Genomic DNA, 115,343 nt, shown 5'->3' with positions numbered 1-115,343 from the left:
ACGTGTTCTTGCCACACCTGATTCGGTGTCACGTCATGTGGCTTGTCGCAGGGTCGAGTCACCGTGGGCATGAAGTCACCGTATCGCCATAGGTGTACTTCTTGTGAAGATGTTCAGCAAGCAAAGGCGCTTGCGAGTGACTGTTCTCAGCTGAGGATGGGGGCGATCACGAAGCCGACGCGATCTCGCCGCCCCGCCTCTAGCCAGGCGGGTGCAGCTGTCAGAGTCGGGCTCTACGGTGCTCGACCGTTGCCCTGATCTCCTCAGCGGCAAGCTCCAGATCTTCGTGCTCCCAGAACCGGAGCACCGTCCAGCCCTGCTCCTTGAGCGCGATCGTGGTGGCCGTGTCGCGGTCCCGGTTTTCCTTGACCTTCTTGCTCCACGCCTCGCTGTTCTGCTTCGACGGCCGGTAGTGGTCCGGACAGCCGTGCCAAAAGCAGCCATCGACGAAGACCGCCACCTTCACCTTCGGGAAGACAACGTCCGCCGTGCGCCTCAACTCCGGAAGCGGGCGAATGCCGACCCGATAGCGAAGGCCCTTGCGGTGTAGGGCCGCGCGCAGCAGCATCTCAGGCTTGGTGTCCTTGCCCTTGTTGGCAGTCATGACCGCGCGGACTGCCACCGACGAGGCCCTCGAATTCGGCGGAAGTGGCTCATCGACCACCCTTCCCTCTTCCCTCGCCTTGGTCCATGCCAGGGCGAGGTTCGCCGCTCGGGTCGCCTCGTCGACATCGCAGACGTGCTTCTCCTTCGTCACCCCGTTATCTGACCAGCGGAGGTATGCCTGGATGCGGCGGGTATTCCGATAGAGGCGAAGCTGAATCGACGCACGCGCGTACGAACCGCTATCGAGAAGCACAGCACGGCGGTGCCGACCACCGGCGGCTCTGTCCTGCTCGGCGCTTCGCTTGTCACGGGACAAACCCGGGCGCGGCTTGTACGCCTTCGAGGGCGGCAGTCGGTCGTTCCAGCCTCGCTGCCGTCCGGCCTCTGCTCGTGTCACCGCTTCCCGCCGGGCTTCTTCAAGGCTTCAACGGAGTGCAGAGCGGCGGCGACCGCATCGGCGAACACCTTGCCCAACTTGACGGGCACGGCATTGCCGAGCTGCCGCATCTTTTCGCCGCGGGGGCCGGCGAGCGTCCACTCGTCAGGGAAGGTCATAACTCGCGCTGTCTCGCGGACGGTCATGTATCGGTAGCCGCTGCCGTCGAACGCGGGGTCGTCCGTCATCATCACGGACTCGCCCCCAGGGACACCGTGCACGCCAGCCTTGACCGTCTTGGCGGGGCGGTCGAGGAGGTTTGGAGTGTGCCCCTTGTACATCCGCGCGCCCGGCCAACCGAAGTGGTCGGAGATCCCTCCCACCTGCTCCTTCTCGTTGACCGCCTTTTCATTCACGAACGGCAAGGAGCGGCCCTCGAACTCGTCGATGCCATGGATCGCGTCTCGAAGCGTCCGCCAAGGCTGAAGGGCCAGTTTCTCCTTGGTCTTGGGGTTGTCTAGGTCGAGTTTCGGCAGGTTCGCGATGGCCCGGGCACGGGCCTCCGGATCAACTTCCTTGTGCCGGTCCCAATACTTCCCACCTTCGCGCATGGAGTGGATCAGGGACTCGTCCGAGTGGGTCCCCCTCGGCTCGAACTCGTCCCAGCCCACTTCGAGGTCTGCACGGAAGGCCACGATGACGACCCGCTGCCGAATCTGGGGAACGCCATAGTCCGCCGCGTTCACGCGGTGGTACTTCACGTCATAACGTTCGAAGGAGGGCACCGAGTCGTTGGCGAGCAGCTTCTCCAGTACCTCGTTGTGCTCCTCCCACGTAGCACCTGCCTCGCGCTCGATGAAGGGGAGGCGCATCTCGTTGAGGATGTACTGGAAGTACGGGTTGAATGACTTCCGGAGCAGGCCCTGGACGTTCTCGCAGATGACAGCTTTCGGGCGCATCTCCTGGATGGCACGGAACATTTGCGGGAACATGTTCCGCTCGTCCTCCGTGCCCTTGTGGGCACCTCCCAAGCTGAACGGCTGGCACGGGGGTCCGCCAGCCAGGACGTCGACCTGGCCGTCCAGCTTCTTGAAGTCCTCCACCAGCGTGCGGACATCGCCGGCCTTTAGGGGCCACTTCCCGCCGCCTGGCATCTCGTTCGTTTGAAGTGTCTCGATCGCCCGGGTGGCGTACTCGTTCACCAGTAGCGGCCGGAAGCCCGCGTTGTGGATGCCCATGGCGAGGCCACCACCACCGGCGAACAGCTCGACGCAGGTTCCCACCTCGGGATGCTTCTTTCGCAGCTCAGACATGAAGAAACCATACCGCGGAGTTGTCGATCATGTGAGTCCTCTGCGGAAATCCGCTCCCGTGTTCCCCGGATTCACCGGATAGAGTGATGACAATCACTACTCGCATGTCATCAGGAGGCCCCGGTCGTGTCGCTGGAGAACCATGCCGAGTTCAAACTGAGCATCACAAAGGCACTCGGCGACCAGCTCGCGGCCGCACTGGAAGAGCTGATGCCGGCCCCTCTCACCTTGGAGGACATTCGGTCGCTACGACCGCTGCCTGGTGTGTACCAGCTTTACAAGGGTGGAGGCCTTGTCTACGTCGGCAAGGCAGACAAGTCGCTGCCACAACGGATCGAGAGACACTTTCGGAAGATCTCCGGCCGCAGGAACATCTCCCCCGCCGAGATGTCCTTCATCTGCTTGTACGTCGACGAGGACTTCGGTGCCGTCGCACCCGAGCGCCTCTTGATCAACAAGCATCGAGGGCAGGGCGAGGTGCCATGGAACTATAACGGGTTCGGCAACAACGACCCGGGCAAGCGGCGGGACACCACGGAGGTCGATGCCGGCCACTTCGACCGGCAGTATCCCATCGACCTGGAGTACGCCTTCCCGAACCCGATCGCTGCGGACCCGTTGGAAGGTGCCGAGGTAAGCCTGGCAGAGCTACTTGCGGCCACCAAGGTCGCTCTCCCCTATGTATTCCGGTACGAGGCCACGAAGGCATTCGAGGAGATCCGCATCCAGCTCCCTGCCTCGCACCTGACTGCCGATGAGGCGCTTCGCATGATCTCCGAGCATTCTCCCGCGCCGTGGCAGGTAACGGCACTCCCCGGCTACGTGATCATGTACGGCAAGACAGAGGAGTACCCCAGCGGCATGCGTTACTACCGTTCCGGCGAAGTAGTCGACGCCTGACAGGCCGTCTGGCCGTTGAGAGTCGCAGCACTCGAACTTGTCCGTCTATGCGGTATCCCTGTGGAGCGCCGCCCAGCATCCAGGAAGTCATGACTGCCGAGTACGCCCCCGCCTCTTTCGACCCGTTGTCGACTGAGCAGATCGCCCACACTATCTGTGAGATGTTCGAGCGTCAGCCCCTTGTCTCCATGACTCGCGAGATTCCACGGTTCGAGGGGTCCGGTCTCTATGCCCTGTACTACCGCGGTTCGAGCGTAGAGCTGTACCGCCCTCTGAACCGACTTCAAGTCCCTGTCTACGCAGGGCAGGGGAAGTCCAGCAACTCCGCCAGCGGCGGGAACGTCCGGGAGCGCTACCCCGTCTACAACCGGCTCAGGAAACACCGCCTGTCCATCATCGAAGGCGGCCTGCCGATTGAGGAGTTCCGGTTCCGGGCTCTGCTGCTGCCTGATGTACACGCCGACTTGGGAGAGAACGGTCTGCGCGTCGGCTACGTGCCGCTGTGGAACAACAAGCTCAAGGGCTTCGGTAGTAACGAGCAAGGATCTTCGACGCGTCAGAGTAAGAAGAGCATGTGGGACACCGTGCATGACGGGCGTCGACGCAGCCATGGCGGCGTGGTCCATCAAGCCGAGAAGCTTTTGGCCGAGGCCGAGAAACACATCGCGCGGCAGGTGGATGACTACGACAAATTGCCTTGGCCCCACCCCAACACGGAGGTTTACGAGGACCTGGGCCTCCAGTAGGTCAGGGCAGCTCCCGAATGTCACAGAACACGGCATGGACGCTACGGGAAATAGTCCGTGAGTTCTCTAGCATGGCCGAGACCAGAGAAAGAACAAGGTAGAATTGGTGCGCAGGTTCCCGGGCCTGGGTCCAAGCTGGCGTAACTGCAGACCAGAGATCCAGTGCGAGCGCCCTGCCCCTTCCGGCACCCACCACTCCGCCCCGCTCCCATCCCGTCCACCGTCGACCCACACACCGTGGAGCGGGCGTGGTTCGGGGCGTCAAGGTGGAGCGCGCCACTGTACGAACGACCTTGACGCCCTGGGCCGCGACTGCTCGGCTCTGCCTGGGTCGATGGTGGACGGGATGGGAGGTCCCCCACGCTCGCCACGATGTGCCTGCGGCCGTGAACGGCGCCCCCTTCATCCCGGTGCCGGCTGATCCCCCGCCGGAGGCATGTCCTTGACCGTGGGTCGCAGACGTCGCGCGGGCCGAAGGCATGAGCGCAGCCCCGAGCGCAGCCGGGTGCCTTGAAACCGTAGAGAAAGTTGTTACTCAGGCTTCGGGGCGGATGCGCCAGAGCGGGGGCTGGTACTGCTCCGGGCGGTTGTTGAGCAGGAGGTTCCTGAGGTCCTGGCGCTGGTTGCCGTTCAGGTCGAGGGCTTCTGTGAGGTGGCGGAACGTGGTGTGGGTGATTCCGCGGCTGCGTGCCTTGGCTTCGAACTGGTCGAGTTGGTGGAGCGTCGTCTCTGGTTCGAGCTTCTGCGCCTGCCGGGTGCCGAGCCAACTGGCCTTGCTGCGCTCGTAGTCGATCTCGGAGTAGCCGCAGATTTCCCGGCTGTGCCGCTCGGCCTCTTCAAGGGTCTGCGTGGTGAGGATGGCTCGGGCGAGCTGGTTGCGGTTGAGGGTGGCGTCCAGGTCGGCTTCGTGGACGGTGGGGCCCTCGTCGGTCAGAGGAATTGGCAGGCCAGCATCTCTGACTTCGCACAGGCCGCGGAGCCCCCGTGCTGTGGCTGCGAGCATCCCCGTTGCTTCGGAGGGATGCCACTCCAGTACGGAGCTGATGGGCTCGACGTGTTCGGCGGTGAGGGTGAGGACGGTTGGGCCCATGCGGTCGTGCAGGAGGTCGGTGGGCAGTTCGCCGTCCAGGCCGGGGCCAGCGACCAGGAGTCGTACGGGTGCGTTGACTTGGCAGCAGGCCGCGAGGGTGAGTGCGTCGGCCAAGGGACTGCGGAGTGTGGGCTCGTCGCCGTGGGCGAGGATGTCTCCGCCGACGTCTAGGAGGTCGATCGACTCGGGGGCAAGGTGCTCGATGAGTTCCTCGAGCTGGCGCGTGATGCCCTCGGCGCCGTGGCGCGGGTCGATCAGGGCGAGTGTCTGGGGCAGTTCGGCCGCCAGCCGGGGGAGTGTCGATCCTGCGGGGGCTACTGGCCGGGCGCCCGCGCGCACAACCTGGACGCTTTTGGTGAGCGGGCGCAGTCCGGTGAAATCGGCCGGCCCTCGTGGTCCCGGCAGCGGATCGATCAGGAGGCGGTCCCACGCGTACGTGAGGATCACCGCCGGGTCCGCATCGCCGTAGAGAGCGGCGTCGAGCATCGAGGCGGCGACTGCGTCGCCCCCTCCTCCTGCTGCCACGATCAAGCGGGTCACGCGCGCCAGCGTACGGGGAACTGGGCTAGCCACTCACTCCTATAGTGGCTACTGGTAATAGCCACCTGGAGAGCGGGGAGGGGGTCGCATGCCGAAGATCGAGGAAGCTCAGCCCAAGTACTTGCAGATCGCGCACCACATCCGTGATCAGATCCTGCGGGGTGACTTGCGGCCTGGTGATGAGGTTCCGTCGGAGCGCCAACTCGCGGCCTCCTGGAAGGTGTCCCGGCCGACGGCCGCGCGTTCGCTGGAAGCTCTGAGTCATCAGGGCCTGGTCGAGAAGCGGCAGGGCTCGGGCACGTACGTCCGGAGCCTGGAAGTGAATCGCCGCGCCCGTGAGTTGTACGGCCGGGCCAAGCAGACGGGGAAGATCTACACGCCCGGTGAGTATGCGGTAATCACCTCGGCCGGCTGGCTGGAAGCGCCCGAATACGTCGCTGAGGCCCTGGGCTTGGCGGTGGGTACACAAGCCGTTCACCGTCGGCGTGTGACCAACAACGACTCCGGACCCATCACTCTTTCAACCTCCTGGTTCGGGCCAGAGGTTGGCGACCGAGCGCCGAAGCTTCGTGATCCTGACCGGATTCGGGAGGGCACGCTCATGTACGTGGAGAGCGTGACCGGTCGGCAGGGCAGCTACGCCGAGGATCGGATGTGCGCCCGATCATCGACGGAAGACGAAGCCGCCGATCTTGAACTCGCGCCCGGTGCAGCCGTGCTGATTGTCCATCACGTCGTCTACGACCTACAGGATCGGCCGCTGGAATTCGCCGAAGCCACGTACCCGCCGGAGCGGTGGGCGTTCGAACAGGGTTACCCGATCGTGTAGTTGGGCGGTGTCTCTTTGCGAAACGCTTGCGACTCCAAGTGGCTAATGCCACTATCCAGTAAGTGGCTAAGGCCACTTGCTGAAGGGGTGCGGCTCGTGAGTCAGGGACATGCGGAGCCACGGCACGTAACGGAAGAGGCAGCGTGCTGTGCGTGCAGAGGTCGGGGCTGGAAGCGCGTCGGCTCGCGTGCCTCGTTGGCGCTTTCTGCCGCTGACGCTCGCGCCCGTGCCACATCCAAACGGCGCTGCCTGGATTGCGGTGGCACCGGCAGAGAGGAGGGGTGCGAGTGAACGAGGCGGTAGGTGGCCCTGAGGGGAGTGCCGAGGAGTGGGCGCTGGTCGGGAGTATGACGCTGTACCCGGTGCCTGAGTCGGTGGCACGCGCGCGCCGTTGGTTCCGGAAGTTCATCAGCCCCTACGCGCCGGCCTGCTCGGTCGATGACTGCGTGCTGATGATCTCTGAACTCGTCACGAACGCGGTTTTGTACGGGGAGGCTGAGGACTCCTGGCGAGTGCGCGTCGAGTGGTGGCGGGTGGGGGAGTCCCTGCTCGTGGACGTGCACAACCCAGGATTTCCGGCCCAGGTGAGGATAAGACGACCCGATGCCAATGATGCCCACGGGCGGGGGCTCCTCCTGGTCGACGCACTGTCGGACTCGTGGAGCGCCGGCCCGAGTCGATTCGGTGGGACGCGGGTCTCGTTCCGGATCGAGGGTGCTTGGAAACGCTGAGGACTGGGTGGCGACCTTCGCGCTCTGAGGTACTCACGTGAGTACCTCATGCGGAGGTAGCGGACACCCTCGCACGGTGGACCACCACGCTCCTGAGCGAGAAGCACGTCATCCCGTCGCTGGGCGCTCGCAAGCTCCGTGATCTCAGAGCGGAGTGGGACCGGGTCGCCGCCGATGCCCAGTGTGAGGAGAACGGACTCGTCTTCTCTTCAGCCGTCGGCAAGCCGCTCGACGCGGCGAACGTCCGCCGCACCTTCCGGCAGGCACTCACAGATGTCGACCGGGTCGACGCCGCTCAGTGGACCACCGGGAACTGCGGCACAGCTTCGTGTCGCTGCTCTCCGACCGGGGCGTTCCTCTGGAGGAGGTCTCCCGGCTCGTTGATCACTCCGGAACGGCCGTGACCGAGAAGGTGTACCGGAAGCACGGCCCGTGATCCAGACCGGCGCCGTGGTCATGGACGGCATCTTCGGGGCGGATCGGCAGAAGCCGTGGGCACTCACGAATCGATAGTCACGCGGCATGCCAGAGGGCCCAGTGACACTTGCACACTGGGCCCTCTGACCTGCTGCTTTGGCTGTCGGGGTGGCGGGATTTGAACCCACGACCTCTTCGTCCCGAACGAAGCGCGCTGCCAAGCTGCGCTACACCCCGATGTCGCTCGTCTCGCTGCGACATCGATTACTTTAGCCCACCGGCGCCCGCAGGCGAAATCCGGTTTTGGGGGGTGCAGCGGGCCTCAGAGGCGGGGGGTCAGCGTCAGTAGCGTCGCCTCCGGGGGGCACGCGAAGCGGACCGGGGTGTAGCGGTTCGTGCCGCAGCCCGCCGAGACGTGGAGGTAGGACGTGTGGCCCCCCGCGTCGTACGTCGACAGGCCCCTCGCGCGGCCCGTGTCCAGGTCGCAGTTGGTGACCACCGCTCCGTAGAAGGGGATGCGGAGCTGGCCGCCGTGGGTGTGGCCGCCCAGGATCAGGGGGTAGCCGTCCGACGTGAAGGCGTCCAGCGTGCGGAGGTACGGGGCGTGGACCACGCCGATTGAGAGGGCCGCGTCCGGCTCCGGGCCGCCCGCGACCTCCGCGTAGCGGTCGCGCTTGATGTGGGGGTCGTCGACGCCCGTGAAGGCGATCTCGTGGCCGTCGATCTTGAGCCGGCCGCGGGTGTTGGTGAGCCCCACCCAGCCCGCCTCGTCGAAGGCGTCGCGCATCGGCTCCCAGGGGTTGTGGACGACGTTGACGGCCGGCGCGTTGCCGTTCAGACCGTGCTTGCCCTGGGCCTTCTCGAAGATGTAGCGCGCCGGGTTGCGCAGGGCGGGGCCGTAGTAGTCGTTGGAGCCGAAGACGTAGACGCCCGGGAGTTCCATCAGCGGACCCAGCGCGTCGAGGACCTCCGGTACGCCCTCCGGGTCGGAGAGGTTGTCGCCGGTGTTCACCACGAAGTCGGGGCGCAGGCCGGCCAGGGAGCGGAGCCAGCGCTGCTTCTTGCGCTGGCCGCGGACCATGTGGATGTCCGAGACCTGGAGGACCCGCACCGGTCGCATGCCCTCCGGAAGTACGGGTACGGAGACCCGTCGCAGCCGGAAGGAGCGGGCCTCGAAACCGGCGGCGTAGGCGATGCCGGCAACGCCGACGGCCGCGATTCCCGCGGTGACTTTCAGGGGGACTCCGTAGCGTGCGCGCATGGTGTCATCGTCGCAGACTCGAACGTCCACCCGGGCACACCCCCGCGGCATCCCGCGGCCCCGGAAACCGAACGGCGCGTCGTGGGGGGTACCTGACACACTGTCCGCATGACCACGCTCAAGTCCAAGCTGCACGACGACCTCATCGACGCGATCAGGGCACGCGACGAGCTGCGCTCCGCCACCCTCCGGCTGACCCTCGCCGCCATCTCCAAGGAAGAGGTCTCCGGCAAGGAGGCGCGCGAGCTCTCCGACGACGAGGTGCAGAAGGTGATCGCCAAGGAGGCCAAGAAGCGCCGTGAGGCGGCCGAGGCCTTCGCGCAGGGCGGGCGGGCCGAGCAGGCCGAGCGGGAGAAGGCGGAGGGCGTGCTGCTCGACGCGTATCTGCCGCAGCAGCTGACCGACGACGAGCTCGGCGCGATCGTCGCGCAGGCCGTGGGCGAGGCGAAGGCCGCCGGCGCCGAGGGGCCGCGCGCGATGGGCGCCGTCATGAAGATCGTCGGGCCGAAGGTCGCGGGGCGTGCCGAGGGCGGCCGGGTCGCCGCCGCGGTGAAGCGGAGCCTCGCGGGGAGCTGAAGCACCGCAGAACGAGAAGGGGGCTCCCGCCGATCACGCGTCGGCGGGAGCCCCCTTCTTCGTTCACGTCCAGGCCGGACCGGCCGGACTAGCCGAACGTGCCCTCCGGGATGCCCGGGAACGGATTGCCCCCGTCGTTGTCGCCGCCGCCCGGGTTGCCCGGCAGTCCGCCAGGACCGTTGCCCTGGTCCTGGTCGCCGTTGTCGCCGTCGCCGCCGTCTCCCTGGTCGCCGCCTCCGCCGCGGTTGTCGCCACCACCGTTGTCGTTGCCGCCGTTGTCGCCCGGACGGTCACGGTCGCGGTCCCTGTCCTCGTCGGCCTTGTCCTTCTCCGGGTTCGGGATGTGGATGGTGTTGAACGGGGGCGCTTCCTTGCCGTCGAGCGCACCGCTCATCGCGTCGCGCCAGATCGGTCCGGGTACGGCGCCACCGAAGACCTTGTCGTGGTACTGGCCGCCGATGGTGATGTCCACCATCTTCTTCTTGTGCTGCGGGTCACCGACCCACACCGCGCCCGCCATGTTCGGCGTGTAGCCGACGAACCACGCGGCGAGCCGGAAGTCGGTCGTACCCGTCTTGCCCGCGCTCGGCCTGCTGCCGAGGCCGGCCTCCTGGCCGGTACCGTCCTCGACCACGCCCTCCAGCAGCGTGTTTATGGTGTCCGCCGTCTTCTCCGACATCGCCCGCGAGCAGGTCGACTTCGGGACGTCCATCTCCTTGCCGTTCGGGCCGGTGATCGACTCGATGGCGATCGGGGTGCAGTACGTGCCGCGGTTGGCGAACGTCGCGTAACCGGACGCCATGGTCAGCGGCGACATCTCCTGCGTGCCCAGCGTGATCGAGGGGACCTGGTCGATCGGCTTGCCGTTGGCGCGCTCGACGCCCATCTTCCTGGCCAGTTCGGTGACCGGGCAGACGCCGATCTGGCTGATCAGCTGTACGTAGTAGGTGTTGACCGACTTCGCGGTCGCCTCCTGCATCCCGTACGGGCCGACCTCGGTCTCGTTCTCGTTCTCGACCGGGACGCCCCGGTCCGTCCACGGGCCCTTGCAGGTCTGCACCGGGCTCGGGTAGTCCATCTGGTACGGCGAGGGGTACGACTGCGTCGGCTGGATGCCCTGCTCCAGGGCCGCCGCCGCGACGATGGGCTTGAAGGTCGAGCCCGGCTGGTAGCCGGCGCCGCCGCCCATGTCCTCGTCGACCGACAGGTTCATGTACGTCTCGTTCTTGCCGCCGCCGTACGGCCGCGACTGGCCCATCGCGAGGACCTTGCCGGTGCCCGGCTCGACGATCGACAGCGCGGTGGCGACCTGGTCGGTCTTGTAGACGTGGTTCTTGATCGACTCCTGCGCCGACTCCTGCGCCTGCGGGTCGAGCGTCGTACGGATGGTCAGACCGCCCTGGTTCCAGACCTTGGCCCGGTCCTCCTGCGTCTTGCCGAACGCGGGGTCGGTGAGGAACACCTTCCGTACGTAGTCGCAGAAGAAGCCCGCGCCCTTGACCGCGGTGATGCAGCCGTTCTTGGGACGGCTCACCTTCAGCGCGATCTCGGTGTTCTTCGCGCGGTCGGCCTCGGCCTGCGAGATGTCCTTCACATCGGCCATGCGCTGGATCACGGTGTTACGACGCTTGGTCGCCTCGTCCGTGTCGTTCACCGGGTCGTACCGGCTCGGCGACTGGACGATGCCCGCCAGCAGCGCCGCCTCCTCCAGCTTCAAGTCCTTCGCGGACTTGGAGAAGTAGCGGTGCGAGGCGGCCTCGATGCCGTACGCCTGCTGTCCGAAGAAGGTGATGTTCAGGTAGTTCTCAAGGATCTTCTTCTTGCCCAGCTCCTCCTCGACCTGGATCGCGAACTTGAGCTCGCGGATCTTGCGGCCGATGGTCTGCTGGGTGGCCTGGGCGACCTTGTCGGGGTCGTCGCCGGCCTCCTCGACGAAAACGTTCTTCACGTACTGCTGGGTGAGGGTCGACGCGCCCTGGGAGACGCCGCCCGACTGCGCGTTGCGATTCGCCGCGCGCAGAACGCCCTTGAGGTCGACCGCCCCGTGTTCGTAGAAGCGCGAGTCCTCGATCGCGACGATCGCCTTCTGCATGTAGGGCGAGATGTCGGTGAGAGGGACCACGGTCCGGTCGCGCGAGTAGACGGTGGCGATGGGACCGCCGTCCTTGTCGAGGATCGTGGTGCGCTGGCTGAGCGGCGGCGTCTTGAGATTGGCCGGGATCTCGTCGAATCCCTCGACCGTCCCCTTGGCCGCCAGGCCCAGAACTCCGAAGGCGGGCAAGGCGATTCCCGCCAGTACGGCTCCCGCGAGCACACTGACACCGAGGAACTTGGCGGCCTGCTGGGTCCCGGTCAGACCGCCGCCCGAGCGCTTCTTTGGCATGACAGCAGCCTAATCCGTAGTTAAGGGCGTTCTGCAGGAGCAGGGGCTTCTCGGAGCGTTCGAGTACCAGACCGTGACATCCAGGTGCAGCCAGGCCGTCGAGGCCTCAACGTAGATCGGTGCGCGGTCTGCGTGCGAGTGGTGGTGGCGGTCACATGGGCGTCGGGCGGATGCCTTCTTAACACCAGACCTCGACGTCTCCATGTAGAGCGGCGGCGTCCGGCGTTCCTCGTGGCCGCCGCCACCTTCGTCGGCGCCGGACGGACTCCTCAAGCCAGCCTGGCCCATGAGGCCTCGGCTGAGACCTGGTGCCGTCCGGCGGCGGCAGCCTGACCAGCCAAGGCGCCTTGCCCACAGAATCGAAGGCAGCCGATCATTCGCCCATGAGACCCGAAGTGCAGACGTTCGTCACCGACGGCCCGCTCCCCGATCGGGACGCGAGCGAAGACGAGCTCGACAGGCGTGTCGCGCAACTCGAAGCGATTTCGAAGCCAGTCACGGGAGAGGAAGCCCGAGCGCTCGTCTCCTGCTTCGGCCCGGACGACTGCTACGGCGTCGCCTGGACCCTTCTCCACCTCATCGAAACTGGCCCCAACCCCGTCCTGGCCACCGACTCCGGACCGGACGCCAACGAGTGGCATCAGCGGCTCTACCTCCGCGCCGTGAACGGAGGACTCGTCCCATGAACTTGACGGCATAGCAACGTGAGGTGTCTACGTTCTCATTCGCCGGACACACACAAAGGCTCTGGCCTAAGCTGCACTCAACTGTCACAGCAGTGCGGTTTCGTATCAAGTCACCGACGTGAACATCCGGCTAACCGTAAAGCGTCGGAAGACCCGTCCGATTCCGCCCGGTACGTCCTCTGACGTCCGTTGCGACTCAGGAGAGTTGACCCGACTTGTCGGGTTCGTCGCACATGTCCCCGGGTCACTCCCCTGGGTGATCTGCCGCGTACGCATAGTCCGTTCGGGCCATTCAAGATTGGGCCCGAAGGGGGTGTTGTGCTGTGCCCACCTTCCGTAACGTCCTCAACTGGCAGCGGTGAATATGCCGCTTCCGCCGTGGGGGAGCCTCGATTCGGGAGAGGACGGCGCCGGGATGGGCTGGGTAACCGACTGGAGTGCGCAAGCAGCATGCCGCACTACCGATCCGGATGAATTGTTCGTACAGGGCGCAGCGCAGAACAGGGCCAAGGCGGTGTGCACCGGATGCCCGGTGCGGACGGAGTGCCTGGCTGACGCGCTGGACAACCGCGTCGAATTCGGCGTGTGGGGCGGAATGACCGAGCGGGAGCGACGCGCATTGCTGCGCAGACGCCCCACTGTCACCTCTTGGCGACGGCTGCTCGAAACCGCACGCACCGAGTACGAGCGCAGCGCGGGCATTCTGCCCGCCGGCCTTGAGGACGACGACGAGACGTACGGCTCGCGCCATTACGTCGACGTCATCGACGAGACATGGGCGGCGGTGGGGTAGGCCGCCGCCGTACGGCAGGCAAGCGGGTGGGCGCGGGTTACGAGTACGCGCCGGTACCAAGCAGGCCAGGTGCCAGGCACGCGGATATCAAGCATGTCGGTGCCGAGCGCGTCGGTACGGCGCGCGCTGGTGCGCGAGTGCGCCGGTTCGCGGGTACCCAGCGCGCGGGCAGGCGCGGAGCACGCCCTGGCGGGCGCCCCACACCCGTCGGCTACGCGGCCCCGGTCGCCGTGCTTCCGCCCGCGAGGCGGTCACCGATGGTCCGGAGCCCGGCGAGGTCGTGTACGTCACTGGGCAGCGCGGCCACCTCGGCCACCGGCACCTCCGGGTGGAGCGCGGTGAAGCGGTCGCGGGTGCGCTGCTCACGCTTGAGCACCTGCATCCGCTCGGCGTGCAGGCGCAGTAGACCGGCCGTCAGCTGATTCACCGACGGCTGTGCGGACGACTGTGATTCCTGTTCTGGGTGCGGGAGTTGGTCGGACGTGTGGGGTGCCTGGGGGGCGTCGGGAGAGGAGTCCGCGGGGGCGGCGGCCTCGCCAACACCTTTCTTCCCGTGGGCCTGATCCACAATGCGGCCCTCTTCAAGATTTTCCGCGGCGGCCCGCGCCCGCTCGGCCGACAGCCGGGCGGCGCCGCTGCCGTGCACGCGGTTGAGGACCAGACCGGCGAGCGGCATCCCCTCGGCCGCCAGCCGCTCCACGAAGTACGCCGCCTCGCGCAGCGCGTCCCGCTCCGGGGCCGCGACCACCAGGAACGCGGTGCCGGGCGCCTGGAGCAGCCGGTACGTCGCGTCCGCGCGCGTACGGAATCCGCCGAACATCGTGTCCATGGCGGCCACGAACGTCTGCACGTCACGCAGGAATTGGCCGCCGAGCAGCTTCCCGAGGGTGCCGGTCATCATCGACATCCCGACGTTCAGGAACTTCATCCCGGCCCGGCCGCCCATCTTCGCGGGAGCCATCAGCAGCCGGATGAACTTCCCGTCCAGGAACGAGCCCAGCCGCTTCGGCGCGTCCAGGAAGTCCAGCGCGGAGCGCGACGGCGGGGTGTCGACGACGATCAGGTCCCACTCCTCGCGGGCCCGCAGCTGCCCCAGCTTCTCCATCGCCATGTACTCCTGCGTGCCCGCGAAGCCGGCCGACAGGGACTGGTAGAAGGGGTTCTCCAGGATGGCGCGTGCCCGGTCCTGGTCCGCGTGCGCCTCGACGATCTCGTCGAAGGTGCGCTTCATGTCGAGCATCATCGCGTGCAGTTCACCGGGGCCTTCGATGCCCTTGACCTGTCGCGGGGTGTTGTCGAGGGAGTCGATGCCCATGGACTGGGCGAGCCGGCGGGCCGGGTCGATCGTCAGCACGACCACCTTGCGGCCACGTTCCGCCGCCCGTACGCCGAGAGCCGCCGCCGTCGTCGTCTTGCCGACACCGCCGGAACCGCAGCACACGATGATGCGCGTCTCCGGGGCGTCGAGCAGCGGATCGACTTCGAGCGGGGCCGCCGCCGGGTCCAGAGTCATCAGGCCTCCCCAAGATTCCGTAGCTCCCCCGCCAGGCGGTACAGACCGGCGAGGTCCATGCCCTCGCCGATCAGGGGGAGTTCGTACGTCGGCAGCCCGAGCTTCGCCAGGAGCGCGCGCTGCTCGCGCTCCAGCTCCACGCGCTGCGCGTGCTCGGCGGCCTGCTCCAGGAGCGGTCCGACGAGCTTCGTGGGCGCGCTCACCCCGGCCGCCGCGAGCGCCTTGGTGACCTCCTTGCGACGGTCGCCCGCCACGCCGTTGACCGCCTCCTCATCGAGGACGTGGGGGCGCACCATGTTCACGATCACCTTGCCGACGGGCAGTTCGGCGCCGCGCAGCTCACCGATGCCGTCGGCGGTCTCCTGGACCGGCATCTCCTCAAGGAGCGTCACCAGATGCACGGCGGTCCCGGGCGACTTGAGCACCCGCATGACGGCCTGCGCCTGGTTGTATATCGGCCCTATCTTCGCGAGGCCGGCCACCTCGTCGTTCACGTTCAGGAAGCGCGTGATGCGCCCGGTGGGCGGCGCGTCCATCACCACGTAGTCGTAACTGAACTCGCCCCGCTTGTCCCGGCGGCGTACGGCCTCGCACGCCTTGCCCGTCAGCAGGACGTCCCGGACGCCCGGCGCGATGGTGGTGGCGAAGTCGATGGCGCCGATCTTCTTGAGGGCGCGGCCCGCGCTGCCGAGCTTGTAGAACATCTGGAGGTAGTCGAGAAGCGCGCGCTCGGCGTCTATGGCCAGCGCGTACACCTCGCCGCCGCCCGGGGCGACGGCGATCTTCCGTTCCTCGTAAGGAAGCGCCTCCGTTTCGAAGAGCTGTGCGATGCCCTGTCTGCCCTCGACCTCCACAAGGAGGGTGCGCTTGCCCTCCGTCGCGAGGGCGAGCGCGAGGGCCGCGGCGACCGTGGTCTTACCGGTCCCGCCCTTGCCGCTGACGACCTGGAGCCTGCTCACACATTCGAGCCTAACCAGTCGGGCCCCGGGCTACGCACGTGGTCGCCGGGAGGCTCCGTACGAGATCCCCCTCGGGCTCCGTACGAGGCCGTGGCGTGGTGCCGATACAGTCGGCCCATGACGAAGTGGGAATACGCGACGGTGCCTCTTCTCGTGCACGCGACGAAGCAGATTCTGGACACCTGGGGCGAGGACGGCTGGGAGCTGGTCCAGGTCATTCCGGGGCCGAACAACCCCGAGCAGCTGGTGGCCTATCTGAAGCGAGAGAAGTCCGCGTGAGCGGCGTGGTCGAGGCGGCCCTCGCTGAACTGGGGCTGACGGTTCCGCAGGTCGTACCGCCTCTGGCGGCGTATCAGCCGGCCGTACGGTCCGGGGTGTACGTCTACACGGCGGGGCAGCTCCCGATGGTGGAGGGCAAGCTTCCGGTGACCGGCAAGGTCGGCGCCGAGGTGACGCCGGAGGAGGCCAAGGACCTCGCCCGGGTCTGCGCGCTGAACGCGCTGGCCGCCGTGAAGTCCGTCATCGGCGACCTGGACCGCGTGGAGCGCGTCGTGAAGGTCGTGGGGTTCGTCGCTTCCGCGTCGGACTTCACGGGCCAGCCCGCCGTCCTCAACGGGGCGAGCGAGCTGTTCGGTCAGGTCTTCGGGGACAAGGGTGTGCACGCGCGCAGCGCGGTGGGAGTCGCCGTCCTGCCGCTGGACGCACCCGTCGAGATCGAGATCCAGGTGGAAGTGGCCGCGGACTGAGCGGACCGAGTGGACCGAAGGGTCCGCGAGTCCGGCCGGGCCGCCTGGGGTGGGCCGGCCGGCCGCGTGCCCTCCCGGGGTCCCCGCACCCCGGGAAGGTGGCTCTCGAACATCGCCGGGGAAGCCCGTAGCATCCCGGCATGCCCAATGGTCAGTGGTTCCCGCCCGAGTGGTCCGGCCGCATCCGCGCGCTCGCCCAGGGCGAGCTCACCGTCGCCCCCGCACGGCGGGCCGCGACCGTGATGCTGCTGCGCGACGCCGTCGACGGACCCTCCGTACATATGCTGCGCCGCAGCACCTCCATGGCCTTCGCCGGGGGTGCCTACGCCTATCCCGGCGGCGGCGTCGACCCGCGCGACGACGACCGGCTCGTCCGCTGGGCGGGCCCGGGGCGCGACGTGTGGGCCCGGCGGCTCGGCGTGGACGCCGCGTCGGCACAGGCCATCGTCTGCGCGGCGGTGCGCGAGACGTACGAGGAGGCCGGCGTCCTGCTGGCGGGGGAGACGGCCGAGACCGTCGTCGGCGACACCACGGGGGACGACTGGGAGGCCGACCGGGCCGCTCTCGTCGACCGTGAGCTGTCCTTCGCGGAATTCCTCGACCGGCGCGGTCTGACACTGCGCAGCGATCTGCTGGCGGCCTGGACCCGGTGGATCACCCCGGAGTTCGAGCCCAAGAGGTACGACACCTGGTTCTTCGTGGCCGCGCTGCCGACCGGGCAGCGTACGCGCAACGCTTCTACGGAGGCCGACCACACGGTGTGGATCCGGCCCGCCGACGCGGCACTCGGATACGACGCGGGCGAACTGCTGATGATGCCCCCCACCGTGGCGACCCTGCGCGAGCTCCAGACGTACGGCTCCGCCGCCGAGGCCCTCGAAGCCGCCGTGGGGCGGGACCTGGCGCCCGTGCTGGCCAGACCGAGGGTGGAGGGTGACGAGGTGGTGCTGAGCTGGCCGGGCCAGGACGAGTTCACCAAGCGCGTGCCGCTGGCGGGTGGGGACCGATGACGGACGCGGCGGCCCTGCCGGGACAGCCGCGCGGAGGCGTCCTGTCGGGCGCCGCGACGGCCCGCGCGGTCAACGTGCTCGCGCCCAACGCGTCGGCGATGACCCTCGACGGCACGAACACCTGGATCCTCTCCGAGCCGGACTCGGGGCTCGCGGTCGTGATCGATCCCGGCCCGCTCGACGAAACGCATCTGCGGGCGGTCGTGGCCACCGCCGAGGAGGCGGGCAAGCGCGTCGCGCTGACCCTCCTCACCCACGGCCACCCGGACCACGCGGAGGGCGCGGCGCGCTTCGCCGAGCTGACCCGTACGCCCGTACGGGCCCTGGACCCGGCGCTGCGCCTCGGCGACGAGGGGCTGGCGGCCGGGGACGTCGTCACCGCGGGCGGGCTGGAGCTGCGCGTCGTGGCGACCCCCGGGCACACCTCCGACTCGCTCTGCTTCCATCTGCCCGCCGACCGCGCGGTGCTGACGGGCGACACGATCCTCGGGCGCGGTACGACGATGGTGGCCCACCCGGACGGCAGGCTCGGCGACTACGTCGACTCGCTGCGGCGGCTGCGCTCGCTCACGGTCGACGACGGCGTCCATACGGTGCTGCCGGGCCACGGCCCCGTACTGGAGGACGCGCAGGGCGCGGTCGAGTACTACCTCGCGCACCGCGCGAGCCGTCTCGCGCAGGTCGAGACGGCGGTGGAGGACGGCTACCGCTCGGCGGCGGAGATCGTGGCGCATGTGTACGGAGGCAGCGGCGTGGACCGGTCCCTGTGGCCGGCGGCGGAGCTGTCGGTGCGGGCGCAGCTGGAGTACCTGCGGGAGCACGGACTGATCCCGGGTCCGTAACGCACGTAACGCACCGGCCCGGGACACCGGCCCGGGACGCCTCAGGGAGGGCCGCCGGGGCATGCGGAAGGCCGCCCGGCTCTCGGTGAGCCGGGCGGCCCTTCCGGTGTGGTCCGGACCTCGGTGGCGTCCGGGTCAGCGCGAGCGCTTCGCGAGGCGTTCGACGTCCAGGAGGATCACCGCGCGGGCCTCCAGACGCAGCCAGCCGCGCTGGGCGAAGTCGGCGAGCGCCTTGTTGACCGTCTCGCGGGACGCGCCGACCAACTGGGCCAGCTCCTCCTGCGTCAGGTCGTGGACGACGTGAATGCCTTCCTCCGACTGCACGCCGAAGCGGCGCGACAGGTCGAGGAGCGCACGGGCGACACGGCCCGGTACGTCGGAGAAGACCAGGTCGGACATCTGGTCGTTCGTCTTGCGCAGGCGCCGGGCGACGGCGCGCAGCAGCGCGGTGGCCACCTCGGGGCGGGCGTTCAGCCAGGGCTGGAGGTCGCCGTGGCCCAGGCCGAGGAGCTTGACCTCGGTGAGGGCGCTCGCGGTGGCGGTGCGCGGGCCCGGGTCGAAGAGCGACAGTTCGCCGATCAGTTCGCCGGGGCCGAGGACGGCCAGCATGTTCTCCCGGCCGTCGGGGGATGTGCGGTGCAGTTTGACCTTGCCCTCGGTGACCACATACAGGCGGTCGCCGGGGTCGCCTTCGTGGAACAGCGCGTCGCCACGGGCGAGCGTCGTCTCACTCATCGAGGCGCGGAGCTCCGCGGCCTGCTCGTCGTCGAGCGCCGCGAAGAGCGGGGCGCGTCGTAGAACGTCGTCCACGAAATCTCTCCTTGTCGACCTGCTCAGGGGACCGTCGATCCCATGATGCCGGACGTGCTGCATGTTCACGGGTGACCGGGGCCGGAGGCAACTCTGTCTCCGTACCGGTCACCCGTTGTCGAAAACGTGCGATCAGTCACAAGTTTGACGTACAGCGGCCGCGAACCGTGCCCCGGGGCCCGATTCGGGTGGTGATCGGCCGGGGCCCGGGGCGGATGTCAGTGCAGGGCTCTAGGCTGGCCGGGTGTCCAACTCGCCGGTGAGAGGGCAGGCCAAGGGAGCTGGAAGAGTGTCACCGAAGCAGAATTCCGCTGTGGGCGAACAGGCCGCCGCGAAGTCGAAAAAAACCACAAAAGCTGCAAAACGTACGAGCGAAAAGCCCGCGGACGTAAAGTCCCCGAGCTCCGAGCGCACGAGCGGCCGGTCCGGGAGCTCGAAGCCCGCGGCCAAGGCCCCGGGCGCCAAGCGGCCGAAGAGCGCCAAGCCGGAGTCGCACCTGGCGATGGTCCGCCGCGCCCGCCGGATAAACCGCGAGCTGGCGGACGTCTATCCGTACGCCCACCCGGAGCTGGACTTCCGCAACCCCTTCGAGCTGCTCGTCGCCACGGTCCTGTCGGCCCAGACGACGGACCTGCGCGTCAACCAGACGACGCCCGCGCTCTTCGCGAAGTACCCGACTCCGGAGGACATGGCCGCCGCCGTGCCCGAGGAGCTGGAGGAGGTCATCCGCCCCACCGGGTTCTTCCGTGCCAAGACGAGGTCGCTCATAGGGCTCTCGACGGCGCTGCGTGACCGTTACGACGGTGAGGTGCCCGGCACGCTGAAGGACCTCGTGACGCTGCCCGGCGTCGGCCGGAAGACGGCCAACGTGGTGCTCGGCAACGCTTTCGGTGTCCCCGGCCTGACCGTCGACACCCACTTCGGCCGACTGGTGCGCCGCTGGAAGTGGACCGACCAGGAAGACCCGGAGAAGGTCGAGGCGGAGATCGCCGCGATCTTCCCCAAGAGCGAGTGGACGATGCTCTCGCATCGGATCATCTTCCACGGACGCCGGGTCTGCCACTCCCGTAAACCCGCCTGCGGCGCCTGCCCGATCGCCCCCCTCTGCCCCTCCTACGGAGAGGGCGAGACCGACCCGGAGAAGGCGAAGAAGCTGCTCAAGTACGAGCTGGGCGGCTATCCGGGACAGCGGCTCTCCCCGCCGCCGGACTACCCGGGCAAGCCCGCACCGCCGCTCGGCACCCCCGCCGGGGCCGAATGACCGCCCGCGCGGTGAGCGCACGGCGGGCCGGAGCCGTATCACCGGACAGACCGGCGCGGCGGGGGCGCCGGCGGGCGGGAGAGGAAGGGCTGCGGCGTATGCGGGCTGGAACGATCCGGGCGACAGCGGGCGTTGTACGTCGGGGGTGCCGATGACACGGGCTGACACGCATGACGCCAGGACCGCACAGACCACGCAGACCGCACGTACAACCGCACGTTCAGCCGAGACGGCACGCGCCGCACGCACCGCGCGTGACGCACCGAGACATGAAAAGGCCGCACGAATCCGCGACGAAGCAGTGACCGACGTCCCCGTCACCACCGAAGGCCTGCCCGCGTGGCTGGCCCCGGTGGTGCACGCCATGCGCACCGTGGCGCCGGAACAGCTGAGCCGTTTCCTGCCGCCCGAGAACGGTCTCGGACGGCAGTCCGCCGTGCTCATCCTCTTCGGTGAGGGCGAGCGCGGCCCGGAGCTGCTGCTGATGGAGCGCGCCAGCACCCTGCGCTCGCACGCCGGACAGGCATCCTTCCCCGGCGGCGCCCTCGACCCCGAGGACGGCGATCCGGCGACGACCGGACCGCTGCGCGCCGCACTGCGGGAGGCCGAGGAGGAGACCGGGCTCGACCCGGCCGGAGTCCAGCTCTTCGGCGTGCTGCCCAAGCTCTACATCCCGGTGAGCGAGTTCGTGGTGACCCCGGTCCTCGGCTGGTGGCACACCCCCAGCCCGGTCGGCGCCGTCGATCTCGCGGAGACGGCCCGGGTCTTCGCCGTCCCCGTGGCGGATCTCACGGACCCGGCCAACCGCGTCATCGCCACACACCCGAGCGGCGTCCACAGCCCCGCCTTCACGGTCGCCTCCGCGCTCGTGTGGGGATTCACCGCCGGCGTGATCGACCGCATTCTGCACTTCTCGGGCTGGGAGCGCCCGTGGGACCGCTCCAAGGAGGTCCCGCTCGACGGGCGCTCATGACACGCTTGCCCAATCGCTGCGCCGACCCGGTTCCACGGGTTCGGCGCGGCGATTCCGCCGCAGGTCCGTCCCCCCGCCCGACGGGGCGACGGGAGACGAATCCGCGAGGCTAGCGAGGCTATTGACAGTGAACGTGCTGGACATCCTGCTGCTGCTCGCGGCCGTATGGTTCGCGATCGTCGGCTACCGCCAGGGATTCGTCGTCGGCATCCTGTCGGTGATCGGTTTCCTCGGCGGCGGTCTCGTCGCGGTCTATCTGCTCCCGGTGCTCTGGGACCAGATCACCGAGGAGGCCGAGGTCACGACGACAGCGACGGTCGTCGCCGTCGTCGTCGTGATCGTGTGCGCCTCCGTGGGACAGGCCTTCACCACCCACCTCGGCAACAAGCTCCGCCGCTACATCACCTGGTCACCGGCGCGCGCCGTGGACGCCACGGGCGGCGCGCTGGTCAATGTGGTCGCGATGCTGCTGGTCGCCTGGCTGATCGGCTCCGCCCTGGCCGGGACCTCGCTGCCGACGCTCGGCAAGGAGGTCCGTAACTCGAAGGTGCTGCTCGGCGTCTCGCGGGTGATGCCGGACCAGACGGCGACCTGGTTCACGGGCTTCTCCTCCGTCCTCGCGGAGAAGGGCTTCCCGCAGGTCTTCAGCCCGTTCGCCAACGAGCCGATCACCGCGGTCGACCCGCCGGACCCCGCGCTCGTCGGCAGCCCCGTCGCGGCCCGCGCGCAGCGCTCCATCGTCAAGGTGGTCGGTACGGCACAGAGTTGCGGCAAGGTCCTCGAAGGCACCGGCTTCGTCTTCGCCGACCGCCGCGTCATGACCAACGCGCATGTCGTCGGCGGCGTGGACGAACCGACCGTGCAGATAGGCGGCGAAGGCCGGCTGTACGACGCGAAGGTCGTCCTCTACGACTGGGAGCGCGACATCGCCGTCCTGGACGTGCCCGACCTGCGCGCCCCTGTGCTCCGGTTCACCGACGAGGACGCCCGCAGCGGCGACAGCGCGATCGTCGCCGGCTTCCCGGAGAACGGCGCGTACGACGTGCGCTCGGCCCGTGTCCGGGGCCGTATCGACGCCAACGGGCCGGACATCTACCGGCGCGGAGAGGTACGGCGCGACGTCTACTCGCTCTTCGCGACGGTCCGCCAGGGCAACTCCGGCGGCCCGCTGCTCACCACCGACGGCCGGGTGTACGGCGTGATCTTCGCCCGCTCGCTCGACGACCCGGACACCGGCTACGCGCTGACGGCCGACGAGATCCGCGAGGACATCGAGCGCGGCCGTACGGCCAACCAGCAGGTCGACAGCCAGGGCTGCGCGCTCTAGGGCGAGAGCTTCGCGCTTCAAGAGGTACGAGCCGCAACGAGGACGGGCCGGGCCAGGGATTCCCTGGCCCGGCCCGGCACTGTCCTCCGTTGTTCCCGCGATCAGTACGTCCGGCTCATTCCGCCTCTTCGCTCCGGTCTTCGTTCCGGTGTTCCCTTGACGCTCCTACTCGCCCCCACCGCTTCCGCCGCGCTTAGCCGCGCTGATGCCGCAGCCGTGCCGAGACCCAACGGGCCCTTCGGCGGAGAATCAGTGGAATACCGAGTCGGAGATCATGCCCCTGATCTTCCGGGCCGCCCCTCTCATGGGTGATCGGCACAGAGGCCGAGCGGCGGTTGCGTGCTGCGTCACCGAAGTCGTGCGTCCAGCCCATACACGGACGTTTGCCCGGGGCCCATGGTCGGTAATCGCCCCGGCGTCGGCCAATTGGCCTATGCGCGAGGCAATTGGCTGTTCGTCGTACAAACGTTCTCGGGGTCACCCGTCGACCGGCCGGACAAGGCGCTGATCAGCGGTCGGGCTCCGGATCCTTGAGCCAGTTGATGAGCTCCGTGGAGAAGGCCACGGGGTCCTCCTCCTGCGGAAAATGGCCAAGACCGTCGAACAGCCGCCAGCGGTACGGCGCTTCGACGTACTCGGCGGACCCGGCCGTACTGCGCGTGCGCATCGCCGAGTCGAGCGACCCGTGCAGCTGGAGGGTCGGCACCCGCACCGGGCGCTTCATCCGACGGTTGAACTGGATCCCGTCCGGCCGCGCCATCGACCGCACCATCCAGCGGTACGGCTCGATCGAGCAGTGCGCCGTCGACGGGATGGTCATCGCCCGCCGGTAGATGTCGACCGTCTTGTCGTCGGGGGGCTGCGGCCCCGACCAGCCGCGGATCAGGTCGCCCACCAACGCCCCGTCGCGCGCGACGAGCTGACGCTCGGGTACCCATGGCCGCTGGAATCCCCAGATGTACGAGCCGGCCCGGCTCTGCGAGAAGTCCGACAGCATCGCCGAGCGCCAGCGGCGCGGGTGCGGCATCGACGACACCACGAGCCGGCGCACCAGCTTCGGCCGCATCACGGCGGCGGTCCAGGCGAGATAACCGCCCAGGTCGTGCCCGACGAGCGCGGCGTCCGGCTCACCGAGCGAGCGGATCACACCGGTGATGTCGAGCGCCAGATTCGCGGGGTCGTAACCCCGGGGCGTACGGTCGCTGCCGCCCACGCCCCGCAGGTCCATCGCGACGGCCCGGTACCCGGCCTCGGCGAGCGCGGGCAGCTGGTGCCGCCAGGTCCACCAGAACTGCGGGAAGCCGTGAAGCAGCAGCACCATCGGCCCGTCGCCCATCTCGGCGATATGAAAGCGGGCTCCGTTGGCGGCCACGTCCCGGTGCGTCCAGGGACCGTCGAGGCGCACATCGGCCGCGACCGTCGCGGGAAGGCTGCCGGGGGTGGAATCGGGGCCGTTTTCGGGGGCGGTCATGCAGACGAGCGTGCCACAGTCTTGCCCGTCTCATGGACCGGGCGGGGGTGCGGCTTCACCGTCTGGAGAACGGCGGCCGTCTCCTTGGCGGACGCGATGCTCTTCTCCGGCGGCTTGACCCGCTTGAACTTCCGCATGGCGATCAGCGCCAGCACCCCCGCGATGAGCAGAAACGCTCCCCCCACGATCAGGAACGACCACGCGAGCCCGAGGCCCCAGTTGTGGATACCGTACGCGGCGGCGAAGCTCAGCACCGGCAGTGAGAAGAGTGCGAACACTCCCGCGATGCCGATCGCGGCGCCGCCCATCGCGCCCCGCTTGGCGTCCTGTCGCAGCTCGGCCTTGGCCAGCGCGATCTCGTCATGCACCAGCGCGGACATCTCGGCCGTGGCCGAGGAGACCAACTGCCCAAGGCTGCGGTCCCCGTTGACCCGGACGGCTGGAACGCCGTCGACAGCGGCGGTGGTGACAGCGGCGTGGCTGCCGGGGTCGCTCATCGTTGACTCCCTCGTTTCGGCTGCGCTCTCGCAGATCTGGGGTATTTCAGGCTCCGCGCCTTCAGATCATGCCGGATGTCAGATCATGCCGGACCGGGGCCGTCATCGCGCGCCGCTGCGGCGTGTTCGGCCAACCGGCGGTGTTCCGCCGCCTTCTTCTCGTGGATGGCGGCCATTCTCAGGTGGTACTCCGGGCTGTCCTGCTCGTAGATATCAGGAATACCGTCCATGTCCTCGTCGCGCTCCTCGGAGTCGTACAGCGCCCGGTACCTACGGACCCTCAGCCGCAGCAGTACGGCGGCGAGTACGGCGGCGATCACCGAGCCCGTCAGGACGGCCGCCTTCACCTCCTCCGTCAGCCCCGGGTCGTCGGTGAAGGCGAGTTCGCCGATGAGCAGCGAGACGGTGAAGCCGATCCCCGCGAGCGTCGACACGGCCAGGATGTCCGGCCAGGTCAGATCCTCGTTCAGGGTCGCGCGGGTGAAGCGCGCGGCCAGCCAGGTGCCGGCGAAGATGCCGAGCGTCTTGCCGACGACGAGCCCGAGCACCACCCCCAGGGTCTCCGGCCGGGTGAAGACGTCGGCGAGCGCGCCACCGCTGATCGAGACACCCGCCGAGAAGAGCGCGAAGAGCGGCACGGCGAGACCGGCCGACAGCGGGCGGACGAGATGTTCGATGCGCTCGCCCGGGGACTGCTTCTCGCCCTCCCGCCTCACGCAGCGGAGCATCAGACCCATCGCGACGCCGGCGACGGTGGCGTGGACGCCGCTGTTGAGCATCAGGGCCCAGATGACGAGGGCCAGCGGGACGTACACGTACCAGCCGCGCACACCCTTCCTCAGGAGGAACCAGAAGACGACGAGCCCGGCGAAGGCGCCGGCCAGCGCCAGGACGTCGATGTCGCTGGTGAAGAAGATCGCGATGATCAGGATCGCGAAGAGGTCGTCCACGACGGCGAGGGTGAGCAGGAAGGCGCGCAGCGCGGACGGCAGTGAGGTGCCGAGGACGGCGAGCACGGCGAGCGCGAAGGCGATGTCGGTGGCTGTGGGGACGGCCCAGCCGTCGGTGGATCCGCCGCCCGCCACGTTGACCAGCAGATAGACGAGAGCGGGCATCACCATGCCGCAGAGCGCCGCGATCACGGGGAGGGCGGCGGCCTTCGGGTCGCGCAGCTCCCCGGCGACCAGTTCGCGCTTCAGCTCGATCCCGGCGACGAAGAAGAAGACCGTGAGCAGCCCGTCGGCGGCCCAGTGCCGGACCGAGAGGTCCAGGCCGAGCGAGGCCGGGCCCAGATGGAAGTCGCCGACGGTCGCGTAACTGCCGCTGACGGGGGTGTTGGCCCAGATCAGCGCGGCGATGGCGGCGAGGAGGAGCAGGACACCGCCGACGGTCTCGGTCCGCAGCGCGCTCGCGAGATACGTCCGCTCGGGAAGCGGGAGGCGTCCGAGGAAATTGCGCGGGGTGGCCACGAAGGGGTCCTCCGGTCGGTTCGGCGGCATGACAGATCACCTGCCGACCAGACTTCCCGGCGCACCTGTGGTTCTTTGTTACATCGTTGACGTGCCGCCCACTTTACAAAAGGCCGCCCCCGGCGCAATGCGCCGGGGGCCGCCACATCGGCCGGACCTACGAGATCAGTCCTCGCTGGTCGCGCTCGGGAGCTGGGTCTGGATCAGCTCCATCACCGAGGAGTCGGTGAGCGTCGTGACATCACCGAGCTGACGGTCCTCGGCGACATCGCGCAGCAGGCGTCGCATGATCTTGCCGGACCGGGTCTTCGGCAGCTCGGCCACCGGCAGGATCCGCTTCGGCTTGGCGATCGGCCCCAGCACCGTACTGACATGGTTGCGCAACTCCGCCACCAGGCCATCGTCCACCGACGCCGTACCCCGCAGGATGACGAAGGCGACGATCGCCTGTCCGGTCGTCTCGTCCGTGGCGCCGACGACGGCCGCCTCGGCGATCTTCGGGTGCGAGACGAGCGCCGACTCGACCTCCGTGGTGGAGATGTTGTGGCCGGACACCAGCATCACGTCGTCGACCCGGCCCAGCAGCCAGAGGTCGCCGTCGTTGTCCTTCTTGGCGCCGTCGCCCGCGAAGTACTTGCCCTCGAAACGCGACCAGTAGGTGTCGATGAACCGCTGGTCGTCGCCCCAGATGGTGCGGAGCATGGACGGCCACGGCTCGGTGAGGACGAGATAACCACCGCCGCCGTCCGGCACCTCGTTGCCGTCGTCGTCCACGACGGTCGCCGAGATACCGGGGAGCGCGCGCTGCGCGGAGCCCGGCTTCGCGGCGGTGACGCCGGGCAGCGGGGAGATCATTATGCCGCCGGTCTCGGTCTGCCACCAGGTGTCCACGACCGGGGTCTTGCCGGCGCCGATGTTCTGCCGGTACCAGATCCAGGCCTCGGGGTTGATCGGCTCACCGACCGAGCCCAGGACGCGCAGCGACGACAGATCGAACTTGGCGGGGATGTCGTCCCCCCACTTCATGAACGTGCGGATCGCTGTCGGCGCCGTGTAGAGGATCGTCACGCCGTACTTCTGGACGATCTCCCAGAACCGCCCCTGGTGCGGGGTGTCGGGCGTCCCCTCGTACATGACCTGCGTCGCGCCGTTGGCCAGCGGCCCGTAGACGATGTACGAGTGGCCGGTCACCCAGCCGACGTCGGCCGTGCACCAGTAGACGTCCGTCTCCGGCTTGAGGTCGAAGACCGCGTGATGGGTGTACGCCACCTGGGTGAGATAGCCACCCGAGGTGTGCAGGATGCCCTTGGGCTTACCCGTCGTGCCGGACGTGTACAGGATGAAGAGCGGGTGCTCGGCGTCGAACGGCTCCGGCGTGTGCTCGGTGGACTGGCGGTCGACGATGTCGTGCCACCACACGTCGCGGCCCTCGCTGAAGGCGGTGTCCTGGCCGGTGCGGCGTACCACCAGGACATGCTCGACCTGCGGGCAGCGGGCGACGGCGTCGTCGATCGCGGGCTTGAGCGCGCTCGGCTTCCCGCGCCGGTAGCCGCCGTCGGAGGTGATGACGAGCTTGGCGTCGGCGTCCTGGATACGGGAGGCGACGGCGTCGGCCGAGAAGCCGCCGAAAACCACGGAGTGCGCGGCGCCGACGCGGGCGCAGGCCAGCATCGCGACGGCCGTCTCGGGGATCATCGGCATATAGATGGCGACGCGGTCGCCCTTGGTCACGCCGAGCTCGGTGAGCGCGTTCGCGGCGCGCGAGACCTCGTCCTTGAGGTCGGCGTAGGTGAGGGAGCGGCTGTCGCCCGGCTCGCCCTCGAAGTGGATGGCGACCCGGTCGCCGTTGCCCGCCTCGACGTGGCGGTCCACGCAGTTGTACGCGACGTTGAGCTCGCCGTCCGCGAACCATTTCGCGAAGGGCGGGTTCGACCAGTCGAGGGTCTCGGTCGGTTCGGTGGCCCAGGTGAGCCGCCGGGCCTGCTCGGCCCAGAAGCCAAGCCTGTCCGCCGCGGCCTGCTCGTACGCCTCCGCTGTCACGTTGGCGTTGGCGGCCAGTTCGGCCGGTGGCGCGAACCTCCGCTCTTCCTTGAGCAGGTTGGCCAGGCTTTCGTTGCTCACGACATCTCCCTTTCCCAGGGCGTCCTATGTGTCCCCGGGCCTAGCTCATCAGGCAGATGCCCGGGTGACAAGGGTCTTCAGGAAATTGGTTTAGACCTATGCGGCTGGGCTGACGAGGGGGCGACAGGAGTAAATGGCCCCGTTCCCCGGCTGTGGTGGGGAACGGGGCCACACATTCTCACGGATGCGGGAGCGCGCAGGTTCAGGCGCGCGACTCCTCGAATGCCGTCGGGGCCACCCGGTTGAACACCTCGTCGGTCCTGTCGCCGTGGCCGTCCTGCTGTCCGTCGGACGCGAGCAGATACGCCTGCGCCTCACCGACATGGAAGTACATGCCGTGCAGTTGGAGCCTTCCCTCGGCGAGGCCCCGGGCCACCGACTCGTGGGCCCGCAGATGCTCCAACTGCTGGACGACATTGGTGAGACAGAGCTGCTCGACCGCGTCGGCGGGCAGCCGCCCGGCGATCCTTGCCCACGCGTGGTCGCGGCTCCTCATCCGCTCCAGGCTCGGCCGGCCGTGCCGGAGCCAGCGGGTGAGGGGGGAGGAGGGCGGGGCGGTGGTGCGGGTGCCCGCGTGCGTGGCGGTGCGGGTGCCGGTCTGCGCGGAGCGCGCCGGGGCCGCGTGCTGGCCGGCCTTGGCGGCGACGCGCCGGGGCTCGTTGTCGGGGGACTTGAGGAGGGCCTGCATCGCGCCGCATCCCGAGTGCCCGCAGACCGTGATCGATTGGACCCGGAGGACATCGACCGCGTACTCGATCGCCGCCGCCACCGAGTCGTCCTGCCCCTGAGCACCCTCCTCCCCAGGAAGGGGGACCAGATTGCCGACATTGCGGACGGTGAACAGATCGCCCGGACCACTCGCCGTGATCATGCTCGTCACCAGACGCGAGTCCGCGCAGGTGAGAAAGAGCTGGGAGGGCTGCTGGCCCTCGCGCGCCAGCCGCGCCAGCTCGCCGCGTACGAGCGGGGCCGTGTTGCGCTGGAACGAGCTGAGCCCACTGGCGAGTTGCCCGCCCTGGACCTTGCTCGCCACCTGTACGTGGTTGGTCTTCCGCCCCTGAGCCGTCGAAGGTTGCTCGACCGGATCTCCGCAGTGGTGGTTACGCCACGCTGTCCACGGCCGGCAGCAACTGCTCGACTCCGACACGGGCTCGGCGGGCTCGGCGATCCGGGCACCCGACCTGCCGGTGAATTCGACCGTCCCGCCCTGCGACAGATGCGCGACCTGCCAGTCGTGCAGCGCCTCGTACGCCGCGTGATCCATGAACGACCCGTCCAACTCGACCACGCAGGGGCTACCCTGCGGCACCTGGTGCAGCAGACGGCTCAGCCGAGGGACGGCCAGGAACGTCAACTGGCCGCGCGCGTGCAGCCGGTGGACCCCGTCCCGCTCGTCCATCGTGATCCGTGTCCGGGTGAGCCGGTACAGCGCGACGGCGACCGCGAGGGCGATACCGATCGCCACCCCTTCCAGGACACCGGTGAACACCACACCGGCCAGCGTCCCCACATAGACGAGCAGTTCGCGATTGCGCCGCACGTTGCGCATGTGCGTGATGTTGACCATCTGCACACCGATCACCATGACCAGTGCCGCGAGCGCGGCCAGCGGGATCAGACCGAGCACGGAGCCCAGGAAGATCGCGGCGATGGCGACCCACAGCCCGTGCAGCATCGTCGAGTGCCGACTCACCGCGCCGGCGGCCACGTTCGCCGCGCTGCGGACGGCGACGCCGGTGATCGGCAGTCCGCCCATGGCGCCGGAGACGATGTTCGCCGCGCCCTGTCCGGACAGCTCCCGGTCCAGCCGGGCGCGCGGGATCTGGACGTCCGGCTCCTTGCGGGCGGCCACCAGCTTGTCGACGGCGACCGCCGACAGAAGTGACTCGACGCTGGCGACCAGGGTGACGGTGAGGACGGCGGCGACCAGTCCGAGCGCAGGCCCCTGCGGCAGCTCGGGGAGCGCGTGGCTGCTCCAGGAGGGCAGATCGACCCGGTCGAGGGTCAGGCCCGCGAGCAGGGCCGCGGCGGTCGCCGCCGCCACCGCCGCGAGGGCGGCGGGCACCTTCCGCGCGATCTGACCCGTACGCCCGGGGATACGCGGCCAGGCGAGCAGGACGGCCACGGTCAGCGCGCTCACGGAGAGCGCGCCCGGGTGCAGATCGGCCAACTGGGCGGGAAGCCCCTGGACGTTGGCGACGGCGGAGCTCTGCGGCGTGCCGCCGAGGACGATGTGCAACTGCGCGAGCGCGATCGTGACGCCGATGCCCGCCAGCATGCCGTGCACGATCGCCGGGCTCACCGCGAGCGCCGAGCGGGCGACGCGCAGGGCGGAGAGGCAGAGTTGGACGAAGCCCGCGAGGACCGTGATGGCGCAGGTGGTGCGCCAGCCGTACTGATGGATCAGGTCGGCGGTGACGACGGTCAGACCGGCCGCCGGACCGCTGACCTGGAGGGGCGCGCCGCCGAAGCGGCCGACCACGAGGCCGCCGACGGCCGCGGCGACGAGACCGGCCTGGAGGGGTGCGCCGGTGGCGAGCGCGATGCCGAGGGAGAGCGGCAGCGCGATCAGGAAGACCGAGATGGAAGCGGAGAAGTCCCCCCCGGCGATCCGGAATCCCCGTCGCCGTCCGCCGGGCCGTGGGGAGCCCGCGCTCTGCTGGTGCTGTGGCTGCTGCTGGTGCTGTGGCTGCTGTTCGTGCTGTTCGTGCTCCGGGCTCTGCCGGCGGTTCGCGCGCATGAAGCGTGGCAGCAACGACGCGCGTCGCTCATGGACCGGGGGAGAGGAGTGGTTCGTGTGGGGGCGGTGGGGCTGGTCTTCACGGGTGGGGACGCAGGCAGACATGGTTCCCGTCTCCTCCGGGGAAGCGCGGTCGCGGGATATGGGGGGACGCGGCCGTGGGTCACGGCGTGCAGTAGCGGGATCATCAACAATCAGTAAATGGATCGTAATGGAGAGTAAAGATTGAGGCATGACTTTCAGGGCAAATGGGGCAAACATTCACCCTTAGCGGTGATTAGTCATTTTGTACGGCTTGTCATACCGGATCCCCTCGGGTCCCAGTGCGACGTTGGCGGCGCTCGGCGCCGTGCTCGGCGTGTCGGCGCTTCAACGCACAGAACCCGAGGGAAGAGGTGGGCGGATGCTGGCCGCCAGAAAGAGGATCGCCTGCGGCGCGGTTGTGACGGCGGTGGCCGTCGGGCTCGCCGGATGTTCCGGGTCGGGATCACCGGAGACGAAGCCCGGGAACACGGCGGGGACCGAGACCGAGGGAGGCGCGCATGGAGCGAAGAAGGGGCCGCCCAAGAGTGCGGTGCGGCTCATCGGCGACGGTTCGACCGCGTACACCGGCGTCCAGCCCGGTGTCCTCAAGCCTGAGCGTCTGAAGCCCGGTCAGAAGCCGCCGCAGTTCGTGGTGTTCTCCTGGGACGGCGCCGGCGAGGACAGCCAGAAGCTCTTCTCCCACTTCCGCGAGGTGGGCAAGAAGTACGACGCGAAGATGACGTACTTCCTCAGCGGCGTCTATCTGCTGCCGAAGGACAAGTCCAAGCAGTACAGCCCGCCGCAGCACGCGGTCGGCCGCTCGGACATCGGCTTCAACGACGCCGAGGGCATCAAGAACACTCTGCGCGAGCTGCGCGGCGCCTGGCAGGACGGCAACGAGATTGGCACCCACTTCAACGGGCACTTCTGCGGCGCGGACGGCGGCGTCGGCACCTGGTCCGTCGAGGAGTGGAAGAGCGAGATCAGCCAGGCCAAGGCCTTCGTCAAGAACTGGAAGACCAACAGCGGCCTGGCGACCGAACCCCCGCTGCCCTTCGACTACGAGAAGGAACTCGTCGGCGCCCGCACGCCCTGCCTGGAAGGGCAGAAGAACATGATGGCGGCGGCGCGGACGATGGGCTTCCGCTACGACTCCAGCGGTGTCGGCAACCAGGTCTGGCCGAAGAAGACCGAGGGTATGTGGGACATCCCGCTCCAGCTCGTCCCGGTGCCCGGCCGGAAGTTCGAGACGCTCTCGATGGACTACAACTTCATGTTCAACCAGTCGAAGACGGTCAACGGCGACCCGTCCCAGCACGTGTACTGGGGAAACCAGATGCGTGACGGTCTGATCCAGGCCTTCGACCGTGCCTACGACGGCAACCGCGCGCCGCTGATCATCGGCAACCACTTCGAGTCGTGGAACGGCGGCACGTACATGCGCGCCGTCGAGGAGACGATCAAGACCGTCTGTGTGAAGGACGGCGTGCGGTGCGTGACGTTCAAGGAACTCGTGGACTGGCTGGACGCGCAGGACCCGGAGACGCTCGAAAGACTGCGGGGGCTGGGCGTCGGCCAGAAGCCGCCGACCGGCTGGCAGGCGTATCTGACGGCGCCCGAGGCGCCCGCCTCACCGCTGGCACCCGCGGCGCCGGGCTCGGCCTCCGCGCCGGCCCCCGCGTCGGCGGACGGCCCGGCGGACGATCCGGCGGACGGTCCGGACGCCGGCCTGAACCCGGGGCCGGACGCGGGCTCGGCTCCTGAAGGAGAACCGGCCGCCGGACGGTGAGTTGAGCGCCTTTGGCGGGGGGCGGGCAGTGCGGGCGGTGGGGGCGGGCGGTACGTCGCTGTGCCGCCCGCACCCACCACCGCTGTCAGCTCGGCTGCGGGAGTGCCGTCTGCTCGCAGAGGACGAACGCCGGGTCGACCTGTGCGGCCAGGTCCGCGCCCGTCTTGGCATTGCCCCAGCTCTCCGCGTTCCTGAGGTGGAAGTGCACCATCTGCCGCGTGTAGCGCTCCCAGTCGCGGTACGCGTACGAGTCCTCCGCCGCGTCCTCCAGCATCTGGAGCGCGACGCGGTTCTCCGCCTCCAGCAGCTCGAACGGGGCGGGGTGGCCCTTCTCCATGGAACGCACCCAGTCCGAGTGCCCGACGGTGACGAGCAGGTCGTCGCCCACCTCGTCCTGGAGGAAGTCCACGTCGTCCTGGGCCTGGACCTTGTTGCCGACGACGTTCAGCGCGATGCCGAAGTCCCGTGCGTACTCCTTGTACTGGCGGTAGACGGACACGCCCTTGCGCGTCGGCTCGACGATCAGGAACGTCATGTCGAACCGGGTGAACAGCCCGGACGCGAAGGAGTCCGAGCCCGCCGTCATGTCGACGACGACGTACTCGTCCGGGCCGTCGACGAGGTGGTTCAGGCAGAGTTCGACCGCGCCGACCTTGGAGTGGTAGCAGGCCACCCCCAGGTCGGACTCGGTGAAGGGCCCGGTGACCATCAGCTGGACGTCGCCGTCGTCCAGCCGGACGGTGCGGGCGCAGGCGTCGTACACCGGATTGGACTCGCGTACCCGCAGGAGCCGGGAGCCCTCGCCCGGAGGCGTCGTCTTGATCATCGAATCGGCGGAGGTGATCCGCTGGTTGGTGCCCCGCAGATACTCCTTGATGAGCGGCAGATGCGCGCCCATCGCCGGCAGCGCGGCGGTCTCGGCCTCGTCGAGGCCGAGCGCGGCCCCGAGATGCTGGTTGATGTCGGCGTCCACCGCGATGACGGGGGCCTCGTTGGCGGTCAGATGGCGGATGAAGAGCGAGGCCAGCGTCGTCTTGCCACTGCCGCCCTTCCCTACGAAAGCGATCTTCATGTTCACCTAGCGTAGTGGCCATGTCGCTGTGCGCTGTCACATCGGGTGAAGAAGACCACTCCAACGTGGGGCGTGCGCTATGGGCGCGTAGCCTTGCTACCTATGAGTACGACAGCCCCGAACGCTTCGCCCGCTCCGCGAGGACACGACCCTCTCGCGACTCTGGGCTCACTGCCGGGCGTCCCCGACGCCGTGGATTCGGTGCGGAAGGCGGTCGACCGCGTCTACGGGCACCGCGTGATGAGACGGCGCAGCAACGAGGTCACCTCCGAAGCCGCGCTGCGCGCCGCGCGCGGGTCGGCGGCGCTCTCCGGCGCGGACTGGGCCCTCGAAGAGGTGCGCAGGCGCAGCGACTTCGGCGCCGCGGCCGACGCGCTGACGGTGGGAGCCGCGCTCAGGCTGACGGCGGAGGCGGGCCAACTCCTCTCGATCTGGCGGCAGTCACCGGTCCGGGTCCTGGCGCGACTGCATCTGGTGGCGGCCGGCGGCGCGGGTGCGGATACGGGTACGGCTCCGGTCGCGGGGGTCGCGGGGGTCGCGGGGGTCGCCGGGGTCGCCGGGGAGACGGTCGGGCGGCCGAGGCTGGCCGGTGAACCGGTCGTCGAGACGCCGGGGTCCGGGAGCCCCAAGCCGCTGATCGAGGCGCCGCTGCCGCCCGCTGACGAGGTGGCCGGACGGCTCGACGGGCTCGCCGAGCTGGTGATCGCGGGGAGTTCCGCTCCCGCGCTCGTCACGGCCGCGGTCGTGCACGGCGAACTGCTGGCGCTGCGACCCTTCGGCTCGTACAACGGCGTGGTGGCGCGGGCCGCCGAGCGGATCGTGCTGGTCGGCAGCGGGCTCGACCCCAAGTCGATCTGCCCGTCCGAGGTCGGGCACGCCGAGCTGGGACGCGCCGCCTATGTGGCGGCCTTCGACGGCTATCTGTCGGGGACGCCGGACGGAATGGCGGCCTGGATTGCCCACTGCGGGCGCGCGGTCGAGCTGGGTGTCAGGGAGTCCACGGCCGTATGCGAGGCCCTTCAGCGGGGCGCGGCCTGAGGCGTCCCCGCCTCAACGCCTGGACGAGGCGGTACCTCTTCGGTACCGACAGAAATGCGGCGGTACCGAAGAGGTACCGCCGCTGGCACGTCCACCGAGTTACCAAGCGTCCTCGTTGTTTGCCCATCAGGTCGGGAACGTGGCCCGTCACCTGGTGCGGCTGGCCCGTATTCGACGGGTCGACGTCGCGTGGGTACTCGGTTTTCATGCTCGGTCCGTGGGGCCTGGGTGCGTGTGAAGGTCATCCTCTCGGATGTCCTTGGTCTCGCGGGCCGTTGATTCCTTTGTACTCCTGTCCGTGGGGAAGCGAAAGACCTCTCTCTACGACTTTACTTTTAGGTTCAAATATGGATGAACTACCCGGCCGTGGCAGGTCAGGTCACGCGGAGGCGGCCTGACGGCGACGGCTCGTGTACCAGACGAGTCCCGCCGTGGCGGCCGCCGCGCCCACCGCTGCCGCCACGACGAGCGCCGGCCGCGGAGGCATCGAGAACGCGGGCAGCCGCTGCTTCAGCCGGACCGGCCGGTTGAAGACGAGAATCGGCCAATCGCGGGCCGTCGCCTCACGCCGCAGCGTCCGGTCCGGATTGACCGCGTACGGGTGGCCGACCGACTGGAGCATCGGCAGATCGGTGGCGGAGTCGCTGTACGCGTAACAGCGGTCCAGGTCGTAACCCTCGGACGCGGCGAGCGCCTTGACCGCCGCGGCCTTGGTCGGCCCGTAGGCGTAGTACTCGATCTCGCCGGTGAAGCAGCCGTCCTCGCCGACGACCATGCGGGTCGCCACGACCCTGTCCGCGCCGAGGAGTTCGCCGATCGGCTCGACGACCTCGGCGCCGGAGGTGGAGACGATCACCACATCGCGTCCGGCCGTGTGGTGATCTTCGATGAGGGAGGCGGCCTCGTCGTAGATGATGGGGTCGATGAGATCGTGCAGCGTCTCGGCGACGATCTCCTTGACCTGCTGGACGTTCCAGCCCTTGCAGAGCGCGGAGAGGTACTCGCGCATGCGCTCCATCTGATCGTGATCGGCGCCGCCGGCGAGAAAGACGAACTGCGTGTATGCCGTGCGCAGTACGGCTCGGCGGTTGATCAGTCCGCCTTGATAGAAGGACTTGCTGAAGGTCAACGTCGACGACTTCGCAATGACCGTCTTGTCCAGGTCAAAGAAGGCCGCTGTGCGAGGCAAGGAGTGGTTTTCCACGAAGTCGAGCATAGGCGCCCACCATTCGGCGTAAGGTACGGCGCGTGGGTTTGCCTGAGAAGGCTCTCGGGTACACCATGGAAGTCACGGATCGTTCGCGACCGTGCTCACCTGGTCCGGCTCCTCCCCCCCGAGTCGGTCTGGGGGACGACCCCCGCTCTCCCCCCCGGCGGGGGTCGTCGCATGTCCGGACGCGTTTCTGAGGCTCGGGCCTCCGCTCTCCACACGCTCCCTCCCCCCTTGACGCCTCGCGTGCGTGGGTCTGATTCGCACTCTACCCGTCACTGTGTGTAGTTGCCAGGGTGCTCTGAGAAGTCACCGGTATGAGCTACGGAGATATTCACAACCGGCGAGTTATCCACAGCTTTTGAGCAAGATCCACACGTTTTTTCCGCGCGATGCAGGGTGATTTCCCACCGCGAAAGTTCGCGGTAGCCGGAATCGCAGATGCCGGATCACTCCGAGATCGCTGAGAGCCCACTGAGCGGATGCCCTTCAGGTGTCCCCGGGTGATGTGGGTGAGCGCCTTCGGCGGTGACCGCGGACGTTGATCCGGGATCACGGTAATAGGGGGTGGAGAGAATGGCTGGATTCATGACGTCCGAGCGCTCGCCGGTCGCCGAGGGGCGCCGGACCGGGCCGCTGATCGTTACCGAGGACGCCGACCTGCTCGATGATCTGCTGCGGCTGTGCGCCGCCGCGGGCGCCGAACCGGAAGTGCACCATTCCGTGCCCGAGCGGCGGGGCGGCTGGGAGTCCGCGCCGCTGGTGCTGGTGGGCGACGACGCGGCCGTCCGCTGCCGGTCCGCCACCCGGCGCCAAGGGGTGCTGCTGGTCGGCCGGGACCAGGACGACCCGGACGTATGGCGGCGGGCCGTCGAGATCGGCGCCGACTGTGTGCTCCGCCTGCCCGATGCAGAGAGCTGGCTCGTCGACCGGATCGCCGATGTCGTCGAAGGGGTGGGACGGCAGGCGCTGACCGTCGGGGTGATCGGCGGCCGGGGCGGAGCCGGGGCCTCGACGCTGGCCTGCGCCCTGGCCGTCACGGCGGCCCGCCAGGGGCTCCGGACCATGCTCATCGACGGTGACCCGCTCGGTGGTGGGCTCGACGTGCTGCTCGGCGGCGAGCGGGCCGAGGGCCGCCGGTGGCCGGATTTCGCCGCCTCCAAGGGGCGGGTGGCGGGGGCGCGCTGGAGGAGTCACTGCCCCGTCTGCACGATCTGCGCCTGCTGAGCTGGGATCGCGGCGACTCCGTCCTCGTGCGGCCGGAGGCCATGCGCTCCGTCCTCGCGGCGGCCCGCAGGAGGGGCGGCGTCGTGGTCGTGGATCTCCCGCGCCGGATCGACGAGGCCGGGGCGGAGGCGCTCGCGCAGTTGGACGTCGGCCTGCTGGTGGTGCCGGGGGAGCTGCGGGCCGTCGCGGCCGCGAGCCGGGTCGCGTCCTTGGTGGGCATGGTCCTGCCGGACCTGCGGGCGGTCGTGCGTGGGCCGTACGCCACCGGGCTGGACGACAGGTGGGTGGCGGACGCGCTGCGGCTCCCGCTCGTGGGTGAACTGCCCGCGGAGCCGGGTCTGTTGGCCGCCCAGGAAGACGGGTCGCCGCCAGGGGCGAGCGCGCGGGGTCCGCTGGCGCGCTTCTGCGCCGCGTTCTGGGAGCGGGCGCTCGCGGGCGCCGGGGACGGGAGTGTGACCGCGTGAGCGCCGTGGCGCGGGCGAGGGGCGCGCAGGTCGGTGGAGCGCTTCTGGACGCCGTACGGCAGCGTCTGGCGGAGAGCGGGGCCGAGCCGACCCCGGCGCGCGTGGCGGCGGCTCTGAGGGCCCAGGGGAGGCTCCTGGGGGACACGGAAGTGCTCGGTGCGGCGGAGGAGTTGAGGCGCGAGCTGGTCGGGACGGGCCCGCTGGAGCCCCTGCTGGCCGATCCCTCCGTGACCGACGTGCTGGTCTCGGCGCCCGACCGGGTCTGGGTGGACCGGGGCGGTGGGCTGGAGCTGACGGACGTGTCGTTCGCGGACGTCTCTGCCGTACGGAGACTGGCGCAGCGGCTCGCCGCCGTGGCGGGCAGGCGGCTGGACGACGCGCGCCCCTGGGTGGACGCGCGGCTGCCCGACGGGACACGTATGCACGCGGTGCTGCCCCCGGTGGCCGTCGGATCGACGTATCTGTCGCTGCGGGTCGTACGTCCCCGGGCCTTCTCCCCGGCCGAACTGACCGCCGCGGGGACGCTGCCGCCCGGCGGCGAGGGACTGCTGCGGGCGCTGATCGAGGCGCGGGTGTCGTTCCTGATCAGTGGCGGCACGGGCTCGGGGAAGACGACGCTCCTCTCGGCCCTGCTCGGTCTGGTGGGGGAGCGCGAGCGGATCGTACTGGCCGAGGACTCCTCGGAGTTGAGGCCCGACCACCCGCATGTGGTGCGGCTGGAGGCACGGCCGGCGAACCAGGAAGGCGCGGGCGAGGTGACCCTGCGGGACCTGGTGCGCCAGGCACTGCGGATGAGGCCCGACCGGCTGGTGGTCGGGGAGGTGCGAGGAGCGGAGGTGACTGAACTCCTCGCAGCTTTGAACACCGGCCACGAGGGAGGCTGCGGGACGGTTCACGCGAACACCGCCGCTGATGTCGCCGCGCGGCTGGAGGCGCTGGGCACGGCCGCCGGTCTCGACCGGGCAGCTCTGCACAGCCAGTTGGCGGCGGCCCTGTCGGTGGTGCTCCATCTCGTACGTGACCGGGCCGGGCGTCGTCGTATCGCCGAGGTGCATGTGCTGGAGCGTGACGGGGCGGGGCTGGTGGTGACGGTGCCCGCGTTGCGCTGGGCCCCGGAGGGGTTCGGGTACGAACGGGGCTGGCCGAGGCTGCGGTCGCTGATCGGCGGTGTGCTGTGATGGCGACGCCGTTCCCGGCCGCCATGCCACTGGGCGTCTTCTGCGCGGTGTTGTGCGCCGCGCTGGCGGTCTGGGAGCGGCTGGAGCGGGGCCGGGCCTCGCGGCGGGCGGAGTTGCTGTTCGGTGTCGGTGGCGGCGGTGGCCGCACGTTCGGGACCGGGCGGGCGGTGAGGCGGAAGGCGGCGCCGCCCTGGCGGCGCGCGGCGAAGGCGATTCGCGGTGGGCTGACCGGGCTGGGCAGGGAGTGGCTCTGTCTGCCCGTCGCGGCGGCGCTCGCTCTGTGGGGTGAGTCGGTGCTGCCGCTGGTCGCGGGCGCGGCGGCCGTGCCGCTCGTGGGGCGACGGCTGCGGGCCGCGGAGACGAGACGGGCTGCCGAGCGCCGGGCCGGGGCCGTGCGGGTCCTGTGCGACGTGCTCGTGGGGGAGTTGAGAGCCGGAGCGCAGCCGGCGGAAGGGCTTACGGCGGCCGTCCGGGCGGTCGGCCATGACCTGAGCGGCGCGGAACTCGCCCTGGTGGTCGCGGCTGCCCGCTTCGGCGGCGATGTCCCCGAGGCTCTGCGCAAGGCAGCCCGGCAACGGGGTGCGGAAGGTCTTGTCGGGGTCGCGGCCTGCTGGCGCGTCGCCGTTGATGGTGGGGCGGGACTGGCCGCCGGGCTCGACAGGCTGCGTGCGGCATTACGGGCGCAGCAGGACCAACGGGATTCCATGCGGGCTCAGTTGACCGGCGCGTGGTCCACGGTCGTGGTGCTGGCGCTTCTGCCCGTGGTGGGTCTGGCGATGGGCTGGGCCATGGGCGCCGACCCGATGAGCGTCCTGCTGCACACCCCTGCCGGTCTGGGCTGTCTGGTGGTGGGCGGGCTGCTGGAGGCGATGGGTTTCTGGTGGGCCGGGCGGATCGTGCGGGGCGGGAGCGTCGGCGCGAACGCGGGCGGGGGGGCGTCATGAACGGGCCGATCACAGAAGGGGACCTTGTCCACAGCCTGTGGGTGACGGCCTCGTTGCTGGCGGCGGTGGTGTCCGTGGTCCTCGCGTGGTGGGGGTGGCGGCGCGAACGGACGGCGCGCGGGCGGCTGGTGGCGCTGTTCGGCATGGAGGTGTCACCCACTGAGCGTGGCGCGCGGACGGAGTACGGAGCGTGGCTCCGGCGATGGGGTCCGCCGCTGGGGGCCGTGTGCCTCGGCTGGGCTCTGATCGGTGGGCCGGTCGGGCTGGTGGTGGGGCTCGCGGGGGCGTACGGCGTCCGGCGATGGCCGCGTACCCATGAGCAGGAGACCGGCGCGGCGACGGATCAGGACGTGAGGGAGGCCGAGCGCCAATTGCCACTCGCCGCCGATCTGTTGGCCGCCTGTGTCTCGGCCGGCGCCGGGCCGCGCGAGGCGGCGGAGGCGGTGGGTGAGTCGCTGGGCGGGCCGGTGGGAGACCGGTTGGTGGGTACGGCGGCGGCCCTGCGGCTCGGGGGCGAACCGGTCCTGACGTGGGGGCGGTTCGGGGAGATACCGGGCGCCGCCGAGCTGGCCCGCTGTCTGGAGCGGGCCGGGTCCACGGGAGCGCCGGCGGCGGAGGCGGTCTCCCGGGTGGCCGACGACCTCAGGGCGGCACGTGCCCGGCAGGCCGCGGCGCGCGCGGGCCGGGCCCAGGTGCTGATCACCGCTCCGGTGGGGCTGTGCTTCCTGCCCGCCTTTCTGGCGGTGGGGGTGGCCCCGGTGGTGATCGGGCTCGCGACCGGGCTGTTGCGCGGCAACTGAGCCGCGCTTCGAACTACTTCGACTGTGCTGATCCAGCTGATCCAACGGGAGATCGACATGAAGATGCGGGTGGGGCTGTCGGGACGACAGGCGTGGCGCGTGGTGGAGGCGGCGAGCCGGGTGAGCCGACTGCGCCGGAGCAGGCTCCGGGTCGGCACGCGGCCGCGGTTGTGTACCGGCGTGCGGATGGACTCGGGAATGGCGAGTGCCGAATACGCGATGGGGACTCTCGCCGCGTGCGGCTTCGCCGCGGTGCTCTACAAAGTGGTCACGAGTGGGCCGGTCGCCGGCGCTTTGGAATCGGTCATCGGGAATGCCCTCGATGCGAAGTTCTGAGAGCCGGAGGGGCGGTGCCTCCCGGATTTCCAGAAGGCGCCACCCATGCGGGGAGGACGGCGACCGGGGGTCGGTGACGGCGGAGGCGGCCGTGGCGGTACCGGCGCTGGTGGTGTTCGTCGCGGCGCTGCTGTGGGCCCTGACAGCGGCCTCCGCGCAGATCCAGTGCGTGGACGCCGCCAGGGCGGGGGCTCGGGCGGCTGCCCGGTCCGAGCCCCGGGCGGCGGCGGTGGAAGCCGCGCGCTCGGCCGCCCCGGAGGGTGCCCGGGTCACGCTGGGACGGTCGGACGACCTGTGGCGGGTCCGGGTGGAGGCCCCGACCCCGGGACCGCACGGCATCGCGCTGACCCTCGCCGCCGAAGCGGTGGCACCGGCGGAGGACGCCATGCCGGGCGGGGAGGTGCCATGAGCCGCGATCGAGGGTCGGCGACGGTGTGGGCCGCCATGGCCGCGACCGCGCTGTGTGCGGTGTTCGCGATGATCCTCGCCATGGGGCAGGCGGTCGTGGCCAGGCACCGCGCGGGTTCCGCGGCGGATCTGGCGGCGCTGGCGGCGGCCGGGCACGCGCTGCGGGGCGCGGAGGCGGCCTGCGCGCGGGCGGCCGAGGTGGCGGGGGCGCAGGGCGCGGAGGTGGTGCGGTGCGCGGTGGCGGGTGAGATCGCCGACGTGACCGCACGGGCAGGCTTCGGCCCGTACAGCCCGACGGTCAGGTCCCGCGCGGGCCCACCGGTCGCGCTGACGGCTCCTGCGCCCGGCCCGTGACCTCGGCTCCGGCCTCGGCCGACCGTGGCACCGGCAGGTCCGTCGGCACCGCCGGGTCGGGCGTACCCGCCGACGGCGGCGGTGGCGCCGATCCGAGCAGTTCGCCCAGGAGCCGTACCGCCGCGCGTTTGTGCAGGGGCTCGTTGCCGTTGCCGCACTTCGGGGACTGGATGCACGACGGGCAGCCCGCCTCGCACTCGCACGAGGCGATCGCCTCGCGGGTGGCGGTGAGCCACTCACGCGCCGTGTGGAAGGCGCGTTCCGCGAAGCCCGCGCCACCCGGGTGGCCGTCGTACACGAAGACCGTCGGCAGCAGCGTGTCCGGGTGGAGCGGTACGGACACGCCGCCGATGTCCCGGCGGTCGCAGGTCGCGAACAGCGGGAGCATCCCGATGGACGCGTGCTCGGCGGCGTGCAGGGCGCCGCCCAACTGCTCGGGGTTCACCCGGGCGGCGTCGAGCTGGTCCTCGGTGACCGTCCACCAGACGGCCCGGGTGCGCAGGGTGCGGGGAGGCAGATCGAGCTTGCTCTCGCCCAGGACCTCGCCGGTGATGAGCCGGCGGCGGAGGAAGGAGACGACCTGGTTGGTGACCTCGACGGAGCCGAAACAGAGGCGCCCGCCGCCCCACGGGATCTCGGTGTCGGTTTCGAGGACGGAGATCGCCGTGGTGTCGCGCGCGGTCGTGGAGTACGGCGGGCTGGCCTCCTCGACGAGCGCGACCGAGTCCGCCAGGTCCAGCCGCTTCACCAGATAGCTGCGCCCCTGGTGGAGATGGACGGCGCCGTCGTGCACGGCGGTGTGGGAGGCCGGTTCGTCGACGGTGCCGAGCAGCCTGCCGGTGCCCGCCTCGACGATCTGGACGGGCCGGCCGCCCTCACCCCGGATGTCGGCGAGATCGGCGGCCCGCTCGCGGCGCGTCCAGTACCAGCCGGTGGTGCGCCGCCGCAGCAGACCCGCTTCGACGAGCTGCGGCAGCAGCTCGGGCACGGCGGGACCGAAGAGTTCCAGATCGGCCTCGGTGAGCGGCAGTTCGGCCGCGGCCGCGCACAGATGGGGGGCGAGGACGTACGGGTTGTCCGGGTCGAGCACGGTCGACTCGACGGGCTGCTGGAACAGCGCCTCGGGGTGGTGGACGAGGAACGTGTCCAGCGGGTCGTCCCTGGCGACCAGGATCGCCAGCGCGCCGCGCCCGGCGCGCCCGGCACGCCCCGCCTGCTGCCACAGCGAGGCGCGGGTGCCCGGATACCCGGCGATGACGACGGCGTCGAGCCCGGAGACGTCGATGCCCAGCTCCAGGGCGGTGGTGGCGGCGAGGCCGAGAAGCTCGCCGGAGTGCAGGGCGCGTTCAAGGGCGCGGCGTTCCTCGGCGAGGTAGCCGCCCCGGTAGGCGGCGACGCGTTTCACGAGGGAGTGGTCGACCTCGGCGAGGCGTTCCTGGGCGATGACGGAGACCAGTTCGGCGCCACGCCGGGAGCGTACGAAAGCGACCGAACGGACGCCCTGAAGCGTCAGGTCGGTCAGGATGTCGGCCGTCTCCGCCGTGGCGGTGCGACGGACCGGCGCGCCCTTCTCGCCGTGGAATTCGGTGAGGGGCGGCTCCCAGAGCGCGAAGACGGTCTCGCCGCGGGGCGAGGCGTCGTCGGACACCTCGCGGACGGGCAGACCGGTGAGCCGCCCGGCGGCCCGCGCGGGCTCGGCGGCGGTGGCCGAGGCGAGCAGGAAGACGGGTTCGGAGCCGTACCGGGCGCAGACGCGCCGCAGGCGGCGCAGGACCTGGGCGACGTGGGAGCCGAAGACGCCGCGGTAGGTGTGGCACTCGTCGATGACGACATAGCGCAGCGCGCGCAGGAAGGAGGACCAGCGGGGGTGGGCGGGGAGTATCCCGCGGTGCAGCATGTCGGGGTTGGTGAGCACGTAGTTGGCGTACTGACGTACCCATTCGCGCTCCTCGACGGGCGTGTCGCCGTCGTACACGGCGGGGCGCACACCATTGCCGAGCGGTGCGGCGAGCGCCTTCACGGCGCGGCGCTGGTCGGCCGCGAGCGCCTTCGTCGGGGAGAGGTACAGGGCGGTCGTGCCCCGGCCGTTCGGTGCCTCGGAGCCGTCCAGGAGCGAGGTGAGCACCGGCGCGAGGTAGGCGAGGGACTTGCCGGAAGCCGTGCCGGTGGCGATCACGACGGATTCGCCGTCCAGGGCGTGCTCGGCGGCGGTGGCCTGGTGGGCCCACGGGTGGTCCACCCCGGCCAGCTGAATGGCGTTGATCACTTCTGGCCGGATGCGGTCGGGCCAGACGGCATGGCGACCCGCACGCGGGGGCAAGTGCTCCGTATGGGTGATGCGCGTAGCCCGGCCCGGCCCCGCGGTGAGCCGGTCCAGGACCGTACTGGGGGAAGGGCGGGAGTCCCCGCTCTCGGGCGGCCTGCCAGGACCGTGATTCGTGGCCATCGGCACCGAGTGTGTCACTGGCGTGGCGGACAATGGTCCTAAGGCGTCGTGCATGGATGCCGGTAAGTGATTGAATGCCATCGCGGCTGGCGATACGCCCCCTGGCTCCGTCGGGAGAGACCCGAGGGGCGACCGCTCGATTGCAAGGTGCTGGAGGATCCGTGGACCTGTCCCTGTCGACTCGCAATGTGTCCGGCCCTGGTGGCGACCGTACGGTCGTCGAGGTCGGTGGCGAGATTGATGTGTATACCGCGCCCAAGCTGCGCGAGCAGTTGGTCGAGTTGGTGAACGACGGCAGCTACCACCTGGTCGTCGACATGGAGGGTGTGGACTTCCTCGACTCGACCGGTCTGGGCGTGCTCGTGGGTGGACTCAAGCGTGTGCGTGCCCACGAGGGCTCGCTGCGCCTGGTCTGCAACCAGGAGCGCATTCTCAAGATCTTCCGGATCACTGGCCTGACCAAGGTGTTCCCCATTCACACCACGGTCGAAGAGGCCGTCGCCGCCACCGACTGAGGCCGGCCGGAGGCATTCGGAAGGAAGGGCAGGGGGCACCGGGCGTCATGCCCGGGGCGCCCGAGCCCCAGTTTTCGCACGCTCGTACGTCTGAGGGGGATCGCATGGCCACCGTTGAACTCCGCTTCAGCGCCCAGCCCGAGCACGTCAGGACGGCCCGTCTGGTGGCGGCTGCCGTGGCGCGCCGGGCCGGTGTCGACGAAGCAGTGTTGGACGAGGTCAGGCTCGCCGTCGGTGAGGCGTGCAGCCGCGCGGTCAATCTGCACCGCACTCACGGCCTCACCGCGCCCGTGCGGGTGGTGCTGAACGAGGAGGAGAAGATCTTCTCCATCGAGGTCGGTGACGGGGTGCCCGCCCCGGGCACCGCTGCCGCGGCCGAGAACGTGCCGGTCTCCCGCAGGTCCGTCCTCGCGGGCGACCTCCACGAGACGGACAGCGGCGACGGCGAGGACGAGATGGGCCTCGCGGTCATCAGCGGCCTCGTCGACGACGTGGAAGTGACCTCGGACGACCACGGCGGCGTCATCCGGATGAGCTGGCCGACCGCCTCGGCGGTCGCGCTCCCCTGAATACGCGTGTGCGTACGCTCCGGGACGGGCGACCGGCCCGTCCGGGGCGGCTCGCCGCCCGAGCGGCCGCGAGAGCGTGATCCAATTTCTTTGAGGCCCTGCTGAGCAGGGCCTTTTTCTATTTCTCCGGGAAATTGATCACCAATCAATGTGCTCGTCCCATTACGCATTTCACGGTGCGTTTCAAGGCCCGATCATTTGCGACACCGTAAGTCAAGGTCAATTACACGGACCGCACTCTGTTTTGATCAGCTTCCGCTCCCTACAATCCGTCCATCTTGAGCGCTGAGCGTCAAGGAGGACGAATGGCGGGGCACATCGATCCACAACTGTCCGAGCACCCCACTTCTCTCGCGGCCGCGATACTCACGGACGGCAACAGACTGATCGTGATCGTCATCGCGGTCATCGCGCTGGCGGCGCTGCTCGTCGCCCAGCGGCTGGTCCGTCAGGTGCTGGCGGCCGACGAGGGCACCGATTCCATGAAGGAGATCGCGGCAGCTGTACAGGAAGGCGCGAACGCCTATCTGGCACGGCAGTTGCGCACCCTCGGCGTTTTCGCCGTCGTGGTGTTCTTCCTGCTGTTGTTGCTGCCGGCCGACGGTTGGTCGGAACGCGCGGGACGTTCACTGTTCTTCCTGGTGGGTGCGCTTTTCTCGGCGGCCACCGGATACTTCGGCATGCGCCTCGCCGTACGCAGCAATGTGCGCGTCGCGGCTGCCGCGCGAGAGGCGACCCCGGCGGAGGGAGAACCGGAAAAGGATCTGACCGCCGTCGCGCACAAGGCAATGAAGATCGCTTTCCGTACCGGTGGCGTGGTCGGAATGTTCACCGTGGGCCTCGGCCTGCTGGGCGCCTCCTGCGTGGTCCTCGTCTACGCCGAGGACGCGCCCAAGGTGCTGGAGGGCTTCGGCCTCGGCGCCGCGCTGATCGCGATGTTCATGCGTGTCGGTGGCGGCATCTTCACCAAGGCCGCCGACGTCGGCGCCGACCTCGTCGGCAAGGTCGAGCAGGGCATCCCCGAGGACGACCCGCGCAACGCGGCGACCATCGCCGACAACGTCGGCGACAACGTGGGCGACTGCGCCGGTATGGCGGCCGACCTCTTCGAGTCGTACGCCGTGACGCTGGTCGCCGCGCTCATCCTCGGCACGGCCGCCTTCGGCAACTTCGGGCTCGGCTTCCCGCTGATCGTCCCCGCGATCGGCGTCATCACGGCGATGATCGGCATCTTCGCGGTCGCACCGCGGGCCTCCGACCGCAGCGGGATGACCGCGATCAACCGCGGCTTCTTCATCTCCGCGGTGATCTCGCTGGTTCTGGTGGCCGTGGCGGCGTACACGTATCTGCCGTCCACCTACGCGGAGTTGGACGGTGTGACGGCCGAGGAGATCACCTCGCACTCCGGTGACCCGAGGACGTTCGCACTGGTCGCCGTCGCCATCGGTATCGTCCTCGCGGCGCTGATCCAGCAGCTCACCGGCTACTTCACCGAGACCAACCGGCGCCCGGTGCGCGACATCGGCAAATCGGCGCTCACCGGGCCGGCCACCGTCGTCCTGGCCGGTGTGGCCATAGGTCTGGAGTCCGCCGTCTACACCGCGCTGCTGATCGGTCTCGGTGTGTACGGGGCATTCCTGCTCGGTGGTACGTCGATCATGCTCGCGCTCTTCGCGGTGGCGCTGGCCGGCACCGGACTGCTCACCACCGTCGGTGTCATCGTCGCCATGGACACCTTCGGTCCCGTCTCCGACAACGCCCAGGGCATCGCCGAGATGTCCGGGGACGTCGAGGGAGCGGGCGCGCAGGTGCTCACCGACCTCGACGCCGTGGGCAACACCACGAAGGCCATCACCAAGGGCATCGCCATCGCGACCGCCGTACTGGCGGCGGCGGCGCTCTTCGGCTCGTACCGCGACGCCATCGCCACAGCGGTGTCGGACGTCGGGGCGAGGGCCGACGAGATGGGCCTGAGCCTCGACATCTCCCAGCCCAACAACCTGGTCGGACTGATTCTCGGCGCGGCTGTCGTGTTCCTCTTCTCGGGGCTCGCGATCAACGCCGTGTCGCGATCGGCGGGTTCGGTGGTCTACGAGGTGCGGCGGCAGTTCCGCGAGCACCCCGGGATCATGGACTACACGGAGAAGCCGGAGTACGGGCGCGTCGTCGACATCTGTACGAAGGACGCGTTGCGGGAGCTGGCGACGCCGGGTCTGCTCGCCGTACTCACCCCGATCGCGGTCGGTTTCTCGCTCGGCGTGGGCGCGCTCGGCTCGTTCCTGGCGGGCGCGATCGGTACCGGCACGCTGATGGCCGTCTTCCTCGCCAACTCCGGCGGGGCGTGGGACAACGCCAAGAAACTCGTCGAGGACGGCCACCACGGCGGCAAGGGCAGCGACGCCCACGCCGCGACGGTCATCGGCGACACGGTCGGCGACCCGTTCAAGGACACGGCGGGACCGGCGATAAACCCGCTGCTGAAGGTCATGAACCTGGTGGCGCTGCTGATCGCTCCGGCGGTGGTGCAGTTCAGCTACGGAGACGACGCCAACGCCGGAGTGCGCGCGGTGGTGGCGGTCCTCGCGATCGCCGTCATCGTCGGAGCGGTGTACGTCTCCAAGCGGCGCTCGGTCACCGTCGACGACGGGGGCGACGGCGGAGGCGGGGCCCCGGAGGGGACGACCAAGTCGCCGGATCCGATAGTGGCTTCGTAGCGACACCGGGTGACCGCCCCCTCACGCCTGCGCCTGGGTGGCGGCTCAACTGGCGGGCGGGCGACGCGTCTTGGCGCGTCGCCCGCCTGTTTCACGCGCTCCGGCGTGCGGCGGCGTGAGCGTTCTCTCCCTTGGTGCAAATAGCCGCAATAGTCCATTTATCGGACACAGGGCGTGCGGTAGTCGTGCGCTTGGCGTGTATGTTCCGGGGCCGAGAGCCTTGGAAGGGACCCAATCCGGTGAACAAGAAGCTCGCAGCCGCGCTGTCCGGCGGTTCGGTACTGCTCATGGCGCTGTCGGGGTGCGGCGACGACGGCGACAGCAAGGTCAACGACTGGGCCAAGAAGGTCTGTGACCAGGTCCAGCCGCAGTTGACGAAGATCGCCAACGCCAACGCCTCGATCCAGCAGGCGACCTCGGACAGCAGCACGCCCGCCGACGTCCAGAAGACCGACGCCGCCGCCTTCCAGTCCATCTCGGACGCCTACAAGGCGCTGGGCGCGGCCGTGAACTCGGCGGGCGCCCCGCCCGTCGACGACGGCGAGACGACCCAGAAGGAGGCGGTCAGCGAGCTCAACGCCACCTCCAAGGCGTACGCGGGGCTCAAGACCAAGGTCGACGACCTCGACACCAAGGACCAGGCGAAGTTCGCGGACGGTCTCAAGGGCGTCGCCGACGAACTCGACAAGCTCAGCAAGAGCGGTGACGAGGCGCTCAGGAAGCTTCAGTCCGGTGATGTCGGGGCGGCGATGGCCAAGCAGCCCGGTTGCCAGCGGCCGAAGACATCGGCGCCCGCCGGTCAGTCCTCCTGAGGCGCCCGGCCTCCTGCCGACGCGTCAGAAGAACGCCCGGTGATCAGAAGAACTCCTGGTGATCAGGAGAACGCCCGGTAGTCGGAAGAACGCCCCGTAGTACGTAGGCCTCGCAGTACGGCTCTCGGACGCGAATCCCGCGGCCCGGCGCCCCGTCCCGGGGGCCGGGCCGCAGGCGTTTGTCGGTGGCAGCCGCCACAATGGAGGGGTGAGTACGCCCAGCCTTCCCGCGCCCGACAACTCGCCCCGACTGCGCGAGGCCCTGCTCGCCGCCGACTTCACCGTCGACGGCCTGCTGGACCTGCTCGGCGCGCCCGCGTACGCCGCGCTGGCCCGCAGCGAGACCGTGCCCGCCCTGCGGGCCACCCGTGGCGACAGCCCGCTCGAAACGCTCGTCAGACTCTTCCTCCTCCAGCGGGCGGTCCCGGCAGCCCGTGCCCGCGCGGCGCTCCCGCTGGCGGAGTGCCTGGCCGACGGCTGGGTCGTGGAGACCAGCGGCGCGGACGGCGGCGCCGCGGCCGGTCCGACAGCCGACGCGGCGGCCGGTCCGACAGCCGCCACGGAAGGCGGTACGGGCGGCGACGAAGACGGCGCGTTCGTCAGGGCGACCGTGGACGTGCGGCCGTACGGCGGCCCGGAAGGAGAGGACTGGTTCATCGTCTCCGACCTCGGCTGCTCGGTCGGCGGCGCCTCCGGGGCGACCGGCCACGGCGAGGGTGTGGTCCTCGGCGTCGGCGGGGCTTCCACGACGCTCGCCGGACTCACCGTCCGTACGCCGGTCGCCAGGGCCCTGGACGTCGGCACCGGATCCGGCATCCAGGCACTCCACGCGGCGCGGCACGCCACCACGGTCACCGCCACCGACCTCAACCCGCGTGCGCTGGAGTTCGCCCGGCTGACCCTCGCCCTGTCCGGGGCGCCCGGGGCCGACCTGCGTGAGGGGTCGCTGTTCGAGCCGGTCGACGGCGAGACGTACGACCTGATCGTGTCGAACCCGCCCTTCGTGATCTCCCCCGGCGCCCGGCTCACCTATCGCGACGGCGGCATGGGCGGCGACGACCTGTGCCGCACGCTCGTCCAGGAGACGGGCGACCGCCTCGCCGACGGGGGGTACGCGCACTTCCTCGCCAACTGGCAGCACGTGGAGGGCGAGGAGTGGCAGGACCGGCTGCGGTCCTGGGTGCCACGCGGCTGCGACGCCTGGATCGTCCAGCGCGAGGTGCAGGACGTGACGCAGTACGCGGAGCTGTGGCTGCGCGACAGCGGCGACCACCGGGCGGACCCGGAGGCGTACGAGGCGCGGTACGAGGCGTGGCTGGACGAGTTCGAGGCACGGAAGACCAAGGCCGTCGGCTTCGGCTGGATCACCCTCAGGAAGTCGGGGCACGAGCTGCCGTCGGTGGTCGTGGAGGAGTGGCCGCACCCCGTCGAGCAGCCGCTCGGCGAGACCGTGGTGGCCCACTTCGAGCGGCAGGACTATCTGCGTACGCACGACGACGCCGCGTTGCTCACCGCTCATTTCGCGCTCGCTCCCGAGGTCGTCCAGGAGCAGGTGGGGCTGCCCGGCGCCGAGGACCCCGAGCATGTGGTGCTGCGCCAGAACCGCGGGATGAGGCGGGCGACGAAGGTGGACACGGTCGCCGCGGGCTTCACCGGCGTCTGCGACGGCTCCCTGAGCGCCGGGCGGATCCTGGACGCGATCGCCCAGCTCATGGGGGAGGACCCGGTGCTGCTGCGCGACCGGACGCCGCAGGCGATCCGGTCGCTGGTGGAGGAGGGCTTCCTGCTGCCGGTGGCGGCGCCCGCGGCCTGACGGGCGGCGGAGCGGCCCGGCCGGTCGGCGCCCGGCCGTTCCCGGGCCGGATCAGGGGCGGCCCGGTGCACGGCCGACCCGACACCCGCCGCCCGGCCCGACACCCGCCGCCCGACCCGACACCCGCCGCCCGGCCCGGGCCCGCGGCCCCTGGCACCCCGCCGCCCATGCCCCTGGCGTATTTCCGGTGCCCCCGGAGACGGAGACCGTACGGGCGCAGATGGCGGGTGCCGGGGCCCGACCCGTACGGCGCGCGCGGGGCGGCGCCCGCGTACCGGCACCCGGCGGACGCCGCCCGAGTGAACCCCCGCGCCGTTCACGCGGAATTCGCGCCAATGACGCACCGAGGTGTCAGCCTCGGCTCCCGGAGCCGCGCGGTTCCGGGAATCGAACGGGGTACAGGCATGGAGAGCGGGCCGGCGATCTTCGCGGGAGCGGCGTTCGCGCTGTTCGGAGCGGCGCTGCTGCTGTGGACAGGAGCGCGCGTGATGCACCGCGCTCCCGTGGCGCACGGTGTCAGCCCTGCGACTTCCATCACGCTGGCGACGCTCACGGGCGTGTCGTTCCTGGTCCTCGGCGTCTGGTGCTTCGGCCGGATCTGATCCCTGGCTCCGAAGGGCGGCCGGGCGCCCCCGGGGTCCGGCGCGCCCGACCGGTCGTACGGCGTCCGATCACGCCGGGATCCCGCCCGGGGTATGCCCGCCGCCCACCCCCGGGACCTGCGGCGAAGTGCCTCTCCCGGCCCGCCGCCGACCCCCTCCGTACGGAGCTCGCGGGCCGTCCGGCGCGGCGGGCACCCCGGTCCGGGCGGCAGAAACGTGTGGACTCGGGTTACCGTTCGAGTGGCCGTTGCGGTCTTTTGCCGTTTGACACGGGGGCGGGTTGTACCGTCACACTCCGCAGCGAAGCAGCGTCATAGCGGGGCATGTACTGCCCCGCGCTGCCGCACTGCCGTACCGCCGTCAGGCTGTACGGGCCATCGAGTGCCGACCGGAGAGAAGAGCGAAGTTGTCCCCGACCAGCGAGACCGGACACGCCGGCCGCCGACTCGTCATTGTCGAGTCGCCTGCCAAGGCGAAGACAATCAAGGGCTACCTCGGCCCGGGATATGTCGTCGAGGCGAGCGTGGGGCACATCCGCGACCTCCCGAACGGCGCCGCCGAGGTGCCCGAGAAGTACACCGGCGAGGTGCGCCGCCTCGGTGTGGACGTCGAACACGACTTCCAGCCGATCTACGTCGTCAATGCCGACAAGAAGTCCCAGGTCAGAAAGCTCAAGGAGCTGCTGGCCGATTCCGACGAACTCTTCCTCGCCACCGATGAGGACCGCGAGGGCGAAGCCATCGCGTGGCATCTCCAGGAAGTCCTCAAGCCCAAGGTCCCGGTCCACCGGATGGTCTTCCACGAGATCACCAAGGAAGCGATCAGGGCCGCCGTCGCCAACCCCCGCCAGCTCAACAAGCTGATGGTGGACGCGCAGGAGACGCGCCGGATCCTGGACCGGCTCTACGGCTACGAGGTCTCGCCGGTCCTGTGGAAGAAGGTCATGCGCGGCCTGTCCGCCGGCCGTGTCCAGTCCGTCGCCACCCGGCTCGTCGTCGAGCGCGAACGCGAGCGCATCGCTTTCCGCTCCGCCGAGTACTGGGACCTGACGGGCACCTTCGGCACCGGCCGCACCGGCGACGCCTCCGACCCCTCCGTACTGAACGCCCGCCTGTCGGCCGTCGACGGCCGCCGTATCGCCCAGGGCCGCGACTTCGGCTCGGACGGGCGGCTCAAGTCCGACCAGGTGCTGCATCTCGACGAGGCCAACGCGCACGCGCTGGCCACCGCCCTCCAGGACGCCTCGTTCGCCGTCCGCTCGGTCGAGTCGAAGCCGTACCGCCGCTCCCCGTACGCGCCCTTCCGTACGACGACGCTTCAGCAGGAGGCCTCGCGCAAGCTGGGCTTCGGGGCGAAGTCGACGATGCAGGTCGCGCAGAAGCTGTACGAGAACGGCTTCATCACCTATATGCGTACGGACTCCACGACCCTGTCCGCCACCGCCGTCTCGGCGGCGCGGGCGCAGGTCACGCAGCTGTACGGGGCGAGCTATCTGCCCGACAAGCCGCGCACGTACGCCGGCAAGGTCAAGAACGCGCAGGAGGCGCACGAGGCGATCCGCCCCTCCGGGGACCGCTTCCGTACGCCCGCCGAGACCGGTCTGACCGGCGATCAGTTCCGGCTCTACGAGCTGATCTGGAAGCGGACCGTCGCCTCCCAGATGAAGGACGCGGTCGGCAACAGCGTCACCGTCAAGATCGCGGGTACGTCGAGCGACGGCCGGGACGCGGAGTTCTCCGCGTCCGGCAAGACGATCACCTTCCACGGCTTCATGAAGGCCTATGTAGAAGGCGCCGACGACCCGAACGCCGAGCTCGACGACCGTGAGCGCAGGCTGCCGCAGGTCGCCGAGGGCGACGCCCTCTCCGTGGAAGAGATCACCGTCGACGGCCACGCCACCAAGCCGCCGGCCCGCTACACCGAAGCGTCGCTGGTCAAGGAGTTGGAAGAGCGCGAGATCGGCCGCCCGTCGACGTACGCGTCGATCATCGGCACGATCCTCGACCGCGGCTACGTCTTCAAGAAGGGCACGGCGCTGGTCCCGTCGTTCCTCTCCTTCGCCGTGGTCAACCTGCTGGAGACGCACTTCGGCCGGCTCGTCGACTACGACTTCACCGCGCGGATGGAGGACGACCTCGACCGCATCGCGCGGGGCGAGGCGCAGTCCGTGCCGTGGCTCAAGCGGTTCTACTTCGGCACCCCTGACGGCTCGGACGGCGCGGCCGCCGCCGCGAGCGCGGCCTCGGCGGGCAACGGAGACGGGGACCACCTGGGCGGGCTCAAGGAGCTCGTCACGGACCTCGGCGCCATCGACGCGCGCGAGATCTCGTCCTTCCCGATCGGCGACGGCATCATGCTGCGCGTCGGCCGCTACGGGCCGTACGTCGAGCGCGGCGAGAAGGACGCGGAGGGCCACCAGCGGGCGGACGTGCCCGAGGACCTGGCGCCCGACGAGCTGACGGTCGAGTACGCGGAGGAGCTGCTGGCCAAGCCGAGCGGCGACTTCGAGCTCGGTGTGGACCCGCAGAGCGGGCACCAGATCGTGGCCAGGGACGGGCGTTACGGCCCGTACGTGACCGAGGTCCTGCCCGACGGCACCCCCAAGACCGGGAAGAACGCCGTCAAGCCGCGCACCGCCTCGCTGTTCAAGTCGATGTCGCTGGACACGGTGACGCTGGCGGACGCGCTCAAGCTGATGTCGCTGCCGCGCGTGGTCGGTACGGACGCCGAGGGCGTCGAGATCACCGCGCAGAACGGCCGTTACGGCCCGTATCTCAAGAAGGGCACCGACTCGCGCTCGCTGACCAGCGAGGAGCAGCTCTTCGACATCACGCTGGACGAGGCGCTGGCGATCTACGCCCAGCCCAAGCAGCGCGGCCGGGCGGCGGCGAAGCCTCCTTTGAAGGAGCTCGGGACGGACCCGGTGAGCGGAAGCCCGGTCGTCGTGAAGGACGGCCGCTTCGGGGCGTACGTCACCGACGGCGAGACGAACGCGACGCTGCGGACGGACGACAGCGTCGAGGAGATCACGCCGGAGCGCGGTTACGAACTGCTCGCCGAGAAGCGCGCCAAGGGACCCGCCAAGAAGAAGACGGCGAAGAAGGCACCGGCGAAGAAGACCACCGCCAAGAAGGCTCCCGCCAAGAAGACGACGACCGCGAAGACCGCGGCCAAGAAGACGACGACGGCGGCCAAGAAGACCGCCACGAAGTCGGCGGCCGCGAAGAAGTCGTCGGCGTCGTCCCGTACGGGTACGGGCACCAACTCGGGCGCCGGCAACGACGAGTAGGGCACGGAGAACGGCGTGAGCGCCGCACGGACCCTCCGCGGGGATCGCCCCGGAGGGGCCCGTGCGGCTCGTTAGTTCGGGCGGGCCTCCGAGCACGGGCGGGCTCCGGATAGGCTGGGCGGATGACGCGAGCCGAGCAGCCAACGGTCGTGAGCCCCACCTCCGACTCCGACGCACTTGCCGCAGACTCACGAGAGCGTGCCGTACGAGCTTTGTTGCGATTCCCTCCGCTGCGGCGGTTGTGGGGCGCACAGCTCGTGGGCGGCATCGGCGATGCACTCGCCCTTCTCGTGCTTCTGCTGCTGTCGTTGCAGGCGGCGGTCGCCGAGGGCTCGTTCGGGGCGGGATACCGGGGGGTGGCGTTCGCCGTCGCAGCGGTGTTCGGCGCCCGGATCCTTGCCACAGTGCTCTTCGGAGCCGTACTCCTCGGGCCGCTCGCCGCCCTGACCGCGCCCGGATCCGGGACGCGGGCGTCCAAGGGCCGGGCAGCCAAGCGCGGGCCGTCCGGCGCCCCCGCGGGTGACGGCGCCGACGCCGCGAGCGGCGCCAGGACCGAGGCCGGCAGCGGTGCCAAGGGCGGTCCGCTGGACCGTCGCTGGACGATGATCGGGGCCGACGGCGTACGCCTCGCGCTGCTCATCGTCGCCCCGCTCTGGCTCGACTGGAGCCCCGAGAACGCACTGCCGATCCTTCTCAGTACGGTCTTCGTCGCCGGCGTGGCCGAGCGCTTCTGGACGGTGGCAAAGGAGAGCGCGGCGCCCGCCCTGCTCCCGGCCCCGCCGCCGGAAGGCGCCGCCGTACGCCCGATGCCCGACCACCTCGACGCGCTGCGCCGCTTGTCGCTCCGCACGAGCTTCGTCGCGATCCCCCTGGCCGCGGCCGTCCTGCTCGTCGTCACGCTGATCTCCAACCTGATCGGTACGGGCGTCGAGTGGTTCTCGCTGCACCAGGCGGCCCTCGGGTCGTACGTCGCGGCCGGACTGTTCGCCGCGTCCGTCTCGACCCTGTTCATGCTGGAGCTGCCCGGCGGCCCCACCCCGCGCCCTCGCTCGCCGCTCGAAGGCCTGCGCCGTCCGAAGACCGGAACCTGTCCGGACAAGGGCCGTACGGGCGCGGTGCCGCTGCTCGTCTTCGCCGGCGCGGCCGTGGCCGGCGCCGTCGCGTCCGCCGCTGCCGTCTCCGTGCTGCACGCGAAGGACCTGGGCGGCGGTCCCGTCGCCTTCGCCCTCCTGATCCTCGCCCTGACGGGCGGCGTCGGTGTCGGCATCCGCGGCGCCGGGAAGGTCCTGCCGGGGCTGTCCCGCCGTCGGCTGTTCGCGCTGGCGATCGCCTTCACCGGTGTCGCGCTGCTGGTCACCGGACTCGTACCCGACACGGCGACCGTGCTGTTCGTCGCGCTGCTCGCCGGGGTGTCCGCCGGTGTCGCCGCCGCCACCGGCCACGGGCTGATCGACCAGGAGACCGAGGAGTACCGGCGCGGCCGGCACACCGACCATCTCCAGGCCGTCGTCCGCGTGTACGTGGCGATCGGCGCCGTGGTGGCCCCCGTACTCGCCGCCGCCATCGGCCCGCACCGGCTGGCCTCCGGCGACTTCGTCTTCGCCCACGGCGGCGCGGCCTTCACACTGATGCTGGTCGGCGCGCTGCTGCTGCCCGTGGCCGCCGTCGTACTCGCCAAGACCGACGACCGGTCGGGCGTACCGCTGCGGAACGATCTGCGTGACGCGCTGCGCGGCGGGGCCGACCCGGCGCAGGCCCCGGCGGCGAACGGCTTCTTCCTCGCCATAGAGGGCGGCGACGGCGCCGGGAAGTCGACCCAGGTCGAGGCGCTGGCCGAGTGGATCCGCGCCAAGGGCCACGAGGTCGTCGTGACGCGCGAGCCGGGTGCCACGGCGGTCGGCAAGCGGCTCCGCTCGATCCTGCTGGACGTGTCGAGCGCCGGTCTGTCGCACCGCGCGGAGGCGCTGCTGTACGCCGCCGACCGCGCGGAGCACGTCGACTCGGTCGTACGCCCCGCCCTGGAGCGAGGCGCGATCGTCATCTCCGACCGCTACATCGACTCGTCCGTGGCCTACCAGGGCGCGGGGCGCGATCTGGCGCCGACCGAGATCGCCCGTATCTCGCGCTGGGCCACGGACGGTCTCGTACCGAACCTGACGGTGCTGCTCGACGTCTCGCCCGAGGCGGCGCGCGAGCGCTTCACGGAGGCGCCGGACCGGCTGGAGTCCGAGCCGGCCGAGTTCCATCAGCGCGTACGGGACGGCTTCCTCACCCTCGCAGCGTCGGACCCCGGCCGGTATCTGGTCGTGGACGGGGCGCAGGAGCCCGAGGCCGTCACCACAGTCGTGCGGCACCGGCTCGACCAGATGCTGCCGCTGTCGGCCGCTGAGGTGAAGGCGCAGGAGGAGGCGCGGAAGGCCGCCGCCGAGGAGGCGCGGCGCCGGGCCGAGGAAGAGGCGGCGCGCAAGGCCGAGGAGGAGCGCCAGGAGCGCGAGCGGCAGGCGCAGCTCGCCAAGCTCCGGGCCGAGGAGGAGGAGCGCAAGCGCCGCGAGCTGGAGGAGGCGCGGCAGCGCGAGGCAGACCGGCAGGCGATGGAGGCCAGGGAGCGGGCCGAGGAGGCGCGCAGGCTGGCCGAGGAGGAGCGCGTACGGCGCGAGGCGGAGGACGCTACGCGGCGCGCGGAGGAGGAGCGGCTGCGGCGGCTCGCCGAGGAGGAGAGCCGGCTCAGGGCCGAGGCGGAGGAGCGGCGGCGCGAGAAGCAGCGCAAGGCCGAAGAGGCGCTGGTGCGGGCCGAGGAGGCGCGACGGCTGGCGGAGGCGACGGCCGCGGCGCAGGCCGCGGAGGAGTCAGCGGGGGCCTCGGAGACTCCGGGGGCCGAACGCCGCGAGTCGGACAGCGAGTTGACGGTGCCGACGCCGGTCGTGCAGGAGCCGCCCGCAGATGCGCCGGGTGAGAAGCGGGTGGTCACACCCGACGACGCGACGCAGGAAGTGCCCGCGCCGTCGGGCGGCGAGGGGTCGGGCGACTCTCGCGGTCCGGGCGGCTCGGGCGCGGACAACGACGAGACGCGGGTGATCCCGAAGGTTCCGGATCCGGGGGAGGAGCCGAGGCGGCCGGGGTCCGGCGGGTCTTCGGGCTCCGGCTCCGGCCCGTCGGGTGCGGTGGACCGCGCGGTCGACGAGACGGCCGTACTGCCGCCCGTACGGGACGCGCAGCCGGCAGACCGGGTGCCGCCCGGCTTCTTCCGGGACGACGCGCAGGGGTCGGCGCCCGCGCCGTCCGCGCAGGTCGCGCCGCCACCCGTGGCGGGGAACGACCAGACGCGTGAGCTGCCGCAGATCGATCCGGAGCGGCCGGCACGGCGGCGTTCGGACTGGGCGGAGGAGACTCCGCTGGACGATCTTCCGACGCTCGCCGACGAGTTGCTCGGCCCGCGCGAGGATGACGACGACATCGGCGGGGCGCGCGGCGGTCGCGGCCGGAGCGGTCGCTGAGCGTCGGTTCGTGTCGGGGGCGGGACCGGGGCCGAAGCTGAGGGGCGCGGGTCCCGTACCGGGGGCCGGCGGCCGGAATGTCGGCCTCCGACCTGGTGGGACGGGATTGTCAGACCCTGCCCCCACAATGGATCTCGAAAGTCGGCATCCGGTCCCGATCCCGGTCCGGATGCCGTGGCGCGACTCTGAGGCGGTGACGGCGCATGACCGTATGGGACGACCTGGTCGGACAGGACCGCGTCGCCGAGACGCTCACCGCCGCCGCCCGTGACGCGGACGCCCGGGTCACCGCCGAGGCCTCCGGCACCCCGCCGCCCGAGGCGACGAAGATGACGCACGCGTGGCTGTTCACCGGCCCGCCGGGCTCCGGCCGTTCCACCGCCGCCCGGGCCTTCGCCGCCGCCCTCCAGTGCACCAGCCCGGACCGCGCGCTGGGCGGCGTGCCCGGCTGCGGGTTCTGCGACGGCTGCCACACGAGCCTGATCGGTACGCACGCCGATGTCGAGGTGATCCGCACCGACCTGCTCTCCATCGGCGTCAAGGAGACCAGGGAGCAGGTCCGCCGGGCCCAGCTCTCCCCGGCCGTGGGCCGGTGGCAGGTCATCGTCCTCGAAGACGCGGACCGCCTCACGGAGGGCGCGGGCAACGTGCTCCTGAAGGCCGTCGAGGAGCCGGCGCCCCGTACGGTCTGGCTGCTCTGCGCCCCTTCCCTGGAAGACGTGCTGCCCACGATCCGCTCCCGCTGCCGCCATCTCACGCTCCGTACGCCACCGGTGGACGCCGTCGCCGACGTCCTGATGAGGCGCGACGGCATCGAGCCGGAGGCAGCCGCGGCCGCCGCGCGCGCCACCCAGGGGCACATCGGCCGCGCCCGCCGTCTCGCCACGGACGAACGGGCCCGCGCCCGCCGGGCCACCGTCCTCAAGGTCCCGCTGCGCGTCGAGGACATCGGCGGCTGCCTCCGGGCCGCCCAGGAACTCATCGACGCGGCCGGGGAGGACTCCAAAGAGGTCGCCGAGGGCGTGGACGTCAAGGAGACCGAGGACATGAAGGCCGCGCTCGGTGCCGCGCCGGGAGGCCGGATGCCGCGCGGTACGGCGGGTGTCATGAAGGAGCTGGCGGACCGGCAGAAGCGCCGTTCCACCCGTACCCAGCGCGACAGTCTCGACCTGGCGCTCACCGACCTGACGGGCTTCTACCGGGACGTGCTGGCGATCCAGTTCGGCTCGCGGATCGGGCTGGCCAACGAGGACGTACGGGACGCGCTCGACCGGATCGCGAGAGCGTCGACGCCGGAGGCGACGCTGCGCCGGATAGAGGCGATCGGGGCCTGCCGCCAGGCGCTCGACCGCAATGTGGCGCCGCTGCTGGCGGTCGAGGCGATGACGGTGTCGCTGCGGGCGGGCTGAGCCGCCTGCGCGTCGGGGCCCGCGTCGGCCTTCCGGGTGGGCTGTACGCCGTCCCGACCGGAGGAGCCACCCGTACGGACAGGGAAAAGCGACACTCACGCCGCGACGGCTAGGCTCCACGAATGGACTTCAGGCGTCTTTTCCGTCTCTCCGCCGCCGGGCTCGCCGCGGCGGGTCTGCTCCTCTCCGGCTGCACGTCCGACGACTCGTCTTCCCGCAAGGCGTCGCCGGTGTCGGGGGCTCCGACGGCGCTGAAGAAGTACTACGGGCAGAAGATCGACTGGCGTGGGTGCGGCGTTCCGGGTTTTCAATGCGCCTCGATGAGGGTGCCACTCGACTACGACCGGCCGAACGGCACCGAGATCAAACTCGCCGTCGCCCGCAAGAAGGCCACCGGCCCCGGCAAGCACCTCGGCTCCCTCCAGGTGAACCCGGGCGGTCCGGGCGGTTCGGCCATCGACTACCTCCAGGGGTACGCGGGCATCGGTTACCCGGCCCCGGTCCGGGCGCGCTACGACATGGTGGCGATGGACCCCCGCGGCGTCGCCCGCAGCGCCCCGGTCGAATGCCTCACCGGCAAGCAGATGGACGCCTACACCCAGGTCGACCAGACCCCCGACGACACCGCCGAGCGGGGCCTCCTGGCGGAGTCCTTCAAGAAGCTCGCCCAGTCCTGCGAGAAGCGATCGGCCGAGTTGCTGCCGCACGTCTCCACCGTCGAGGCCGCCCGTGACATGGACATCTTCCGGGGCGTCCTGCGCGACGAGAAGCTGACATACGTCGGGGCGTCGTACGGCACCTTCCTCGGCGCCACGTACGCCGAGCTCTTCCCCCGGCGCGTAGGCCGCCTCGTCCTCGACGGCGCGATGGACCCCTCACTACCGGCGAAGCAAATGAACCGCGACCAGACGGCCGGCTTCGAGACCGCCTTCCAGGCATTCGCCGAGGACTGCGCCAAGCAGCCGGACTGTCCCCTGGGCACCGGGTCGCCGGAGGAGGCGGGCCGCCGTCTGACGGCCTTCTTCAAGGCACTCGACACGAAGCCGATCCCGACCGGCGAGCCCCGCAGACTGGGCGAGTCGCTGGCCACGACGGGTGTGATCAACGCCATGTACGACGAGTCCGCTTGGCCCGGCCTCCGCGAATCCCTCAGCAGCGCGATGGAGGACGACGACGGCTCCGGGCTCCTCGCCCTGGCCGACAGCTACTACGAACGCGAGGGCGACGGCTCCTACACGAACCTCATGTTCGCCAACGCCGCCGTGAACTGCCTGGACCTCCCGCCGGCCTTCAAGAAGCCCACCGATGTGGAGGCGGCGGTGCCCTCCTTCAAGAAGGCCTCCCCGGTCTTCGGCACGGGCCTCGCCTGGGCGTCCCTGAACTGCGCGTACTGGCCGACCATGGCGACGGGCGCCCCCCACCGCGTCAAGGCGAAGGGCGCTCCGCCGATCCTCGTGGTCGGCACCACCCGCGACCCGGCGACCCCGTACAAGTGGGCCCGCTCCCTCGCCGAGCAGCTCTCCTCCGGCGTCCTGCTGACGTACAACGGCGACGGCCACACGGCGTACGGCCGCGGCAGCGACTGCGTGGACACGGCGATCAACACCTACCTCATCGAAGGCACCCCACCGAAGAACGGCAAGAAGTGCTGACCACACCCCCCTCCCCGGCCAAGACCTGGTTCGGGGCACCCCCAAGAACCCTGTAGACTTGCGCCCGCTGCTGATGCGAACCTGACCGTGCGCGGACAGCCAATTCCGCAGCTTGCCGCCTTAGCTCAGTTGGCCAGAGCAACGCACTCGTAATGCGTAGGTCTCGGGTTCGAATCCCGAAGGCGGCTCTGTGAAGGCCCCAGAACTCACTCGCCGTGATCTGGGGCTTTTGCTTTTTCCGGGTACGTCGCGGTCGGGCCGGTGGGTAATGTCCGCCGGGTCCACGGGCTTTGGTCCACGGGCATCGGCGCCATCCCGGCGGATACGGCCCCCGACCCGGTCACCGCTCAGCCGTCGCCTCGCGGCGTCGCCGGGAACGTGGCGGCCGACGCCAGGGCCGTGAAGGCCTGGCGGGTGTGCGCGGACAGGGAGTCCGTGGGTGTGGACGCCCACGTCGTCAGGGCGCAGTGGAACGCGGCGACGACCATGTCCAGGGCCAGCCGGGGGCGTAGATCCGCCGGGTCGGGGATGTCGAGGCGGCGGTGCAGGGTGGCCAGCGCCGAGCGGGTCGTGCGGTCGCAGAAGTGGAGGCCGTGCGCGTCCATCGAGGGGGTCTGCTCGATCAGGTTGTGGCTGAGCAGGGCGCGGTGGGCCCAGTCGTCCGTGGTCGTCCGGTCCAGTGCCGTGAGCAGGGTGTCCTGGACCAGGAGCAGTACCGGGCGGTCGGCGGGGCCGAGGTCGGCCGTGTCGAGGACGTCGAGGAACGTCAGCCACAGGTCCTGCGTCGGGGCCATCGCCACGTCTTCCTTGCTGCTGAAGTAGCGGAAGAACGTGCGCTTGGAGACCTCCACCGAGTCGCAGAGCTCGTCGAGGGTCACCTTGCCGAAGCCGCGCTCCGTGAACAGCTCCAGGGAGGTGTCCACCAGGAGCTGACGGGTGCGCCGCTTCTTGCGCTCGCGCAGCGGCAGCGGCGGCAGCGGCGGAGACAGGTCGGGGGGACCGGGCGCGGTGCTCATGGCACCACCGTACCCGAGGGTCCGTACCCGAGAAGCGAATGCCTCTTGTGCGCGTATGCCACTCAGTGGCACATTGATGGGCGAGCCCTTCAGGAAGGTGTTACTCCCATGCGTGCTCTGCTGGTTGACCACTCCACGCCCGTCGGCCTCCGTCTCGGCGAGGCCCCCGACCCCGAGCCCACACCGCACCAGGCCCTGGTCCGGGTGGCCGCGACCTCCCTCAACCACGGGGAGGTCAGATTCGTCCTGCGGGAAGTCGCCGACGGGGCGGTGCTCGGCTGGGACGCCGCCGGAGTCGTCGAACGCGCCGCCGCCGACGGCTCGGGTCCGCCCGTCGGTACGCCCGTGGTGACCCTCGCCCCCGACGGCGCCTGGGCCGAACTGCGCGCGGTCGACACCGACTGGATCGGTACGGTCCCGGCCGCCGCCGACCTCGGGGCCATCAGCACCATCCCCGTGGCGGGCGGCAGCGCCCTGCGCGCGCTGGCGCGGATCGGGCCGATACTCGGCAAGCGGATCCTGATCACCGCGGCGACGGGCGGCACCGGGCGGTACGCCGTACAGCTCGCCCGGCTCGGCGGCGCCCATGTCATCGCCTCCACCGGAGACCCGGACGCACACGGCGAGAGCCTGCGGGCGCTGGGCGCGCACGAGGTGGTCGCGGGGCCGGCCGATCTCGGCGCGCCCGTCGACGGCGTGGTCGATCTGGTCGGCGGCGACCAACTCGTCCAAGCCTTCGAGCGGTTGACGGCCGGGGGGACCCTGGTCTCGGTCGGGCACGTGGCGGCCGACCAGGGTGAGAACTTCCCGTACGGCGCGTTCTCCGGGCACGACGGACGGCACGACCGCTCGCTCGTCACCTTCTTCCTGCTGGACTGCCCGGACCTGGGGCCGGACCTCGGTCTGCTCGCGTCCAAGGTCGCCGCCGGTGAACTCGACCCGCAGATCTCCTGGCGCGGCGGCTGGGACAAGGCACCGGAGGCGGTCGGGGCCCTTCTCGAACGCCGCCTCCACGGGAAGGCCGTCCTCGACCTGCTCTGACCGGACACGCCACCGGCCCCCGCTCTGACCCGGACATGGCACCGGCCCCCGGGGCAGATCCCGGGGGCCGGCGGTTCGATCAGACGATGGAGAAGGTCAGTTGGCGTCGACCAGGTCGTGCGCCGGCACCTTCACCGTACGCGCGCCCGGCTTGCCGCCCAGGACGACCTTGCGCAGCGCGCTGTTGTTGTCGAGGCTCGTCTCCTTGAGACGGTTCTCGGGGTTGGCGAGCACCTGGATGTAGTAGGTGCCGTTCGGCAGGTTGGTGATGTCGAAGGACTGGCCCGGCAGGTCCTGCGTGTACGTGTCGCCGGAGCCGACGTCCAGCACCTCACGGACGGAGATCGAGTTCTCCTGGCCGCACGCGGTGGACAGGTCGGTGTTGCCCGGGTGCCAGTTGGCGTTCTTCACCGTGTAGTCGACGGCGTCGGTGTTGGCGAGGCAGAACGCCTCCTTGCCGCTGCGCACCTGCTCGTTCTGGTCCGCCTTCAGCAGCCGGTAGCTGGCGAAGTCGGTGAAGTGCCAGTGCTCGTGGCCCGGACGCGGGTCCCACTCCATGGTGCCGGTCGGGGTGTAGCCGACCTGCGTGCCGTCCGCGTCGTAGAAGTACTGGTAGGCGTCCATCAGCTCCTTGCCGGGGCTGCGGAAGCCGTCCACGACGAGCTGCGCGGGGCCCGCGTTCCAGACGTTGGCGCTGAAGGCGAGATAGTCCTTGCCCTTGACGTCCTGGCCGCCGTCGCTGATCTGGATGCCGTAGGCCGGCAGCGAGCGCAGGTCGGGCTTCGGTACGTCCGGGACCGACGCCTTGCCGGCCGGCCGCTTGGCGTTGGGACTGACGGCGGGCGCCTGGCGGGAGCCGTCCGTGCGGCCGGGACCGTCACCGACGGGCGCCACCGCGGTCTTCAGCGACGCCTTCTTCAGCGCCCACGGCAGGGCCGGCGGGGCCGGGACGAGCGGGCCGTGGCCCACGTTGTACGAGGGGCCGGCGCCGCTCGTCGGGGCGGCGGGGGCCTCGGGACGCATCGAACCGTGCCCGGCCATGCCCTTCATGGCCGCCATGTCGTGGCCGCTGTGACCGGACACCGCCTTCTTGCCGCGCAGGCCGACTCCCGACTCGTCCTCCCAACTGCGCTCGCGCACCGTCAGGTTGATCAGCTGCGGCTTGCTGGAGATGCCGAAGAGGTCGCGGTAGCGCTTGTTCACCGTCACCTTGGCGGTGTACTTGCCGGCGGCGAGGTCGACGGGCTCGGAGGAGTAGCCGGCGTAGGTGTTGGACGCCCAGCCCTTCTCGACGCCCCACACCGAACCGAGGGTGAACGCGTTCTCCGGGCAGCTCTCCGGGTATTTCGACTTCGCGGGTCCGTCCGGGTCGATCCGGCCGGCCGCGTTGTTCGGGCAGTACTTCTCCGAGCGGTCGACCACGACCTTGCGGTTCGTGTCGGTGATGGTGATCCGGGCGAAGTCCGGCAGCCCCGAGAAGTCCTTCACCAGGTCCGCGGGAAGCGCCTTGGTGGTGGTCCCGGTGCCGTCGTGGATGATCTGCTCGGCGACGACCGGGTCCTTGTACGACTTGCGGGTCACCTTGAGTTCGAACGGCCCGCCCTCGGCCGTGAGGTAGGTCCCGAGGTCGAGGTAGACGCCCGGGTCCTCCTTCCACGAGTCGAGCGTCAGCGAGTTGGTGGCGGCGATCAGGCTGAGCTTCGGCGTGGTCGGCGCCGAGTCGCTCTCGGGCGCCGCGGCCACGACGCCGGCGGTGACGGCGAGCGCCGCGCCGGCGGCCAACGCCGAACGCCGGAGACGGGCTTGGTGCGTTCTGGTCATCGTTCCTCGTTCTCCGAGTTTCCGAGTGCTTTCCGGATGCTTTCCGAAGGCCTGCGTGGACGGTGGACGAACAGCCGGCGCGACGTACGGACCCGGATCGCGGAACTGTCTTCCCCGTATCTGAGAGGCGGGGGAAGGGGGCCGGGGTTGTCTGTGAACCGGGGAGACGCGGATCGTTGGCCGAAAGACGTTCTCCCGCGCCGCATCCGGCCGTCTTTATGTCGTTTTCGCCCGGCGTGCGTTCCGGCCGTGGTATTTCCGGGGGAAGCCCCGCCCGGCCCCGGCCCGGACGAGCCCGCGGTCAGTCCAGGTCGCGTTCGGGCGAGGTCGCCCACCAGTGGACGAGCTGGTACACCGTCTCGTAGCCCAACTCGGCCCGCAGATTGGTCAGATGGACGTTGATGGTGCGCGAGCTGTAGCCGAGCGCCGTCGCGATCTGCTGCTGGTCCTGCCCCGCGACCAGCGCGCGCAGGATCGTGCGCTGGAGCTGCGTACTGACGGTTCGGCCCGTGGTGCCCTCCCCGGACCGCTCCGGGGCGTGCCACTCCTGTGCGAGGGTCCACTCCTGCTCGAAGGACTCGGCCAGATACGCGCACACCGCCGGGTCCCGGACCATCCACGCGCCCGCGGAGTCCGGTCGTCCCTCCAGATGGTCGGAGAAGAAGGCGACCTTCCGGTCGAAGACGAGCACGCGCAGGAACGGCCTCGCCAGGGTGCGGAACAGCGCGCCCTTCGGTGCCATGACGGCCACCCGCTCCCGTACGTCGGGATTGGTGCGCGCGCTCACGTGGTACAGCGTGCGCAGCGCGACGCCTCTGGACAGCGCGGCGAGGTCGCGGTTGAACGCCTGCGTGAGGACGCGCCGCGTACGGACTCCGGGCTGGGCGGCGAGCAGTTCGCGGGCCTCCTCCGCCGCCTCACCGATCTGACGGTTGGTGGCTTCGACCCCCGTGAGGTACCGGGACCCGGCCCGCAGTGCCTCGGCCACCGACGGCTGGTGCGAGCGCAGTTCGTCGAGCAGCGCCGGGATCTCCTCCAACCGCCGTGCTGTCCGCGCGAGTTCGTCCTGCACGGACGCGCGAAGCCGGCGCTCCAGCCGGTCCAGGCTCACGGGAACGTAGCCGCCGAGCGGTTCTTCCATGACGGCGCCGAGCGCGAGGAGGGATTCCACGCCCGGTACGTCCCCCGACACGATCTCGCCCGCGATGAGGCGCGCGTAGAGCGCCCGTGCCTCGGGCGGCAGAATCGAGTCGATCTCGACCTCGGCCTCGACCCGATTCGTTTTCTGTTTCTCGTCCCTTTTTGTCGCCTTCGGATTCGTCTCGGCCGTCATCGCTTTACGCCTTCAAATCCCGGAACTTCCGACGTCTGAGCAGCCGTATTTCTTGATCGGGGCCGCGGAACCAGACAGCCTAACCTCTCACCGGCCGCCCGCGTCTCGACGGGGCAGATCCAGCTGACATGCCCTCCGAGCGGGGACGGGCGAAAGGGTGCGTTCGGGCGAGAGGGAGACAATGAACGTTCGGCTTCTGGGCTTGATCGAACTGGCCGACCGCGGCCGCACACTTCCACTGCCGTCCGCCCGTGCCCGCGCCCTCCTCGCCTCGCTGGCCTGGCAGCCGCGCACCGTGGTCACCGACGCCGTACTGATGGAACGCATCTGGGGGAGCGAACTCCCCGACAATCCGCGCGACTCGATCTACACGGCCGCGAAGCGGCTGCGCCGGGGCCTGGAGGTGGCGGGCCACACCCACCGGCTCGTACGGCTGCGCGGCGGCTATCTGCTCGATGTGGATCCGGCCGAGGTCGACGTCCACCGATTCCGCTCACAGGTCGCGCTGGCCCGGGACGCCGTACGCCGCGGCTATCTGTGCGAGGCGAACGACGCGTTCGGTACGGCGCTGGGCGACTGGACGGGCACGGCACTGGCGGACGTGGACAGCACCTGGGCGGCGCAGTGCCGCGAGATGCTGGGCCGGGAGCGGCTGCTGGTCCAACTCGCCGGGATAGAGGTCAAGTTGGGACTGGACCGGCACAGCGAGGTGGCACCCGAGCTGTCGGAGCTGGCGGCCGAACACCCCCTGGACGAAGGCGTCGCGGCGCTGTTGATGGTCGCGCTGCACCGCTGTGGTCTGCGGGGCGCGGCCCTGGCCGTGTACGCGGACACCCGCCGGAACCTCGTCCGTGAGCTGGGCGTCGAGCCGGGGGACGCGCTGCGGCGGGCACACCAGGAACTGCTCGGCGGGAGCGGGGCAGTGGCTGTCGAGTGCGCGAGCACCACGGAGACGGCGTCGGCGCGGCTGCGTCTCGTCGGCTGATCCGGGCGGGCGGTTGTTCCCGGCGGGGCGGTTTTTCCGTACGTCGCCTCAGGACGCCTCAGTACGTGATTCCCAGCGCCAGTGTGAACAGATGCCGGTCCCCCGGAGCCGCACCCTGGAGCGCCCGGGTGACCTCGTGGCTCGCACCACCCCAGGGCGAACAGTCGAGACCGTGCGCGCGGGCCGCGAGGCACACCGCCTGACCGAGCGTGCCGGCCCGCACCAGAAGACCGGAGTACGCCGCGGGGTCGGCGTTCCGGGGCGAGCCGCAGATCAGTACATGGACGGGCGCGGGGGTGTAGGCGTCGGCCAACCGCGCGACGAGGTCGGGCGACGTGGGGCCGGGACTCCTGAGCGGGCTGAATCCCGTGTCCGCGTCCCAGAGGTGCAACCCCCGCTCCAGCGCCCGCACATGATCGGCCGCCACCACGGTCCGCAGTCTGGTGGCGGCCCCGTGGCGGGGCTGCGGCCACTGGCTGTCCTGCGCGAGACGGGCGCGTGTGAGGACGTCGGAGAGTGTCCGCGCCTCGACGGGCTCGGTGGTGAACCCGCGTACGGGACGGCGGCCGCGGAGCATCTCGTCGAGCGGGCTCAGCCCCGCGTGCCGCTGGTCGGGGGCGGGCTTCGGGGATGTGGGCGCAGACTCGGCTCGCATCCTTCCCTCCCCCCCCGTCACATTCCCAGGCCGGTCCTCCGGCCGTACGGCGCGGAGCCCCGCGCACGCCGGCCGCCGGGGCGGGACAGCTCCCACGGCGGACGGCGTGAACTCCCCCGAGTAGGGGACTCTCCATACCTACGGCACCCGGACCTGCCGGGCCCCCCGGTCCCTGCGGGCTGCGCCGCCGCACGGACCGGACACGTCACACCCTGCACCAGCCGTCGGTCCCGGCCCGGTCTCCGGTCGGTCGCCCGGTGGCCGGCGGGGGACCGACCCGGGACCGGGGCCTCCAGGTGGTGTCTTCAAAGTCCCGCCCGGCCCGCGACGCTGGCACGGCACCTCGCCGCGTTGTCGGAGTCGTTCAAGTACGCCCGGGCCTTCCACAACGACGATCCTCCGCCTCGCGATGCACCGCACCGGCCGCCGCTCCCTGATCCGGCCCGATCCGAACGAAAGGCCCTAGCGCAGCCGTGCCGTCAGGCTGCCGCCGTGGGCCTGGTGGGTGTCGACGTCGACACGGGTGCCGCCGAGCACCTTGCGGACGCGGACCCCGTCGTCGGACGACACGGCGCGCAGCCGGCGGCCCCGCAGGGTGACCGAGACCGTGCTCCGTTCCATCGTCGGGTCGGAGACCGCGATCGAGACCGTGCCGTCGCGCGACGTCCGCAGCAGCACCGACGCGGCGCCCTCGATCGACAGCAGGCCCGCGCGATGGGTGCCCGGCGTGAAGGTGTTGGCGGCGAGGAGGGACAGGCCGCGGTGTTCGACGGCCTGGACGCGCGTGGTGTTGGCGATGACGGACAGCGGACCCCGGCCGTGCCCTCGCCCGTCCGCGTACGCCTTCAACCGCGCTTCCGTGGCGTTCGGTACGAGCGCGTGGGCCATCGACAGGCGCCGGGCGCCCGCCGGTTGGTCGACCGAGAGCGAGAACACCCGCTTGGTGACGGGGGTGTCGGGGTTGGACGTACGCACGAGACGACGGCTCCTGGTGACGGTGTCCAGCGCGACCGTGGGACGGCCCCCGCGGTCCCCGCCCCGCTCCCCGTCCAGGAAGACGTACCCGACCGAGACCCCCTGCCCGGCGTCCGCGTACCGCAGCCAGGACACCGGGCCCGGAGCCGTACCACCCCCCGACCACGGCGTTCCGTCCCGCAGCCGCCCCGTCACCGTGACGGCGTCCGACGCGGCGGCGATCCTGCTGTCGAGCGTCGTCGTCACCGCGCGTCCCGCCGGGTCACCGACGCCGGCCGCCAGGACGACGATCTCCTCGTCGAACATGAACCACGACTTGGTCGCGGCGGCGTTCCGGTAGGCGACGAAGTCCTCGGGCAGCTCGCCGGCCTGCTTCGCGGCGTACGCGACGTCGTCGCCGAGTACGAGCCCGGCCGCGCCGTACGTACCGAGACGGGCGCCGCCGGACAGGGAGTTGGTGCCGCGCGGGAAGTAGACGTAGGTGTTCTGCGACTCCGACGACGAGGTGAAGCCGCGGTCCGGGTTGTCGTACCAGGCGGTGCCGTACAGCTCGGGGATCGTCCCGCGGGTCTCCACCGGCGCGGTGACACCGGCCAGCCGGTAGGGAGAGACCGTCGTGTAGTAGTCGACGCCGAAGGCGAGCGTCTGGTCCTGACCGGCGAGGTACAGATAGTGCGCGCCGTCGCCCTGGAACCACGGCATCAGATTCTCGCCGCTCATGTACTCGTACTTGCTGATCCGGTCGGAGCTGCGGGCCAGCGCGAACGCGTAACCGGGCCGCCGGTGCACGGTCTTGTCCATCGCGTTGAACGCGGTGTGGCTCTCGGCGTCCCCGAGGTCCCGCGCCGGTACGGACGTGTCGGCGAGGATGTCGGCGTAGCGGGCGACGCTGACCGGCGAGACGAAGACGGCCGGGTCGAGGGCCGCCTTCGACGTCTGCCGCACGAACTTCACATACCCCTTGAGCGCGCCGGCGTCGGAGTCCGTCGCGTGTCCCGAGAGGTCGACCACGGCCTCCACGACGACCGCCACGTCCGTGTAGCCCGTCGCCGTCCGCGACACCCCGCGGCCCTTGACGACCTCCATCATCCAGCCCTCGAAGACGAGCGGCGCGAACCCGTCGGCGACCCAGCCCTGCACGACGGCCACCAGATCGGCGGTGTCGATGTAGTCGGTGCCTTTGAGGATCTTGACGGTCTGCACGGCGCGGGTGAGCAGGACCTTGCCGTACGAGCCGGTGTACGCGACCGAGTCGTGCTGGATGAAGGAGCCGTCGGCGTAGAAGCCGTCGGTGACGCCGTGCCGCGGCTGGTACGGATCGACGGTGGCGTACACGGTCAGCTGGTCGGCGACGGCCTTCGTGACGCGGGCGTCGTCGCCGGTGACGGCGCCCTGGAGGATCCGGTTGGTGGTGATGTCGGCGAGGTTGGCGCCGGTGTGGAAGCGGGAGTCGAGGTCGACGTCGCCGTCCTTGCCGTTGCGCAGATAGGCGTCCATCGAGGCGAGATACGTGGCGGCCAGATCGGGCCGGTGGGCGGCGAGTTCGTCCTTCAGCAGGACAAGGGTCTTGCTGACGCTCGCGGATATGCCGATCTCCCAGTTGAACCAGTTGCCGTAGTAGCCCTTCGACTGGTCGCCGTAGTACGTGTCGTGGAGCCGTGTCAGGCCGTCGATGACGCGCCGCTGCACGCTCACGTCGTCGCGGAGGTCCGAGGCGGCGGGGCCGGGGACGCGGGTGGCGAGGGCGATCTCGTACAGGTACTGGTACGAGGTGTTGAGGTTCGCGTCGCTCGTGCCGAGGGGGAGGCCCTTGAAGAGTTCCCCGGGGCCCGCGCCGTCCAGCGCGGTGAGGCGGGCGCGTGCCGTCGACGCGATGGCGGCGAGTTTGGGTCCCACCTCGGGGCGGGCGTTGGACTCGGCGGTGCCGGCGAGGATCGCGAGGGCGTTGGCGAGGACCGCGGCGTGGTCGGCGGCCGGGTCGGCCCGGTCGGCGCCGCTCGAACTCACCGGCCGGCCGGCGGCCTGAGCACGCAAGGGCGCGGCCATGGCGAGCAGGGCGGACGCGGGCAACATCGTCAGCAGGGTGCGGCGCGAGAGCTGCAAGGCAGTGCTCCAAACTCGGCAAACGTGGCCAGAAAGCGCTTGCCGCATCCAAACAACCGGGGTTGTGCCTGTCAATGAATCGGTGGCCGTGGCAGGGGTGGTCCCGTGTGGCCGGTGGGGCGGGCGTTCGTTATGACACCGCTATACACACCATGTATACGTCGTGTGTAGAGTGTTCGCCATGTCAATCGGTCACACCCTCCTCGGGCTCCTCGAATCCGGCCCTCAGCACGGCTACAACCTCAAGCGCGCCTTCGACGACTCCTTCGGCCACGACCGCCCCCTGCACTACGGGCAGGTCTACTCGACCATGTCCCGGCTGCTGAAGAACGGGCTCGTCGAGGTCGACGGCATAGAGGCCGGCGGGGGACCCGAGCGCAAGCGGTACGCGATCACCGAAGCCGGCATCACCGATGTCGAGCGCTGGCTCGCGCAGCCGGAGAAGCCGGAGCCGTATCTCCAGTCGACCCTCTACACGAAGGTCGTCATCTCGCTGCTCACCGGGCGCAGCGCCGCCGATCTGCTCGACACGCAGCGCGCCGAGCATCTGCGGCTGATGCGCGTCCTGACCGAGCGCAAGCGGCACGGCGATCTCTCCGATCAGCTGATCTGCGACCACGCGCTGTTCCACCTCGAGGCCGACCTGCGCTGGCTGGAACTGACCGCCGCCCGCCTGGACAAGCTCGCCGAGGAAGTACGCCGATGAGCGCCACGCCCCCCACCTCCACCCCCGCGGCGTCCTCCACCACTCCCGCGGCCCCCGCGGGCTCGCTGCTCGCCGCGTACGACCTGCGTAAGTCGTACGGCGCCACCCCCGCTCTCGACGGCGCCTCGTTCTCGATCCACGCCGGCGAGATCGTCGCCGTCATGGGCCCGTCCGGATCCGGCAAGTCGACGCTGCTGCACTGTCTCGCCGGCATCGTGCCCGCCGACTCCGGGACCATCAGCTACCAGGGCCGCGACCTCACCGAACTGTCCGACAGGGCACGCAGCGCGCTACGCCGCACGGACTTCGGCTTCGTCTTCCAGTTCGGCCAGCTCGTGCCGGAGCTGACCTGCCTGGAGAACGTGGCGCTGCCGCTGCGCCTGAGCGGCACCCGCCGCAAGGAGGCCGAGCGGATCGCGCTGGAGTGGATGGAGCGGCTGGAGGTCACCGACGTACGCGCCCAGCGCCCCGGTGAGGTCTCCGGCGGTCAGGGGCAGCGCATAGCCGTCGCCCGCTCGCTCGTCACCTCACCGCGTCTGCTCTTCGCGGACGAGCCGACGGGCGCGCTCGACTCGCTCAACGGTGAGCGTGTGATGGAGCTGCTGACCGACGCGGCGCGATCGGCGGGCACGGCCGTCGTCCTGGTGACGCACGAGGTGCGGGTCGCCGCGTACTCGGACCGGGAGGTCGTCGTACGGGACGGGCGCACGCGCGACATGGACGCCTACGTCGGGGGCGCCGGTCCCGGTGGCCCAGGCGGTCGAAGCGGCGGCGTGGGGCACGCGGCATGACGCTCCTCGACCGGAAGGCGCCCCCGCTCCCCCCGCGCCCGGCGACCGCCACCGCTCCCACCGGTATCCGCGCCTGGGCGCGGGACCTCGCCCTCGGCACGCGCTTCGCCGTCTCCGGCGGGCGCGAGGGGTGGACCCGTACGGCGCTGACCGCGCTCGGCGTCGGCCTCGGCGTCGCGCTGCTCTTCGCCGCCGCCGCCGTACCGCGGATCCTCGACGCCCGTGAGGCCAGGAGCCAGGCGCTGGACATCCCGTCCGCCGCCTCGCAGGCCGTCGGCGGGGGCGGCACCGACACCTTCGTCTGGGCCGACGCGGGCACCGAATACCGCGGCGACCCGGTGAGCGGCCGGCTGCTCCGCCCGGAGGGCGCCGACGCGCCGCCGCCGCCGGGTGTCGCGAAGATCCCGGGCCCCGGCGAGATGGTCGTCTCACCCGCGCTGCGCGATCTGCTCGCGTCGTCCGAAGGCACGCTGCTGGCGCAGCGCCTGGACGACCGGATCGTCGGCACGATCGGGGACCCGGGTCTCGTCGACCCCGGCGATCTGCGCTATTACGCGGGCAGTTCGACGCTGAGCGTCGACGCCGCCGGTATCCGGTCGTCCGGCTACGGCCACAAGGCGTCCGCCACACCGTTCAATCCGCTGCTCGTGGTGCTGGTCATCCTGATGTGCGTCGTGCTGCTGGTGCCGGTGGGCATCTTCATCGCCACCGCCGTCCGCTTCGGCGGCGAGCGCAGGGACCGCAGGCTGGCGGCGCTGCGGCTGGTGGGCGCCGACGCCAGGACGGTACGGCGGATCGCGGCGGGGGAGGCCCTGTTCGGGACGGTGGCCGGGCTGGCCGTCGGTGCCGCGATCTTCCTGATCTGCCGTCAGGTGGCGGGTCATGTAAGGCTCTGGGGGTTCAGCGCCTTCCCCTCCGACGTGGTCCCGGAGCCCCGGCTGGCCCTGCTCGTCGTGCTCGCGGTACCCCTCGCCGCGGTCCTGGTCACCCAGGCCGCGCTGAGTTCGGTGGCCATCGAACCGCTCGGCGTCGTACGCGACACGGGTCTGCGCCGCCGCAGGCTCTGGTGGCGGCTGCTGCTTCCCGTCATCGGCATCGCCATCCTGGCGACGACCGGTCGCGTCGACGAGGCGACGACATCGGTCGGGCCGTTTCCCATCGCCGTCGGCGCCGCGTGCGTACTGATCGGACTCGCCGGGCTGCTGCCCTGGCTCGTCGAAGCGGTCGTCTCGCGGCTGCGCGGCGGACCGGTGCCCTGGCAACTGGCCACCCGAAGGCTTCAGCTGAGCAGCGGTACGGCGGCGCGGGCGGTGAGTGGCATCACCGTCGCGGTGGCGGGCGCCATCGCCCTGCAGATGATGTTCGGCGCCATGCAGAAGGACTTCCTCCAGCTCACGGGACAGGACACGGACCGGGCGGACTTCTATGTCTCCGGCGAGTACGGCGACTCCGCTCTCGCGGAGCGGATGATCCAGGACTTCCGCGACACCGAGGGGGTCTCCGACGTCATCGGCACGGTCGAGACCTATGTGGTCGCCACCGGCGCCCCCACCGAGCAGGGCTGGCAGCCGACCACGAGCCTCACGGTGGGATCCTGCGCGACGCTGAAGGACATCGCCGAGCTGCCCTCCTGCCGGGACGGGGACGCGTTCGTGGCGCACCTCGACTCCAGGGCGGCCAAGGAGGTCGGCGTGGCCGGGGTGGCGGAGCAGAACGCCCGTACGGACGAGGCCGCCGTGCCCGGCAAGGAGATCGACCTGACCGGGGACTACGGGGAGGGCAAGGGCAAGCCCGTGCTGTGGACGCTCCCCAGGTCGGCCCGGACGGTGACCGCCTTCCCCGATCCGATGGGCGACGTGCACGACGGCATCCTCGTCACGCCGGGCGCTCTCGGCCCGCGCGGACTTCCCGGGGCCACGGCTACGGCTTCCATCAAGGTCGACGGGAAGGTGCCGGACGCGGCCGAGTACGTACGCGGAACGGCGGCGGACATCGACCCCACGCTGCGGGTCCGCGCGCTCAAGAACCTTGAACGGGACAAGCAGTACGGGAGCGTGCAGAGCGGCCTCCAGGTGGGCGGCACCCTCACGATGATGCTGATCGCCGCGAGCATGCTCGTCTCGCAGATCGAGCAACTGCGCGAGCGGAGAAAGCTGCTGTCCGTCCTGGTCGCCTTCGGTACCCGGCGCGCGACGCTGGCGTGGTCGGTGCTCTGGCAGACGGCTGTGCCGGTGGTGCTGGGCACGGGCCTCGCGATCGCCGGCGGGCTCGTCCTCGGCGACTTCATGCTGGGCATCATCGGGAGATCGATCGACGACTGGTGGGTCTTCGTCCCGTACGCGGTGGTCGGCGCGTCGGTGATCCTGCTGGTGACGCTGGCGAGCCTGCCACCGCTGTGGCGGATGATGCGGCCGGAGGGGCTGCGTACGGAGTAAGGGGCGGGCCGGGCGGGAGGGACGTCGGCCGGATCACCACGGCGGGTGATCCGGCGGGTAATTCGGTCGACGCGCCGGTGGCGGGTTCGGCAGGCTCCCGTTATGGAACCTCATGTCTGGCCCCTGTACGGCCTGCGGATCACCACGCCCCGCCTCGAACTCCGGCTCCCGGATCTGGACACGCTGTCCGACCTGGCGGCCGTCGCCGCCGCCGGAGTGCACGACGAGGACGAGATGCCCTTCTCCGTGCCGTGGACGGACGGGACCCCGGGGGAACGCGGCCGGTCGACCTTCCAGCATCTGCTCGGCACCGTGGCGGCCTGGACCCCTGGGGCCTGGACGCTGAGCCTGGCCGTCCGCAGCGAGGGTGAGGTGGTCGGCCGCCAGGACGTGGGCGCGAACGACTTCGCGGTGACCCGCGAGGCGGTCACCGGCTCGTGGCTGGGGCAGACGTACCAGGGGCGCGGCATCGGCACCGAGATGCGGGCGGCCGTGCTGCACCTGGCGTTCGAGGGGCTCGGCGCGCGGTACGTGACATCGGCCGCGATGACCGACAACGCGCGCTCGCTGCGGGTCTCGGAGAAGCTCGGTTACCACCCGGACGGGCTGGAAGTGCTGTCTGTACGGGGCGAGGCGCGCACCTTCCGGCGACTGCGCCTGGACCGAGCGGGGTGGGAGGCGCACCGTACCGTCCCGGTCGAACTGCACGGCCTGGAGCCTACGTTGGCACTCTTCGGGCTCTGACCGGTGGGTGTGGGCCGGTGGGTGTGGCCCGGGACGTACGCCCCGGGCCGCACCCACCGCGCCGTGGATCAGTCCGCCGTCGGCAGACCCGCCCGGATCTCGCGGGCCGCCGCGACCAGGTTCTCCAGCGACGTACGGACCTCCGGCCAGCCGCGCGTCTTGAGACCGCAGTCGGGGTTCACCCAGAGCCGTTCGGCCGGGATCGCCTCAAGTCCCTTGCGGAGCAGCACCGTTGCCTCGGCCGTGCTCGGGACGCGAGGCGAGTGGATGTCGTACACGCCGGGTCCCGCCTCACGGGGGTAGCCCTCGGCGGCGAGTTCGCCGGCCACCCGCATATGGGAGCGGGCCGCCTCCAGGCTGATGACGTCGGCGTCGAGGTCGTCGATGGCCCGGACGATGTCGCCGAACTCCGCGTAGCACATATGGGTATGGATCTGGGTGTCCGGGCGTACGCCGCCGGTGGCGAGGCGGAACGATTCGGTCGCCCACGCCAGATACGCGGCCCGGTCGTCGTCACGCAGCGGCAGCGTCTCGCGCAGCGCCGGTTCGTCGACCTGGATCACCGAAGTGCCCGCCGCCTCAAGGTCGTCGACCTCGTCGCGCAGCGCGAGGGCCACCTGCCGCGCGGTGTCGCCGAGCGGCTGGTCGTCCCGCACGAAGGACCAGGCGAGCATGGTGACGGGCCCGGTGAGCATCCCCTTCACGGGGCGGGCGGTGAGCGACTGCGCGTACGACGTCCAGCGCACCGTCATCGGCTCGGGCCGCGAGATGTCACCGGCGAGGACCGGCGGGCGCACGTAACGGGTGCCGTACGACTGCACCCAGCCCTGCCGCGTGGCGACGTAACCGGTCAGCTGCTCGGCGAAGTACTGCACCATGTCGTTGCGTTCGGGCTCGCCGTGCACCAGGACGTCGAGCCCCGCCTTCTCCTGGAAGGCGAGCACGTCGCGGATCTCTTCCCTGATCCGCTCCTCGTACACGGCGGTGTCGATCCGCCCGGCGCGCAGGTCGGCCCGCGCCGTGCGCAGATCGGCGGTCTGCGGGAACGAGCCGATGGTGGTCGTCGGCAGCGGCGGCAGACCCAGGTGCGCCCGCTGGGCGGCGGTCCGCACCTCGTACGGCTGCGAACGGCGGGCGTCCGCACCGGTGACGGCCGCGGCGCGGGCACGCACGGCCGGGTCGCGGGTGAGCGCCGAGCCCGCGCGGGAGGCGAGAGCGGCGCGGTTGACGGCGAGTTCGGCGGTGATCGCGCCGGTGCCCTCGGCCAGGGCACGGGCCAGGGTCGCCACCTCCGTGCTCTTCTGGCGGGCGAACGCGAGCCAGGGGGCGATCTCCGGGTCGATGTCGTGCTCGGCGGTCGCGTCGAGCGGGACGTGCAGCAGGGAGCAGGACGGGGCGACGTCGACACGGCCGGCGAGGCCGAGGAGCGTGCCGAGCGTGGCGAGGGACTTCTCCAGGTCGTTGATCCAGATGTTGCGTCCGTCGACCACTCCCGCGACCAGCCGCTTGCCGGGCAGTCCGCCGGCGGACGCGAGGCTTTCGAGGTTGGCGGCGGCCGGACCGGTGAAGTCCAGCGCGAGCCCTTCGACGGGTGACTTGGCGAGGACCGGCAGGGCCTCGCCGAGCCGGTCGAAGTAAGAGGCGACGAGCAGCTTCGGCCGGTCGGTCAGCCCGCCCAGGTCGTGGTAGGCGCGGGCGGCGGCGGCCAGTTCGGCCGGGGTGCGGTCCTCGACGAGCGCGGGCTCGTCCAGCTGCGCCCAGCCGGCGCCGGCCGCGCGCAGGTCGGCCAGGACCTCCGCGTACACGGGAAGGAGCCGGTCGAGCAGCGTCAGGGGCTCGAAGCCGTCGGGCGCTCCGGGGGCGGGCTTGGCCAGCAGGAGGTAGGTGACGGGGCCGAGGAGTACGGGCCGGGCGGTGAGGCCGAGCGCGAGGGCTTCGGTGAGCTCGGCGACCTGCTTGGTGGAGTCGGCGGAGAAGACGGTGGCGGGGCCGAGTTCGGGGACGAGATAGTGGTAGTTCGTGTCGAACCACTTGGTCATCTCCAGCGGCGCCACGTCCTGCGTGCCCCGCGCCATGGCGAAGTACCCGTCCAGCGCGTCGGCGTCGACCGCCGCGCGGTGCCGCTCGGGGACCGCGCCGACCATCACGCTGGTGTCCAGTACATGGTCGTAGTACGAGAAGTCGCCGGTGGGGACCTCGTCGACACCGTCGGCGGTGAGCTGCTCCCAGTTGGCGCGGCGCAGCCCGGCCGCTGTGTCGCGCAGGGTGTCGGCGCCGACGGCGCCCCGCCAGTAGCCCTCGATGGCCTTCTTCAGTTCGCGGTGCGCGCCCTGGCGGGGATACCCGTACACGGTGGCGAGTGCTGCCGCGGCTGCGGACTTGTCTGTCACGGAACTCTCCTTCGCGAGTTGTCCTGCGATCCCGGGACGGAACGAGGACACGAAGGGGTACGGAATCGGGCGGGCTGCTCCGTACGCGAGTCCACGCGTCCGGTGTGTGTACGCGTATACGTGTGTTGCACGTCTGTGAACGTGCGTGCCCGCGTCAGCACCACTGCCCGACCGATATGTACGCCGACCCGCCCACGGGGTCACCGGGATGTCCGTACGCGATCGGTCACGTACGGGCAGCGGGCAGGTCTTCGGACTCGCGGGCAGATCCGCCGGGCACGGACACCCGACGGACACCTACTGACCGTCGCTTCCCAGGCCCGGCACGGGCCCAGTGCTGATGACGGCGGTCGTTCCCACTCACCGCTGCGGGGCAGTCCCGGATTCTCACCGGGTTCCCTCTTACGACGCTCCCGCCCGGCGGACGGGAACGGACCAGCTGCACCGCCAAGCGTAGCCGTTGTCCATCCGCTCCCTCGAAGCCTTACCAAATATTCATGAACGGGCTAATCCACCAGCTTCCGGGTCGAGTTCGTACAACGCGACAGGCCGATACCTCCTTGACACACCTATTGGTCTAAGCCAACATCCGATTGGCCTGTACCAAGTTCAAAGGGCGGTTCGCTGAGCCGGCCGAGCGACGCGTCTTCGGAGGACCCGCATGGAGTCGAGCAGCCGACCCAGCAGCCGTCACCAGCAACTGACGCGTCTCGCGGAGACCGTGCTCCAGCCCGGATTCGTGGGCGCGACCGTCCCCGACTGGGTCCGCCGCAGAATCGCCGGAGGCCTCACCTCGGTCGTCCTGTTCGGCCGGAACATCGTCGACCCCGAGCAGGTCGCGCGCCTCACCGCCGACCTGCGCGCGGAGAACCGTGACCTGATCATCGCCATCGACGAGGAGGCCGGCGACGTCACCCGGCTCGAAGCCTGGACCGGCGCATCCCGGCCGGGCAATCTCGCGCTCGGCGCCGTGGACGACGTGGATCTGACCGAGTCCGTCGCCCGCGACATCGGGCGCGAACTCCACGCCGCCGGGATCTCCCTCAACTACGCGCCCAGCGCCGACGTCAACTCCAACCCCCTCAACCCGGTCATCGGCGCCCGCTCCTTCGGCGCCCGTACGGACGTCGTCTCCCGGCACACCGCCGCCTGGGTCCGCGGGCTCCAGTCGGCCGGGGTCGCCGCCTGCGCCAAGCACTTCCCGGGCCACGGCGACACCTCCGTCGACTCCCACCACGGGCTTCCGCGGGTGACGGCGAGCGCCGAGGAGATCGCCGCCACCGCGCTGCCGCCGTTCGTCGCCGCGATGGAGGCGGGCGTGCGCGTGGTGATGACCGCGCACCTGCTCGCGCCCGCGTACGACGCCGAGCTGCCGGCCACCCTGAGCCCCCGCATCCTCGTCGACCTGCTCCGCGGCGAGCTGGGCTTCGACGGACTGGTGGTGACGGACGGCATCGAGATGCGCGCGGTCACCGCGCGCTACGGGATCGACGGGGCCACCGTACGGGCGGTCACGGGCGGGGCGGACGCGGTGTGCGTCGGCGGCGAGCACGCCGGTGAGGCGACGTTCGACGAGCTCACCGACGCCCTGGTGCGGGCCGTGCTCGACGGGACGCTCCCGGAGGCGCGGATCAACGAAGCGGCGGCGCGGGTCGCCGAGTTCGCCGCCTGGTCGGGCAGCCGTATGCGGGCCGTGGCCACCGACGACGCCGCGTCCGACATCGGCCTCGTCGCCGCCCGGCGCGCGCTGCGCGTGTCGACCGAGCGGGGCCGGGACTCGGTGCTGCCACTCGTCGGCGCGCCGCACGTGGTGGAGCTGTCGCCGACGATGAATCTGGCCGTCGACGGGCAGACCCCCTGGGGCGTGGCCGCTCCGCTGAGCGATCTGCTGCCCGGCACCACATCCGTACGGCTGACGGAGGCCGATCTGCTGGGCGCCGGTGACCCGGCGGAGCCGGGCGACCTGGCGGCGGCCGGTGATCTGCTGGACCGCAAGGTGCTGGACCCGGCGACCGAGCGTTCGCTGGTCGTCGTGGTGCGTGACGCGGCGCGGCACGGCTGGATGTCGGCGGCGATGGCGCGGCTGCTGGGGAGCCGGCCCGACGCGGTGGTCGTGGAGATGGGCGTACCGAACGGCGCGGCGCCCGGCGCCGTGCACCTGGTCACCCATGGCGCGACCCGGGTCTCGGGGGTGGCGGCGGCCGAGTTCCTCGCGGGACGCCGCTGAGCCCCGGTGGCGTCGGGAGCCTTCCGGCCCCCGACGCCCTTGCTCGGACCGCTGGTTGACGCTCAGATGACTACTTGTCCGGGTCCGTCACTACGTTGTCGTACGGCTGCGTGATCACTTCCAGGTAGTGACCCGCCGGGTCGAGGAAATACACCCCGCGCCCGCCGTGGTTGTGGTTGATCTCGCCGGGGAGCTTTCCGTGCGGATCGCCGAAGAAGTCGACTCCGGCGTCCTTGATCCGCCCGAAGATCCCGTCGAAATCCTCCTCGGGAACGAGGAACGCGTAATGCTGCGGGGTGATCGACTCCTTACCGACGGTCGCGAAGTCGAGAGTGACGCCGTTACCGGTGTCGACCGGAACGAAGGGGCCCCATTCGGTGCCGATCTCCAGATCCAGGATGTGCGCCAGGAATTCGGCGGAAGCCCGGTTGTCACGGGCGTGAACGATCGTGTGATTCAACTCTACTGACACAGTGGAATGCCTCCAGAGGCATCTCACGGGAACCTCCACGCCTCACCCGGCCGGTGACCGACGCGCGATGCCCACCGCCGAGCGTAATTGCCCCGGGGCGGGTTGTGAAAGTCCCGCCCGGTCCAAGGTGCTTGGCACGGGCGCCCGTCGCGCCGTCTTCGGTCACCCACGTACGTCCCGTCCCTTACGAGGGCGATCCCGGAGGTGCGACCGCACGCGGTAACGGGCCCCGCTCACTTGGCGTCCGAATAGCGCTCCACCGTCGCCGTCGTGAAGGGAAACCGCACCGGCGTCTCCCCGAAGGCGATCCGGCCCGCCAGCTCACCGGCCTCGCGGATCGCCACCGCCACGTCCGCCGCCTCCTCCCGCGGGCAGTGCACGATCACCTCGTCGTGCTGGAAGAACACCAGCTCCGCCCGCATGCCGGCGGTCGCGCTCCGCAGCGCCGCCAGCATCAGCAGCGCCCAGTCCGCCGCGCTGCCCTGCACCACGAAGTTCCGCGTGAACCGCCCCCGCGCGCGGGCGTTCGTCGACGCGTACCCCGGTGTGAACTCGCCGTCGCCGGAAGGCACTTCGTCGGACTCCTGCGGGATCCCCGCCTCGCCGCCGTCCTGCGAACCGGCCGCCGGCGGACTCGTCCGGCCCAGCCATGTCCGTACGAGCCTGCCCTCCTCGCCCGCCCGTGCCGCGTCGTCGACATACTCCACGGCCCGGGGGAACCGTCTTCGCAGCGCCGCCAGATTCTTCAGGCCGTCGCCGGACGTCTGGCCGTAGACCGCGCCCAGCAGCGCGAGCTTCGCCTGCGCGCGATCGCCGGAGAACGCCCGGTCCGACAGCACCTTGTACAGATCGTCGTCGTGCCCGGCGACCTCCATCAGCCCCCGGTCCCGGGAGATCGCCGCCAGCACCCGCGGCTCCATCTGGTCGGCGTCGGCCACCACCAGCCGCCACCCCTCGTCGGCGACGACCGCTCCCCGTATGACCCGCGGGATCTGCAACGCGCCGCCGCCGTTGGTCGTCCAGCGGCCCGAGACCGTACCGCCCGGCAGATACTCCGGCCGGAAGCGGCCGTCCCGCACCCAGTCCTGGAGCCAGCTCCAGCCGTGCGCCGTCCAGATGCGGTACAGCTTCTTGTACTCGATCAGCGGTGCGACCGCCGGATGGTCGATCTCCTCCAGCTCCCACCGCCGCGTCGACCTCACCTGGAAACCGGCCCGGGTGAACGCCTTCACCACGTCGGCCGGCAGATCGGGCCGTACGCGCCGCCCGAACGCCTCCGAGACCTGATCGGCCAGCTCGGCCAGCCGCCGGGGCTCGCCCCCGCCCGCGTACCGCTCACCCAGCAGCTCGTCCAGCAGCGCACGGTGCACGTCCGCCCGCCACGGCAGCCCCGCGCCGTGCATCTCGGCGGCCACCAGCATCCCCGCCGACTCCGAGGCCGTCAGCAGCCGCATCCGGTCCGGATGCTCCGCCGCCCCGTGCCTCCGCTGCTGCTCCGCGTAGACCTCCAGCAGCGCGTCGAACGGCACGTCCGCCCCCGCCCTCGGCTCGAAGAGCGACGACTGCGAACCCGGTTCGGCGGCTCGCTGCGGCGGATCGGGCGGTACGGGCCCGTGTCGCAGCCGCGCCCAGGCGGCCGCCGCCGACCGGGGCTCCCCGAGCCGCCCCTCGTGGCCGAGCAGCAGCAGCTCCGCCGCCTCGATGTCGTAACACCGCTCCACCCGGACCCCGGCGGCCAGCAGCCGGGGCAGCAGCTCCGCGCTGGACCGCCACACCCACCGCGTCACCTCCGGCAGCCGTGCCCGGACGGCCTCGACGAGATCGGGCTCGCGCAGCACGGGACCGGCCGGGCGCGCGTCCGCGCCCAGCGGCGCGAGCCACGCGCCGCCGCCCTCCGCCGGGGCCAGAGCCCACCGCCCGATCATGCGTCCGAGTCTCCCAGCCGGGTCTGACAACGGGCCGGTGCGAACCGACCCGGGCGGAACATTCGAGAGGCGGACAGGGCTCCGGACAGAGACCATCGACATGACTCATACGTCATGAAACTTGATGAACCGTGTCGGCATCGCCCAGGAGGCGGCGAGGAGCGCCCCGCGGCGCCGACGGGTTCGTACTTACGGAGGCTGACATGCGGGCGATCGTTTTCAACGAGTTCGGCGGTCCTGAGGTGCTTCAGCTCACGGACATCGACCAACCGGAACCAGGGCCCGGCCAGATCCGCGCGTCCGTACGGGCGGCGGCGGTCAACCCGGCCGATGTGAAGATCCGCAATGGCTGGATGGCGGAGGTCTTCCCTACGGAATTCCCCGCGGTCCCCGGCAGCGAGTTCTCGGGAGTCGTGGACGCGGTCGGCGACGGTGTCATCGGACTCTCCGTAGGAGACGAGGTCCTCGGCTGGTCCGTGGGCGGTGCGTACGCGCAGTACACGCTGGCCTCCGTCGTCGTGCCCAAGCCGGCCGGCCTGAGCTGGGACGTGGCGGCCGCCATCCCCGTCGCCGGCGAGACCGCCCGGCGCGTGCTGGACGACCTCGCCGTCAAGGAGGGCGACACCCTCCTCGTCCACGGCGCGGCCGGATCGGTCGGGTCCATGGCGGTACAGCTCGCGGCGGCGCGCGGCGCGACGGTCATCGGCACCGCCTCACCCGCGAACCACGACTACCTCCGGCTGCTCGGCGCCACCCCGGTGACGTACGGCGACGGTCTGGTCGAGCGCGTCCGCACCGCCGCCCCCCAGGGCGTGGACGCCGTCTTCGACACGGCGGGCAAGGGCGTGCTGCCGGAGTCGATCACCCTGCGCGGCGGCACGACCGAGCGCGTCATCACGATCGCCGACCCGACGGCCCCGGAGCACGGGGTGCCGTTCTCCTCGGGCGGCTCCACCCACGAGGAGAGCCGCGCCGGCCTCACCGAGCAGGCCCGCCAGGCGACGGACGGCACCCTGCGCGTCCTGGTGGCGCGGACGTACCCCCTGGCCGACGCGGCCCAGGCCCAGTCGGCGAGCGAATCGGGCCACACACGCGGCAAGCTGATCATCAAGCCGTGAGCTGACGGGCGCCCTCAGGGGAGGTCGCCCCCGATGAGGTCGCCCGGCCTACTTCAGTTCGCGAATCACCCGCGCCGGATTGCCGACCGCCAGGACCCCGGCCGGCAGGTCCCTCGTCACCACGGATCCCGCGCCGACCACCGTGTTCTCGCCGATCGTCACGCCCGGACAGACGATGACGCCGCCGCCGAGCCAGACGTTGTCGCCGATGGTCACGGGCGACGCCCGCTCCCACCCCGCCCGGCGGCGCTCGGTGTCGAGCTCGTGGGTCGGCGTGAGCAACTGCACGTTCGGGCCTATCTGGACGTCGGAGCCGACGCTGATCGGCGCGGGATCGAGGAAGACCGCGCCGAAGTTGATGAACGTACGGGCGCCGATGCTGATGTACGTGCCGAAGTCGCAGTTGAACGGGGGCCGGATCCGTACACCCTCACCCACGGAACCCAGCAGCTCGCCCAGTATCCGCTCGCGTCCCTCCGCGTCGGGCAGCCCGCGCCCGTCCGTCCCGTTGTACGCGGAGCACAGGTCCGCCCGCCGCCGGGACTCCGCCGCCAGCTCCTCGTCGTCGGGCAGATACCACTCGCCCGCCAGCATCAGTTTCTTGTTCCCGCCCATGCGTGTCCGTGTCCTCTCGTCGCGAGTTCCACCACGGTAGGTCGGCGAGCCGGATCGTGTACCGGAACCCGCTCACCTGTGGACAGAGCGGTGATCGTGCAGGTAGTGCAGTAGTTCGATATGCACAGCCTGTGGATAAGTCGTCTTCTGGGACCATGGATGCGGCCCGTCCCCACGACGGCGAGGGGCCGGTCGATCAAGGGACGAGGAGAGAAGGCTCCATGCCAGGTCCAGGTACGCCGGGCGCGTCAGGCGCGGTCGACCGGGCGTTCGCCGCCGCGCTCTACGCGGACCCGGAGGCGGACGGCGGCCGGGGCCTGGACACCGGCGCGTCGCTGCTCGCCGCCGATCCGGCGGCCGACGCCGAACTGCGACGACGGGGCGAGCGGTTCTTGCGCCGGGCCTGGGAGCGCGGCTGGCAGCCCGCCGACGTCGTACGGCTTGTCCGCCGCGACCTCGACGAGACGCACGTGCGTCTCGTCGCCGAGCTGATCGCCACGGAGGCGGTCCGGTACGCACGGGTCGCCCCGCGCTGGCACGCCCAGCTCGCTGACATCGCGGCGGACCTGGAAGCCGACCGCAAGGCCGGGACCGCGCCCCGGTCCGCCGACCGCTTCTCGTACGCGACCACCGCACTGGAGCTGTACCGGCTCCTTCTCGGGCTCCCGGCGATCGAGGCCGTGGGGCCGGTCCCGGGCACGCCCGTCCACCTCCCGGCCGCCGACGGCGAACCGCGCATGCTCACCCGGATCCGCGCCCTGCTCGCCAAGGCGGAGGGCACCGACTTCCCCGAGGAGGCCGAGGCCCTGAGCGCCAAGGCGCAGGAGCTGATGGCTCGGCACAGCATCGACGAGGCGCTGCTCGCCGACCGCGCGCACCGCGGCGACGTGCCGGGCGCCTGCCGGATCGGGGTGGACGCGCCGTACGAGACGGCGAAGGCGATCCTGCTCGACGCCGTGGCGTCCGCCAACCGCTGCCGTTCGGTATGGAGCAGCGCTTTCGGCTTCTCCACCGTGGTCGGTTTTGAGCCGGATTTGGAGGTGGTCGAGCTGCTGCACACGTCGCTGCTCGTGCAGGGGACGGCCGCGATGACCCGCGCGGAGGCGGCTCAGCGCGCGTCGGGCCGCAAGCGGACGAAGACCTTCCGGCAGTCGTTCCTCATGGCGTACGCCCACCGGATCGGCGAGCGGCTCGCGGCCGCCGCGGAGCAGGTCACAGCAGACGCCGCGGGTGCCGAAACCGCCGGTACGGACACCGGTGGCCGCGCTCTGACGGCCGGCGGGGGAGGGCGGTTGCTGCCCGTCCTGGCGGCACGGGAGGTGGCGGTCGCCGACCGCGCGGAGCGGATGTTCCCCGAGACCGTACGGACGAGGGTGCGCGGCGTGACCGACGGCGAAGGATGGGCGCACGGCACGGCGGCGGCGGACCGGGCCCGGGTGACCGGCTCAGGCCGGACGTGACCTCCTCATTATGAGGGCGCCGGGTTCACGTGAACCGACGCCCTCAAGAGGAGAAAGCGGTATCCGTCACGGCACCGGAATATCGGTCGGCAGCCCTTCGGGCAGTTCACCCGGTTCTGTCTTGGCGAGGCTGTCCTTCGCGCCGCCCTCCCACGAAAGCACCAGCTTCTTCCCGTCGTTGGAGTCGATCGACCCCATCGTGCGTTCGGTGTTTCCGTCGGCGCACTTCAGCGAGAGCATCGGCTCGCCGCCCATGTCCTGGACATCGCCCTGGCAGATGTGCTCGCCGGCGATGAGAGCCGCCTGGCCTTCCTTGACGGACAGCGCGACAGCCTTGCCCTCCGTCATTCCGGCCCAGGTGCCTTCGAGGCCGTCGGCGGTTCCGCCGGTGGCCGGGGTGGATTCGTCGGCACCGGCGGCCGGCTCGCTCGTGGCCGGCGCGCTGGAGGCCTTGTCCTTGGCGGAGTCGTCACCGCCGTCGCTGTCGCCACAGCCGGTGAGGGTGAGCGCGACCACGAGTCCCGCCGCCGCGACGCTGGATCGTACGATCTTGTGCACGTGTAAGTCCCCCTTCAGTTCTCACGACCGCGCCAAGCTACCAGGACGGCATCAAGACAGATCTGGGCCGACGAGTTCCGGACGAGTCCGTGAAACCGTGGCACCGAAAGGGCTTTCCGTTCGTCTCAATGAATGAGGCAAAGGTTCGGGAGTCTGTAGTCAAGGGAACACCCCGCGTGCACGTGCATCTGCTCATGCATTGGCATGTGAACACAGCTATGATCCGAGCTAGTTGACACCTGCACCATGCAACTCGGGGAGCGTCCTGTGCACCACGCGTACAACGGCATGGCGGCCACCGAGCTTCACGGAGTCGTCTGGCAGAAGAGCAGGCACAGCAATTCGCAGGGCTCCTGCGTCGAGTTCGCCAAACTGCCCGGGGGGTCGGTGGCGGTCCGGAATTCACGCCACCCCGAAGGACCCGCCCTCGTGTACACCCGGGCCGAGATCGTGGCCATGCTGGCGGGTGTGAAGGACGGGGAATTCGATCATCTGACGGCCTGAGACCGAGCTCTCAGGCCATGGGCGGCCGGTTGCCCGCCGTCAACCGCACGTCGTCAAGCGCCCGCTGTCGACCCGCTCGCCGTCAACCGCCCGTGCTCCGACACCCGTCCTCATTCGGTCGGCAGCCGGAACAGCGCCCAGACCACCTTGCCGTGCAGTGAGCCGGCGAGCGGATGCCAGCCCCATGTATCGCTGAACGACTCCACCAGGAACAGCCCTCTGCCGGACTCCGCGGCGAAGTCCTCGTCCGACTCGCGCGCGGTGGGGCCCGCGTAACTGGGATCGCGCACCGCGCACACCAGCCGGGTCGTCCAGCGCATCAAATGCAGCCGTACGGGCGGTTCCTGGGCCTCGCGCGGTGTGTCCGAGGGGAGGGCATGCCGCAGCGCGTTGGTGACGAGTTCGGACACGACCAGCGCGACATCGTCGAAACGGTCGTCAAGTTCCCACTGGCAGAGTGTCGTCCGGGTGAACTGTCGTGCCCCGCGTACCGCTTCGTAGCGGGCCGGGAGCGCGCATGACGCCGAGGTGGAGACGGCTGCGGGATCGATCGGCGGAAGCCCCTGCCTTAACGGCTCGAGCACGGTCGATCCATTCGTCCCCATGCGAGGCACTCCCCGGGATTCGCGGCCGTAGCGATACTGCGGTGGTACAGCGTCACAACACGTCAAACACGAACGAGCACGCAGGTGCGGCGAGGACCATGGTTCCCAATGCGTAGAGCAGATGCAAGGGCAGATGCACGTGCACGTGCCCGACTTAGCCCAGGATGTGGTGTTCCGGTTTATTTCTTCTCCCGACCACTTTCTCCCTCTTCCCAAAGCCTTCTCATTTCTGTAATCGAATGAGTACGGGGTGATGCGTTTGATGGCACAATCCGGCTCTCAGGGTTCGGGGGTGCTCCGGGGTTGTCGTGGGAGAAATAGTGGGAGATGGACCGTATGGGGAGGGTAGGAGACGTGACCGCAGTCGAACCGGGCGGATCCGTGGTGCGGCGCATACTGCTGGGCTCGCAGCTGAGGCGCCTGCGTGAGTCGCGCGGCATCACTCGTGAAGCGGCCGGCTACTCGATCCGTGCGTCGGAGTCCAAGATCAGCCGTATGGAGTTGGGGCGGGTGAGTTTCAAGTCCAGGGACATCGAGGACCTGTTGACGCTCTACGGAGTCGCCGACGAGATGGAGCGAGGGTCCCTGATCGGTCTCGCCCGCGAGGCCAACGTCGCCGGCTGGTGGCAGAGCTTCGGCGACGTGCTGCCCGGCTGGTTCCAGACGTACATCGGACTCGAAGGCGCCGCCTCGCTGATCCGGATCTACGAAGTCCAGTTCGTCCACGGCCTGCTGCAGACCGAGGCGTACGCGAACGCCGTCGTCAAGCGTGGCATGCCGAACGCACCCCAGGCCGAGATCGACCGCCGCGTCGCGCTGCGCCAGGAGCGCCAGAAGGTGCTCGTCTCCGAGCGCGCCCCGCGCTTCCACGCGGTGCTGGACGAGGCCGCGCTGCGCCGCCCGTACGGCGACCGGTCGGTGATGCGTGGTCAGTTGTCCCATCTCATCGAGATCTCCGAGCATCCGACGGTCACGCTCCAGGTGATGCCCTTCAGCTTCGGCGGGCACGCGGGCGAGAGCGGCGCCTTCACGATGCTGCGCTTCCCCGAGTCCGACCTCTCGGATCTCGTCTACCTGGAACAGCTCACCAGTGCGCTGTATCTCGACAAGCAGGAGGAAGTCACCCAGTACGAGCGGGTGATGACGCGGCTGCACGAGGACAGCCTCGGCCCGGCCGAGAGCCGTGACCTGCTGAGAGGTCTGCTGCAACTCTCCTGAACAATCCGTGGTCGACCGAAGCCGAAGCCGAAGTCGACTTTGCGTGACCGTGAATGACAGAAGATGACTGGGAATGACCGCAATCGACCGAAGCCGGGGGGCCATACGGTTATCGGCGCCTATCGGCACCGGCGTTCTCGAAGGGCCTTCACTCTGATGCCGCGTAAGTATGATGACGTGACATCAGTTTTCCGGTTCTGAGGTTAGGGATCATATGTCCTTCTTCGCCGAACTCGACCAGCAGTACATCGACGGCGAGTGGCGGCCCGGCAGTGGCTCGTGGGACATCATCGATTTCAATCCCTACAACGGCGAGAAGCTGGCGTCCATCGCGGTGGCGACGGCCGACGAGGTGGACCAGGCGTACCGGGCCGCCGAGCGCGCACAGGTCGGCTGGGCCGAGACCAACCCCTACGCCAGGCGGCGCGTCTTCGAGAGCGTCCTGCGCATCGTCGAGGACCGCGAGGAGGACATCACCGAGGCGATCATCGCCGAACTCGGTGGCACGCGCCTCAAGGCCGCGTTCGAGCTGCGTCTCGCCAAGGAACTCCTGCGCGAGGCCGTCCAGCTCACGCTGCGCCCCGAAGGCCGGATACTGCCCTCCCCGGTGGACGGCACGGAGAACCGGGTCCACCGCGGGCCCGTCGGCGTGATCGGTGTCATCAGCCCCTTCAACTTCCCCTTCCTGCTGTCCCTCAAGTCGGTCGCACCGGCACTGGCGCTCGGCAACGCCGTCGTACTGAAGCCGCACCAGAACACCCCGATCTGCGGCGGTTCCCTGGTGGCGAAGGTGTTCGAGGACGCGGGCCTGCCGGCCGGGCTGCTGAACGTCGTCATCACCGACATCGCCGAGATCGACGACGCGCTGATCGAGCACCCGATACCGAAGGTCATCTCCTTCACCGGTTCCGACCGGGTCGGGCAGCACGTCGCCGTCGTCTGCGCCAAGAACTTCAAGCGCTCCGTGCTCGATCTCGGCGGGAACAGCGCGCTGGTCGTCCTCGCGGACGCCGATGTCGACTACGCGGTCAACGCGGCGGTCTTCAGCCGCTACGCGTACCAGGGTCCCGTCTGCATGGCGGCGAACCGCATCCTCCTGGACCGCACGGTCCAGGCGGAGTTCACCGAGAAGTTCGTCGCCAAGGTCAGGACGCTGACCGTCGGCGACCCGTCCGACCCGAAGACGGTCATCGGCCCGCTCATCAGCTCGCAGCAGGCCGACATCGTCGCGGCGCAGGTCGAGGAGACCGTGGAGGCGGGTGCGACCGCGCTGGTGCGCGGCAGGGTCGACGGCAATCTCGTCTCGCCGACCGTGCTGACCGGCATCGCCGCCGACTCGCCCGTCCTGGCCCAGGAGATACTCGGCCCGGTCGCGATCCTGCTGCCGTTCGACAGCGTGGACGAGGCGGTCAGGATCGCCAACGACACACGGTGCGGGCTGAGCGCCTCCATCCACACCGGCGATGTCGAGCGTGGCGTGCGCGTCGCGCGGCGGATCAACACCGGCATGATCCACATCAACGACGGCACGGGCCACGACGAGCCGATCGTTCCGTTCGGCGGCGAGAAGCACTCCGGCGCGGAGTGGCTGAACGCGGAGTCGATGGTCGACGCCTTCACCACCCAGAAGTGGATCTCCGTTCAGTACGGGCGCTCGGCCTTCCCGTTCTGAGGCCCGGCCGCCGCTGCCGCGACCTAGGGCTCTTGGTGCCGTAGCGACTCCAGCAGCTCCGCGGCCCGTTTCATGTCGTCACCCACCACCGCGCGCTGCTCCTCCGTCAGTTCGACGGCACCGGCCCGGCCGAGGAAGCCGCCGGCCTCCTCGATGTCGTTCAGACGCTCCGCGACGTCGCCGCGCAGGACGAGCAGCCGGTAGAGCTGTACGGGGGTCGGCGGTGCGCTGTCGGCCGCCTCGGCCTCCTTGAGGGCATGGTCGAGGACCTTCACGGCGGCCCCCAGATCCTCTTTCGAGTCGGCGAAGGCCAGCGCCAGGTGCAGGGCGCGCGCGTACGGCTCCTTGGGAGGCGGCTGGTGGTGCCCGTCGCTCCCGGGATCGTTCGGCTGCCCGATCCGGATGCTGTTGCCGGCCGGGTCCGTCATGAGGAACTGGCGCACGCCGTACGACATGTCCTTGACCGGACCGATCCGGGGCAGCCCGCGGGTCGGGATCCTCCCGTAGGCGGCCTTGAGCCCGGCACGGAAGGCGGTGTGCATCCCCTCGACGTCGTCGGTCAGTACGTAACAACCGCTGAACGACTCGGTGGGCTCGTACTTCTTCATCCCGAAGAACTGCAACTCCACGTCGCCGCGCTCGACGACCGCGTACGCGTAAGGGCTCTTCTGTATGAAGGTGATCTCGAAGCCGAGTGCTGTGTAGAAATCGACTACCGGTTGGATGGTCTGACATGGGAGGAGCGGGATGGTCTTCTCTGTCATGTCGAGTAGTCTAGTCAAAGTTGAATAGAAAGGTATGGCGATGTCAGCGATCCGGCTGCTGGTGCTCGGGGCGGTGCGCCAGCACGGCCGCGCGCACGGCTATCAGATCCGCAACGACCTGGAGTTCTGGGGCGCGCACGAATGGTCGAACGCCAAGCCCGGCTCGATCTATCACGCGCTGAAGCAGATGGCGAAGCAGGGCGAGCTGCTCGCGCACGAGGTCGCGCCGAGCACGGCCGGCGGCCCGCCGCGCACGGAGTACGAGCTGACGGAGGCCGGGGTCGCGGAGTACTTCCGGCTGCTGCGGGAGTCGTTGGTCGCCTACGACCAGAAGATGGACGTGCTGTCGGCCGGTGTCGGCTTCATCGTCGACCTGCCGCGGGCCGAGGCGGTCGAACTTCTGAAGGAGCGGGTGCGGGCGATCGAGACCTGGCGGGCGTCCGTGACCGAGCACTACGTGCCCGAGGACGGCCCGGAGCAGCTGGGGCACATCGGCGAGATCATGAACCTCTGGATCAGTCAGGCCGACTCCGGGGCCGAGTGGACGCGCGAGTTCATCAAGCGCATCGAGGCCGGCGCGCATGTCTTCTCGGGTGAGGGTGACCCCTTCGTGGGCGTGCTCGCCGAGGGCGAGGAGAACCCGTACGCGACGGGTGTCCCCGCCGAGGGTGACGACGACTGAGGGTGACCGGTGTCGTGCCTCGGCCTCCCTGGTCGAGAACCTCTCTAATCAAGTTTGACCAATCCTCGTCCCCGGTCTACCTTTCAGAGTGTAGTCAAGTTTGACTACGCGGTGGAAGGGCTGGAGGCGAAGGCATTGACTCACGCGACGGACGCGATCGTCATGGAAGGCGTACGCAAGCGGTACGGCGAGAAGTCCGCGCTCGACGGGCTCGATCTGGTGGTGGCGCGCGGCACCGTGCACGGGATGCTCGGGCCGAACGGCGCGGGCAAGACGACGGCCGTACGGGTGCTGGCCACGCTTCTGCGGCACGACGAGGGCGTCGTGCGGGTGGCGGGGCACGACATCCGTACGGAGGCGCGGGAAGTACGCCGGCGGATCGGGCTGCTCGGACAGCACGCGGCGGTGGACGAGGAACTGAGCGGGCGGCAGAACCTCGACATGTTCGGGCGGCTCTACCACCTGGGCGCGCGGCGGGCGGCGGCGCGCGCCGACGAACTGCTGGAGCGCTTCGGACTCGTCGACACCGGACGCAAGTCGATCAAGCAGTACAGCGGGGGCATGCGGCGCCGCCTCGACCTGGCGGCCTCGCTGATCACCGATCCGGCGGTGCTCTTCCTGGACGAGCCGACGACCGGACTCGACCCGCGCGGACGGGCCGAGGTGTGGGCCTCGGTGCGCTCACTGGTCGGCGGAGGCACGACCGTACTGCTGACCACGCAGTACCTGGACGAGGCCGACCAGTTGGCGGACCGGATCTCGGTCGTCGACAGCGGGCGCGTGATCGCCGAGGGGACCGCGGACCAGCTGAAGGCGAAGGTCGGCGGCGACCGGATCGACGTCGTCGTCCGCGACGCGCGACAGCTGGCCTCGGCGGCACGGCTGTTCGGTGACGAGGCGACGGTGGACGAGGACCGCCGGCTGGTCGGCGTCCCCGCGCCGGACCGGATGGCGGCGCTGACCAGGGCCGTACAGGCGCTGGAGGCGGCCGGGATCGAGGCGGAGGACGTCGTGGTGCGCAGGCCGACGCTGGACGAGGTCTTCCTGCAGCTGACGCACCGTACGAAGGAGGCCGTATGAGTACGACGAACGCGACCGTGTTGATCGACAGCTGGACGATGACGCGGCGCGAACTGGCCCACTGGCAGCGACAGCCGGTCCAGGTCGTCATCGGGCTGATCTTCCCGGTGATGCTGCTGCTGATGTTCGGCTATCTGATGGGGGCGGGGCGCGGCATCGAGGGCGAGTACATCAGCTTTCTCGTCCCCGGGATGCTCGCGCTGACCATGGTCTTCGGGCTTGAGGCCACGATGCTGGCCGTCACCCAGGATCTGGGCAAGGGAGTCATCGACCGGTTCCGCTCGATGCCCATGGCGCCGTCGGCGGTGCTGGTGGGCCGGAGCGTCGCGGACATGTTCCAGTCGGCGCTGAGCCTGGTGGTGATGATCGGGGTCGGGTTCGCTCTCGGCTGGCGCTGGGACGGCGGAGTCGCGGCACTGCTGGGGGCCGTGGGGCTGCTGCTTCTACTGCGGTTCGCGATGCTGTGGCTCGGGATCCATCTGGCGATGCTGGCCGGCAAGCCGGAGCTGGTGACGGCGGTGCAGATACTGGTCTGGCCGATCGGCTTCTTCTCCAACGCGTTCGCGACGCCGCAGTCCATGCCGGACTGGCTGGGGGCCGCGGTCGAGTGGAACCCGCTGTCGGCGACGGCGGCCGCGGTACGTGATCTGGCGGGCGTTCCCGGGCAGTTGAGCGGGTCATGGGCGGCGGAGCACACGTATCTGCTGGCGGTGGCGTGGCCGGTGGTGCTGATCGCGCTGTTCTTCCCGCTCGCGGTACGGCGGTTCCGCAGGCTGAGCCACTGATTACTCGGCGGCGGGCTGGTGGTCGGCGGCCGGTGCCGGTCCGTCGCCGGGTGGAACCTTCCCGGGGTTCGCGGTGTATCAGAGGCAGAACCGCATGCGGCGCGACGTGCTCCGCGGACCTCGGGGGGAATCCATGCGCACGATCTTCACGGCCTGGCGCCGGTCAATGGTGGAAAGCCGTGGCCTTCGACTCGTCCCGGCCCAAGGGCTCGGGCTGGAGCCGCAGTTCCGGCAGCAGCAGCCGCAGATCGGCGAGCAGCAGCGCGGAGAGGTCGGCCGAGAATCCGTTGCGGCACACCACGCGCAGGACGGACAGATCCTCGCGGTTGGCCGGGAAGGTGTAGGCGGGCATGAGCCAGCCGTGCTCCCGCAGCCGTCGCGAGACGTCGAAGACGTCGAAGTTGGTCACATGCGGGGCGGTGGTGAAGGCGAAGACGGGCAGTTGGTCGCCGCGGGTGAGCAGCCGGAATTCGTCGATCTCCCCGATCTTCTGCGCGAGCGCGCAGGCCACGTCCCGCGTGGTCTGCTGGACGGCGCGGAATCCGTCCCTGCCGAGCCGCAGGAATGTGTAGTACTGGGCGACGACTTGCGCGCCTGGCCGCGAGAAGTTCAGCGCGAAGGTGGGCATCTCGCCGCCCAGGTAGTTGACGCGGAAGACCAGTTCCTCGGGCAGTTCGGCCGACGTGCGCCACAGCGCCCAGCCGACGCCGGGGTAGACCAGGCCGTATTTGTGCCCGGAGGTGTTGATCGAGGAGACGCGCGGGAGGCGGAAGTCCCAGACGAGGTCCTCGTCGAGGAAGGGCGCGATCATCGCGCCGGAGGCTCCGTCGACATGGACGGGGATGTCCAGCCCCCTGCGCTCCTGGAGGGCGTCGAGGGCCGCGCAGAGCTCGGCGACGGGTTCGTACGAGCCGTCGAAGGTGGAGCCGAGGACGGCCACGACGCCGATCGTGTTCTCGTCGCAGAGATCGGCGGCGGCCCGCGGGTCGAGATGGAAGCGGTCGCCCTCCATGGGAAGGAGGCGGGGCTCGACCTCCCAGAAGTTGCAGAACTTCTCCCAGCAGACCTGGACGTTGATTCCCATCACGAGATTGGGCCGGGCGCTGCCCGGATAGCGGTCCCGGTTCCTGGCCATCCAGCGGCGCTTGAGCGCGAGCCCGGCGAGCATGCAGGCCTCGCTGGAGCCGGTGGTGGAGCAGCCGACGGCGGCGGACGGGTCGGGGGCGTTCCAGAGGTCGGCGAGCATCACGACACACCGCCGCTCCAGCTCGGCCGTCCGGGGGTACTCGTCCTTGTCGATCATGTTCTTGTCCCGGCATTCCCCCATCAGCACCCCGGCCTGCTTCTCCATCCAGGTGGTGACGAAGGTCGCCAGGTTGAGCCGGGAGTTGCCGTCCAGCATCAGCTCGTCATGGACCAGTTGGTAGGCCGTGGACGGAGGCATGGGGCCGTCCGGGAGCCGGTGCTTGGGCGGGGCGGACGACATCCCGCCGACCGGGTCGGCCTCCCCGAAGAAGGGGTTGAGCGACAGCCGGCGACGCTCGGTCTGATCGTCCGCCAGGCCGTCCGCCTTGCCCTCGGACTTCTCCGTGCCGCTTCGCAGTGCCATCGGTTTCCCTGTCTCCCGTGGTCTCTCGCGCCGGCCGCCGAGGCCGGTCCCGCTGGCGCGAGTGGATTCGCTGGTGGCCGGGCATCGGCGGCCGAGACGTCAGGCGCGACGATACGGATAAAACGGGCAGTCGGCTCGCCGGGAGTCCGTTCGGGGTGTCCGGTCGGCCCTGGTCACCGCAGGGCCCTGCCGTCCGCGGCGAGCTGCATCTTCGGACGGCCTGTCACGAGCAGCCAGGCGGGCAGGGTTGCCACGCACAGCAGGGGGAGCAGATTCGGGTCGGCGGCGAGTACGGCCGCGGTGAACAGGCTCAGCCATCCCTGCCGGGTGACGGCGAGCAGCACCCCGAGCACTCCGCAGACGACACCCACGGTCGGATGCACGGCGGGCACGAGCGCGTGGGCGCACAGACCGAACGAGACGCCGACGAAGACGGCGGGGAAGATCCGGCCGCCGCGGAAGCCGCAGGCCGTCGCGATCACCAGTGCCGCCGCCTTCACCACGGCCATCAGCGCGAACCGCCCGGCCGACCAGCCGTCCGGGTCGGCGGCGAGCGTCTTCACCTCGTCCAGGCCCTTGAAGAGAGTGAGAAACCCGCCGAGCGACCCGAGGAGGCCCAGCAGCAGCCCGCCGGCGGTCAGGGCGAGTACAGGACGCCCCAGGCGCCGGAAGGCGCTGTGGGCGTACGGGAGGGCGTATACGGCTGCCATACCGAGGGCCGCGGCGAGAGGGGCGATCACGAGCGCGGCCAGGGCGTCGCCCCAGCGGGCGCCCGGGTGTTCGGGCAGGGACAGGTCGAAGGAGGGATGGGCGATCAGCAGGGTGGTCAGCCCGCCGGCCCCGGCGGCGACCAGCGGGCCGAAGAGCTTGTCCCAGAGCGAGCCAGGCCCCGGTCGGGTCGCGAAGGTCTCCGTGAGGATCAGCGCGGCGGCCACGGGCGTGCCGAACAGCGCCCCGATGGTGCCGGCCGCCGCCAGTGAGACCCAGAGCGCGGCGGGGGCGGAAGGAGCGGTTCTGCGGCCGAGCCAGTAGGCGAGGGCGATGTTCGCGGCGGTGACCGGGTTCTCCGGACCGAGGCTCACCCCGCCCGCCAGCCCCAGACCGGCGGCCAGCAGCAGACCCGGCACGACGCCGGGCGCCAGCGGCGGGTCGACGAGCCCGGTCGTGGCGGGGTCGGGTCCCGCGTGCCCGTACACCTGCCGTACGACCAGGCCCACCGCGAGCCCGGTCGCCGTCAGCATCACGATCATCCAGAGAGAGGAGTGGCGGCCGACGCCCAGCGCGTCGGGGAGCGTCTTCCAGAGCACGTCCTCCAGCAGCTCCGCCAGCTCGCTGACCCCGAGCAGCACGAGAGCCGCGACCACACCGACGACCAGCGAGGGAAGGATCAGCGGCAGGAGTGTGAGCCCGGAAGGGGACACGGGAGCGGACGGAGCGTCAGTGGCCACGCGCACACCGTAGTGGGGCGAATACGGCAAAGCGCTCGTGCGAAAGGGAGCTTGCACCTCACGTGGCGTGAGGATCCAGGCTGATGCCGTACCGAACACCACCGGCCCACCACGGACCGGTGGACGGCAGGGAGCAGGGAAGGTCATGAGCTATTCCGTGGGACAGGTGGCGGCTTTCGCCGGAGTCACGGTGCGCACGCTGCACCACTACGACGAGATCGCGCTGCTCTCCCCGAGCAGCCGCAACCACGCGGGCCACCGGCGGTACGACGACGCCGACCTGGACCGGTTGCAGCAGATCCTGTTCTACCGGGAGCTCGGCTTCCCGCTCGACGAGGTCGCGGCCCTCCTCGACGACCCGGACGCGGACCCGCAGGAGCATCTGCGCCGCCAGCACGAGCTGCTGTCGGACCGTATCGCCGAACTCATGAGGATGGCCGAGGCCGTGGAGCACGCCATGGAGGCGAAGAAGATGGGCATCAATCTCACGCCCGAGGAGAAGTTCGAGGTCTTCGGGGGCAAGGACCCGGAGCGCTACAGCGAGGAGGCCGAGCGGCGCTGGGGCGGGACGGAGGGATACGACGAGACCCAGCGGCGGGTCGCCCGCTACACCAAGGGCGACTGGAAGCGGATGCAGGACGAGGTCGCGGACTGGGGCGCGCGCTACGACGCGCTCATGGACGCGGGGGAGGCCCCGGCCGGCGAGCGGGCCGTCGCGATGGCCGAGGAGCACCGCCGGCACATCACCAAGTGGTTCTACGACTGCACACCCGAGATCCACCGGGGCCTCGGTGACTTGTATGTGTCCGACGGGCGGTTCCGGGAGTTCTACGACTCGATGCGCCCGGGCCTGGCCGAGCACCTGAGGGACGCGATCCACGCGAACGCGGACCGCCGCGCGTAGCGGCCGGGGGAGAGCAGGGTGCGGACCGGGGACGAAAGGCGCGCTTCGGTCCGGTCCGCGCCGATCGCGAGTTGTGCGGACCGGGTGGAACCTCAGTCGGGGCCGGAGCGTTGATAGCTTTGGGCAGCCGACAACCGCTGACGGCGGATGGACGACGCTGATGCCAGCGACGGCCGATTTCGACGATCGACCGACTATCGACTCAGGAGCCCCGGACCTCGTGACAACCCTTGCGCTCGGACCGAGCTGGCTAGACCCGGATTATCTGATCGGGACTTTCGGCCTCATCGGCGTCCTGGTCATCGTGTTCGCCGAATCCGGCCTGCTCATCGGCTTTTTCCTGCCGGGCGACTCGCTGCTCTTCACCACCGGACTGCTGGTGACGTCCGGCACGCTCGACAGGCCGCTGTGGCTGGTCTGTGTCCTGGTCGTGCTGGCGGCGATCATCGGCGACCAGGTCGGCTATCTCTTCGGCCGCAAGGTCGGCCCCGCGCTCTTCAAGCGCCCGGACTCCAAGCTCTTCAAACAGGAGAACGTGGAGAAGGCGCACGAGTTCTTCGAGAAGTACGGGCCCAAGTCGCTGGTGCTGGCCCGCTTCGTGCCCATCGTGCGGACGTTCACGCCGATCATCGCGGGCGTCAGCCGCATGAACTACCGGTCGTTCGTCACGTTCAACATCATCGGCGGCGTGCTCTGGGGCGCGGGTGTCACGCTGCTCGGCGCCGCGCTGGGCAAGATCGACTTCGTCCACAAGAACATCGAGATGATCCTGATCCTGATCGTGGCGCTCTCGGTGCTGCCGATCGTGATCGAGTTCCTGCGGGCCCGTTCCCACTCCAAGAAGGCCGGAGCGGCGGGCGAGCCCACCGGCCACGCGACCCCCGGAAACCCCGCGGGACCCGCGGCGCCCGGCCAGCACACCCACGTACCGCAGGACTTCCAGACGCAGCAGCTGCGGGTCACGCGCGACGAGTACGGCGCCCCCCGGCCGTATGCCACACCGGAGACGCCGGACGACCCCGAGACCCCGCCGCGCGGGCGTCACGCCAGGCGCTGACGGACGGAGCCGGAGGCGGTCGGCGGCGCGCGCGGGCCGACCGCCTGACCGACGGGATCAGAAGCCGCGCGTCCGCTTGGCCGCGCGGCGGCTCGAACGACGTCCCTGGCCCGGCACCTTCAGGAACAGCCGGGAGAGCTCGCCGCCGAAGTTGACCCCGATGGCGATCGCCAGGGCCAGCGCGGCGGCCGTGGAGAGCGAGGCCAGCCCCGCGTTCACATGGTTCTGCGCGAAACCGAGCAGACCGAAGTAGGTGGCCGAGCCGGGCAGCAGCGGCCCGATCGCGGCGGTGACGTACGGCAGAGCCGACGCGAACCGGTAGCGCGAGAACAGCTGCCCGAAGAGCCCCACCACGCCGGCGGCGACCGCGGTCGCCGCCACCGGCGAGATCCCCCCGGTGTCGTGCATCGCCCCGTAGACGGTCCAGGCAACGCCCCCGTTCAGGGACACCATCAGCACGGTGGACCGTTCCTGCTGGAGCAGGATCGCGAAGGCGAAACTCAGCGCCACCGCCGCGCAGATCTGGAGCACCGGCCGCGCCGCCGCGGCCTGGAGGGCCACGTCCGGGTTGAGCTGGGCGTTCAGCTGGACGCCCAGATACAGCGCGATCAGCACCCCCATCACGATCGCGATGAAGAAGTACATGACTTCGAGCAGCCGTGCGGCGGCGGTGATGTAGTAGCCGGTCAGACCGTCCTGCACGCCCGCCACCAGGGCCCGTCCCGGCAGCAGCGCGAAGAGTCCACCGGTGATCACGGCCGACGGCCGGATCTCCCAGTTCGTCGCGGACGCGGCCAGGGTGAGTGTCACCCCCATCGCGGCCGGCGGCATGGCCGCGACCACGAACTGGTAGAACTCCGGAATCCCGCGCCCCGCGCACAGCCACGCGAGCCGGTCGCCGAGCATCGCGCCGATCATCGCCGCTACGAACACCACCAGACCACCACCGACCAGGACCGACGCGGACCCGGCCAGCAGCCCGCTCGCGCAGGTCAGCGCCCACCCCGGATAGGGATGCCGGTTACGGCGGATCTCGGCCAGCCGCCGGTACGCCTCCTCCAGGGTGACGTCCGTGTCCTCCGTGGTGATGTCGGAGACGAGCGTGTAGACGGCCGCCAGCCGGGTGTAGTCGGTGCCCCGCCTGCGTACGGTGCGACTGGCCGTCACCGGGTCGTCCACCAGCGACGGCTGGTACGAGATGGACAGCAGAGTGAAGGTCACGTTCGGCTCGCAGCGGTCGAGACCGTACGCGCGGCTGACCGCGAACATCGCGGCCTCGACGTCCTCGGCCCCCTCACCGCCCGCCAGCAGCAACTCGCCGATACGCAGCGTCAGGTCGAGCACGCGCGGCACAGCAGGCCCGATCTCGTCGTGCCGCTGCACGATCTCCACCACCGGCCGGTCCCCGACCGGCATCCGCAGCAGCGTGCGCATCCGGTCCTGCCAGGGCGCCTCTTTGGTCAGCCGGACGACGGGCACGCCCTCCGCGGGCGTGAACGCCGGCGGCGACTGCCGCGCGCGATAGGTCCGCGGCATGTCGAAGGCCGAATGGTCGGTCTCCTGCGTGCTCTCCGGGCTGAGTCCCTCCGGAACCGCGAATTCCGAGGTGGTGCTGCCGTCCTCGGGTTCCCGCACCTGGTCCATCCCGGACGGGGGGGTGAAAGCGCTGTGCGCCTCGTCGGACGAAGGCTTGCGCTCCTCCGTCTCGTCCCGCTCGCCCACCACTGTCTTCGCCCTCACTCAGTCTTGTAGGTGCCGCTCAGGCACGGTTCGCACAGCAGTTTGTTCAGTATGGACACGGGCGCGGAGACGGGCGCACGCGAGCGGCGGACGGCGCACCCGAATGGTGCGCTGCCCGCCGCTCGTACGCGCCGACTCCCGGTCCCTCGGGACCCGGCAGCCGCCGAGCCCCGGTCCTGGGACGCGCTAGTGCGCGCCGCCCTGCGCCTCAAGGCGCTTGTACGAGGCCTCGATCTCGGCCTCGGCCTCGGCACGGCCCACCCAGTCCGCGCCCTCGACCGACTTGCCGGGCTCCAGGTCCTTGTAGACCTCGAAGAAGTGCTGGATCTCCAGGCGGTCGAACTCCGACACGTGGTGGATGTCCCGCAGGTGCTCCACGCGCGGGTCCGAGGCGGGGACGCACAGCAGCTTGTCGTCGCCGCCGGCCTCGTCCGTCATCCGGAACATGCCGATCGCACGGCACTTGATGAGACAGCCGGGGAACGTCGGCTCGTCCAGGATGACCAGTGCGTCCAGCGGGTCGCCGTCCTCACCGAGAGTGTTCTCGACGAAGCCGTAGTCGGCCGGGTAACTGGTCGAGGTGAAGAGACGACGGTCAAGGCGGATCCGGCCGGTCTCGTGGTCCACCTCGTACTTGTTTCGCGAACCCTTAGGGATCTCGATGGTGACGTCGAACTCCACGGGTGGCTCCTCCATGATCAACACAGATGTCGGTGATTGCTGCTGTCGGTGATACCGCACGTCACCGGGGCCGACCCCGGGGGCGAGCAGGTTCGGCCATCGCTGGCCGGGGCACCGTGCTCATGGCAACGCGCAGTGATTAAGTGTCCCCCACGCAGCTGTGTGATCGCGAAAGGGGCTGGTCAACCGTGCTTGAGCCGAAAGTGTGGCAGCTCACGGCAGGTTCCGCCGTGTTCGGCCTGGTACTGGCGGCCGGGGCGGTGGCCATGTCCGGCCCCTGGGACTCCGGTCAGCGTAAGGCCGAGCGCGACTGGGCAGCCGCCCAGAGTCGTACAGGTGGCGCACATCACCCGGGCGGAGGTGTGCGGGTGCCCGCACCCGCGCCCAGCGCGGCCGGCGTGCTCGCCGAACTCGGCGCGCCGGTGGAGTCGCTCTCCGCCCCCGCCAATCTCCCCGCCGACCTGCGCGAGACCCTCGGGCCGCTCCTCGGGTCCCCCGATCTCGGACCGGCGCCCGCGGCGTCCGTCGTCGACGTCGCCACGGGCGAACAGCTCTTCGGGCAGCGCGCCGACCGGCCGATGACACCGGCTTCCACGATCAAGATCGCCACGGCGGTCGCGGCGCTCTCCGCCCTCGGTCCCGACCACCGCATCGCGACCACCGTGGTCACCGCCGACGACAAGCGCGACGACAAGAACACAGGCAAGGGCAAGAGCGACGACGACAAGACCGACGACAAGACCGAGGACAAGGCCGACGAGAGCCCGACCGAGATCACCCTCGTCGGCGGCGGTGACGCCACCCTCGACCGCAAGAGCCTGCGTGCCCTCGCCCACGACACCGCCCGGGCGCTCCGCGACCGGGGCGTGCACCGGGTCACCGTCCGCTTCGACGTCTCCCTCTACTCCGGCCCCCGCGAACACCCGATCGGCCCCAACGACAACATCGCGCCGGTCACCGCCCTGATGACCGGCCAGGGCCGGCTGGACGACTCCGCCCGTGACTCGTTCGGCGGACCGGCGCCCCGCAGCGGGGACCCGGCGGGCGACGCCGCCGATGAGTTCGCCGCACTCCTGCGCGAGGGCGGTGTCAGGACCACGAAGCCCCCGGCCCTGGGCAAGGCCCCCAAGGACGCCGACCGTCTCGCCGTGACGCGCTCGCGTCCGGTGTCCGCGCTGGTCGAGCGGATGCTGACGAACAGCGACAACGACATCGGCGAGTCACTCGTCCGGCAGGTCGCGATCAAGACGGGCAGACCGGCGAGCTTCGCCGGCGCCCAACAGGCCGTCCAGGCCGAGCTCAAGAAGCTGAAGCTGCCCGTCGGCGGCGCGCTCCTGCGCGACGGCAGCGGTCTCAACCGCCACGACAGGATCACCAGCGGCCTGCTCACCGCGCTGCTCGCCCGTGCGGCCGACCCCGGCCGGCCCGAGTTGCGGCCGGTCCTCACCGGGCTCCCGGTGGCCGGATTCAGCGGCACGCTCCAGGGCCGGTACACCGACGGCGACGCGATCACCGGCAGCGGCCTGATCCGCGCCAAGACCGGCACGCTGACCGGCGTGAACTCCCTCGCGGGCACGGTCGTCGGCCCCGGCGGACGCCTCCTCGCCTTCGCCTTCCTGGCGGAGGAGGCACCAGCCCCCGACACGGCACAACGGGCCCTCGACCACCTCTCGGCGGAGCTGGCCTCCTGACCGGCCGTGTCGGCGCGCGGCCAGAACCTCGCGTCCGACACATCACCGCCTTCCGGCGCGAGCACGTACGGTTGACGCATGACGAGCATCGGTGGGGTCGAGATGGTGGACTGGAATCTCGCGGTGGCAACCGCGACCCGCCTCGCGCGGCCGGGACCGGAAGTGAGCCGGGACGAGGCCCGCGAGATCGTCGCCGAGTTGCGGCGGCACGCCAAGGCGGCCGAGGAGCATGTGCGCGGCTACACCCGGATGATCCCCGAAGGCCACGAGCCACCGGACACCCCGGTCCTGGTCGTGGACCGGGCGGGCTGGATCAAGGCGAACGTCGCGGGCTTCCGTGAGCTGCTCAAACCGCTCCTCGACAAGATGCAGGACCGCCGGTCGGCCACGCCGGGCGGCGCCGTCCTCGGCGCGGTGGGCGGCAAGGTGACCGGCGTCGAGCTGGGCATGCTGCTGTCGTTCCTGTCCTCGCGCGTCCTCGGCCAGTACGAGACGTTCGCCCCGCCCAGCCGGGACCTCCCGTCGAGTGACGGCGGAGGCGGCCGGCTGCTGCTGGTCGCGCCGAACATCGTCCACGTCGAGCGCGAACTGGACGTCGACCCGCACGACTTCAGGCTCTGGGTCTGTCTGCACGAGGAGACCCACCGCACCCAGTTCACCGGCGTGCCGTGGCTCCGTGACCACCTTGAGGGTGAGATCCAGTCATTCCTGGAGGAGACCGAGGTCGACCCCTCCACCGTCGTGGAACGCCTGCGTGAAGCGGCCCAGTCGCTGACCGGCAACCGTCCCGAGGGCGAGTCCGAGGAGGACGGCCGGAGCCTGGTCGAGCTGGTCCAGACCCCGGGCCAGAAGGAGATCCTCGGCCGTCTCACCGCGGTGATGTCCCTGCTCGAAGGCCATGCCGACTATGTGATGGACGGCGTCGGGCCGCAGGTCGTGCCCTCGGTGGCCGAGATCCGCGAGAAGTTCCAGCAGCGCAGGGCCAAGGGGGCCAGCCGGCTCGACCAGGCGCTGCGCAAGCTGCTGGGGCTGGACGCGAAGCTGCGGCAGTACCGGGACGGGGAGCGTTTCGTACGCGCTGTGGTCGAGGAGGTCGGCATGGACGGTTTCAACCGCGTCTGGACGTCCCCCAACACCCTTCCCACGAAGGCCGAGATCGCCAAGCCCGCGGACTGGATCGCACGGGTGCACCGCAAGGCCGAGTCCTGAGGCTTCGGAGGAGTCGTAAGCCTCTTTAGGAGGGGCGAGAGAAGCTCCGTGCCGGATGTCAACGTCCACAGGTGTCCACCGGAATGGGCCAGCATCACCCATCCGAGGGACCGTGGGCGGTGGGTAGGCGTGCAATGCTCGGGGAACGGCCCGGTTCTGTCACCATCGACGCACTCTGTGTGACTGAACCCCGTCCCTACTCCGACCGAGGCACCCCCCAAACATCACGAAGGGCACCGGACATGGGTCCCCATCCTGCGGTCGCGGCGATACGCCTGGCGGTCCGCCGCGTACTCCACGACGTCATCACCGAACACTCCGAACGCGCGAGCTCCGGCATCGAGCGCTCCCGGCCCACCCCGGCGGCCGACGCCGGCCATGCCGCCGCACCGCCCCCGGCCGACGGCCGGCCGCTGGTGCTCGTCGCCTGCTCCGGCGGCGCCGACTCCATGGCTCTCGCCTCCGCCCTCGCCTTCGAGGCCCGCAAGCTCTCCGTCCGCGCGGGCGCCGTCACCGTCGACCACGGCCTCCAGCCCGGCTCCGACCTCCGTGCCGCCGAAGTCGTCACCCGGCTCGTCGCGATGCGCCTCGACCCCGTCGAGTCCGTGGCCGTGACCGTCGGCCGCGACGGGGGGCCCGAGGCCGCCGCCCGCGACGCGCGTTACGCCGCCCTCGACGCCGCCGCCGAGCGGCACGGCGCAGCCGCCGTACTGCTCGGCCACACCCGCGACGACCAGGCCGAGACCGTCCTGCTCGGTCTGGCCCGCGGCTCCGGCACCCGCTCGCTCTCCGGGATGGCCCCCGTCTCCGGCGCCACCGGACGCTACCGCCGCCCCTTCCTCCAACTCGACCGGCAGACCGCCCGCAAGGCCTGTCTGGTCCAGGCGATCCCGGTCTGGGACGACCCGCACAACGCCGACCCCGCGTACACCCGTTCGCGGCTGCGCCACGAGGGCCTGCCCGCCCTGGAGAAGGCGCTCGGCAAGGGCGTCGTCGAGGCTCTGGCCCGTACGGCGCAGCTGTCCCGTGACGACGCCGACGCCCTCGACGCCTGGGCGGCCGACGCCGAGTCGGCCGTACGGGACGACGCCGGACAGCTGGAATGCGCCAAGTTGTACGCGCTGCCGCCCGCCGTCCGCCGCCGTGTCCTGCGCCGGGCCGCCGTCGTCGCCGGGGCGCCCGCGGGGTCGCTCTTCGCCCGGCACATCGAGGAGATCGACCGGCTGATCACGGGCTGGCGAGGCCAGGGAGCCATCAACCTGCCGGGCCGCGTCGAGGCCCAACGGCAGGGTGGCAGACTGGTCATCCGGCAGGGCTGAAGCGCAGAAGCACGACGGCTGTGTCTCCCGGGCGGCGAGTTCCGGCCTCCTGGCCGACAACGAAAGTGATGCGGGTGGACCACAAGGACATGGGCGCCGACCTCAAGTCGGTGCTCATCACCAAGGAAGAAATCGACGAGAAGCTCGTCGAACTGGCCGCCAAGATCGACGCGGAGTACGCGGGCAAGGACGTTCTCCTCGTCGGCGTCCTCAAGGGCGCCGTCATGGTGATGGCGGATCTGGCGCGTGCGCTGTCGACCCCCGTGACGATGGACTGGATGGCCGTGTCCTCTTACGGAGCCGGGACCCAGTCGTCCGGTGTGGTCAGAATCCTCAAGGACCTGGACACCGACATCAAGGGCAAGCACGTCGTGATCGTCGAGGACATCATCGACTCGGGCCTGACGCTCTCCTGGCTGCTGTCGAACCTCGGCTCGCGCGAGCCGGCCTCGCTGGAAGTCTGCACGCTGCTCCGTAAGCCGGATGCCGCAAAGGTCGCGATCGATGTGAAATGGATCGGTTTCGACATTCCGAATGAGTTTGTTGTCGGCTATGGCCTTGATTACTCGGAGAAGTACCGCAATCTTCCATTCGTCGGCACACTCGCCCCCCATGTCTACGGCGGCTGAGCCGGGCGCCGAGCCCGCGGTGCCGGGCCGGGAACCCCCGCACGCTTCCCGCCGTTGGAGCATGGGAAGACCGGTTTACCGGCAGTCCCGTGCGGTCGCGGGTGACAATGCTGGGGTACCGTCCGAAGAACAGTCTTTTCTCACAGCAGCATTTACCTACGGGCAGGAGGGACGGGGCGTTCTCGCTCCGTATGGATGGACGTGAAGCGATACTTCCGTGGGCCTGTCATGTGGATCGTGCTGGCCGTCCTCGCCGTGGTCGTGTTGATGCAGGTCGTCGGCTCGTCGGGCGGCTACAAGACGGTGGACACCGGCGAGGTCGTCCGTGCGATCGACAAGAACCAGGTCGACCAGGTCAAGCTGACCACAGGCGACGAACAGATCATCAAGATCGACCTCAAGGACGGCCAGAAGGTCCAGGGCGGTGACAAGGTCCAGGCGAGCTACATCGGCTCCCAGGGCTCCGGTCTGGCCCAAGAGTTGCAGCGCAAGTTCGAGAACGGCGACATCAAGCAGGGCTACACGGTTTCGCCCTCCAAGCAGAGCCCGTTCGTTTCCGTGCTGCTCTCCCTGCTGCCCTTCGTCCTCATCGTCGTGGTCTTCCTGTTCCTGATGAATCAGATGCAGGGCGGCGGCTCCCGAGTCATGCAGTTCGGGAAGTCCAAGGCCAAACTCATTACGAAGGACACTCCCAAGACGACGTTCGCCGACGTCGCGGGGTCCGACGAAGCGGTCGAGGAGCTCCACGAGATCAAGGAGTTCCTCCAGGAGCCCGCGAAGTTCCAGGCCGTCGGCGCCAAGATCCCGAAGGGCGTGCTGCTCTACGGCCCGCCCGGTACGGGTAAGACGCTGCTCGCCCGCGCGGTCGCCGGTGAGGCCGGCGTCCCCTTCTACTCGATCTCCGGTTCCGACTTCGTCGAGATGTTCGTCGGTGTCGGTGCCTCCCGAGTGCGTGACCTCTTCGAGCAGGCCAAGGCGAACGCCCCGGCGATCGTCTTCGTCGACGAGATCGACGCCGTCGGCCGGCACCGCGGTGCGGGCCTCGGCGGTGGCCACGACGAGCGCGAGCAGACGCTGAATCAGCTGCTCGTCGAGATGGACGGGTTCGACGTGAAGGGCGGCGTCATTCTGATCGCCGCCACGAACCGGCCCGACATCCTCGACCCGGCGCTGCTGCGCCCGGGACGTTTCGACCGCCAGATCGCTGTCGACCGTCCGGACATGCAGGGCCGTCTGGAGATCCTCAAGGTCCACCAGAAGGGCAAGCCGGTCGCCCCGGACGTCGATCTGGGCGCTGTCGCCCGTCGTACGCCCGGCTTCACCGGAGCCGACCTGGCGAACGTGCTGAACGAAGCGGCGCTCCTGACGGCGCGCAGCGACAAGAAGCTCGTCGACAACCACTCCCTGGACGAGGCGATCGACAGAGTCGTGGCGGGCCCGCAGAAGCGGACCCGGATCATGTCCGAGAAGGAAAAGAAGATCACCGCCTATCACGAGGGCGGCCACGCCCTGGTCGCGGCGGCGTCTCCGAACTCCGACCCGGTGCACAAGATCACGATCTTGTCCCGCGGCCGGGCCCTGGGTTACACCATGGTCCTGCCCGACGAGGACAAGTACTCGACCACGCGCAACGAGATGCTGGACCAGCTTGCCTACATGATGGGCGGGCGCGCGGCGGAGGAGCTGGTCTTCCACGACCCGACCACCGGCGCGGCCAACGACATCGAGAAGGCGTCGGCGACGGCACGGGCCATGGTCACGCAGTACGGCATGACCGAGCGGCTCGGCGCGATCAAGTTCGGCGGTGACAACACCGAGCCCTTCGTCGGACGTGAGATGGGCCACCAGCGCGACTACTCGGAAGAGGTCGCCGCGCTGGTCGACGAAGAAGTCAAGAAGCTGATCGAGACCGCGCACAACGAGGCCTGGGAGATCCTCGTCGAGAACCGCGACGTTCTCGACAACCTGGTCCTCGCGCTGCTGGAGAAGGAGACGCTCAACAAGGAGCAGATCGCCGAGATCTTCTCGACGATCGTTCGCCGCCCGGCCCGTCCGGCGTGGACCGGCTCCTCGCGGCGTACGCCTTCGACCCGCCCGCCGGTGCTCTCGCCGAAGGAGCTGGCCCTCACCAACGGGGCGACCGGTTCCAACGGCGCGATTCCCGGAGTGACGAGCGGCGACTCCTCGCCCGAGGCTGTTCCGGAGGAGCGCCCGGAGAGCTGACCCCGCGCTTCTCACCAGGCCCGGAATAGATGCCGCGTCCCACAGGTCTTAGCCTGATGGGGCGCGGCATTTCTTTGCCGCGCATGGAACGGCGGAGGAACGAGGCCCAGATGACCAATCCCGTGAGGCTCGACGGCGAAGGTGAGATCGGCGAGTTCGACGAGAAGCGGGCCGAGCACGCCGTACGGGAGCTTCTGATCGCGGTGGGTGAGGACCCGGACCGCGAGGGCCTGCGCGAGACGCCGGGCAGGGTGGCCCGGTCGTACAAGGAGATATTCGCGGGGCTCTGGCAGCGGCCGGAAGACGTCCTGACCACGACGTTCGACATCGGCCACGACGAGATGGTCCTGGTGAAGGACATCGAGGTGCAGAGTTCCTGCGAGCACCATCTGGTGCCCTTCCACGGTGTGGCGCACGTCGGCTACATCCCGTCGTCCGACGGGAAGATCACTGGACTGTCGAAGCTGGCGCGACTCGTGGACGTCTACGCGCGCAGGCCGCAGGTCCAGGAGCGGATGACCACGCAGATCGCGGACTCGCTGATGAAGATCCTGGAGCCGCGCGGCGTGATCGTGGTCGTCGAGTGCGAGCACATGTGCATGTCGATGCGCGGAGTGCGCAAGCCCGGTGCCAAGACGATCACCTCGGCGGTACGGGGTCAGCTGCGCGATCCGGCGACCCGCAACGAGGCGATGAGTCTGATCATGGCCCGCTGAACCGGATCCTCCTCCGGCCGACCCGGTCCGGGCGAGGTCAGACGTGGGCGGCGCCGTGGTTGTCGTTGTCGTCGTGCCCGTCGTCCGGCAGCTTGAGGACACGCTCCAGGAAGAACGCGGCGGCGATCACCGCGATGCCGGCGACCACCGAGGCTCCCGCGTAGTACGCCTGGTCCCGCCGGGCGGGGATCTCCAGCGAGTCGAGCAGGAAGACGCCCGTCCCGCCGTACATCCCGGCGACCAGCGCCGCGACGAGCGCGCTCGCCTGACCGAAAACGACCGCTCGCGCGGCCATCAGCGGATCCACGCCCTTGGCGCCCGGCCGGCGCTCACGCTGGGCACGCAGCCGGGAGCGGAGCGAGAGGGCCGTCGCCGTGAGGACGACGGCGATCACCGCCAGCACGATCGGTGCGGCGAGAGGCACGCTGGGCAGGGTGCCGAGCGAGTCCCAGAGGCGGGCGGCGCCCCACGAGAGCACCCCGGCCACGGCGAAGAGGCCCGCCAGAACCCCGATCCGCAATTGCCTCACCGCGAAAGCCCGCCCTTCACCCTTGCTCGTCACCGACACACGTACTCCACACACGTACTTCGCACACGCCTGCCGGCGCACCTGACCCGCACCGGGGCCGTCCTGCGACCGGCCTGCCGGTTCGCAGTGCTTAACGACTAGTCGGGCAGGCGGAGTTCCAGGTCCGCCCGAGCCTCCACGCCCGCCTGTTCGACGGCTGCGAGCAGTTCGGAGACCGTACCCCGGCCGGTCAGCTGTGCCTCCGGCTCCACGTCGTGCCAGGGCACGAGCACGAAGGCCCGCTGGTGGGCACGCGGGTGGGGCAGGGTGAGCACCGGGTCGTCCGAGACGACGTCCGCGTACGCCACGATGTCGACGTCGATCGTGCGCGGCCCCCAGCGCTCCACACGCACCCGGTCGAAGGCCTCCTCCACGGCCTGCGCCCGCTCCAGCAGGGACGAGGGCGGCAGTGTGGTCTTGACCACGACGACGGCGTTGAAGTACGTGGGCTGGGTGCCCGGTTCGACGCCCCAGGGCGCCGTCTCGTACACCGGCGACACCGCCTTGACCCGCAGTCCGGGGGTGTCCTCCAGGGCGTCGATGGCTCCCTGGAGGGTCTCCAGCCTGTTGCCGAGGTTGGAACCGAGGCTGATCACCGCGCGCTTCGGATTGGACAGGGTGACGTCCGCCGCATCGACCTGGGCCACCACCGAGGCCGGCACCGGCTGAACGGTCGGATCGCTCTGTGGATTCATAGTCGGCTCCGGGTGATGGTGATGGTCACGTCGTCGAAGGGCACCGTGATCGGGGCGTCCGGCTTGTGGAGCGTCACCTCCACCTCCTCGACGGCGTCATGCTTCAGACACTGTTCCGCGATGCGCTCGGCGAGTGTCTCGATCAGATCGACCGGCTCGCCCCGCACGACGGCCACGACCTCCTCGGCCACGACCCCGTAGTGGACGGTTCTCGTCAGGTCGTCGCCCGCCGCGGCGGGGCGGGTGTCGAGGCTCAGCACCAGATCCACGATGAAGGTCTGCCCCTCCTCGCGCTCCCGGGGGAAGACGCCATGGTGCCCACGGGCCTTGAGGCCGCGCAGCGCGAGACGGTCCACGCGAATCACTCCTGCTGTCGTTGGTCAAGTGGGGCACTATGCCGTATGCGGACGGCGCGTGTCCCCGGTCGAATCTACTCGCGGGCACCGACACGCCCTGCCCGTGGGGCCCCGGGCACCGCCGACGACATCCGCGGCGGGCTCCGCGCGACAGGGAACCGCAGGTAGTTCCCAGGGCACGGGGCCGACCCCTGTAGGTGCCTTACCCACTCACGCGGGAGATTCGTCGTCCTGCTCGTCGTCGGTTTCGGCCAGAACCGGAGAGCCGTGGTGGGACCAGACCCGCCAGCCCTCGGGGGTGCGGCGGAAGACGTTGGTGGCGACCACCAGCTGGCCGACGAGCGGGCCGAGCGCACCGCTCTCCTCGGCCGGTCCGCCGCTGAGGATGTTCTCCGTACAGGTCACGAGAGCGGTGTCGCCGGCGACGGACACCACGACATCCGTGAGGAAGAACTGGATGTACTCGGTGTTGGCCATGATCAGCGCGTACGAGCGCAGCACCTCGCCGCGGCCCGTGAGCACCGGCCAGCCCGGGTGGACACAGCTGACGCCGGGGTTGTCCCCGTCCAGCCAGAGGTCGGACAGCTCGTCGAGGTCGCCGCGCTCCATGGCTTCGTAGAAGGCCGTGTTGAGGGCGTCGACCTGATCCTTGTCGGTCCCGCTCGGCAGGCTCTTCACCGGGCTCCCTCGACGGCACGCGCCACGCGGACGGCGTCGGCGGTCGCGCGTACCTCGTGCACCCGTACCGCCCAGGCGCCCTCGTGGGCGGCGATCGCGGAGACGGCGGCGGTCGCGGCGTCCCGTTCGCGCGCGGGTGGCGGGGCGCCGTCACCGGCCAGTACGCGGCCGAGGAACCGCTTACGGGACGCGGCGACCAGCAGCGGCCTGCCCAGCGCCCGCAGATCGGCCGTGTGGGCGAGCAGCGCGAGATCGTGCTCGGCGCCCTTGGCGAAGCCGAGGCCGGGGTCGATCACCAGGCGCTCGGGAGCGATGCCACCGGCGATCACCGCCTCCATGCGGTCCCGCAGTTCGGCCACCACCTCGGCGACGACGTCCGTGTAGACGGCGCGGCTGTTCATGTCCTGGCTGAAACCGCGCCAGTGCATGACGACGAAGGGCACGCCCGCGGCGGCGACGGCGGGCACCATGGCGGGGTCGGCGAGGCCGCCGCTGACGTCGTTGACCAGGACGGCGCCGGCGGCCACGGCCTGTTCGGCGACGGAGGCCCGCATGGTGTCCACGGACACCGTGACGCCCTCGGACGCCAGACCCCGCACGACGGGGACGACGCGCCGCAGCTCCTCGTCCTCGTCGACCCGCGAGGCGCCCGGACGCGTCGACTCACCGCCGACGTCCACCAGATCGGCGCCCTCGGTCACCAGATCGAGGCCGCGCTTCACCGCGGTGGTGGTGTCGAACCAGCGACCGCCGTCGGAGAAGGAATCGGGCGTCACGTTGACGACTCCCATGACCGCGCAGCGGTCCCACTCCGGCAGGCCGTCGACCGTGCCCCTTCCGCCCTGCGGGCGCAACGTACTCATACGTCCCACCCTAGGCCCGTACGTGCCCCGGTACGCCCCCACCGGGCGGGGACGGCCCCCACCGGAGGACGCCGTCGGGCCTGTGGCGCGCGGTCGGGGCGCGTCGTGCGGTCGGGGCGCGACGCGTGGTCAGGACGCCGCTATCTGCGCGACGGTCTCCAGTTCCACCTCGGTGCGGGGGATGGCGTGCGCGTCCGCGTCGATCGAGCGGCGCAGCGCCTCGTGCAGCCGGGCCGGGGTCAGCACGCCGAGGAAGCGCCCCGTCTCCTCCCTGTCGATGACGGCGATCCAGCCGGCATCGTGCTGGAGCATCGTGGAGAACGCCTGCTTGAGCGAGGCTCCTACCGGCAGCCAGGCCTCCATACGACGGGCGTGTTCCCGTACGGTCCCCGAGGAGCCGGTCTGCTCGGTGGAGATCCAGCCGTGCAGATTGTCGTCGCCGTCCAGGACGACCGCCCAGCGCGCGCCCTCCTTGGAAAGCTTCGCCGCCGCGGTCCGCAGCTGGTCGTCCAGATGCAGGACGGGCGGCTGTTCCAGGTCGCCCTCCTCGATCGGTGTGACCGAGAGCCGCTTGAGGCCGCGGTCCGCGCCGACGAAGTCGGCGACGTACGGCGTGGCGGGCGCGCCCAGCACGGCGGCGGGGGCGTCGAACTGCTCGATGGTGCCCTGCCCGTACACCGCGATCCGGTCGCCGAGGCGGACCGCCTCCTCGATGTCGTGCGTGACGAAGAGCACCGTCTTGTTGACGGCGGCCTGGAGCTTCAGGAACTCGTTCTGGAGGTGCTCGCGTACGACGGGGTCGACCGCGCCGAAGGGCTCGTCCATCAGCAGGACGGGCGGATCGGCGGCCAGTGCCCGTGCCACGCCCACGCGTTGGCGCTGTCCGCCGGAGAGCTGCTCGGGGTAGCGGTCGCCGTGCACGGACGGGTCGAGGCCGACCAGGTCGAGGAGTTCGGCGGCGCGCTCACGGCTCTTGCCGCGCGGCCAGCCCAGGAGGTGGGGGACGGTCGCCGTGTTCTCCAGGATCGTCTTGTGCGGGAACAGGCCGACCTGCTGGATCACATAGCCGATCCGGCGCCGGAGCTGGACGGGGTCGACGGTCGATATGTCCTCTCCGTCCATGAAGATCCGGCCTTCGGTCGGTTCGATCAACCGGTTGACCATCTTCATGGTGGTGGTCTTGCCGCAGCCGGACGGTCCGACGAGCGTGACCAGCTCGCCCGCTCCGACCTCCAGGCTGAGGTCGTCGACAGCCGTGGTGCCGTCCGGGTACCGCTTGGTGACGTGCTCGAATCGGATCATGATTTCCCCATTGTGACGCGTCTTGTGTGAAGGCAATGTTGCTGGAATGTGGCGGCCTTCCGCGATTGTCAGTGGTCGGGGATAGGGTCGCCGAGACAAAGACACCAGACATACGTTCGGGGAGATAGGGGAGGCGGGGGTGGATGAGCGCTCAAAGCTGTCTGGCGGCGAACGAATGGATCTGCGGAGAGTACCTCCGCTCCCGTAGCCAGGAGTTGATCGATGCGACGGTCCAGCACATCTGGATCACCGTTGTCTCGGTCCTCATCGGGCTGCTCGTGGCCTTTCCCCTCGCCCTGCTCGCACGCTCCAAACCGGCTTTCGCCGGCCCGGTGCTCGGACTGACGACACTGCTCTACACAATCCCGTCGCTTGCGATGTTCTCGCTGCTCCTGCCGTTCTTCGGGCTGTCGTCCGCGCTGGTGATCACCGGCCTGGTGCTGTATTCACTGACGATCCTTGTGAGGAACATCATCGCGGGCCTCGACTCCGTTCCGGCGGAGGCCAAGGAGGCCGCCCGCGGGATGGGGTACGGCTCGGGACGGCTGCTCTGGGAGGTCGAGCTGCCGCTCGCGCTGCCCGCGCTGATGGCGGGTGTCCGGATCGCCACGGTCTCGACGGTCGCGCTGACGACCGTCGGCTCGATCGTGGGACGGGGCGGGCTCGGCAATCTCATCGAGGACGCGCTGCCGAGCCTGTTCAAGGCCCAGGTGCTCGCCGCCTCGGTGCTCTGCGTGCTGCTGGCGGTCGCCGCCGACCTGCTCCTCCTCGGACTCCAGCGGCTGCTCACACCCTGGACCCGCACACGTACGGGCAAGGGCCGTGCGGTACGTCCGGCGCGCGAGGGCCGGACCGGCCGCCCGGCGAAGGTGGGGGGCTGACCGATGGATGTTCTGGCAGACGCGTGGACGTGGCTGGTCACCGGTTCCAACTGGTCCGGCGAGGGCGGCGCGCTCGCCCGGCTCGGTGAGCATGTGTACGTCAGCGGGGTCGCGCTCGCGCTCGCCTGCGCGATAGCCCTCCCGACGGCCTTCTACCTCGGGCACATCGGCAAGGGCGGCGCGCTGGCGATCAACATCTCCAACGTGGGGCGGGCGGTCCCGGTCTTCGCCGTGCTCGCCCTGTTCATGCTCTCCCCGCTGCGCAACGCCGGTTATGTGCCGACGATCGTCGCACTGGTCCTCTTCGCCGTGCCGCCGCTGCTGACCAACGCCTACGTGGGCATGCGGGAGGTGGACCGGGCGGTGCTCGAAGCCGCCAGGGGCATGGGGATGTCCGGGCGCCAGCTCTTCCTGCGGGTCGAGCTGCCCCTCGCGTACCCGATGGTGATGACCGGCCTCCGGTCCGCGTCGGTGCAGGTGATCGCCACCGCCACGATCGCGGCGATGGTGGGACAGGGCGGCCTCGGGCGGATCATCACCGCCGGCTTCAACACGTACGACACCCCGCAGGTGGTCGCGGGGGCGCTCCTGGTGGCGCTGCTCGCGCTGGTCGTCGAGGGCGTGCTGGTGGCGCTGGACCGGGTGCTCGACCCGTCTCCGTCCGCCACGGCCGTCCGGGTACCGGTGCCCGTCGCGCGGGACGGCGCCGCGGGCGACGCCCTCGGCAAGGACGACGTGCTCCCGCGGGACCGGGTGACGAAGACGGTGTGACATGACGACCGAGTGACACGACAAGCGTGTGGATCCGCGACCGTTCGAATCAACGACCGTGCGACGACCGACTTTCCAGGCCTCCTCCTCAGGCCTCCCTCAACGGATGGTGAACTTTCATGAGCAAGACCTCGCGCATCGCGGGTGCGGTAATTGGCGCAGTCGTCCTGACCGGGTC

97 protein-coding genes, 2 tRNA genes, 3 pseudogenes and 1 riboswitch (2 of these 103 only partly in view) are annotated in these 115,343 nt (G+C 70.3%); of the genes and pseudogenes, 61 read left to right on the top strand and 41 right to left on the bottom strand.

Features of this window, described 5'->3' with window-relative positions; all coding sequences use genetic code 11:
- From IEY79_RS19965 to IEY79_RS19955, 3 genes are all read right to left on the bottom strand, one after another.
- Positions 1–71: the 5' portion of an ATP-binding protein gene (locus IEY79_RS19965; RefSeq protein ID WP_189108884.1), read on the bottom strand. It extends 1,489 nt beyond the left edge of the window; 71 of the gene's 1,560 nt are visible here — the first part of the coding sequence; its start codon is at positions 69–71; the stop codon falls past the left edge of the window.
- A gap of 149 nt (positions 72–220) precedes the next feature.
- A complete protein-coding gene (locus IEY79_RS19960; RefSeq protein ID WP_229700982.1) occupies positions 221–757 on the bottom strand; it encodes a very short patch repair endonuclease in 537 nt (178 codons plus the stop codon).
- Positions 758–999: 242 nt separating this feature from the next.
- Positions 1,000–2,295, bottom strand: coding sequence for a DNA cytosine methyltransferase (locus IEY79_RS19955; RefSeq protein WP_189108882.1), 1,296 nt, complete (start codon positions 2,293–2,295; stop codon positions 1,000–1,002).
- Positions 2,296–2,421: 126 nt separating this feature from the next.
- Between IEY79_RS19955 and IEY79_RS19950 the strand changes: the two genes are divergently transcribed.
- Together IEY79_RS19950 and IEY79_RS19945 are read left to right on the top strand one after the other, a co-directional pair.
- A complete protein-coding gene (locus tag IEY79_RS19950) occupies positions 2,422–3,195 on the top strand; it encodes a GIY-YIG nuclease family protein (protein WP_229700981.1) in 774 nt (257 codons plus the stop codon).
- A gap of 89 nt (positions 3,196–3,284) precedes the next feature.
- A complete protein-coding gene (locus IEY79_RS19945; protein WP_189108881.1) occupies positions 3,285–3,941 on the top strand; it encodes an Eco29kI family restriction endonuclease in 657 nt (218 codons plus the stop codon).
- Between the two features lie 535 nt (positions 3,942–4,476).
- Here IEY79_RS19945 and IEY79_RS19940 read toward each other — a convergent pair.
- A complete protein-coding gene (locus IEY79_RS19940; protein WP_268240594.1) occupies positions 4,477–5,571 on the bottom strand; it encodes a DUF1152 domain-containing protein in 1,095 nt (364 codons plus the stop codon).
- Positions 5,572–5,659: 88 nt separating this feature from the next.
- Here IEY79_RS19940 and IEY79_RS19935 point away from each other — a divergent pair, with 88 nt between their 5' ends.
- The 3 genes and pseudogenes from IEY79_RS19935 to IEY79_RS37415 form a co-directional block, all read left to right on the top strand.
- A complete protein-coding gene (locus IEY79_RS19935) occupies positions 5,660–6,400 on the top strand; it encodes a GntR family transcriptional regulator (RefSeq protein ID WP_189108880.1) in 741 nt (246 codons plus the stop codon).
- Between the two features lie 347 nt (positions 6,401–6,747).
- Positions 6,748–7,131 carry an ATP-binding protein gene (locus tag IEY79_RS19930; RefSeq protein ID WP_189108951.1) on the top strand — a complete coding sequence of 128 codons (384 nt, stop codon included), beginning with the start codon at positions 6,748–6,750 and terminating at the stop codon, positions 7,129–7,131.
- A gap of 155 nt (positions 7,132–7,286) precedes the next feature.
- Positions 7,287–7,644, top strand: a pseudogene (locus IEY79_RS37415) (tyrosine-type recombinase/integrase); the annotation flags it as partial.
- Positions 7,645–7,711: 67 nt separating this feature from the next.
- Here the strand turns inward: IEY79_RS37415 and IEY79_RS19925 are convergent.
- Both IEY79_RS19925 and IEY79_RS19920 read right to left on the bottom strand, forming a co-directional pair.
- A tRNA-Pro gene (locus IEY79_RS19925) sits at positions 7,712–7,785 on the bottom strand.
- 85 nt (positions 7,786–7,870) lie between these two features.
- Positions 7,871–8,809, bottom strand: coding sequence for a metallophosphoesterase (locus tag IEY79_RS19920; protein WP_189108879.1), 939 nt, complete (start codon positions 8,807–8,809; stop codon positions 7,871–7,873).
- 108 nt (positions 8,810–8,917) lie between these two features.
- Here IEY79_RS19920 and IEY79_RS19915 point away from each other — a divergent pair, with 108 nt between their 5' ends.
- A complete protein-coding gene (locus tag IEY79_RS19915) occupies positions 8,918–9,385 on the top strand; it encodes a GatB/YqeY domain-containing protein (protein ID WP_189108878.1) in 468 nt (155 codons plus the stop codon).
- Positions 9,386–9,473: 88 nt separating this feature from the next.
- On the opposite strand, the gene IEY79_RS19910 is transcribed toward IEY79_RS19915, so the two are convergent.
- Positions 9,474–11,768: a transglycosylase domain-containing protein gene (locus IEY79_RS19910; RefSeq protein ID WP_189108877.1), complete on the bottom strand. Its 2,295-nt coding sequence runs from the start codon at positions 11,766–11,768 to the stop codon at positions 9,474–9,476.
- A gap of 383 nt (positions 11,769–12,151) precedes the next feature.
- On the opposite strand from IEY79_RS19910, the gene IEY79_RS19905 reads away from it, so the two are divergent.
- Together IEY79_RS19905 and IEY79_RS19900 are read left to right on the top strand one after the other, a co-directional pair.
- Positions 12,152–12,454, top strand: a complete 303-nt coding sequence (locus IEY79_RS19905; RefSeq protein ID WP_229700980.1) for a hypothetical protein — start codon at positions 12,152–12,154, stop codon at positions 12,452–12,454.
- 415 nt (positions 12,455–12,869) lie between these two features.
- Positions 12,870–13,247 (top strand): WhiB family transcriptional regulator, encoded by a 378-nt coding sequence (locus tag IEY79_RS19900; RefSeq protein ID WP_189108876.1) that lies wholly within the window; start codon positions 12,870–12,872, stop codon positions 13,245–13,247.
- A 211-nt stretch (positions 13,248–13,458) separates the two neighbouring features.
- Here the strand turns inward: IEY79_RS19900 and bagB are convergent, their stop codons facing one another.
- Positions 13,459–14,760 (bottom strand): ATPase BagB, encoded by a 1,302-nt coding sequence (gene bagB, locus IEY79_RS19895; RefSeq protein WP_189108875.1) that lies wholly within the window; start codon positions 14,758–14,760, stop codon positions 13,459–13,461.
- Positions 14,760–15,719, bottom strand: a complete 960-nt coding sequence (gene bagA, locus IEY79_RS19890) for an ATPase BagA (protein ID WP_189108874.1) — start codon at positions 15,717–15,719, stop codon at positions 14,760–14,762. The genes bagB and bagA overlap by 1 nt, the downstream gene beginning before the upstream one ends.
- Before the next feature lie 117 nt (positions 15,720–15,836).
- On the opposite strand from bagA, the gene sp36 reads away from it, so the two are divergent.
- The 4 genes from sp36 (at position 15,837) to IEY79_RS19870 (ending at position 18,317) form a co-directional block, all read left to right on the top strand.
- On the top strand, positions 15,837–15,998 hold the full coding sequence (sp36, locus tag IEY79_RS19885) for a Sp36 family protein (RefSeq protein WP_023539689.1): 162 nt from the start codon (positions 15,837–15,839) through the stop codon (positions 15,996–15,998).
- On the top strand, positions 15,995–16,465 hold the full coding sequence (locus tag IEY79_RS19880; RefSeq protein ID WP_189108873.1) for a RidA family protein: 471 nt from the start codon (positions 15,995–15,997) through the stop codon (positions 16,463–16,465). Before sp36 ends, IEY79_RS19880 begins: the two co-directional genes overlap by 4 nt.
- Before the next feature lie 140 nt (positions 16,466–16,605).
- On the top strand, positions 16,606–17,475 hold the full coding sequence (locus IEY79_RS19875) for an NUDIX hydrolase (RefSeq protein WP_189108872.1): 870 nt from the start codon (positions 16,606–16,608) through the stop codon (positions 17,473–17,475).
- The gene (locus tag IEY79_RS19870; protein ID WP_189108871.1) at positions 17,472–18,317 is read left to right on the top strand and encodes an MBL fold metallo-hydrolase; all 846 of its coding nucleotides are present in this window, start codon (positions 17,472–17,474) and stop codon (positions 18,315–18,317) included. The genes IEY79_RS19875 and IEY79_RS19870 overlap by 4 nt, the downstream gene beginning before the upstream one ends.
- 135 nt (positions 18,318–18,452) lie before the next feature.
- Here IEY79_RS19870 and IEY79_RS19865 read toward each other — a convergent pair whose 3' ends face one another.
- Positions 18,453–19,127, bottom strand: a complete 675-nt coding sequence (locus tag IEY79_RS19865; RefSeq protein ID WP_023539685.1) for a Crp/Fnr family transcriptional regulator — start codon at positions 19,125–19,127, stop codon at positions 18,453–18,455.
- 244 nt (positions 19,128–19,371) lie between these two features.
- Here IEY79_RS19865 and nth point away from each other — a divergent pair, with 244 nt between their 5' ends.
- The 3 genes from nth (at position 19,372) to IEY79_RS19850 (ending at position 22,688) form a co-directional block, all read left to right on the top strand.
- A complete protein-coding gene (gene nth, locus IEY79_RS19860; protein ID WP_189108870.1) occupies positions 19,372–20,388 on the top strand; it encodes an endonuclease III in 1,017 nt (338 codons plus the stop codon).
- 364 nt (positions 20,389–20,752) lie between these two features.
- On the top strand, positions 20,753–21,361 hold the full coding sequence (locus IEY79_RS19855) for an NUDIX hydrolase (protein WP_229700990.1): 609 nt from the start codon (positions 20,753–20,755) through the stop codon (positions 21,359–21,361).
- A gap of 127 nt (positions 21,362–21,488) precedes the next feature.
- Positions 21,489–22,688: a MarP family serine protease gene (locus IEY79_RS19850; protein WP_189108868.1), complete on the top strand. Its 1,200-nt coding sequence runs from the start codon at positions 21,489–21,491 to the stop codon at positions 22,686–22,688.
- Between the two features lie 193 nt (positions 22,689–22,881).
- On the opposite strand, the gene IEY79_RS37410 is transcribed toward IEY79_RS19850, so the two are convergent.
- From IEY79_RS37410 to IEY79_RS19825, 6 genes are all read right to left on the bottom strand, one after another.
- Entirely contained in the window at positions 22,882–23,061 is a 180-nt protein-coding gene (locus IEY79_RS37410) for a hypothetical protein (RefSeq protein WP_229700978.1), read from the bottom strand.
- Between the two features lie 135 nt (positions 23,062–23,196).
- Positions 23,197–24,159 carry an alpha/beta fold hydrolase gene (locus tag IEY79_RS19845; protein ID WP_229700977.1) on the bottom strand — a complete coding sequence of 321 codons (963 nt, stop codon included), beginning with the start codon at positions 24,157–24,159 and terminating at the stop codon, positions 23,197–23,199.
- On the bottom strand, positions 24,156–24,656 hold the full coding sequence (locus tag IEY79_RS19840; RefSeq protein ID WP_189108867.1) for a phage holin family protein: 501 nt from the start codon (positions 24,654–24,656) through the stop codon (positions 24,156–24,158). The genes IEY79_RS19845 and IEY79_RS19840 overlap by 4 nt, the downstream gene beginning before the upstream one ends.
- Positions 24,657–24,739: 83 nt before the next feature.
- A complete protein-coding gene (nhaA, locus tag IEY79_RS19835; protein ID WP_189108866.1) occupies positions 24,740–26,155 on the bottom strand; it encodes a Na+/H+ antiporter NhaA in 1,416 nt (471 codons plus the stop codon).
- A 135-nt stretch (positions 26,156–26,290) separates the two neighbouring features.
- Positions 26,291–28,246, bottom strand: a complete 1,956-nt coding sequence (gene acs, locus IEY79_RS19830) for an acetate--CoA ligase (protein WP_189108865.1) — start codon at positions 28,244–28,246, stop codon at positions 26,291–26,293.
- A 202-nt stretch (positions 28,247–28,448) separates the two neighbouring features.
- Positions 28,449–31,091, bottom strand: coding sequence for a SulP family inorganic anion transporter (locus IEY79_RS19825; RefSeq protein ID WP_229700976.1), 2,643 nt, complete (start codon positions 31,089–31,091; stop codon positions 28,449–28,451).
- 298 nt (positions 31,092–31,389) lie between these two features.
- Between IEY79_RS19825 and IEY79_RS19820 the strand changes: the two genes are divergently transcribed.
- On the top strand, positions 31,390–32,799 hold the full coding sequence (locus IEY79_RS19820) for a polysaccharide deacetylase family protein (RefSeq protein ID WP_189108864.1): 1,410 nt from the start codon (positions 31,390–31,392) through the stop codon (positions 32,797–32,799).
- Between the two features lie 85 nt (positions 32,800–32,884).
- Here the strand turns inward: IEY79_RS19820 and IEY79_RS19815 are convergent, their stop codons facing one another.
- On the bottom strand, positions 32,885–33,871 hold the full coding sequence (locus tag IEY79_RS19815) for an ATP-binding protein (RefSeq protein ID WP_189108863.1): 987 nt from the start codon (positions 33,869–33,871) through the stop codon (positions 32,885–32,887).
- A gap of 102 nt (positions 33,872–33,973) precedes the next feature.
- Between IEY79_RS19815 and IEY79_RS19810 the strand changes: the two genes are divergently transcribed.
- On the top strand, positions 33,974–34,909 hold the full coding sequence (locus tag IEY79_RS19810) for a Fic family protein (RefSeq protein ID WP_189108862.1): 936 nt from the start codon (positions 33,974–33,976) through the stop codon (positions 34,907–34,909).
- A gap of 379 nt (positions 34,910–35,288) precedes the next feature.
- Here the strand turns inward: IEY79_RS19810 and IEY79_RS19805 are convergent, their stop codons facing one another.
- Positions 35,289–36,125 carry an HAD family hydrolase gene (locus IEY79_RS19805; protein ID WP_189108861.1) on the bottom strand — a complete coding sequence of 279 codons (837 nt, stop codon included), beginning with the start codon at positions 36,123–36,125 and terminating at the stop codon, positions 35,289–35,291.
- Between the two features lie 570 nt (positions 36,126–36,695).
- Between IEY79_RS19805 and ssd the strand changes: the two are divergent.
- The 7 genes and pseudogenes from ssd to IEY79_RS19770 all read left to right on the top strand — a co-directional run bounded on the left by ssd (position 36,696) and on the right by IEY79_RS19770 (position 41,830).
- Positions 36,696–37,810 (top strand): annotated as a pseudogene (gene ssd, locus IEY79_RS19800) (septum site-determining protein Ssd).
- Positions 37,807–38,988: a TadA family conjugal transfer-associated ATPase gene (locus tag IEY79_RS19795; RefSeq protein WP_229700975.1), complete on the top strand. Its 1,182-nt coding sequence runs from the start codon at positions 37,807–37,809 to the stop codon at positions 38,986–38,988. The pseudogene ssd and the gene IEY79_RS19795 overlap by 4 nt, the downstream one beginning before the upstream one ends.
- Positions 38,988–39,932, top strand: coding sequence for a type II secretion system F family protein (locus IEY79_RS19790; RefSeq protein ID WP_189108860.1), 945 nt, complete (start codon positions 38,988–38,990; stop codon positions 39,930–39,932). The genes IEY79_RS19795 and IEY79_RS19790 overlap by 1 nt, the downstream gene beginning before the upstream one ends.
- The gene (locus IEY79_RS19785) at positions 39,929–40,732 is read left to right on the top strand and encodes a type II secretion system F family protein (protein ID WP_189108859.1); all 804 of its coding nucleotides are present in this window, start codon (positions 39,929–39,931) and stop codon (positions 40,730–40,732) included. Before IEY79_RS19790 ends, IEY79_RS19785 begins: the two co-directional genes overlap by 4 nt.
- A gap of 24 nt (positions 40,733–40,756) precedes the next feature.
- On the top strand, positions 40,757–41,068 hold the full coding sequence (locus IEY79_RS38415; protein ID WP_373292583.1) for a DUF4244 domain-containing protein: 312 nt from the start codon (positions 40,757–40,759) through the stop codon (positions 41,066–41,068).
- Positions 41,055–41,477, top strand: a complete 423-nt coding sequence (locus tag IEY79_RS19775) for a TadE family type IV pilus minor pilin (protein WP_229700974.1) — start codon at positions 41,055–41,057, stop codon at positions 41,475–41,477. Before IEY79_RS38415 ends, IEY79_RS19775 begins: the two co-directional genes overlap by 14 nt.
- Positions 41,474–41,830, top strand: coding sequence for an Rv3654c family TadE-like protein (locus IEY79_RS19770; protein WP_189108857.1), 357 nt, complete (start codon positions 41,474–41,476; stop codon positions 41,828–41,830). The genes IEY79_RS19775 and IEY79_RS19770 overlap by 4 nt, the downstream gene beginning before the upstream one ends.
- Here the strand turns inward: IEY79_RS19770 and sftH are convergent.
- On the bottom strand, positions 41,775–44,357 hold the full coding sequence (gene sftH, locus IEY79_RS19765; RefSeq protein WP_189108856.1) for a DEAD/DEAH box helicase: 2,583 nt from the start codon (positions 44,355–44,357) through the stop codon (positions 41,775–41,777). The genes IEY79_RS19770 and sftH overlap by 56 nt on opposite strands.
- A gap of 80 nt (positions 44,358–44,437) precedes the next feature.
- Here sftH and bldG point away from each other — a divergent pair, with 80 nt between their 5' ends.
- From bldG to IEY79_RS19705, 11 genes are all read left to right on the top strand, one after another.
- Positions 44,438–44,791 carry an anti-sigma factor antagonist BldG gene (gene bldG, locus IEY79_RS19760; RefSeq protein ID WP_078075833.1) on the top strand — a complete coding sequence of 118 codons (354 nt, stop codon included), beginning with the start codon at positions 44,438–44,440 and terminating at the stop codon, positions 44,789–44,791.
- Between the two features lie 104 nt (positions 44,792–44,895).
- Entirely contained in the window at positions 44,896–45,360 is a 465-nt protein-coding gene (locus IEY79_RS19755) for an ATP-binding protein (protein WP_189108855.1), read from the top strand.
- Positions 45,361–45,665: 305 nt separating this feature from the next.
- Positions 45,666–48,074: a sodium-translocating pyrophosphatase gene (locus tag IEY79_RS19750; protein ID WP_189108854.1), complete on the top strand. Its 2,409-nt coding sequence runs from the start codon at positions 45,666–45,668 to the stop codon at positions 48,072–48,074.
- Between the two features lie 239 nt (positions 48,075–48,313).
- The gene (locus tag IEY79_RS19745; protein WP_189108853.1) at positions 48,314–48,886 is read left to right on the top strand and encodes a small secreted protein; all 573 of its coding nucleotides are present in this window, start codon (positions 48,314–48,316) and stop codon (positions 48,884–48,886) included.
- 208 nt (positions 48,887–49,094) lie between these two features.
- A complete protein-coding gene (locus IEY79_RS19740) occupies positions 49,095–50,699 on the top strand; it encodes a DUF7059 domain-containing protein (RefSeq protein ID WP_189108852.1) in 1,605 nt (534 codons plus the stop codon).
- Positions 50,700–51,103: 404 nt separating this feature from the next.
- Positions 51,104–51,301 (top strand): hypothetical protein, encoded by a 198-nt coding sequence (locus IEY79_RS19735; RefSeq protein WP_189108851.1) that lies wholly within the window; start codon positions 51,104–51,106, stop codon positions 51,299–51,301.
- 406 nt (positions 51,302–51,707) lie between these two features.
- A complete protein-coding gene (topA, locus tag IEY79_RS19730) occupies positions 51,708–54,590 on the top strand; it encodes a type I DNA topoisomerase (protein ID WP_189108850.1) in 2,883 nt (960 codons plus the stop codon).
- A gap of 122 nt (positions 54,591–54,712) precedes the next feature.
- Positions 54,713–58,084, top strand: coding sequence for a dTMP kinase (gene tmk, locus IEY79_RS19720; RefSeq protein ID WP_229700973.1), 3,372 nt, complete (start codon positions 54,713–54,715; stop codon positions 58,082–58,084).
- A 203-nt stretch (positions 58,085–58,287) separates the two neighbouring features.
- The gene (locus IEY79_RS19715; protein WP_189108849.1) at positions 58,288–59,493 is read left to right on the top strand and encodes a DNA polymerase III subunit delta'; all 1,206 of its coding nucleotides are present in this window, start codon (positions 58,288–58,290) and stop codon (positions 59,491–59,493) included.
- Positions 59,494–59,615: 122 nt separating this feature from the next.
- Positions 59,616–61,145 (top strand): alpha/beta hydrolase, encoded by a 1,530-nt coding sequence (locus IEY79_RS19710; protein WP_189108848.1) that lies wholly within the window; start codon positions 59,616–59,618, stop codon positions 61,143–61,145.
- A 114-nt stretch (positions 61,146–61,259) separates the two neighbouring features.
- A tRNA-Thr gene (locus IEY79_RS19705) sits at positions 61,260–61,333 on the top strand.
- A gap of 159 nt (positions 61,334–61,492) precedes the next feature.
- Here the strand turns inward: IEY79_RS19705 and IEY79_RS19700 are convergent.
- Complete coding sequence (locus IEY79_RS19700; RefSeq protein ID WP_189108847.1) at positions 61,493–62,161, bottom strand: TetR/AcrR family transcriptional regulator; 669 nt, start codon at positions 62,159–62,161, stop codon at positions 61,493–61,495.
- Positions 62,162–62,269: 108 nt separating this feature from the next.
- On the opposite strand from IEY79_RS19700, the gene IEY79_RS19695 reads away from it, so the two are divergent.
- Positions 62,270–63,202 carry a zinc-binding dehydrogenase gene (locus IEY79_RS19695; protein WP_189108846.1) on the top strand — a complete coding sequence of 311 codons (933 nt, stop codon included), beginning with the start codon at positions 62,270–62,272 and terminating at the stop codon, positions 63,200–63,202.
- Between the two features lie 96 nt (positions 63,203–63,298).
- Here the strand turns inward: IEY79_RS19695 and IEY79_RS19690 are convergent, their stop codons facing one another.
- The gene (locus IEY79_RS19690; RefSeq protein WP_189108845.1) at positions 63,299–65,023 is read right to left on the bottom strand and encodes a lysyl oxidase family protein; all 1,725 of its coding nucleotides are present in this window, start codon (positions 65,021–65,023) and stop codon (positions 63,299–63,301) included.
- 301 nt (positions 65,024–65,324) lie between these two features.
- Positions 65,325–66,356, bottom strand: a complete 1,032-nt coding sequence (locus tag IEY79_RS19685; protein WP_189108844.1) for a helix-turn-helix transcriptional regulator — start codon at positions 66,354–66,356, stop codon at positions 65,325–65,327.
- Positions 66,357–66,537: 181 nt separating this feature from the next.
- Here IEY79_RS19685 and IEY79_RS19680 point away from each other — a divergent pair, with 181 nt between their 5' ends.
- Positions 66,538–67,341: an AfsR/SARP family transcriptional regulator gene (locus IEY79_RS19680; RefSeq protein ID WP_189108843.1), complete on the top strand. Its 804-nt coding sequence runs from the start codon at positions 66,538–66,540 to the stop codon at positions 67,339–67,341.
- 58 nt (positions 67,342–67,399) lie between these two features.
- Here IEY79_RS19680 and IEY79_RS19675 read toward each other — a convergent pair whose 3' ends face one another.
- Entirely contained in the window at positions 67,400–67,996 is a 597-nt protein-coding gene (locus tag IEY79_RS19675; RefSeq protein WP_189108842.1) for a nitroreductase family protein, read from the bottom strand.
- 462 nt (positions 67,997–68,458) lie between these two features.
- Positions 68,459–71,074: a polysaccharide lyase family 8 super-sandwich domain-containing protein gene (locus IEY79_RS19670; protein WP_189108841.1), complete on the bottom strand. Its 2,616-nt coding sequence runs from the start codon at positions 71,072–71,074 to the stop codon at positions 68,459–68,461.
- A 181-nt stretch (positions 71,075–71,255) separates the two neighbouring features.
- Between IEY79_RS19670 and IEY79_RS19665 the strand changes: the two genes are divergently transcribed.
- The 4 genes and pseudogenes from IEY79_RS19665 (at position 71,256) to IEY79_RS19650 (ending at position 75,750) form a co-directional block, all read left to right on the top strand.
- A complete protein-coding gene (locus IEY79_RS19665; protein ID WP_189108840.1) occupies positions 71,256–71,780 on the top strand; it encodes a PadR family transcriptional regulator in 525 nt (174 codons plus the stop codon).
- Positions 71,777–72,511, top strand: a pseudogene (locus tag IEY79_RS19660) (ABC transporter ATP-binding protein); the annotation flags it as partial. The gene IEY79_RS19665 and the pseudogene IEY79_RS19660, both read left to right, overlap by 4 nt.
- Positions 72,512–72,567: 56 nt before the next feature.
- Positions 72,568–75,006 carry an FtsX-like permease family protein gene (locus IEY79_RS19655; protein ID WP_189108838.1) on the top strand — a complete coding sequence of 813 codons (2,439 nt, stop codon included), beginning with the start codon at positions 72,568–72,570 and terminating at the stop codon, positions 75,004–75,006.
- Between the two features lie 102 nt (positions 75,007–75,108).
- Positions 75,109–75,750, top strand: coding sequence for a GNAT family N-acetyltransferase (locus IEY79_RS19650; RefSeq protein ID WP_189108837.1), 642 nt, complete (start codon positions 75,109–75,111; stop codon positions 75,748–75,750).
- Positions 75,751–75,818: 68 nt separating this feature from the next.
- On the opposite strand, the gene metE is transcribed toward IEY79_RS19650, so the two are convergent.
- A complete protein-coding gene (gene metE / locus IEY79_RS19645; protein WP_189108836.1) occupies positions 75,819–78,140 on the bottom strand; it encodes a 5-methyltetrahydropteroyltriglutamate--homocysteine S-methyltransferase in 2,322 nt (773 codons plus the stop codon).
- Positions 78,141–78,365: 225 nt separating this feature from the next.
- A riboswitch (cobalamin riboswitch) is annotated at positions 78,366–78,595 on the bottom strand.
- A gap of 206 nt (positions 78,596–78,801) precedes the next feature.
- Between metE and IEY79_RS19640 the strand changes: the two genes are divergently transcribed.
- Positions 78,802–80,367, top strand: coding sequence for a glycoside hydrolase family 3 protein (locus tag IEY79_RS19640; RefSeq protein ID WP_189108835.1), 1,566 nt, complete (start codon positions 78,802–78,804; stop codon positions 80,365–80,367).
- A 70-nt stretch (positions 80,368–80,437) separates the two neighbouring features.
- Here IEY79_RS19640 and IEY79_RS19635 read toward each other — a convergent pair whose 3' ends face one another.
- The gene (locus IEY79_RS19635) at positions 80,438–80,839 is read right to left on the bottom strand and encodes a VOC family protein (RefSeq protein ID WP_189108834.1); all 402 of its coding nucleotides are present in this window, start codon (positions 80,837–80,839) and stop codon (positions 80,438–80,440) included.
- A gap of 233 nt (positions 80,840–81,072) precedes the next feature.
- Complete coding sequence (locus IEY79_RS19630; RefSeq protein ID WP_189108833.1) at positions 81,073–82,764, bottom strand: bifunctional 3'-5' exonuclease/DNA polymerase; 1,692 nt, start codon at positions 82,762–82,764, stop codon at positions 81,073–81,075.
- A 203-nt stretch (positions 82,765–82,967) separates the two neighbouring features.
- On the opposite strand from IEY79_RS19630, the gene IEY79_RS19625 reads away from it, so the two are divergent.
- Positions 82,968–83,882 (top strand): NADP-dependent oxidoreductase, encoded by a 915-nt coding sequence (locus IEY79_RS19625; RefSeq protein ID WP_189108832.1) that lies wholly within the window; start codon positions 82,968–82,970, stop codon positions 83,880–83,882.
- Between the two features lie 48 nt (positions 83,883–83,930).
- Here IEY79_RS19625 and IEY79_RS19620 read toward each other — a convergent pair whose 3' ends face one another.
- Positions 83,931–84,497, bottom strand: a complete 567-nt coding sequence (locus IEY79_RS19620) for a sugar O-acetyltransferase (protein WP_189108831.1) — start codon at positions 84,495–84,497, stop codon at positions 83,931–83,933.
- A 221-nt stretch (positions 84,498–84,718) separates the two neighbouring features.
- Between IEY79_RS19620 and IEY79_RS19615 the strand changes: the two genes are divergently transcribed.
- Complete coding sequence (locus tag IEY79_RS19615; RefSeq protein ID WP_189108830.1) at positions 84,719–85,957, top strand: DUF2786 domain-containing protein; 1,239 nt, start codon at positions 84,719–84,721, stop codon at positions 85,955–85,957.
- Between the two features lie 66 nt (positions 85,958–86,023).
- Here IEY79_RS19615 and IEY79_RS19610 read toward each other — a convergent pair whose 3' ends face one another.
- The gene (locus tag IEY79_RS19610; RefSeq protein ID WP_189108829.1) at positions 86,024–86,515 is read right to left on the bottom strand and encodes a hypothetical protein; all 492 of its coding nucleotides are present in this window, start codon (positions 86,513–86,515) and stop codon (positions 86,024–86,026) included.
- 267 nt (positions 86,516–86,782) lie between these two features.
- Here IEY79_RS19610 and IEY79_RS19605 point away from each other — a divergent pair, with 267 nt between their 5' ends.
- The gene (locus IEY79_RS19605; protein ID WP_189108945.1) at positions 86,783–87,019 is read left to right on the top strand and encodes a DUF397 domain-containing protein; all 237 of its coding nucleotides are present in this window, start codon (positions 86,783–86,785) and stop codon (positions 87,017–87,019) included.
- A gap of 110 nt (positions 87,020–87,129) precedes the next feature.
- Here the strand turns inward: IEY79_RS19605 and IEY79_RS19600 are convergent, their stop codons facing one another.
- Positions 87,130–87,624: an ATP-binding protein gene (locus IEY79_RS19600; RefSeq protein ID WP_189108828.1), complete on the bottom strand. Its 495-nt coding sequence runs from the start codon at positions 87,622–87,624 to the stop codon at positions 87,130–87,132.
- Positions 87,625–87,960: 336 nt separating this feature from the next.
- Between IEY79_RS19600 and IEY79_RS19595 the strand changes: the two genes are divergently transcribed.
- Both IEY79_RS19595 and IEY79_RS19590 read left to right on the top strand, forming a co-directional pair.
- A complete protein-coding gene (locus tag IEY79_RS19595) occupies positions 87,961–88,842 on the top strand; it encodes a Sco1979 family transcriptional regulator (protein WP_189108827.1) in 882 nt (293 codons plus the stop codon).
- Between the two features lie 214 nt (positions 88,843–89,056).
- On the top strand, positions 89,057–90,514 hold the full coding sequence (locus tag IEY79_RS19590; protein WP_189108826.1) for an aldehyde dehydrogenase family protein: 1,458 nt from the start codon (positions 89,057–89,059) through the stop codon (positions 90,512–90,514).
- Positions 90,515–90,537: 23 nt separating this feature from the next.
- Here the strand turns inward: IEY79_RS19590 and IEY79_RS19585 are convergent, their stop codons facing one another.
- Positions 90,538–91,278, bottom strand: coding sequence for a bleomycin resistance protein (locus IEY79_RS19585; protein WP_189108825.1), 741 nt, complete (start codon positions 91,276–91,278; stop codon positions 90,538–90,540).
- A gap of 40 nt (positions 91,279–91,318) precedes the next feature.
- On the opposite strand from IEY79_RS19585, the gene IEY79_RS19580 reads away from it, so the two are divergent.
- The 3 genes from IEY79_RS19580 (at position 91,319) to IEY79_RS19570 (ending at position 93,825) form a co-directional block, all read left to right on the top strand.
- Complete coding sequence (locus tag IEY79_RS19580; protein WP_189108824.1) at positions 91,319–91,960, top strand: PadR family transcriptional regulator; 642 nt, start codon at positions 91,319–91,321, stop codon at positions 91,958–91,960.
- 162 nt (positions 91,961–92,122) lie between these two features.
- Positions 92,123–93,040 (top strand): ATP-binding cassette domain-containing protein, encoded by a 918-nt coding sequence (locus IEY79_RS19575; RefSeq protein WP_189108944.1) that lies wholly within the window; start codon positions 92,123–92,125, stop codon positions 93,038–93,040.
- Positions 93,037–93,825: an ABC transporter permease gene (locus IEY79_RS19570; RefSeq protein ID WP_189108823.1), complete on the top strand. Its 789-nt coding sequence runs from the start codon at positions 93,037–93,039 to the stop codon at positions 93,823–93,825. Before IEY79_RS19575 ends, IEY79_RS19570 begins: the two co-directional genes overlap by 4 nt.
- A gap of 163 nt (positions 93,826–93,988) precedes the next feature.
- Here the strand turns inward: IEY79_RS19570 and gad are convergent, their stop codons facing one another.
- Both gad and IEY79_RS19560 read right to left on the bottom strand, forming a co-directional pair.
- Complete coding sequence (gene gad / locus IEY79_RS19565; RefSeq protein ID WP_189108822.1) at positions 93,989–95,434, bottom strand: glutamate decarboxylase; 1,446 nt, start codon at positions 95,432–95,434, stop codon at positions 93,989–93,991.
- Between the two features lie 173 nt (positions 95,435–95,607).
- The gene (locus tag IEY79_RS19560; RefSeq protein ID WP_229700972.1) at positions 95,608–96,882 is read right to left on the bottom strand and encodes an ion channel protein; all 1,275 of its coding nucleotides are present in this window, start codon (positions 96,880–96,882) and stop codon (positions 95,608–95,610) included.
- Positions 96,883–97,027: 145 nt separating this feature from the next.
- Between IEY79_RS19560 and IEY79_RS19555 the strand changes: the two genes are divergently transcribed.
- Together IEY79_RS19555 and IEY79_RS19550 are read left to right on the top strand one after the other, a co-directional pair.
- Entirely contained in the window at positions 97,028–97,786 is a 759-nt protein-coding gene (locus tag IEY79_RS19555) for a MerR family transcriptional regulator (RefSeq protein ID WP_189108820.1), read from the top strand.
- 220 nt (positions 97,787–98,006) lie between these two features.
- Positions 98,007–98,843, top strand: a complete 837-nt coding sequence (locus IEY79_RS19550; RefSeq protein WP_229700971.1) for a DedA family protein — start codon at positions 98,007–98,009, stop codon at positions 98,841–98,843.
- 57 nt (positions 98,844–98,900) lie between these two features.
- Here the strand turns inward: IEY79_RS19550 and IEY79_RS19545 are convergent, their stop codons facing one another.
- Together IEY79_RS19545 and IEY79_RS19540 are read right to left on the bottom strand one after the other, a co-directional pair.
- On the bottom strand, positions 98,901–100,568 hold the full coding sequence (locus IEY79_RS19545; protein WP_373292585.1) for a threonine/serine exporter family protein: 1,668 nt from the start codon (positions 100,566–100,568) through the stop codon (positions 98,901–98,903).
- A 201-nt stretch (positions 100,569–100,769) separates the two neighbouring features.
- A complete protein-coding gene (locus IEY79_RS19540) occupies positions 100,770–101,264 on the bottom strand; it encodes an inorganic diphosphatase (protein ID WP_003968257.1) in 495 nt (164 codons plus the stop codon).
- 188 nt (positions 101,265–101,452) lie between these two features.
- Here IEY79_RS19540 and dacB point away from each other — a divergent pair, with 188 nt between their 5' ends.
- The 6 genes from dacB (at position 101,453) to folE (ending at position 109,051) form a co-directional block, all read left to right on the top strand.
- Positions 101,453–102,955 (top strand): D-alanyl-D-alanine carboxypeptidase/D-alanyl-D-alanine endopeptidase, encoded by a 1,503-nt coding sequence (gene dacB, locus IEY79_RS19535; RefSeq protein ID WP_229700969.1) that lies wholly within the window; start codon positions 101,453–101,455, stop codon positions 102,953–102,955.
- Between the two features lie 78 nt (positions 102,956–103,033).
- Positions 103,034–104,164, top strand: a complete 1,131-nt coding sequence (locus IEY79_RS19530) for an Rv3626c family coenzyme F420 biosynthesis-associated protein (RefSeq protein ID WP_189108819.1) — start codon at positions 103,034–103,036, stop codon at positions 104,162–104,164.
- Positions 104,165–104,406: 242 nt separating this feature from the next.
- Complete coding sequence (tilS, locus tag IEY79_RS19525; RefSeq protein WP_189108818.1) at positions 104,407–105,483, top strand: tRNA lysidine(34) synthetase TilS; 1,077 nt, start codon at positions 104,407–104,409, stop codon at positions 105,481–105,483.
- Positions 105,484–105,551: 68 nt separating this feature from the next.
- Positions 105,552–106,112: a hypoxanthine phosphoribosyltransferase gene (gene hpt, locus IEY79_RS19520; RefSeq protein WP_189108817.1), complete on the top strand. Its 561-nt coding sequence runs from the start codon at positions 105,552–105,554 to the stop codon at positions 106,110–106,112.
- Positions 106,113–106,307: 195 nt separating this feature from the next.
- Positions 106,308–108,335, top strand: coding sequence for an ATP-dependent zinc metalloprotease FtsH (gene ftsH / locus IEY79_RS19515; protein WP_189108816.1), 2,028 nt, complete (start codon positions 106,308–106,310; stop codon positions 108,333–108,335).
- A 110-nt stretch (positions 108,336–108,445) separates the two neighbouring features.
- Positions 108,446–109,051, top strand: a complete 606-nt coding sequence (gene folE, locus IEY79_RS19510) for a GTP cyclohydrolase I FolE (RefSeq protein ID WP_189108815.1) — start codon at positions 108,446–108,448, stop codon at positions 109,049–109,051.
- A gap of 37 nt (positions 109,052–109,088) precedes the next feature.
- Here folE and IEY79_RS19505 read toward each other — a convergent pair whose 3' ends face one another.
- From IEY79_RS19505 to IEY79_RS19480, 6 genes are all read right to left on the bottom strand, one after another.
- Entirely contained in the window at positions 109,089–109,580 is a 492-nt protein-coding gene (locus IEY79_RS19505) for a DUF3180 domain-containing protein (protein WP_189108941.1), read from the bottom strand.
- A 137-nt stretch (positions 109,581–109,717) separates the two neighbouring features.
- On the bottom strand, positions 109,718–110,314 hold the full coding sequence (gene folK / locus IEY79_RS19500; RefSeq protein ID WP_189108814.1) for a 2-amino-4-hydroxy-6-hydroxymethyldihydropteridine diphosphokinase: 597 nt from the start codon (positions 110,312–110,314) through the stop codon (positions 109,718–109,720).
- On the bottom strand, positions 110,311–110,670 hold the full coding sequence (gene folB / locus IEY79_RS19495) for a dihydroneopterin aldolase (protein ID WP_189108813.1): 360 nt from the start codon (positions 110,668–110,670) through the stop codon (positions 110,311–110,313). Before folB ends, folK begins: the two co-directional genes overlap by 4 nt.
- A gap of 210 nt (positions 110,671–110,880) precedes the next feature.
- A complete protein-coding gene (locus tag IEY79_RS19490; protein WP_189108940.1) occupies positions 110,881–111,339 on the bottom strand; it encodes a nuclear transport factor 2 family protein in 459 nt (152 codons plus the stop codon).
- Positions 111,340–111,344: 5 nt separating this feature from the next.
- Positions 111,345–112,211: a dihydropteroate synthase gene (gene folP, locus IEY79_RS19485; protein WP_189108812.1), complete on the bottom strand. Its 867-nt coding sequence runs from the start codon at positions 112,209–112,211 to the stop codon at positions 111,345–111,347.
- Positions 112,212–112,340: 129 nt separating this feature from the next.
- Entirely contained in the window at positions 112,341–113,513 is a 1,173-nt protein-coding gene (locus IEY79_RS19480; protein WP_189108811.1) for an ABC transporter ATP-binding protein, read from the bottom strand.
- Between the two features lie 143 nt (positions 113,514–113,656).
- Between IEY79_RS19480 and IEY79_RS19475 the strand changes: the two genes are divergently transcribed.
- The 3 genes from IEY79_RS19475 to IEY79_RS19465 form a co-directional block, all read left to right on the top strand.
- The gene (locus IEY79_RS19475; protein WP_189108810.1) at positions 113,657–114,394 is read left to right on the top strand and encodes an ABC transporter permease; all 738 of its coding nucleotides are present in this window, start codon (positions 113,657–113,659) and stop codon (positions 114,392–114,394) included.
- 3 nt (positions 114,395–114,397) lie between these two features.
- The gene (locus IEY79_RS19470; RefSeq protein ID WP_189108809.1) at positions 114,398–115,165 is read left to right on the top strand and encodes an ABC transporter permease; all 768 of its coding nucleotides are present in this window, start codon (positions 114,398–114,400) and stop codon (positions 115,163–115,165) included.
- A gap of 119 nt (positions 115,166–115,284) precedes the next feature.
- Positions 115,285–115,343, top strand: the beginning of a protein-coding gene (locus IEY79_RS19465) for an ABC transporter substrate-binding protein (RefSeq protein WP_189108808.1). Its footprint extends 916 nt past the window's final position; the window shows 59 of its 975 coding nt (coding positions 1–59); it begins with the start codon at positions 115,285–115,287; its stop codon lies beyond the right edge, outside the window.

The organism is Streptomyces camponoticapitis, assembly GCF_014646115.1.
Classification (GTDB): domain Bacteria; phylum Actinomycetota; class Actinomycetes; order Streptomycetales; family Streptomycetaceae; genus Streptomyces; species Streptomyces camponoticapitis.
The sequence above is the reverse complement of the archived record's forward strand: the minus strand, read 5'-3'. Positions and strand labels throughout refer to the sequence as shown.

Bases quoted from the DNA above. Each gene is read 5' to 3' on its own strand.
- IEY79_RS19595 (WP_189108827.1), top strand. From the start codon at position 87,961: ATGGGGAGGGTAGGAGACGTGACCGCAGTCGAACCGGGCGGATCCGTG.
- IEY79_RS19575 (WP_189108944.1), top strand. From the start codon at position 92,123: ATGGAAGGCGTACGCAAGCGGTACGGCGAGAAGTCCGCGCTCGACGGG.
- folP (WP_189108812.1), bottom strand. From the start codon at position 112,211: ATGAGTACGTTGCGCCCGCAGGGCGGAAGGGGCACGGTCGACGGCCTG.
- IEY79_RS19570 (WP_189108823.1), top strand. From the start codon at position 93,037: ATGAGTACGACGAACGCGACCGTGTTGATCGACAGCTGGACGATGACG.
- IEY79_RS19700 (WP_189108847.1), bottom strand. From the start codon at position 62,161: ATGAGCACCGCGCCCGGTCCCCCCGACCTGTCTCCGCCGCTGCCGCCG.
- IEY79_RS19945 (WP_189108881.1), top strand. From the start codon at position 3,285: ATGACTGCCGAGTACGCCCCCGCCTCTTTCGACCCGTTGTCGACTGAG.
- IEY79_RS19640 (WP_189108835.1), top strand. From the start codon at position 78,802: ATGGAGTCGAGCAGCCGACCCAGCAGCCGTCACCAGCAACTGACGCGT.
- tmk (WP_229700973.1), top strand. From the start codon at position 54,713: ATGACGCGAGCCGAGCAGCCAACGGTCGTGAGCCCCACCTCCGACTCC.
- IEY79_RS19920 (WP_189108879.1), bottom strand. From the start codon at position 8,809: ATGCGCGCACGCTACGGAGTCCCCCTGAAAGTCACCGCGGGAATCGCG.
- IEY79_RS19915 (WP_189108878.1), top strand. From the start codon at position 8,918: ATGACCACGCTCAAGTCCAAGCTGCACGACGACCTCATCGACGCGATC.
- IEY79_RS19475 (WP_189108810.1), top strand. From the start codon at position 113,657: ATGAGCGCTCAAAGCTGTCTGGCGGCGAACGAATGGATCTGCGGAGAG.
- IEY79_RS19665 (WP_189108840.1), top strand. From the start codon at position 71,256: ATGTCAATCGGTCACACCCTCCTCGGGCTCCTCGAATCCGGCCCTCAG.
- IEY79_RS19650 (WP_189108837.1), top strand. From the start codon at position 75,109: ATGGAACCTCATGTCTGGCCCCTGTACGGCCTGCGGATCACCACGCCC.
- IEY79_RS19825 (WP_229700976.1), bottom strand. From the start codon at position 31,091: ATGTCTGCCTGCGTCCCCACCCGTGAAGACCAGCCCCACCGCCCCCAC.
- IEY79_RS19910 (WP_189108877.1), bottom strand. From the start codon at position 11,768: ATGCCAAAGAAGCGCTCGGGCGGCGGTCTGACCGGGACCCAGCAGGCC.
- IEY79_RS19710 (WP_189108848.1), top strand. From the start codon at position 59,616: ATGGACTTCAGGCGTCTTTTCCGTCTCTCCGCCGCCGGGCTCGCCGCG.
- IEY79_RS19815 (WP_189108863.1), bottom strand. From the start codon at position 33,871: ATGAAGATCGCTTTCGTAGGGAAGGGCGGCAGTGGCAAGACGACGCTG.
- IEY79_RS19810 (WP_189108862.1), top strand. From the start codon at position 33,974: ATGAGTACGACAGCCCCGAACGCTTCGCCCGCTCCGCGAGGACACGAC.
- IEY79_RS19470 (WP_189108809.1), top strand. From the start codon at position 114,398: ATGGATGTTCTGGCAGACGCGTGGACGTGGCTGGTCACCGGTTCCAAC.
- IEY79_RS19820 (WP_189108864.1), top strand. From the start codon at position 31,390: ATGCTGGCCGCCAGAAAGAGGATCGCCTGCGGCGCGGTTGTGACGGCG.
- folK (WP_189108814.1), bottom strand. From the start codon at position 110,314: ATGAATCCACAGAGCGATCCGACCGTTCAGCCGGTGCCGGCCTCGGTG.
- IEY79_RS19785 (WP_189108859.1), top strand. From the start codon at position 39,929: ATGAACGGGCCGATCACAGAAGGGGACCTTGTCCACAGCCTGTGGGTG.
- IEY79_RS19480 (WP_189108811.1), bottom strand. From the start codon at position 113,513: ATGATCCGATTCGAGCACGTCACCAAGCGGTACCCGGACGGCACCACG.
- IEY79_RS19900 (WP_189108876.1), top strand. From the start codon at position 12,870: ATGGGCTGGGTAACCGACTGGAGTGCGCAAGCAGCATGCCGCACTACC.
- tilS (WP_189108818.1), top strand. From the start codon at position 104,407: ATGGGTCCCCATCCTGCGGTCGCGGCGATACGCCTGGCGGTCCGCCGC.
- IEY79_RS19615 (WP_189108830.1), top strand. From the start codon at position 84,719: ATGCCAGGTCCAGGTACGCCGGGCGCGTCAGGCGCGGTCGACCGGGCG.
- hpt (WP_189108817.1), top strand. From the start codon at position 105,552: ATGCGGGTGGACCACAAGGACATGGGCGCCGACCTCAAGTCGGTGCTC.
- IEY79_RS19590 (WP_189108826.1), top strand. From the start codon at position 89,057: ATGTCCTTCTTCGCCGAACTCGACCAGCAGTACATCGACGGCGAGTGG.
- IEY79_RS19855 (WP_229700990.1), top strand. From the start codon at position 20,753: ATGCGCACCGTGGCGCCGGAACAGCTGAGCCGTTTCCTGCCGCCCGAG.
- IEY79_RS19695 (WP_189108846.1), top strand. From the start codon at position 62,270: ATGCGTGCTCTGCTGGTTGACCACTCCACGCCCGTCGGCCTCCGTCTC.
- IEY79_RS19770 (WP_189108857.1), top strand. From the start codon at position 41,474: ATGAGCCGCGATCGAGGGTCGGCGACGGTGTGGGCCGCCATGGCCGCG.
- IEY79_RS19735 (WP_189108851.1), top strand. From the start codon at position 51,104: ATGGAGAGCGGGCCGGCGATCTTCGCGGGAGCGGCGTTCGCGCTGTTC.
- IEY79_RS19870 (WP_189108871.1), top strand. From the start codon at position 17,472: ATGACGGACGCGGCGGCCCTGCCGGGACAGCCGCGCGGAGGCGTCCTG.
- IEY79_RS19620 (WP_189108831.1), bottom strand. From the start codon at position 84,497: ATGGGCGGGAACAAGAAACTGATGCTGGCGGGCGAGTGGTATCTGCCC.
- IEY79_RS19750 (WP_189108854.1), top strand. From the start codon at position 45,666: ATGGCGGGGCACATCGATCCACAACTGTCCGAGCACCCCACTTCTCTC.
- IEY79_RS19755 (WP_189108855.1), top strand. From the start codon at position 44,896: ATGGCCACCGTTGAACTCCGCTTCAGCGCCCAGCCCGAGCACGTCAGG.
- nhaA (WP_189108866.1), bottom strand. From the start codon at position 26,155: ATGCCGCCGAACCGACCGGAGGACCCCTTCGTGGCCACCCCGCGCAAT.
- folE (WP_189108815.1), top strand. From the start codon at position 108,446: ATGACCAATCCCGTGAGGCTCGACGGCGAAGGTGAGATCGGCGAGTTC.
- IEY79_RS19775 (WP_229700974.1), top strand. From the start codon at position 41,055: ATGCGAAGTTCTGAGAGCCGGAGGGGCGGTGCCTCCCGGATTTCCAGA.
- bagB (WP_189108875.1), bottom strand. From the start codon at position 14,760: ATGACTCTGGACCCGGCGGCGGCCCCGCTCGAAGTCGATCCGCTGCTC.
- IEY79_RS19600 (WP_189108828.1), bottom strand. From the start codon at position 87,624: ATGGGGACGAATGGATCGACCGTGCTCGAGCCGTTAAGGCAGGGGCTT.
- IEY79_RS19680 (WP_189108843.1), top strand. From the start codon at position 66,538: ATGAACGTTCGGCTTCTGGGCTTGATCGAACTGGCCGACCGCGGCCGC.
- IEY79_RS19790 (WP_189108860.1), top strand. From the start codon at position 38,988: ATGGCGACGCCGTTCCCGGCCGCCATGCCACTGGGCGTCTTCTGCGCG.
- IEY79_RS19675 (WP_189108842.1), bottom strand. From the start codon at position 67,996: ATGCGAGCCGAGTCTGCGCCCACATCCCCGAAGCCCGCCCCCGACCAG.
- IEY79_RS19530 (WP_189108819.1), top strand. From the start codon at position 103,034: ATGACGAGCATCGGTGGGGTCGAGATGGTGGACTGGAATCTCGCGGTG.
- IEY79_RS19685 (WP_189108844.1), bottom strand. From the start codon at position 66,356: ATGACGGCCGAGACGAATCCGAAGGCGACAAAAAGGGACGAGAAACAG.
- IEY79_RS19875 (WP_189108872.1), top strand. From the start codon at position 16,606: ATGCCCAATGGTCAGTGGTTCCCGCCCGAGTGGTCCGGCCGCATCCGC.
- IEY79_RS19840 (WP_189108867.1), bottom strand. From the start codon at position 24,656: ATGAGCGACCCCGGCAGCCACGCCGCTGTCACCACCGCCGCTGTCGAC.
- IEY79_RS19625 (WP_189108832.1), top strand. From the start codon at position 82,968: ATGCGGGCGATCGTTTTCAACGAGTTCGGCGGTCCTGAGGTGCTTCAG.
- IEY79_RS19630 (WP_189108833.1), bottom strand. From the start codon at position 82,764: ATGATCGGGCGGTGGGCTCTGGCCCCGGCGGAGGGCGGCGGCGCGTGG.
- IEY79_RS19955 (WP_189108882.1), bottom strand. From the start codon at position 2,295: ATGTCTGAGCTGCGAAAGAAGCATCCCGAGGTGGGAACCTGCGTCGAG.
- IEY79_RS19715 (WP_189108849.1), top strand. From the start codon at position 58,288: ATGACCGTATGGGACGACCTGGTCGGACAGGACCGCGTCGCCGAGACG.
- IEY79_RS19580 (WP_189108824.1), top strand. From the start codon at position 91,319: ATGTCAGCGATCCGGCTGCTGGTGCTCGGGGCGGTGCGCCAGCACGGC.
- IEY79_RS37410 (WP_229700978.1), bottom strand. From the start codon at position 23,061: ATGGGCTGGACGCACGACTTCGGTGACGCAGCACGCAACCGCCGCTCG.
- IEY79_RS19690 (WP_189108845.1), bottom strand. From the start codon at position 65,023: ATGACCAGAACGCACCAAGCCCGTCTCCGGCGTTCGGCGTTGGCCGCC.
- IEY79_RS19805 (WP_189108861.1), bottom strand. From the start codon at position 36,125: ATGCTCGACTTCGTGGAAAACCACTCCTTGCCTCGCACAGCGGCCTTC.
- IEY79_RS19655 (WP_189108838.1), top strand. From the start codon at position 72,568: ATGACGCTCCTCGACCGGAAGGCGCCCCCGCTCCCCCCGCGCCCGGCG.
- IEY79_RS19935 (WP_189108880.1), top strand. From the start codon at position 5,660: ATGCCGAAGATCGAGGAAGCTCAGCCCAAGTACTTGCAGATCGCGCAC.
- IEY79_RS19905 (WP_229700980.1), top strand. From the start codon at position 12,152: ATGAGACCCGAAGTGCAGACGTTCGTCACCGACGGCCCGCTCCCCGAT.
- ftsH (WP_189108816.1), top strand. From the start codon at position 106,308: ATGGACGTGAAGCGATACTTCCGTGGGCCTGTCATGTGGATCGTGCTG.
- IEY79_RS19555 (WP_189108820.1), top strand. From the start codon at position 97,028: ATGAGCTATTCCGTGGGACAGGTGGCGGCTTTCGCCGGAGTCACGGTG.
- sftH (WP_189108856.1), bottom strand. From the start codon at position 44,357: ATGGCATTCAATCACTTACCGGCATCCATGCACGACGCCTTAGGACCA.
- IEY79_RS19585 (WP_189108825.1), bottom strand. From the start codon at position 91,278: ATGACAGAGAAGACCATCCCGCTCCTCCCATGTCAGACCATCCAACCG.
- IEY79_RS19930 (WP_189108951.1), top strand. From the start codon at position 6,748: ATGACGCTGTACCCGGTGCCTGAGTCGGTGGCACGCGCGCGCCGTTGG.
- gad (WP_189108822.1), bottom strand. From the start codon at position 95,434: ATGGCACTGCGAAGCGGCACGGAGAAGTCCGAGGGCAAGGCGGACGGC.
- sp36 (WP_023539689.1), top strand. From the start codon at position 15,837: ATGACGAAGTGGGAATACGCGACGGTGCCTCTTCTCGTGCACGCGACG.
- IEY79_RS19845 (WP_229700977.1), bottom strand. From the start codon at position 24,159: ATGACCGCCCCCGAAAACGGCCCCGATTCCACCCCCGGCAGCCTTCCC.